115 protein-coding genes, 1 riboswitch and 1 other annotated feature (2 of these 117 only partly in view) are annotated in these 115,343 nt (G+C 36.9%); of the genes, 76 read left to right on the plus strand and 39 right to left on the minus strand.

What is annotated here, in order from left to right; all coding sequences use genetic code 11:
• Window positions 1-439: the 5' portion of an aldo/keto reductase gene (locus MOC86_RS00345; RefSeq protein ID WP_268582265.1), read on the minus strand. 464 nt of this gene lie to the left of the window's left edge; only the first 439 of its 903 coding nucleotides appear in the window; the start codon lies at window positions 437-439; the stop codon falls past the left edge of the window.
• 227 nt (window positions 440-666) lie between these two features.
• Here MOC86_RS00345 and MOC86_RS00350 point away from each other — a divergent pair, with 227 nt between their 5' ends.
• Window positions 667-1,554: a cation diffusion facilitator family transporter gene (locus tag MOC86_RS00350; protein WP_268582266.1), complete on the plus strand. Its 888-nt coding sequence runs from the start codon at window positions 667-669 to the stop codon at window positions 1,552-1,554.
• 28 nt (window positions 1,555-1,582) lie between these two features.
• Here MOC86_RS00350 and MOC86_RS00355 read toward each other — a convergent pair whose 3' ends face one another.
• A complete protein-coding gene (locus MOC86_RS00355; protein ID WP_019393943.1) occupies window positions 1,583-1,903 on the minus strand; it encodes an ArsR/SmtB family transcription factor in 321 nt (106 codons plus the stop codon).
• A 146-nt stretch (window positions 1,904-2,049) separates the two neighbouring features.
• Here MOC86_RS00355 and MOC86_RS00360 point away from each other — a divergent pair, with 146 nt between their 5' ends.
• Window positions 2,050-2,427, plus strand: a complete 378-nt coding sequence (locus MOC86_RS00360) for a fluoride efflux transporter FluC (RefSeq protein WP_268582267.1) — start codon at window positions 2,050-2,052, stop codon at window positions 2,425-2,427.
• Window positions 2,424-2,786 (plus strand): fluoride efflux transporter CrcB, encoded by a 363-nt coding sequence (gene crcB, locus MOC86_RS00365; RefSeq protein WP_268582268.1) that lies wholly within the window; start codon window positions 2,424-2,426, stop codon window positions 2,784-2,786. Before MOC86_RS00360 ends, crcB begins: the two co-directional genes overlap by 4 nt.
• Before the next feature lie 26 nt (window positions 2,787-2,812).
• Here crcB and MOC86_RS00370 read toward each other — a convergent pair whose 3' ends face one another.
• Window positions 2,813-3,310 carry a GNAT family N-acetyltransferase gene (locus MOC86_RS00370; RefSeq protein ID WP_268582269.1) on the minus strand — a complete coding sequence of 166 codons (498 nt, stop codon included), beginning with the start codon at window positions 3,308-3,310 and terminating at the stop codon, window positions 2,813-2,815.
• A gap of 138 nt (window positions 3,311-3,448) precedes the next feature.
• Here MOC86_RS00370 and MOC86_RS00375 point away from each other — a divergent pair, with 138 nt between their 5' ends.
• From MOC86_RS00375 to MOC86_RS00415, 9 genes are all read left to right on the plus strand, one after another.
• Window positions 3,449-4,291 (plus strand): SPFH domain-containing protein, encoded by an 843-nt coding sequence (locus MOC86_RS00375; protein WP_268582270.1) that lies wholly within the window; start codon window positions 3,449-3,451, stop codon window positions 4,289-4,291.
• A gap of 4 nt (window positions 4,292-4,295) precedes the next feature.
• Window positions 4,296-4,466 carry a toxin-antitoxin system HicB family antitoxin gene (locus MOC86_RS00380; RefSeq protein WP_268582271.1) on the plus strand — a complete coding sequence of 57 codons (171 nt, stop codon included), beginning with the start codon at window positions 4,296-4,298 and terminating at the stop codon, window positions 4,464-4,466.
• 49 nt (window positions 4,467-4,515) lie between these two features.
• A riboswitch (TPP riboswitch) is annotated at window positions 4,516-4,623 on the plus strand.
• 78 nt (window positions 4,624-4,701) lie between these two features.
• Window positions 4,702-5,322 (plus strand): thiazole tautomerase TenI, encoded by a 621-nt coding sequence (gene tenI / locus MOC86_RS00385; protein ID WP_268582272.1) that lies wholly within the window; start codon window positions 4,702-4,704, stop codon window positions 5,320-5,322.
• Window positions 5,309-6,436, plus strand: a complete 1,128-nt coding sequence (gene thiO / locus MOC86_RS00390; protein ID WP_268582273.1) for a glycine oxidase ThiO — start codon at window positions 5,309-5,311, stop codon at window positions 6,434-6,436. The genes tenI and thiO overlap by 14 nt, the downstream gene beginning before the upstream one ends.
• Before the next feature lie 3 nt (window positions 6,437-6,439).
• Window positions 6,440-6,643, plus strand: coding sequence for a sulfur carrier protein ThiS (gene thiS, locus MOC86_RS00395; RefSeq protein WP_243514698.1), 204 nt, complete (start codon window positions 6,440-6,442; stop codon window positions 6,641-6,643).
• 2 nt (window positions 6,644-6,645) lie between these two features.
• Window positions 6,646-7,413: a thiazole synthase gene (locus MOC86_RS00400; protein WP_243514697.1), complete on the plus strand. Its 768-nt coding sequence runs from the start codon at window positions 6,646-6,648 to the stop codon at window positions 7,411-7,413.
• Window positions 7,413-8,432: a MoeB/ThiF family adenylyltransferase gene (locus MOC86_RS00405; protein ID WP_268582274.1), complete on the plus strand. Its 1,020-nt coding sequence runs from the start codon at window positions 7,413-7,415 to the stop codon at window positions 8,430-8,432. Before MOC86_RS00400 ends, MOC86_RS00405 begins: the two co-directional genes overlap by 1 nt.
• Window positions 8,433-8,641: 209 nt before the next feature.
• Window positions 8,642-10,393 (plus strand): ABC transporter ATP-binding protein, encoded by a 1,752-nt coding sequence (locus MOC86_RS00410; RefSeq protein ID WP_268582275.1) that lies wholly within the window; start codon window positions 8,642-8,644, stop codon window positions 10,391-10,393.
• On the plus strand, window positions 10,390-12,393 hold the full coding sequence (locus MOC86_RS00415) for an ABC transporter ATP-binding protein (RefSeq protein ID WP_268582276.1): 2,004 nt from the start codon (window positions 10,390-10,392) through the stop codon (window positions 12,391-12,393). The genes MOC86_RS00410 and MOC86_RS00415 overlap by 4 nt, the downstream gene beginning before the upstream one ends.
• Before the next feature lie 30 nt (window positions 12,394-12,423).
• Here MOC86_RS00415 and MOC86_RS00420 read toward each other — a convergent pair whose 3' ends face one another.
• Both MOC86_RS00420 and MOC86_RS00425 read right to left on the minus strand, forming a co-directional pair.
• Window positions 12,424-13,047 carry an NAD(P)-dependent oxidoreductase gene (locus MOC86_RS00420; protein WP_268582277.1) on the minus strand — a complete coding sequence of 208 codons (624 nt, stop codon included), beginning with the start codon at window positions 13,045-13,047 and terminating at the stop codon, window positions 12,424-12,426.
• Between the two features lie 287 nt (window positions 13,048-13,334).
• Window positions 13,335-13,550: an alpha/beta-type small acid-soluble spore protein gene (locus MOC86_RS00425; RefSeq protein ID WP_019393929.1), complete on the minus strand. Its 216-nt coding sequence runs from the start codon at window positions 13,548-13,550 to the stop codon at window positions 13,335-13,337.
• A 266-nt stretch (window positions 13,551-13,816) separates the two neighbouring features.
• Here MOC86_RS00425 and MOC86_RS00430 point away from each other — a divergent pair, with 266 nt between their 5' ends.
• Window positions 13,817-14,035, plus strand: a complete 219-nt coding sequence (locus tag MOC86_RS00430; protein WP_268582278.1) for a hypothetical protein — start codon at window positions 13,817-13,819, stop codon at window positions 14,033-14,035.
• Window positions 14,036-14,402: 367 nt separating this feature from the next.
• On the opposite strand, the gene MOC86_RS00435 is transcribed toward MOC86_RS00430, so the two are convergent.
• From MOC86_RS00435 to MOC86_RS00450, 4 genes are read right to left on the minus strand one after another with little or no spacing between them, the layout of a single operon-like run.
• The gene (locus MOC86_RS00435; protein ID WP_268582279.1) at window positions 14,403-15,566 is read right to left on the minus strand and encodes a YheC/YheD family protein; all 1,164 of its coding nucleotides are present in this window, start codon (window positions 15,564-15,566) and stop codon (window positions 14,403-14,405) included.
• Window positions 15,563-16,894, minus strand: a complete 1,332-nt coding sequence (locus MOC86_RS00440) for a YheC/YheD family protein (protein WP_268582280.1) — start codon at window positions 16,892-16,894, stop codon at window positions 15,563-15,565. Before MOC86_RS00440 ends, MOC86_RS00435 begins: the two co-directional genes overlap by 4 nt.
• A complete protein-coding gene (locus MOC86_RS00445) occupies window positions 16,887-17,960 on the minus strand; it encodes a YheC/YheD family protein (RefSeq protein WP_268582281.1) in 1,074 nt (357 codons plus the stop codon). The genes MOC86_RS00440 and MOC86_RS00445 overlap by 8 nt, the downstream gene beginning before the upstream one ends.
• Window positions 17,961-17,977: 17 nt before the next feature.
• Window positions 17,978-19,306 (minus strand): YheC/YheD family protein, encoded by a 1,329-nt coding sequence (locus tag MOC86_RS00450; protein WP_268582282.1) that lies wholly within the window; start codon window positions 19,304-19,306, stop codon window positions 17,978-17,980.
• Window positions 19,307-19,521: 215 nt separating this feature from the next.
• Here MOC86_RS00450 and MOC86_RS00455 point away from each other — a divergent pair, with 215 nt between their 5' ends.
• The 3 genes from MOC86_RS00455 to MOC86_RS00465 all read left to right on the plus strand — a co-directional run bounded on the left by MOC86_RS00455 (window position 19,522) and on the right by MOC86_RS00465 (window position 22,483).
• On the plus strand, window positions 19,522-19,887 hold the full coding sequence (locus tag MOC86_RS00455) for a YlbF family regulator (RefSeq protein ID WP_019393923.1): 366 nt from the start codon (window positions 19,522-19,524) through the stop codon (window positions 19,885-19,887).
• Between the two features lie 118 nt (window positions 19,888-20,005).
• Window positions 20,006-20,881 (plus strand): Cof-type HAD-IIB family hydrolase, encoded by an 876-nt coding sequence (locus MOC86_RS00460; protein ID WP_243514661.1) that lies wholly within the window; start codon window positions 20,006-20,008, stop codon window positions 20,879-20,881.
• 102 nt (window positions 20,882-20,983) lie between these two features.
• Window positions 20,984-22,483, plus strand: coding sequence for a coproporphyrinogen III oxidase (locus tag MOC86_RS00465; RefSeq protein WP_268582283.1), 1,500 nt, complete (start codon window positions 20,984-20,986; stop codon window positions 22,481-22,483).
• Window positions 22,484-22,514: 31 nt separating this feature from the next.
• Here the strand turns inward: MOC86_RS00465 and MOC86_RS00470 are convergent, their stop codons facing one another.
• A complete protein-coding gene (locus tag MOC86_RS00470; protein WP_268582284.1) occupies window positions 22,515-22,700 on the minus strand; it encodes a YhzD family protein in 186 nt (61 codons plus the stop codon).
• 175 nt (window positions 22,701-22,875) lie between these two features.
• Between MOC86_RS00470 and MOC86_RS00475 the strand changes: the two genes are divergently transcribed.
• A complete protein-coding gene (locus MOC86_RS00475) occupies window positions 22,876-23,931 on the plus strand; it encodes a 3'-5' exoribonuclease YhaM family protein (protein ID WP_268582285.1) in 1,056 nt (351 codons plus the stop codon).
• 99 nt (window positions 23,932-24,030) lie between these two features.
• Window positions 24,031-24,219, plus strand: a complete 189-nt coding sequence (locus MOC86_RS00480; protein ID WP_019393918.1) for a sporulation YhaL family protein — start codon at window positions 24,031-24,033, stop codon at window positions 24,217-24,219.
• Window positions 24,220-24,262: 43 nt separating this feature from the next.
• Here MOC86_RS00480 and MOC86_RS00485 read toward each other — a convergent pair whose 3' ends face one another.
• Window positions 24,263-25,141, minus strand: coding sequence for a peptidylprolyl isomerase (locus MOC86_RS00485; RefSeq protein ID WP_243514652.1), 879 nt, complete (start codon window positions 25,139-25,141; stop codon window positions 24,263-24,265).
• A gap of 238 nt (window positions 25,142-25,379) precedes the next feature.
• Between MOC86_RS00485 and MOC86_RS00490 the strand changes: the two genes are divergently transcribed.
• Window positions 25,380-25,463, plus strand: coding sequence for a YjcZ family sporulation protein (locus tag MOC86_RS00490; protein WP_019393916.1), 84 nt, complete (start codon window positions 25,380-25,382; stop codon window positions 25,461-25,463).
• Window positions 25,464-25,586: 123 nt separating this feature from the next.
• Here the strand turns inward: MOC86_RS00490 and MOC86_RS00495 are convergent, their stop codons facing one another.
• A complete protein-coding gene (locus MOC86_RS00495; protein ID WP_040057191.1) occupies window positions 25,587-25,766 on the minus strand; it encodes a hypothetical protein in 180 nt (59 codons plus the stop codon).
• A gap of 347 nt (window positions 25,767-26,113) precedes the next feature.
• Between MOC86_RS00495 and MOC86_RS00500 the strand changes: the two genes are divergently transcribed.
• Window positions 26,114-26,455 (plus strand): DUF1878 family protein, encoded by a 342-nt coding sequence (locus MOC86_RS00500; RefSeq protein ID WP_111923704.1) that lies wholly within the window; start codon window positions 26,114-26,116, stop codon window positions 26,453-26,455.
• Here the strand turns inward: MOC86_RS00500 and MOC86_RS00505 are convergent.
• Together MOC86_RS00505 and MOC86_RS00510 are read right to left on the minus strand one after the other, a co-directional pair.
• Window positions 26,449-27,045, minus strand: a complete 597-nt coding sequence (locus MOC86_RS00505) for an HTH-type transcriptional regulator Hpr (RefSeq protein ID WP_061803238.1) — start codon at window positions 27,043-27,045, stop codon at window positions 26,449-26,451. The two genes, MOC86_RS00500 and MOC86_RS00505, sit on opposite strands and share 7 nt — an antisense overlap.
• A 288-nt stretch (window positions 27,046-27,333) precedes the next feature.
• The gene (locus tag MOC86_RS00510; RefSeq protein WP_268582286.1) at window positions 27,334-27,717 is read right to left on the minus strand and encodes a YtxH domain-containing protein; all 384 of its coding nucleotides are present in this window, start codon (window positions 27,715-27,717) and stop codon (window positions 27,334-27,336) included.
• A gap of 91 nt (window positions 27,718-27,808) precedes the next feature.
• On the opposite strand from MOC86_RS00510, the gene MOC86_RS00515 reads away from it, so the two are divergent.
• A complete protein-coding gene (locus MOC86_RS00515) occupies window positions 27,809-28,000 on the plus strand; it encodes a hypothetical protein (RefSeq protein ID WP_268582287.1) in 192 nt (63 codons plus the stop codon).
• 67 nt (window positions 28,001-28,067) lie between these two features.
• Here MOC86_RS00515 and MOC86_RS00520 read toward each other — a convergent pair whose 3' ends face one another.
• The 3 genes from MOC86_RS00520 to MOC86_RS00530 all read right to left on the minus strand — a co-directional run bounded on the left by MOC86_RS00520 (window position 28,068) and on the right by MOC86_RS00530 (window position 30,361).
• Complete coding sequence (locus tag MOC86_RS00520) at window positions 28,068-28,592, minus strand: tryptophan transporter (RefSeq protein WP_268582288.1); 525 nt, start codon at window positions 28,590-28,592, stop codon at window positions 28,068-28,070.
• Window positions 28,593-28,688: 96 nt separating this feature from the next.
• Window positions 28,689-29,786: a 3-phosphoserine/phosphohydroxythreonine transaminase gene (gene serC / locus MOC86_RS00525; RefSeq protein ID WP_268582289.1), complete on the minus strand. Its 1,098-nt coding sequence runs from the start codon at window positions 29,784-29,786 to the stop codon at window positions 28,689-28,691.
• Between the two features lie 140 nt (window positions 29,787-29,926).
• Window positions 29,927-30,361, minus strand: a complete 435-nt coding sequence (locus MOC86_RS00530; RefSeq protein WP_243514637.1) for an HIT family protein — start codon at window positions 30,359-30,361, stop codon at window positions 29,927-29,929.
• Window positions 30,362-30,977: 616 nt separating this feature from the next.
• On the opposite strand from MOC86_RS00530, the gene MOC86_RS00535 reads away from it, so the two are divergent.
• The 3 genes from MOC86_RS00535 to MOC86_RS00545 all read left to right on the plus strand — a co-directional run bounded on the left by MOC86_RS00535 (window position 30,978) and on the right by MOC86_RS00545 (window position 33,735).
• Window positions 30,978-31,721: an ABC transporter ATP-binding protein gene (locus tag MOC86_RS00535; RefSeq protein WP_061803244.1), complete on the plus strand. Its 744-nt coding sequence runs from the start codon at window positions 30,978-30,980 to the stop codon at window positions 31,719-31,721.
• Window positions 31,714-32,931, plus strand: a complete 1,218-nt coding sequence (locus tag MOC86_RS00540; RefSeq protein WP_268582290.1) for an ABC transporter permease — start codon at window positions 31,714-31,716, stop codon at window positions 32,929-32,931. The genes MOC86_RS00535 and MOC86_RS00540 overlap by 8 nt, the downstream gene beginning before the upstream one ends.
• Before the next feature lie 84 nt (window positions 32,932-33,015).
• Window positions 33,016-33,735: an EcsC family protein gene (locus tag MOC86_RS00545; protein ID WP_268582291.1), complete on the plus strand. Its 720-nt coding sequence runs from the start codon at window positions 33,016-33,018 to the stop codon at window positions 33,733-33,735.
• Between the two features lie 20 nt (window positions 33,736-33,755).
• Here the strand turns inward: MOC86_RS00545 and MOC86_RS00550 are convergent, their stop codons facing one another.
• Together MOC86_RS00550 and MOC86_RS00555 are read right to left on the minus strand one after the other, a co-directional pair.
• Window positions 33,756-35,141, minus strand: a complete 1,386-nt coding sequence (locus MOC86_RS00550) for a hypothetical protein (RefSeq protein WP_268582292.1) — start codon at window positions 35,139-35,141, stop codon at window positions 33,756-33,758.
• Window positions 35,142-35,244: 103 nt separating this feature from the next.
• Window positions 35,245-35,754 carry an antibiotic biosynthesis monooxygenase family protein gene (locus MOC86_RS00555; RefSeq protein WP_268582293.1) on the minus strand — a complete coding sequence of 170 codons (510 nt, stop codon included), beginning with the start codon at window positions 35,752-35,754 and terminating at the stop codon, window positions 35,245-35,247.
• 225 nt (window positions 35,755-35,979) lie between these two features.
• Here MOC86_RS00555 and MOC86_RS00560 point away from each other — a divergent pair, with 225 nt between their 5' ends.
• The 4 genes from MOC86_RS00560 (at window position 35,980) to hemY (ending at window position 41,923) form a co-directional block, all read left to right on the plus strand.
• Window positions 35,980-38,112, plus strand: coding sequence for a transglycosylase domain-containing protein (locus MOC86_RS00560; protein ID WP_268582294.1), 2,133 nt, complete (start codon window positions 35,980-35,982; stop codon window positions 38,110-38,112).
• Between the two features lie 147 nt (window positions 38,113-38,259).
• Window positions 38,260-39,285, plus strand: coding sequence for a uroporphyrinogen decarboxylase (gene hemE / locus MOC86_RS00565; RefSeq protein WP_268582295.1), 1,026 nt, complete (start codon window positions 38,260-38,262; stop codon window positions 39,283-39,285).
• 114 nt (window positions 39,286-39,399) lie between these two features.
• Window positions 39,400-40,335, plus strand: coding sequence for a ferrochelatase (hemH, locus tag MOC86_RS00570; protein WP_268582296.1), 936 nt, complete (start codon window positions 39,400-39,402; stop codon window positions 40,333-40,335).
• A 151-nt stretch (window positions 40,336-40,486) separates the two neighbouring features.
• A complete protein-coding gene (hemY, locus tag MOC86_RS00575) occupies window positions 40,487-41,923 on the plus strand; it encodes a protoporphyrinogen oxidase (protein WP_268582297.1) in 1,437 nt (478 codons plus the stop codon).
• A gap of 38 nt (window positions 41,924-41,961) precedes the next feature.
• On the opposite strand, the gene yhfH is transcribed toward hemY, so the two are convergent.
• Window positions 41,962-42,090 carry a protein YhfH gene (gene yhfH / locus MOC86_RS00580; RefSeq protein WP_019393898.1) on the minus strand — a complete coding sequence of 43 codons (129 nt, stop codon included), beginning with the start codon at window positions 42,088-42,090 and terminating at the stop codon, window positions 41,962-41,964.
• A gap of 222 nt (window positions 42,091-42,312) precedes the next feature.
• On the opposite strand from yhfH, the gene MOC86_RS00585 reads away from it, so the two are divergent.
• From MOC86_RS00585 to aceA, 5 genes are all read left to right on the plus strand, one after another.
• A complete protein-coding gene (locus tag MOC86_RS00585) occupies window positions 42,313-43,047 on the plus strand; it encodes an MBL fold metallo-hydrolase (protein WP_268582298.1) in 735 nt (244 codons plus the stop codon).
• Between the two features lie 17 nt (window positions 43,048-43,064).
• Window positions 43,065-44,054 (plus strand): lipoate--protein ligase, encoded by a 990-nt coding sequence (locus MOC86_RS00590; RefSeq protein WP_268582299.1) that lies wholly within the window; start codon window positions 43,065-43,067, stop codon window positions 44,052-44,054.
• 145 nt (window positions 44,055-44,199) lie between these two features.
• The gene (locus MOC86_RS00595) at window positions 44,200-45,756 is read left to right on the plus strand and encodes a long-chain-fatty-acid--CoA ligase (protein ID WP_268582300.1); all 1,557 of its coding nucleotides are present in this window, start codon (window positions 44,200-44,202) and stop codon (window positions 45,754-45,756) included.
• A gap of 132 nt (window positions 45,757-45,888) precedes the next feature.
• Window positions 45,889-47,136, plus strand: coding sequence for a M48 family metallopeptidase (locus MOC86_RS00600; protein ID WP_268582301.1), 1,248 nt, complete (start codon window positions 45,889-45,891; stop codon window positions 47,134-47,136).
• A gap of 194 nt (window positions 47,137-47,330) precedes the next feature.
• Window positions 47,331-48,614 (plus strand): isocitrate lyase, encoded by a 1,284-nt coding sequence (aceA, locus tag MOC86_RS00605; RefSeq protein ID WP_268582302.1) that lies wholly within the window; start codon window positions 47,331-47,333, stop codon window positions 48,612-48,614.
• Window positions 48,615-48,702: 88 nt separating this feature from the next.
• Here aceA and MOC86_RS00610 read toward each other — a convergent pair whose 3' ends face one another.
• Window positions 48,703-48,948 (minus strand): IDEAL domain-containing protein, encoded by a 246-nt coding sequence (locus tag MOC86_RS00610; RefSeq protein ID WP_268582303.1) that lies wholly within the window; start codon window positions 48,946-48,948, stop codon window positions 48,703-48,705.
• 234 nt (window positions 48,949-49,182) lie between these two features.
• Here MOC86_RS00610 and MOC86_RS00615 point away from each other — a divergent pair, with 234 nt between their 5' ends.
• The 8 genes from MOC86_RS00615 (at window position 49,183) to MOC86_RS00650 (ending at window position 64,008) form a co-directional block, all read left to right on the plus strand.
• On the plus strand, window positions 49,183-49,821 hold the full coding sequence (locus tag MOC86_RS00615) for a TVP38/TMEM64 family protein (RefSeq protein WP_019393891.1): 639 nt from the start codon (window positions 49,183-49,185) through the stop codon (window positions 49,819-49,821).
• Between the two features lie 237 nt (window positions 49,822-50,058).
• Window positions 50,059-50,961, plus strand: coding sequence for an alpha/beta fold hydrolase (locus MOC86_RS00620; protein WP_268582304.1), 903 nt, complete (start codon window positions 50,059-50,061; stop codon window positions 50,959-50,961).
• A gap of 6 nt (window positions 50,962-50,967) precedes the next feature.
• Complete coding sequence (gene fabG, locus MOC86_RS00625; RefSeq protein WP_268582305.1) at window positions 50,968-51,708, plus strand: 3-oxoacyl-ACP reductase FabG; 741 nt, start codon at window positions 50,968-50,970, stop codon at window positions 51,706-51,708.
• Between the two features lie 208 nt (window positions 51,709-51,916).
• Window positions 51,917-55,384 carry a helicase-exonuclease AddAB subunit AddB gene (gene addB, locus MOC86_RS00630; protein WP_268582306.1) on the plus strand — a complete coding sequence of 1,156 codons (3,468 nt, stop codon included), beginning with the start codon at window positions 51,917-51,919 and terminating at the stop codon, window positions 55,382-55,384.
• Window positions 55,381-59,091: a helicase-exonuclease AddAB subunit AddA gene (gene addA, locus MOC86_RS00635; RefSeq protein WP_268582307.1), complete on the plus strand. Its 3,711-nt coding sequence runs from the start codon at window positions 55,381-55,383 to the stop codon at window positions 59,089-59,091. Before addB ends, addA begins: the two co-directional genes overlap by 4 nt.
• A 45-nt stretch (window positions 59,092-59,136) precedes the next feature.
• Window positions 59,137-60,297 carry an exonuclease SbcCD subunit D gene (locus tag MOC86_RS00640; RefSeq protein ID WP_268582308.1) on the plus strand — a complete coding sequence of 387 codons (1,161 nt, stop codon included), beginning with the start codon at window positions 59,137-59,139 and terminating at the stop codon, window positions 60,295-60,297.
• Window positions 60,294-63,677 (plus strand): AAA family ATPase, encoded by a 3,384-nt coding sequence (locus MOC86_RS00645; protein WP_268582309.1) that lies wholly within the window; start codon window positions 60,294-60,296, stop codon window positions 63,675-63,677. The genes MOC86_RS00640 and MOC86_RS00645 overlap by 4 nt, the downstream gene beginning before the upstream one ends.
• Before the next feature lie 22 nt (window positions 63,678-63,699).
• Window positions 63,700-64,008, plus strand: a complete 309-nt coding sequence (locus tag MOC86_RS00650; RefSeq protein ID WP_268582310.1) for an HNH endonuclease — start codon at window positions 63,700-63,702, stop codon at window positions 64,006-64,008.
• Between the two features lie 24 nt (window positions 64,009-64,032).
• On the opposite strand, the gene MOC86_RS00655 is transcribed toward MOC86_RS00650, so the two are convergent.
• From MOC86_RS00655 to MOC86_RS00680, 6 genes are all read right to left on the minus strand, one after another.
• Complete coding sequence (locus tag MOC86_RS00655) at window positions 64,033-64,254, minus strand: spore germination protein (protein WP_268582311.1); 222 nt, start codon at window positions 64,252-64,254, stop codon at window positions 64,033-64,035.
• Window position 64,255: 1 nt separating this feature from the next.
• Window positions 64,256-64,651, minus strand: coding sequence for a spore germination protein GerPE (locus tag MOC86_RS00660; protein WP_268582312.1), 396 nt, complete (start codon window positions 64,649-64,651; stop codon window positions 64,256-64,258).
• Between the two features lie 12 nt (window positions 64,652-64,663).
• Window positions 64,664-64,840: a spore gernimation protein GerPD gene (locus tag MOC86_RS00665; RefSeq protein WP_026009683.1), complete on the minus strand. Its 177-nt coding sequence runs from the start codon at window positions 64,838-64,840 to the stop codon at window positions 64,664-64,666.
• A complete protein-coding gene (gene gerPC / locus MOC86_RS00670; RefSeq protein ID WP_268582313.1) occupies window positions 64,840-65,451 on the minus strand; it encodes a spore germination protein GerPC in 612 nt (203 codons plus the stop codon). The genes MOC86_RS00665 and gerPC overlap by 1 nt, the downstream gene beginning before the upstream one ends.
• An 84-nt stretch (window positions 65,452-65,535) precedes the next feature.
• Window positions 65,536-65,775 (minus strand): spore germination protein GerPB, encoded by a 240-nt coding sequence (locus MOC86_RS00675; RefSeq protein WP_268582314.1) that lies wholly within the window; start codon window positions 65,773-65,775, stop codon window positions 65,536-65,538.
• A gap of 12 nt (window positions 65,776-65,787) precedes the next feature.
• Entirely contained in the window at window positions 65,788-66,009 is a 222-nt protein-coding gene (locus MOC86_RS00680) for a spore germination protein (RefSeq protein ID WP_268582315.1), read from the minus strand.
• Between the two features lie 478 nt (window positions 66,010-66,487).
• Between MOC86_RS00680 and MOC86_RS00685 the strand changes: the two genes are divergently transcribed.
• Entirely contained in the window at window positions 66,488-67,348 is an 861-nt protein-coding gene (locus MOC86_RS00685) for a DUF418 domain-containing protein (protein ID WP_268582840.1), read from the plus strand.
• A gap of 55 nt (window positions 67,349-67,403) precedes the next feature.
• Window positions 67,404-68,288 (plus strand): fumarylacetoacetate hydrolase family protein, encoded by an 885-nt coding sequence (locus MOC86_RS00690; protein WP_268582316.1) that lies wholly within the window; start codon window positions 67,404-67,406, stop codon window positions 68,286-68,288.
• Window positions 68,289-68,326: 38 nt separating this feature from the next.
• On the opposite strand, the gene MOC86_RS00695 is transcribed toward MOC86_RS00690, so the two are convergent.
• Window positions 68,327-68,890, minus strand: a complete 564-nt coding sequence (locus tag MOC86_RS00695) for a DUF2777 family protein (protein ID WP_268582317.1) — start codon at window positions 68,888-68,890, stop codon at window positions 68,327-68,329.
• Between the two features lie 193 nt (window positions 68,891-69,083).
• Here MOC86_RS00695 and asnB point away from each other — a divergent pair, with 193 nt between their 5' ends.
• The 5 genes from asnB (at window position 69,084) to MOC86_RS00720 (ending at window position 74,676) form a co-directional block, all read left to right on the plus strand.
• Window positions 69,084-70,928, plus strand: a complete 1,845-nt coding sequence (gene asnB / locus MOC86_RS00700; protein WP_268582318.1) for an asparagine synthase (glutamine-hydrolyzing) — start codon at window positions 69,084-69,086, stop codon at window positions 70,926-70,928.
• 352 nt (window positions 70,929-71,280) lie between these two features.
• Window positions 71,281-72,444 carry an ABC transporter ATP-binding protein gene (locus tag MOC86_RS00705; protein WP_268582319.1) on the plus strand — a complete coding sequence of 388 codons (1,164 nt, stop codon included), beginning with the start codon at window positions 71,281-71,283 and terminating at the stop codon, window positions 72,442-72,444.
• The gene (locus MOC86_RS00710) at window positions 72,445-73,086 is read left to right on the plus strand and encodes an ABC transporter permease (RefSeq protein WP_268582320.1); all 642 of its coding nucleotides are present in this window, start codon (window positions 72,445-72,447) and stop codon (window positions 73,084-73,086) included. It begins immediately after the preceding gene.
• Window positions 73,087-73,127: 41 nt separating this feature from the next.
• Entirely contained in the window at window positions 73,128-74,027 is a 900-nt protein-coding gene (locus tag MOC86_RS00715) for a glycine betaine ABC transporter substrate-binding protein (RefSeq protein ID WP_268582321.1), read from the plus strand.
• Window positions 74,028-74,031: 4 nt separating this feature from the next.
• Entirely contained in the window at window positions 74,032-74,676 is a 645-nt protein-coding gene (locus MOC86_RS00720) for an ABC transporter permease (protein WP_268582322.1), read from the plus strand.
• Between the two features lie 33 nt (window positions 74,677-74,709).
• Here the strand turns inward: MOC86_RS00720 and MOC86_RS00725 are convergent, their stop codons facing one another.
• The 4 genes from MOC86_RS00725 to MOC86_RS00740 form a co-directional block, all read right to left on the minus strand.
• On the minus strand, window positions 74,710-75,570 hold the full coding sequence (locus MOC86_RS00725; RefSeq protein ID WP_268582323.1) for an SDR family oxidoreductase: 861 nt from the start codon (window positions 75,568-75,570) through the stop codon (window positions 74,710-74,712).
• 80 nt (window positions 75,571-75,650) lie between these two features.
• Window positions 75,651-76,142, minus strand: a complete 492-nt coding sequence (locus MOC86_RS00730) for a YajQ family cyclic di-GMP-binding protein (protein WP_124050044.1) — start codon at window positions 76,140-76,142, stop codon at window positions 75,651-75,653.
• A gap of 211 nt (window positions 76,143-76,353) precedes the next feature.
• Window positions 76,354-76,485: a DUF3941 domain-containing protein gene (locus tag MOC86_RS00735; protein WP_019393866.1), complete on the minus strand. Its 132-nt coding sequence runs from the start codon at window positions 76,483-76,485 to the stop codon at window positions 76,354-76,356.
• Window positions 76,486-76,537: 52 nt separating this feature from the next.
• Window positions 76,538-77,428 carry a DegV family protein gene (locus MOC86_RS00740; protein ID WP_268582324.1) on the minus strand — a complete coding sequence of 297 codons (891 nt, stop codon included), beginning with the start codon at window positions 77,426-77,428 and terminating at the stop codon, window positions 76,538-76,540.
• Between the two features lie 223 nt (window positions 77,429-77,651).
• Between MOC86_RS00740 and MOC86_RS00745 the strand changes: the two genes are divergently transcribed.
• Entirely contained in the window at window positions 77,652-78,497 is an 846-nt protein-coding gene (locus MOC86_RS00745) for a YitT family protein (protein WP_268582325.1), read from the plus strand.
• A 42-nt stretch (window positions 78,498-78,539) separates the two neighbouring features.
• On the opposite strand, the gene MOC86_RS00750 is transcribed toward MOC86_RS00745, so the two are convergent.
• From MOC86_RS00750 to MOC86_RS00760, 3 genes are all read right to left on the minus strand, one after another.
• Window positions 78,540-79,022, minus strand: a complete 483-nt coding sequence (locus MOC86_RS00750) for a hypothetical protein (RefSeq protein WP_268582326.1) — start codon at window positions 79,020-79,022, stop codon at window positions 78,540-78,542.
• Window positions 79,022-79,168 (minus strand): hypothetical protein, encoded by a 147-nt coding sequence (locus MOC86_RS00755; RefSeq protein WP_019393862.1) that lies wholly within the window; start codon window positions 79,166-79,168, stop codon window positions 79,022-79,024. Before MOC86_RS00755 ends, MOC86_RS00750 begins: the two co-directional genes overlap by 1 nt.
• A gap of 105 nt (window positions 79,169-79,273) precedes the next feature.
• On the minus strand, window positions 79,274-80,083 hold the full coding sequence (locus MOC86_RS00760) for a Cof-type HAD-IIB family hydrolase (RefSeq protein WP_268582327.1): 810 nt from the start codon (window positions 80,081-80,083) through the stop codon (window positions 79,274-79,276).
• 212 nt (window positions 80,084-80,295) lie between these two features.
• Here MOC86_RS00760 and MOC86_RS00765 point away from each other — a divergent pair, with 212 nt between their 5' ends.
• The 13 genes from MOC86_RS00765 (at window position 80,296) to clpB (ending at window position 96,723) form a co-directional block, all read left to right on the plus strand.
• Window positions 80,296-80,601, plus strand: a complete 306-nt coding sequence (locus MOC86_RS00765) for a metal-sulfur cluster assembly factor (RefSeq protein WP_019393860.1) — start codon at window positions 80,296-80,298, stop codon at window positions 80,599-80,601.
• Between the two features lie 70 nt (window positions 80,602-80,671).
• Complete coding sequence (gene glp / locus MOC86_RS00770) at window positions 80,672-81,919, plus strand: gephyrin-like molybdotransferase Glp (RefSeq protein WP_268582328.1); 1,248 nt, start codon at window positions 80,672-80,674, stop codon at window positions 81,917-81,919.
• A 427-nt stretch (window positions 81,920-82,346) separates the two neighbouring features.
• Window positions 82,347-83,414, plus strand: a complete 1,068-nt coding sequence (argC, locus tag MOC86_RS00775; RefSeq protein WP_268582329.1) for an N-acetyl-gamma-glutamyl-phosphate reductase — start codon at window positions 82,347-82,349, stop codon at window positions 83,412-83,414.
• A gap of 31 nt (window positions 83,415-83,445) precedes the next feature.
• Window positions 83,446-84,678: a bifunctional ornithine acetyltransferase/N-acetylglutamate synthase gene (gene argJ / locus MOC86_RS00780; protein WP_268582330.1), complete on the plus strand. Its 1,233-nt coding sequence runs from the start codon at window positions 83,446-83,448 to the stop codon at window positions 84,676-84,678.
• The gene (argB, locus tag MOC86_RS00785; protein WP_268582331.1) at window positions 84,641-85,483 is read left to right on the plus strand and encodes an acetylglutamate kinase; all 843 of its coding nucleotides are present in this window, start codon (window positions 84,641-84,643) and stop codon (window positions 85,481-85,483) included. The genes argJ and argB overlap by 38 nt, the downstream gene beginning before the upstream one ends.
• Complete coding sequence (locus tag MOC86_RS00790; RefSeq protein WP_326847695.1) at window positions 85,458-86,618, plus strand: acetylornithine transaminase; 1,161 nt, start codon at window positions 85,458-85,460, stop codon at window positions 86,616-86,618. The genes argB and MOC86_RS00790 overlap by 26 nt, the downstream gene beginning before the upstream one ends.
• Before the next feature lie 105 nt (window positions 86,619-86,723).
• Window positions 86,724-87,794 carry a carbamoyl phosphate synthase small subunit gene (locus tag MOC86_RS00795; protein ID WP_268582332.1) on the plus strand — a complete coding sequence of 357 codons (1,071 nt, stop codon included), beginning with the start codon at window positions 86,724-86,726 and terminating at the stop codon, window positions 87,792-87,794.
• Window positions 87,787-90,903 carry a carbamoyl phosphate synthase large subunit gene (locus MOC86_RS00800; RefSeq protein ID WP_268582333.1) on the plus strand — a complete coding sequence of 1,039 codons (3,117 nt, stop codon included), beginning with the start codon at window positions 87,787-87,789 and terminating at the stop codon, window positions 90,901-90,903. The genes MOC86_RS00795 and MOC86_RS00800 overlap by 8 nt, the downstream gene beginning before the upstream one ends.
• A complete protein-coding gene (argF, locus tag MOC86_RS00805) occupies window positions 90,903-91,856 on the plus strand; it encodes an ornithine carbamoyltransferase (RefSeq protein ID WP_268582334.1) in 954 nt (317 codons plus the stop codon). The genes MOC86_RS00800 and argF overlap by 1 nt, the downstream gene beginning before the upstream one ends.
• A gap of 125 nt (window positions 91,857-91,981) precedes the next feature.
• On the plus strand, window positions 91,982-92,632 hold the full coding sequence (locus MOC86_RS00810; RefSeq protein ID WP_268582335.1) for an SDR family oxidoreductase: 651 nt from the start codon (window positions 91,982-91,984) through the stop codon (window positions 92,630-92,632).
• A 107-nt stretch (window positions 92,633-92,739) separates the two neighbouring features.
• Entirely contained in the window at window positions 92,740-92,919 is a 180-nt protein-coding gene (locus tag MOC86_RS00815) for a YjzC family protein (RefSeq protein ID WP_019393850.1), read from the plus strand.
• A gap of 80 nt (window positions 92,920-92,999) precedes the next feature.
• Window positions 93,000-94,040: a nicotinate-nucleotide--dimethylbenzimidazole phosphoribosyltransferase gene (gene cobT, locus MOC86_RS00820; protein WP_268582336.1), complete on the plus strand. Its 1,041-nt coding sequence runs from the start codon at window positions 93,000-93,002 to the stop codon at window positions 94,038-94,040.
• Between the two features lie 88 nt (window positions 94,041-94,128).
• The gene (gene clpB, locus MOC86_RS00825; RefSeq protein ID WP_268582337.1) at window positions 94,129-96,723 is read left to right on the plus strand and encodes an ATP-dependent chaperone ClpB; all 2,595 of its coding nucleotides are present in this window, start codon (window positions 94,129-94,131) and stop codon (window positions 96,721-96,723) included.
• Window positions 96,724-96,747: 24 nt separating this feature from the next.
• Here clpB and MOC86_RS00830 read toward each other — a convergent pair whose 3' ends face one another.
• Window positions 96,748-96,951, minus strand: coding sequence for a YjzD family protein (locus MOC86_RS00830; RefSeq protein WP_019393847.1), 204 nt, complete (start codon window positions 96,949-96,951; stop codon window positions 96,748-96,750).
• 244 nt (window positions 96,952-97,195) lie between these two features.
• Between MOC86_RS00830 and MOC86_RS00835 the strand changes: the two genes are divergently transcribed.
• From MOC86_RS00835 to MOC86_RS00850, 4 genes are all read left to right on the plus strand, one after another.
• The gene (locus MOC86_RS00835; protein ID WP_268582338.1) at window positions 97,196-97,930 is read left to right on the plus strand and encodes an alpha/beta fold hydrolase; all 735 of its coding nucleotides are present in this window, start codon (window positions 97,196-97,198) and stop codon (window positions 97,928-97,930) included.
• A 111-nt stretch (window positions 97,931-98,041) separates the two neighbouring features.
• Entirely contained in the window at window positions 98,042-98,893 is an 852-nt protein-coding gene (locus MOC86_RS00840) for an NAD-dependent epimerase/dehydratase family protein (RefSeq protein WP_268582339.1), read from the plus strand.
• A 113-nt stretch (window positions 98,894-99,006) separates the two neighbouring features.
• The gene (locus MOC86_RS00845) at window positions 99,007-99,963 is read left to right on the plus strand and encodes a BMP family ABC transporter substrate-binding protein (RefSeq protein ID WP_268582340.1); all 957 of its coding nucleotides are present in this window, start codon (window positions 99,007-99,009) and stop codon (window positions 99,961-99,963) included.
• Between the two features lie 63 nt (window positions 99,964-100,026).
• Window positions 100,027-100,218: a ComZ family protein gene (locus MOC86_RS00850; protein ID WP_019393843.1), complete on the plus strand. Its 192-nt coding sequence runs from the start codon at window positions 100,027-100,029 to the stop codon at window positions 100,216-100,218.
• 47 nt (window positions 100,219-100,265) lie between these two features.
• On the opposite strand, the gene MOC86_RS00855 is transcribed toward MOC86_RS00850, so the two are convergent.
• Window positions 100,266-100,529, minus strand: a complete 264-nt coding sequence (locus MOC86_RS00855; protein ID WP_268582341.1) for a hypothetical protein — start codon at window positions 100,527-100,529, stop codon at window positions 100,266-100,268.
• A 338-nt stretch (window positions 100,530-100,867) separates the two neighbouring features.
• Between MOC86_RS00855 and MOC86_RS00860 the strand changes: the two genes are divergently transcribed.
• From MOC86_RS00860 to MOC86_RS00875, 4 genes are all read left to right on the plus strand, one after another.
• Window positions 100,868-101,806, plus strand: coding sequence for a beta-ketoacyl-ACP synthase III (locus tag MOC86_RS00860; protein ID WP_268582342.1), 939 nt, complete (start codon window positions 100,868-100,870; stop codon window positions 101,804-101,806).
• 59 nt (window positions 101,807-101,865) lie between these two features.
• Entirely contained in the window at window positions 101,866-103,101 is a 1,236-nt protein-coding gene (fabF, locus tag MOC86_RS00865) for a beta-ketoacyl-ACP synthase II (RefSeq protein ID WP_268582343.1), read from the plus strand.
• Window positions 103,102-103,209: 108 nt separating this feature from the next.
• Window positions 103,210-103,992: a DUF2268 domain-containing protein gene (locus tag MOC86_RS00870; RefSeq protein ID WP_268582344.1), complete on the plus strand. Its 783-nt coding sequence runs from the start codon at window positions 103,210-103,212 to the stop codon at window positions 103,990-103,992.
• Window positions 103,993-104,244: 252 nt separating this feature from the next.
• Window positions 104,245-104,994 (plus strand): YjbA family protein, encoded by a 750-nt coding sequence (locus MOC86_RS00875; RefSeq protein WP_268582345.1) that lies wholly within the window; start codon window positions 104,245-104,247, stop codon window positions 104,992-104,994.
• A gap of 26 nt (window positions 104,995-105,020) precedes the next feature.
• Here MOC86_RS00875 and trpS read toward each other — a convergent pair whose 3' ends face one another.
• The gene (gene trpS / locus MOC86_RS00880) at window positions 105,021-106,007 is read right to left on the minus strand and encodes a tryptophan--tRNA ligase (protein ID WP_268582346.1); all 987 of its coding nucleotides are present in this window, start codon (window positions 106,005-106,007) and stop codon (window positions 105,021-105,023) included.
• Between the two features lie 56 nt (window positions 106,008-106,063).
• Window positions 106,064-106,266, minus strand: a binding site (T-box leader).
• A gap of 541 nt (window positions 106,267-106,807) precedes the next feature.
• Between trpS and MOC86_RS00885 the strand changes: the two genes are divergently transcribed.
• The 6 genes from MOC86_RS00885 (at window position 106,808) to MOC86_RS00910 (ending at window position 113,140) form a co-directional block, all read left to right on the plus strand.
• The gene (locus MOC86_RS00885) at window positions 106,808-108,433 is read left to right on the plus strand and encodes a peptide ABC transporter substrate-binding protein (RefSeq protein WP_268582843.1); all 1,626 of its coding nucleotides are present in this window, start codon (window positions 106,808-106,810) and stop codon (window positions 108,431-108,433) included.
• 106 nt (window positions 108,434-108,539) lie between these two features.
• Window positions 108,540-109,475: an ABC transporter permease gene (locus tag MOC86_RS00890; RefSeq protein ID WP_019393835.1), complete on the plus strand. Its 936-nt coding sequence runs from the start codon at window positions 108,540-108,542 to the stop codon at window positions 109,473-109,475.
• Between the two features lie 3 nt (window positions 109,476-109,478).
• A complete protein-coding gene (locus tag MOC86_RS00895) occupies window positions 109,479-110,396 on the plus strand; it encodes an ABC transporter permease (protein ID WP_268582347.1) in 918 nt (305 codons plus the stop codon).
• A gap of 13 nt (window positions 110,397-110,409) precedes the next feature.
• Window positions 110,410-111,486, plus strand: a complete 1,077-nt coding sequence (locus tag MOC86_RS00900; protein WP_243514434.1) for an ABC transporter ATP-binding protein — start codon at window positions 110,410-110,412, stop codon at window positions 111,484-111,486.
• Window positions 111,470-112,411: an ABC transporter ATP-binding protein gene (locus tag MOC86_RS00905; protein ID WP_326847696.1), complete on the plus strand. Its 942-nt coding sequence runs from the start codon at window positions 111,470-111,472 to the stop codon at window positions 112,409-112,411. The genes MOC86_RS00900 and MOC86_RS00905 overlap by 17 nt, the downstream gene beginning before the upstream one ends.
• 156 nt (window positions 112,412-112,567) lie before the next feature.
• Window positions 112,568-113,140, plus strand: coding sequence for a GNAT family N-acetyltransferase (locus MOC86_RS00910; RefSeq protein WP_124050071.1), 573 nt, complete (start codon window positions 112,568-112,570; stop codon window positions 113,138-113,140).
• 18 nt (window positions 113,141-113,158) lie between these two features.
• Here MOC86_RS00910 and MOC86_RS00915 read toward each other — a convergent pair whose 3' ends face one another.
• Window positions 113,159-115,343 carry the 3' portion of an efflux RND transporter permease subunit gene (locus MOC86_RS00915; RefSeq protein ID WP_268582349.1) on the minus strand. 866 nt of this gene lie beyond the right edge of the window, so the window shows 2,185 of its 3,051 coding nt (coding positions 867-3,051); its start codon lies beyond the right edge, outside the window; its stop codon occupies window positions 113,159-113,161.

Genomic DNA, 115,343 nt, shown 5'->3' on the forward strand with positions numbered 1-115,343 from the left:
GAAGAGTTGAAAAAGCTTCAGCAACTTCTTCCGGATTCATAAATGGATCTGGTCTATGAATGAGTAACAAGTCAATATAGTCTGTTTTAAGGGCTTTCAATGAGTTGTGAGCAGATAATAAAATGTGCTCATAACTTGTATTATAGTAATGTGAAGTGTGTTGAGGACGTTGCTTTGATGGTAAAACAATACCGCACTTTGTGACAATCTCTATCTTGTCTCGAAGAGAAGGATTAAGAGAAAGGGCTTCCCCAAATTTTTCTTCACAAAGGTAACTTCCATAAATGTCTGCATGATCAAACGTTGTAATACCTTCATTTAAGCAATATTCAATGAGTTCGAGTGTTTCTTTTGATGAGTATTTCCAATCTTCTAACCGCCATAATCCATGAATAATACGAGAAAATGATAAATTTTCAGCAATTTGTATCCTCTCCATAGCTATTCCTCCTTAGCAAGACTCTTTTTTTATTATCTCTGAATCCTTGTTTTCTGACAAATGAAAACTTGTTGACAATATGTTTAACGAAAAAGTGAAAAAGTGAAAAGAATAAATGTGTATGTATCCTTTTCAAGAGAGAGAGAATAGAAATTTGAAGAAGGTAGAAAAAAATGTAATAATATAATATATGAGCATGTAATCATATAAGGAGAGGAGAGAGAAATATGGGGCATGATCATAGTCATCATCATACAAATAACAAGAAAGCGTTAACGCTATCCTTTTTCCTCATTTCTTTTTATCTAGTAGTAGAAGTGATTGGTGGAATCATGACAAATAGTCTTGCTTTACTTTCTGATGCTGGGCATATGCTAAGTGATGCTGTCTCCTTAGGTCTTAGCTTATTTGCTATTAAGATGGGGGAGAAAAAAGCAACAAATACAAAGACATACGGATATAAACGGTTTGAGATATTAGTTGCTTTTTTAAATGGCCTTGCTCTTATTTTCATTTCACTTTATATTCTTTGGGAAGCTTTTCATCGTCTTTTAACTTCTCCTGAAGTGATGAGTACAGGAATGATCATCATTTCATCAGTGGGGCTTGTTGTAAACATTGTAGCGGCCTTTCTGTTAATGAAAGGAGATCATCATGATAATTTGAATATAAGAAGCGCGTTTTTGCACGTTTTAGGAGACTTGCTTGGCTCAATTGGAGCGATTGTGGCAGCTGTCCTTATTTTACTATTTGGATGGAACTGGGCAGATCCTGTTGCAAGTATTATCGTTGCTGTCCTTGTTATTGTCAGTGGGATAAGAGTGACGAGAGATTCGTTTCATGTCTTAATGGAAGGAACGCCGTCCAACTTAAATACTGAAAAAATTAAAGAGAAATTGCTAACAATAGATGGAATTAAAGGGGTGCAAGATCTTCATATATGGTCAATTTCTTCAGATTTTCCTGCTTTGAGCTGTCATATTGTAGTAGAAGATTTTAATCGGTATGAGCAAATTATGACAGAAGTTAACCATATATTGAGTCATGCTTTTCATATTGAACATACGACAATTCAAGTTGATAAACACCAAGATATGTGTGGTCACTGCAATTAAAAAAGAGAGGAAGAATGTCCTCTCTTTTTTAATGGTGCTGTGCATGTTCAATTGCTTGTTGTAGCAAATCAATAACATGTTTGTCATCATGTGAATAGTAAAGGGTTGTTCCTTCACGACGAAACTTAACTAAGCGTAAGTTTTTTAAAAATCGAAGCTGATGGGAAACGGTAGATTGAAGCAGCGATAGTTTTGCAGCGATATCTGACACAGAGTGTTCGCCTTGAAAAAGTAGATGTAGTATCCGTAGGCGGGTTGGATCTGATAAAGCCTTGAATGTTTGGGATACGATAAAAAGCGTTTCTTCATCAATATCCAAATGAGTTTGTTCTTGCTCATGTTCGCTCATCGTTTTCGCTCCTTTATTAATCTCTTCTTTATTATAAGAAAAGAATGGCAAAGGAACAAACGAAAAAGAAGAAATGTGAGTGGTTTACAAAGAAAACAAAAAAGAGGACAATAAAAAATGAAATAACAGAAAGAACGTGATACATATTGAAAAATTCTATAGCTGTAGCTGTTGGAGGGGCTTTAGGAGCATATTTGCGATATGTTACAACTCTTTGGATTCCACACGGCAGCTTTCCATATCACACCCTTTTTCAAAATATAGTTGGAAGTTTTATATTAGGAGCGCTGACAGCTTATTTTAGTTTGCGAACACGAAGAGAGTGGATTAAGGTAGGGCTTGGCACAGGGGTTTGTGGTGGATTTACAACATTCTCTACCTTGGCTTTTGATGCCGTCTTTTTAAAAAATACAGAGGCGTTTCTTCTTTACATTAGTATTTCTCTTGGATTTGGTCTTCTTGCTGTCTTTTTAGGTGCTAGGTTTGTAAGAAAATTTGTGAAGGAACGAGGTGTAAGGAAGTGAGTGCACTGTTTGTTATAGTTGGAGGAAGTATTGGTGCACTTTGTCGCTACTGGCTTGGTCTTATTTTTTTAGCATGGACTAAAAAATCAAAGATGCCATTATCAATGCTTATCGTGAATGCACTTGGAGGACTAGGACTTGGCGTATTTTATCATTTCACTTTTCCTTTATCTTCAACAAGTTCTCTCTATCTTTTGGTAAGCACAGGGTTTTTTGGAGCATTTACGACCTTTTCAACATTTAGTGTTGAGGCAATGGATCTTTTTCAAAAGAAAGCATACTCTTTGTTTTTTATTTATATTTTGCTTTCTTTTGCAGGAACAATTGGGCTTTTTTATTTAGGATATTACGGCATGTAAAAAGAGCGGGGAAATTCCGCTCTTTTTTAGTGTGAAAGAAATTTATCATATCCATAAAATTCATCTTCTTTTCCCTCAAAATACATTTCTCCAACTTTTTGAAAGCCTGTGCGCTCAAAGAGCTTTTGTGCTGGCTTATTTAAAGAAGATGTATCTGTTTTTAAATAGGAAATGCCTTGTTCTTCTGCAAGATGTTCGAAGAAGTCCATAAAAGCAGAAGCAACGCCTTTTCCTCTTACTTTCGGATTTACAAGAAGACGGTGCAAGACAAGTGCCTTTTCATCTGAGCGCCACTTTATTTGTTCGTACGGTTTTCCCTCAACCATATCAATCGTCGCTGAACCAGCAATTTTCCCTTGTTCTTCTTGAACGTATAGAGTGCCGCTACGAATATCTTCTCTAAAAGATTCTTCCGTTGGATAGGTTTCATCCCACTGGTTGTTTCCTTCGGCATGCATCATTTTAATGGATTGCTTTGCTAATGATGCAATCTCAGGGATATCTGTTAGCTGTCCTTTCCGCACTTATCATCACCTCCGATATTAGGATAACCAAATAAGGGAGGAAACAAAAAGGATTTGCTTAATGATTTAATTTACAATTATATACAAAAGTGATATCATAATGATATAAATTAAATATTAATAAAAAGGAGTGTTGAAATGAAGGAAAAGAAAGCATTTTATATGAATGGATATCTAGGGGTAGTTGTCATTCTTCTTCTTTTAGCTTTTGCTGTTGTTTCATTTGCTGAAGAAAATGTAATTCTTGCTGTTCTTCTTGTTATTGTAGGGGCGGTACTAGCTACAGGCATTACGATTGTGCAGCCAAATCAGTCAAAAGTGATTATCTTTTTTGGAGAGTATTTGGGGTCGATTCGTGATAGTGGATTATTCATGACGATCCCTTTTAGTACGAGAAGAACCGTTTCTCTGCGCGTACGCAACTTTAATAGCAAGCGTTTAAAAGTAAATGATGTAGAAGGAAATCCAATTGAAATTGCTGCTGTTATTGTATTTAAAGTTGTTGATGCAGCTAAAGCAGTATTCGATGTTGATCAATATGAAGAATTTGTTGAAATTCAAAGTGAAACCGCAATACGTCATGTTGCCACAAAATATCCTTATGATACATTTACAACAGAAGAAATTACGCTTCGTGGAAATGCTGATGAAGTGTCAAAAGAAATGGCGCGAGAGCTTCAGGAGCGTTTAGCTGTTGCAGGTGTTGAAGTAATTGAAACAAGATTAACTCATCTTGCTTATTCAACAGAAATTGCTAGTGCAATGCTGCAGCGTCAGCAAGCTTCAGCTATTTTATCAGCTCGTAAGAAAATTGTTGAAGGTGCTGTTTCAATGGCTCAAATGGCTGTTGAACAGCTTGATCGTGATCCCGTTTTAGAGCTTGACGAAGAGCGGAAAGTTAACATGGTCAATAATCTAATGGTGGCGATTATCTCGGATAGAGGAACGCAGCCAGTCATTAATACAGGTAGTCTTTACTAGTTTTATGGCTAAGAAAAAAAACTTTCCGCTGCGAATTGACCCAGAACTTCATAAAATCCTTGAGCGCTGGGCACAGGATGAGTTTCGAAGCGTGAATGGCCACATTGAATTTTTGTTACGTGAAGCAATAAAACGCGCTGGAAGATTAAAAAATCATGAACATAAAGAAGAATAGGCTTGTCATTTCTTACTAGTTTGTTATAATGAAGGAAAATTATATAAAACATCATCACTAGGGGTGCTATTGTGAATAGCTGAGACGGAAATATATTTCTGAACTCTTTGAACCGGATCTGGTTTGTACCAGCGTAGGGAAGTGTGAGAAACGTTTTTTAATCATCTAAAAATGTTTATTCAAACCACCCTTACGCTTGTATGGGTGGTTTTTAGTTTTCTAAAGAGGTGAAATTGTGGCATTTTTATATGCGGTAACATCTGGAGAACAACCTTTTGAGAAGATAATTCGAAATATTAAATTTATTGATCCGTACGTAGAACTTATTCAAATTAGAGAAAAGAAAAAGACAGCTCATGAGCTTAATGATCTTATTGATTCCATACTAAATCAAGGAATATCTCCAGCTAAATTAATTGTGAATGATCGCGTTGATATAGCTTTAGTAAGAGGATTAAGGGGAGTTCATCTTGCTTATCATAGCTTAAGTGTTAAAGATGTGAAGAAAGCTTTTCCGCATCTTTATGTTGGAAAGTCTGTTCATTCGCTAGAAGAAGCAAAGCAAAGTGAGCAGGATGGAGCTGATTACGTTGTTTTCGGTCATTTATATGAAACCTCTTCAAAAAAAGGAAAAAAGCCTCGCGGTGTACAGGAACTAGCTCAGATTGTTGAAGAACTATCTATCCCTGTTATTGGAATTGGAGGCATTAATATAAGCAACATAGGAGAAGTGAAAGAAACAAATGCTGCAGGCATTGCACTTATGTCCGGTTTGTTTCAAACAGAAGCTCCAGGTGAAACAGCTAGAGCTTACTGGAATTTATTAAATGGGAGCGAACACTGTGAAAGAGTATGATGTAATAGTCATTGGAGGCGGTGTGATAGGCTGTTCCATTGCATATGAACTTGCCAAACAACATAAAAAGGTCGCTGTTGTGGAGCAAGGAGAAATAAGCAGTGGTGCCTCACGAGCTGCTGCGGGTATTTTAGGAGCACAAGCTGAAATTGATGAAGAAGGTCCTCTCTTGCAATTTGCGCTAAGTAGCCGAGAACTTTTTAAACATCGTGTAAACGAACTGAGAGAACTAACGGGAATTGACGCAGAGCTTATCGAAAAAGGAGTATTAAAGGTAGCAACGACAGAGGACGGGTTCGAAGAATTGAAGAGGAAATTTAGCACCTATAAAAAATGGGATCCGTCTGTTGAATGGTTAACAACAAGTGAACTGAAAAAAAGAGAAACAATGCTTTCTTCAACAATTAAAGGTGGGATTTTCTTACCGAATGACGGGCAGCTTAATGCTTTTAAATATACAAAAGCTCTTGCATATGGCACAGCTGTTTATGGAGGAGATCTCTATGAACATTGTCACGTTTCTCAGATTATTGAAGAAAATGGGTATGTTAAAGGAGTTGTTACGTCACAAGGTACTTTTGCAGCTTCATCTGTTGTTGTCACAACAGGAGCATGGACAAGCAAGCTACTTCCATATGTAACAGAGAAAAAGGTTTATCCTGTTAAAGGAGAGTGTATGCTTCTTAAATCAAACAAACCGATTTTAGAGCATACCATTTATACACCAGAAGCTTTCTACATTGTCCCAAAAGCAGGAGGAAAACTTCTAGTCGGCGCAACAAGAACACCGCATACATTCGATAGAGCTGTTACGTTCGGAGGGATGAGCAAGCTTTTTGAAAAAGCGAAAGAGCTAATTCCTGAACTTTCTCACTCTGTTTTCTTAAAATCGTGGACAGGTCTGCGGCCTCAAACAGATGATGGATGGCCTTACTTAGGGGAAAGTCCTTATATGAAAGGTTGTTTTTTAGCATATGGACATTACCGAAACGGGATTTTACTCAGTGCTAAAACAGGAGAATTGATGAGAGATCTTATTAACGGTACTCAGCCAAAAGAGCATTTTTTTAACGCTTTCTCACCGGAAAGAGCTTACTCTTTGAAAGGAGGATAACAGATGAACTGCAAGATAAACGGTGAAAATATTAAGGTAGAGCCACATATTAGTAATGTTTATGAACTTTTAGCAGCATATGGAATGGAAAACAAAATATTAGTTGTAGAGAAAAATGGAACAATCTTAGAAAAAGAAGATCACATAAACGAAAATATTCAAGATGGAGACACATTTGAAATTGTGTCATTTGTTGGAGGAGGATAATAATGTTAAAGATTGGTTCTTATTCATTTCAATCACGTTTACTATTAGGTACAGGAAAATTTCCAAACTATGAGATTCAGAAAAAAGCAGTTGAGGCTTCAGAGACAGAGATTTTGACGTTTGCAGTTAGAAGAATGAATATCTTTGATCAGGCACAACCGGATTTGCTAGAAGAGCTTAACGTTAAGAATTATACACTATTACCGAACACAGCGGGAGCGAAAACAGCTGAGGAAGCTGTTCGAATTGCTAAACTAGCCAAAGCTTCTGGACTTTGTGATATGGTAAAGGTTGAAGTAATCGGTTGTGACAAAACGCTTCTTCCAGATCCTGTAGAAACATTAAAAGCAAGCGAAGAGCTTTTAAAAGAAGGATTTACTGTGCTACCATACACTTCAGATGATGTTGTATTAGCAAGAAAGTTAGAGGAATTAGGAGTACATGCCATTATGCCAGCAGCAGCTCCAATTGGTTCAGGACAAGGAATTCTTAATGAGCTGAACTTAAGTTTTATTATTGAACAAGCAAATGTACCTGTTATTGTAGATGCAGGGATTGGTACAGCTTCTCATGCAGCACGCGCAATGGAACTAGGTGCAGATGGGGTTCTTTTAAATACGGCTGTATCAGGAGCTAATGATCCAGTTTTGATGGCAGAAGCAATGAGAGATAGTATTATAGCTGGGCACAAAGCATTCAGAGCAGGTCGTATTCCAGCGAAGCGATATGCTACAGCGAGTAGCCCAAAGGAAGGGATGACAGTTAGTTAATGACTCGTTACTCAAGACAAGAGCTTTTTGCTCCAATTGGAAAGAAAGGACAAGGGAATATTGCGAAAAAACATGTGCTTATGATTGGAGCAGGAGCACTTGGTACTGGCAATGCAGAAGCGCTAGTACGAGCAGGCATTCGTAAACTCACCATTGTTGACCGAGATTACGTAGAATGGAGTAATCTTCAGCGTCAACAGCTTTATACAGAGCAGGATGCGAAAGAACAAACGCCAAAAGCTATTGCTGCTAAAAAGCGATTAGAACAAATTAATAGTGAAGTAGAAATAGAAGCACACACGCTTGATGTTACTTCCCTTGAATTAGAAAGTCTCTTAAAACAAGATTCTGTTGATTTAATTATGGATGCTACAGATAACTTTGATATTCGCTTTATTATTAATGATATGGCACAGCGTGAAAATATTCCGTGGATTTATGGAGCATGTGTTGGAAGTTATGGTCTTTCATATACTATTTTACCTGGAAACACTCCTTGTCTACATTGTTTAATGAAGACTGTACCGCTTGGCGGTGCAACATGTGATACAGTTGGAATTATAGCTCCCGCTGTTATGATGGTTACGGCTTATCAAATGGCAGAGGCAATGAAGATTCTTGTAGAAGATTTTGAAGCCGTTAATCGTAAACTTGTTTCATTTGATTTATGGAAAAACCAGCAAACAGCTATTTCCGTTGACAAGCTAAAAAGGGATGACTGCCCGTCTTGTGGCATATCTCCACTCTATTCACATCTAAAATATGAAAATCAGCTTAAAACAGCCGTACTTTGTGGGAGAGACACAGTTCAGATTCGTGTGCCGAAAAGAGAAGAAGTAGACTTAATGAGAATTGAGAAAGACTTGAGTTCAACACATACCGTAAAGCGAAATCCATTTTTACTTTCTTTTGAAGAGGGAGACATCCGCATTGTCCTTTTTAAAGATGGACGCGTATTTTTACACGGTTTAAAAGATATTAAAGAAGCAAAGAAAGTTTATCACCGTTATTTTGGATAGAGTAATTGACTAAAAATTGAAAAAAATCTAGAATAAAGCTATCTTATATTTAGAAAACGATTTTAGTATAGAAGAGATAAAAGCCATTATCTTCTCATACAATAATAAAGTTGTTTTCTTTTGAAAGATAGGTAAGGACATCGCTTTAAAAGACGATGTCTTTTTTTATGGCAGATATTATCCATAAAATAACAGGGAGGAGAGAAGGCATGTTTTCAGTTTTAGGTAAACTATCATGGTTTTTTAAAAAGTATTGGAAAAGGTATACAAGCGTCCTGCTCTTGCTACTTTTAGCAAGTATTTTAGATGTCCTGCCGCCTAAAATACTTGGAGTCGTAATCGATAGCATTGGGGCAGGCACGTTAACCTCTCCCTTTTTAGAAAATAGGATTTTCTTTCTAACAGTGATTGCCATTATCGTTTATATTATTACATACATTTGGATGCGTCAGCTTTTTGGAGGCGCTAATATTCTTGAGCGTGTTTCACGAACTAAGCTGATGAATCATTTTTTAAAGATGTCTCCTCCTTTTTATGAGCGTAACCGAACAGGAGATTTAATGGCGAGAGCAACAAACGATGTAAAAGCAGTTGCTGCAACAGCTGGATATGGGATTTTAACACTTATTGATTCAACCGTTTTTATGCTTACAGTTCTTGTCATGATGAGTGTAACAATTAGTTGGAAGCTTACAATTGCTGCTGTCTTTCCTTTACCGATTATGGCTTTTTGTATTAGCAAACTTGGTACAAAAATTCATCATCGCTTTATTAGAGCACAAGATGCTTTTGGAAAAATGAATGACAAAGTTCTTGAATCTGTAGAAGGAGTACGGGTCGTTCGAGCTTATGTTCAAGAAGAACATGAAATAATGAAATTTCATGAAATGACAGAGGAAGTTTACAACCGAAATCGCGAAGTAGCTCAAATTGATGCCCTTTTGGCACCGCTTGTGAAAATTTTAGTTGGCGTAAGCTATTTAATTGGGCTTGGATATGGAACATATCTTGTTTTTCATAGAGAATTAACACTAGGGGAGCTTGTTTCGTTCAACGTTTATCTTGGAATGATGATTTGGCCAATGTTTGCCATTGGAGAACTCATTAACATAATGGAGCGCGGAAATGCGTCCGTTGATCGTGTAAATCAAATTCTCCAGCAGAAAGAAGATATAAAAAATAACGCTATTCTTCAGCATGTAGAAGTGCCAGCTCCAATTGAATACAAGCATTTATCTTTTTCTTACCCTACATCACCAAAACCTGTTTTAAACAATATCTCATTTACGGTCTATAAAGGAGAAACGATTGGGATTGTTGGACGAACTGGAAGTGGAAAAACAGCGCTTATTCAACAGCTTCTTCGTCAATACCCGCTTGGCTCAGGAGATCTTTTAATAGGAGATGTACCAATTCAGCATATTGCTTTAGAACGTTTGCAAAGCTGGATTGGATATGTACCACAGGAGCATGTCCTGTTTTCAAAAACAGTAAAAGAGAACCTCTTGCTTAGTAAAGAGACGGCAAGCGATGAAGAGGTAGAAGAAGCAATAAAATTGGCTGCTTTTGATAAAGATATCCCGTTTTTAAGCAAAGGACTTCATACGCTTGTTGGTGAAAAAGGCGTGGCGCTGTCAGGAGGGCAAAAACAGCGTTTATCAATTGCAAGAGCTCTTTTACGTAATCCTCAAATTCTCATTTTAGATGATTCTTTATCTGCTGTTGATGCAAAGACAGAAGAACAAATTATTCGTAATCTAACGAGAAAACGAAAAGGAAAAACAACATTTATCATTACGCATCGTTTATCAGCAGTTGAGCATGCTGATCATATTTTAGTGCTTGAAGATGGGCGTATTATCCAGGAAGGAACACATAAGGAACTGAAACAACGAGAAGGATGGTACAGAGAGCAGCACATAAGGCAGTATTTAAAAGAAGAAAGTGAGGTGAAAGGATGAAAACAGCAAGTCGTTTATGGAACTATGCGTTAACACAAAAGAAACTTATTATACTTTCTCTCCTCATGCTAATTGTAGCGGTTTCCTGTGAGCTTTGCGGTCCATTTCTGGCTAAACGAATGATTGATTATCATATCTTAGGAATTGAAAATGGATGGGTCGAAGTAGATGAAAAAGATGGAGCAGTTCACTATAATGATGCATGGTATGAAAGGCGAGACAGAGTTCAACAGTACAAAAATAGGGACGTTGCAGAAGTCCTATTAGTTGGGCGCTCTTATTACTTTGTTCCTGAAGAAGTTCAAAAAGGTGGCGTTCGCTCTGTTGAAGATGGAATCTTAACAGTAAAGAGTGATAAGAAAGAGAGTCAATATAAAGCTGAAAAGTTAACAGGAAGTGAAGTGCTTTCTTTTTATAAGGAAGAAACAAAACCAATTGTTTGGTTAATGAGCGTGTACTTTTTCCTTCTTGTTGTAGCATCTGTACTCCACTTTGGTCAGCGTTACTATTTGCAGGTTAGTTCCCATCGCATCATTCAGAAGATGAGAGAAGACGTCTTCTTTCATACGCAGAAGCTTCCTGTATCGTATTTTGACCGTTTTCCAGCAGGACAAATCGTTTCACGCATCACAAACGATACAGAAGCAATTAGGGAACTTTATGTGACCGTTCTCGCCACGTTTGTAACAAGTATCGTCTATATTATAGGAGTTTTTGTTGCGCTATTTATTTTAGATCCGAAACTAGCTTTTGCCTGTTTTGTTATTTTTCCTATTCTTTTCATTTGGGTTGTTCTTTATCGTAAGTTTGCCTCTTTTTACAATTACCGAATTCGAACAAGAATTAGTGAACTGAATGGATCTATTAATGAATCAATTAACGGAATGACTATCATTAGAGCTTTTGGAAAACAAAAGATGTTTCAAAAAGAATTTGAGGATATTAATAGAGATCATTTTACTTATCAAAACAAACTCAACTCTTTAAATGCCTTAACATCGTATAATCTTGTGGGCTTTTTACGAAATATTACGTTCGTTCTTATTATCTGGTATTTTGGAGGAGGATCTATTAATGGAGGAAGCATCATAACAATTGGAATTTTATATGCTTTTGTTGATTACATTAATCGACTCTTTGAACCTCTTACAGATATTGTGAATCAGCTTTCTAATTTAGAGCAAGCCCGTGTTTCTGCCTCGCGTGTGTTCGAATTTTTAACAGAAAAAGAGGAGAAGTATGAAGTTGGAAAAAGAAAGAAGTATGTAGGAGAAGTAGCTTTTCATAACGTTTCATTTGGCTATAAAGAAGGAGAGGAAGTGCTACATAACATTACTTTTAAAGCACAGCCAGGAGAAACAGTGGCGCTTGTTGGACACACTGGATCAGGTAAAAGCTCTATGATGAATATCCTTTTCCGCTTTTATGATGTTCAAAAAGGGAAAATTACCATCGATGGAGAGGATATATCAACGATCTCGAAACAAGAACTTCGAAAAAATATGGCTATTGTTTTACAAGACCCCTTTTTATTCAGCGGAACAGTTAAGGAAAACATCACGCTTAATGAACAAAATATTGATGATAAAAAAGCCTTTCTGGCTATTAAAGCTGTAGGGGGAGAAGGCATTATACGAAAGTTAAAAGGCGGGATGAACGCACGCGTCACAGAGAGGGGCACAATGTTTTCAACAGGAGAAAGACAGCTTCTATCATTTGCTCGTGCTCTTGCTTTTAATCCGTCTATCTTAGTTCTCGATGAAGCAACAGCAAATATTGATACTGAAACAGAAAGCGTTATTCAGCATGGACTTGATGTTTTAAAGAAAGGAAGAACAACGTTTATTATTGCTCATAGACTTTCAACAATTAAAGAAGCAGATCAGATTCTTGTTTTAGATAAAGGAAAGATTGTAGAGCATGGAAATCATGAAGAACTGATGAAAAAAAGAGGCATCTATTATGGGATGTATAAAACACAAAAAGGAGAAGCAAGTTAAAAAAGGAAAGCCCATTGGGCTTTCCTTTTTTTAATAGCAAATACCAACACGGCAGTAAGGATAATTGCTTTCTAATAGCTCGTTATAAACAAATTTCGCTGTATCTCCTGCTGTAATGAGCTTTCCGTCTTTTGGTAGCATGTTCTTCTCAGCTCGAATCACTTGGTCTGTTTCGCCTCCATCTGGAAGGTATGTTGGACAAACAATAGTCCATTTTAAAGAAGTATCAGCGAGAGCTTTATATACTTTCAGATGTTCTTCAGCTGCTCGAGTTGTTTTCTGTTTTGATTCACTTGATTGGAACCGGTACAAAGCAGGTTGCAGGCGAGATTGTAATATCCCTGCTGTCCCAACTGTAACAATCTTAGAAATATCATATTCATACATTGCTTCAATAATGTGAGGTATTGCAACACTTAATGTTGTAGCACCATCTGTATTAAGCGCACTTAATATAGCATGAGTATCTCTTATTGTATTTTTTACATCTTGACTATTTTTAGCATCGCCTTTCACTATTGTAAGAGACTTATGAGCTTGTTTTATGCGACTTTCATCTCGAACAAGTGCAGTAACTTCATGTCCTTCTTCAAGAAGTTTATTAAGAAGGGAAGAACCAACTCGACCAGTTGCTCCGAATAAGGCAACTTTCATTTTATTCACCTCTTTGACTTAAATTTAATGTTTTTCAGCTTATCATACAGCCAAGAAGAATGATGTAAAAGAAAAGGCTCTTTTCTAGAAGTCAAATGTTTATTATGTATACTGATGTCGAATCTACACTAAGATTGTACTACTTTGCTACTTTTTTGTACATTTTTAGGGGGACTGAAAATTGACGATTAACGGTAAATCCAATATAAGTAAAAACAAAAGAAGCCCTAAGCAACCTTAGGGCTCCATATCCAATATCATTCATTTGTAGAGGGAAATCTTTAAATTTATTTGTAGCTTCCACCAAGTTGTTGCTCAGCCATTTGTACTAAGCGTTTTGTGATTTCGCCACCAACAGATCCGTTAGCACGAGAAGTTGTGTCTGCACCTAATTGTACGCCAAATTCGCTAGCGATTTCATACTTCATTTGTTCAAGAGCTAATTCTGCACCAGGTACAACCAGTTGATTAGTATTGTTGTTACGAGTTTGGTTTTGTGGCATTATTACTCATCTCCTTAAATTTGTTTAAAATGGGTGGGTTCACTGGAATTGAACCAGTCTAATAGAGGAACCAACTTCCTGTAACCCAGTGTGTAAATGTTTGTTTCTGTAAGTTTGTACTCCTATTATGAGAGACTATAAACAATACTATGCATATCTTTTATTTGGTAAATATTACAATAATGAAAAGGGTGGATTTTACTAAGAGTAATGCGAAACATTTTCGAACATATTAGAGGTAAATAAGGAATAGTGAGGGGAAAATGATGTGTCCACTTTGTAATGGATTTAAAGAATGTGATTATATTTGTTCAACATGTGGTCATCTTTTAAAAGATATGGGAAGAACAACAGATTATTTAGATGAATACAGCGCATACGTAGACTTTGATGATACTAAAAATGTCGACGGAAAAGTAAGTCATGCGTGCTGTCATCTTCTTTATTGTGAAAATTGTAATCATGAACAAAAGGTATTTTTTTAGATTAAAGTACACTTTACATTAAACAAATCATACTTCCGTATAGGAGATAACTTCTTAGTATTGTTTACATTTGAGGGATGACGCTAAGCTTGTCCTTAATAAGATAAGAAATATTTCTTCACTCAGAACCTGTCTTGCAAAATAAAAAGAAATGTTTTTATCAGTTACAGTATTATTCCATGTTTGGTTATTGCTATATATATATAGGCACAAGAAAGAGGAGTATCCTGCTTTCTACAACTTTTATACGTTGGGCATATTGTTTGTAAATATGCTTTGGTTTTAAAGTTGTTATCTATGTATAGGCTAAAAGAGAAAAAAGTCTCTTTTAGCTTTTGTTATCTAGCATAAAGTTGAAGAGAAAAAACTACAAAAATGAAAGTTCGATAAATAAATTGTGCAAGTTTTCAGCACCTTTTATTCGTATGTGTTCTTCATCAAAAATCATCGGTTTTGCATTTAGTTCAAGTACATAATACCGATTGTCAGGTGTTTTTAACATATCGATTGAAAATTCTCCAACAAAAGAGTGAAGCTTTATAAGCTGTTCTCCACAGTAGTGAGCAATCTCCTCTACTTGCTTTATGTTAATCTCTTGGTGAATATCTTCAAATGGAATAATTTTTCCCCCTTTTGGAACGTGGGTTGTCAAAGATTGAGTTCCAGCTTGCCTAACACCAATTCCACTTATAAGAAACTTATTAGCCGATCGGTGCATAAGAAGGCGGAGGTCATATCGTTTGTCTTGAAAAGAAGCTGAAGGAAGTGCTTTTTGCAGAATGACTTTGTTATGTTTATGAGCAAGCTCTTTTTCGTAAAAATCGGTAAAAGTTTGATATGTTCGTGTTTCGATAAAGTCTTCAACAATATAGACATTTTCTTTTATCTCTACTACGAAAATTCCTTTTCCCTTTCGGCCGTGGCTTGGTTTTACGTAAATTTTCTTATGTGTTTTTAAAAAATGTTGTGCTTCGTGCTTTGACGTAAAGAACAAAGTAGGAGGAATATGACGTTTTAAAAAAGGATGAGAACTTAAAATGTCATGCATATCTTCCTTTGAAAAAAACGCTTTATTGAAGAATGGAATGTTATATTTCTTTAAAGTTTTAAATAGGCGCTGCACCTTTTTTTTCTGCTCATATTTTCTAGAAGAAATACGGTTATATACAACGTCAGGGAGTGGCACTTTTACTTTTTTCCATTTTTCTTGATAGAGAATATAGCCAGAAATAGAGTCGTCTTTAAAAGACTCGGCAGTGAAGAAGAATGGAAATGCACGACTGTTAGTGAGAAAGGTATGAAGATGAAGAAAATATTCATATGGTACTTCTTTATTCGTTTTAAGTTGGCGAGGCGAGATTAGAATACCGATAAGAGGACCGAGGCGATTTTGATACAATTTAACAGAAAAAGAGTAGGAAAAAGGGTCACTATCATATGCTTTTTGTAAAATCTTTTTACCAAATAAAAGAGAAGAAGCTTCTTTGTGGAAAAAGCATTCTTTCTCTTTATTATAATAGAGGAAAGTCATAGGATTACAGCCTCTGTTCTTTCCAAAGATTCCTTCGTTAAGAAAATGGCAAAAGCGTACAGCATTTGACGTGTTTTTACGTCTTGCTCATGAAGGATAGGATACTTAAAAATAGAGCGCCCTGGTCGCGAATTTGCTTCGAAAAGATATAATTCTTCATTTGCATCCATTCCAAAATCAAACCCAATTTCCCCAATCGTTCCATCTAACGTTTCTTGAAGATGTTTGCTAAGCGTTAAAGCAGCTTCCGTAAGTTTCTTCTCGACCGCTTCAGTGCGATCTTTAAAAACGTCTTCTAGTCTTTTTACATAGCCACCATTTCTAAGATGTGTTGTGATCGCATCTTCTCCACTTACTTTAATTGCTATTGCCGTAACTTCCCACTTTCCATCCTCATTTCGGTTTGTATGAACTCGAAAATCAAAAGGACTATTATTGTAAGATAATAATGACATTTTCTTCTGAATAATATAAGGTTGTGCTTGTTTATGCTTTTTCAAGAAGTTAATGAGCTTTTGGAAAGAAGAAAAAACTTTGTTTTGACCTAAATCCTTACTTTCACAATGATATCCTTCACTTGTTGCTTCAATAACAAACATTCCTTTTCCTAAGCTGCCATGAATAGGTTTTACATATACATGGCCATAAGAACTAAGCATTACTTTTAGATCAGAAGAGGTTGAAAAGAGCCTTGTTGGCAAGAGCCATCGACTCTCTAATTTTCCTAGCGATTGATACGTATCCCATTTGTTAAAAAAGGTCGGATTAAACCAAGGAATATCATATTCTTTTTGAAGTTTTTCTTTTACTTTAAGAAGTGTATTGTCTTTTTCAAGTTTACGATTTGGAAGGCGATCATATATAACATTTGGAAATGGAACTTTATGTCTAATCCACCCGTTTCTACCGTAGAAGTATCCTGTTACAGTTCCTTCGGTGAAGTCTAAATCAGAATGGCGAAAAATGAAAGCAGAACACCCTTTTTCTTTTGCACTTGTTAAGAGTTTGGCAAAAAATAATGAACGTTGAGCAACTGGACGAAGCATAGAAGAGGTGAATCCAGCTGTGAAAATACCGACGAGAGGACCGATATATAGAACATGATCTTTCACAAAAAGATGAAGCGTTACTTTTGATTTCGGGAAGGACAAAGCTGTTGCGAGATCTTGTGAAATTAATAAAGTAGGTTTTTCATGAAAACGAATTTGACATGATACCATTTTTGTTCCGTATGCAATTCTTTTAATATTGTTCTTTTTAAAACGTATAGGAGCATACACGATTTGTGAGGAAGCTGTTGTAAGATGAATGTCTACTTTTTCAGGCACGCTGCTCAACTCCTTTTCTCTGTTCTAGAAAGCAAATATAAGCAAATGGTCTATCATAAATTTGCTTAATTTCTTTTTCTGTTAAAATTGAAGAAATTTTTCTGCCTGGTTTTGAATTTATATCAATTACAAAAAGGTGACCATCTTTTGTAAATGCAATATCAATTCCAAGTTCAAAAAGAGGACCAAAAGCATAATCAAGCGCCTTAGGCAAAGTTTCCACAATATCTTCTAACGCTTTTTGCACAGATAGTCTAGTTTTATGGTCATAAAGGTAGAGGCTGTCAATGAAAGACGAAATCTTTCCACCTTGGCTTAAGTTTGTTAACAGCGTTCCTTTTTTTCCTTTTCGAATAGCTCTCACACTCTCAATCCAGGTCTCGTTCTTTTTCTGTACGAGAAGGCGTATATCAGATGGTGAACCGCTCCATTGCATATTGAGGTATGGTTGAATAAGATAACTTTCTGTAAGAAGTTTTTCGTATAGCCAACTTATAAACTCCTCATGTGCTGAAAAAGAATTTACGTTCACTTTGCCACTATGTTGTGTATAAACGTGAATTTTCTCTTGGAGTGTGATAAACAAAATCCCTCTTCCGCCGCTGCCACAAAGCGGTTTTAACACAATCTCTCGGTCCGTTTTCAATCTCTCATATACATCAGCCGGTGTGTTGGGGAAGGTTGTATATGGAATATAAAAAGAGAGGCTTTGATGCTGCTGTAAAGCGCCGAAAACCTCCTTTTTATTTGGGAGACCATAGCCAAGAAATAATATGTCATGTTGATTTTTTAGCACTCTCATGTTTCGTTTAGCTCTCATTGAACTTCTGTCATTTTTATAAAAGCATCTGTCATAAAGATAAGAGGGGATAGGAAATACGTCTTCAACAAAATCCTGTTCTAAATGGTCATATCGAAGTCCATGAACATTCTTGTCTTCTATCGAATAGCTGTCAGGCGTAAAGCGATAAAAGGTGATGTTGTGAAGGTGAGCACGTTTAGCAAGCTTATAGGCGTAGTCTTTTTCTTGTTGAAGAGATAATGTGATAAAACCTAATGAAGTCATCGTCTTCACTCCTTTTACTAAAAACCGCTTAACCTGCAACAGTAGCGCACAAGTGCTTTTGTAGATGGTCTTGTTTGCCCATTTTCGGTTAGAAAAAAGCGCTTCGAAGGCTTTGTGTTTACTTCAATAAGCCAAAGCGATCCATCTTCGTCAAGTGCTAAATCAAGACCGAATTCTCCATACAACCCTTCATTTTGAGCGCAGAGGCAGTGACAAATTTCAAGTGAAAGTTCGCGTAAAAGCTCAAGCAGATGTTTCATTTCACGGTGAGAATAAAAGGTTTGTAAAAGGTCTTTAATCGGCATAAGATCTCCACCCTGTGAAAGGTTGGAAACGAAGCCGCTTTTTTTAGAAACACGAGCTACCATTGAAGTGATACCCCATTTATCTTCTTGTTTTCTATGACACAAAATTCGAAAGTCAAATGGTCGGTTAGCAAGCTTTTTTAATGAAAGTGTTTCTTGAAGTAAATAGTTTCTCTTCTTGAATTTTGGATATAAATTTTTATATAACGTAGTGAAATTATCATATATTTCTCTTTCACCTGTTTCAGCACAATCAACAAGGTATGTGCCGCTTCTTTCTTGTACTTTAAAAATCTTCTTCCCTTGACTTCCATTAATAGGTTTTAAAAATAGAGATCGATGAGCACTAAGAGCGTTCATCAAATCCTCTTTATTTTGAAGATAATAAGTCATAGGAAGGAAAGGCGTTAAATGCTCATATTGTGATAAATGCTCGTGTACAAACCATTTGTCAAGAAAGCGCTGATTGAAAAAAGGAATGCCTAGGGATAAGATGTCTTCTTCAAATTTTTCAAAAGCTGCGCCATTTTCTTTTTTTCGACTATGAACTCTATTGTGTATAACGTTTGGAAGGGGAACATGGTCATATTCAAAATCTTCATCTTTCATTACATAGCCAAAGCATTCTTGACTGTCCCAATGTTTAAACGTAGTTACAAAAAACAACCCACCTATTTCACAGCAATAATCGTGCATTTCTTTACAAAAGTCAGATAGAGAAGGCGGAATAGCTCCTTCCTTTGATAGGTTGATCACAACTGTAATAACAGGACCGAAGAAAATCTCTTCATTGATAATTTTTATTTGAAGAGAGAGAGAATTAATTGGCAAACGAAGCATTGTAAAAAGGGAAGAAGAGAAATAGACCGTATCTTCTTTGCTTTCAAAAACAGCCACCTGTGCTTTTGCTTTCTGCTTTCCTACGTAAACGTTTGTATCGTTAGATAGCTGCTGTTGTTGTGCGATATGGCTTGGTATCCAAACCGTATCTTGAAGCTCTTTTGTTGATGATAATTGAATCGCTACAGTTATTGGTTTCATTGTCAATCCTCATTTAAAAAGAAATTAGGCGAATGTTGATATATCGTATGAATAAAACAAACTGTCGGTGAGAAGAAGAAAGGAAAAAGGATCAATTTCCTTTCTTGCTTTCACTATTTAGGGGGAAAAAAACCTCAAAGGCTGAAATGTATACAATAGTTTGTTATAGTAGAGAAGGTAAACGAAAGCCTAAACTAAGGTAGGAGGATTTTTTTATGACTAATGTATACGATGTAGCGTACGAATTAGAAAAAGCAGTACGTGAGAGTGACGATTACAAAAACCTAAAAAAATTATATGATGAAGTGAACGCAGACGAATCAGCAAAACGTCTTTTCGATAACTTCCGCAACATGCAACTTGAATTGCAACAAAAGCAAATGACTGGCCAAGAAATTTCTGAAGAAGAAGTTCAAAAAGCTCAGCAAACTGTTGCAATCATTCAACAGCATGAAGCAATTTCAAAATTAATGGAAGCAGAACAACGCATGAGCGTTCTTGTTCAAGAGCTAAACAAAGTTATTATGAAGCCACTTGAAGAGCTTTATGGTAATCCAGAAGATTCAAATTCTGTTCAATAATATAAAAGAGGAGTCGCAGAAGCGGCTCCTCTTTTCTTATGAAGCATAAACACGCCATATACATCATATTCATTACTAATCAGTCAGCAAGCAGACACCGAGGAAAGAAGGAGATGTAGTGATGTATCGCTTATTAGCATTGAATATTGATGGAACGATTTTGAACAATCAAGGACGTTTGACAAAGGAAACTAAAGAAGCTATTGATTATGTTAAGGATAAAGGAGTCTACGTAACAGTTGTGACAAATCGTCATTTTTCATCCGCTAAAAAAATCGCTAAAACATTGCGTCTTCATAAAAATCAACTCATAACTCACAGTGGAGCATTCATTGCTTCAAATGTCGATAAACCAACATATGAGCGTAGAATATCCGAAAATAAAACGTTTAACCTTGTTCAAGTGCTTGAAAACTTTGATTGCCATACGAGAATTTTACATGAGAAATTTTCACTCGGAAACAGAGTGAAAATTCACAATCAAGTGATGGCAAAGGCTGTATTAAAAAGTAATGAACCACTTTTTTATCCTATTCAATTTGTGGAATCACTAGGAGAAACACTTCGAGACAATCCAGTTTCTGCACCTAAAATCGAGCTTTATTTTCAAAGTCAGTATGAAAAAGAACAGGCAGAGCGTACGATTGCGTCGGCTTTTGATATTGAATGGATTTCATATCCAAATGAGCCTCGAGCATATATAGTTGAGAAAGGGACTTCAAAAGAACATGGGGTCTATTATGTTGCAACACAGCTAGGCATCTCGCTTGAAGAAGTTGTAGCAATTGGAAACTGCTATGATGATCTTGGTCTTGTAGAGTCTGTTGGCCTTGGAGTAGCAATGGGGAATGCACCAGATAAAGTAAAAAAAGCTGCAGGATGGATAACGCGTTCAAATAATGAGAATGGAGTTGCTTACATGGTAAAAGAATTGTTCCGTAAGCAACCCCGTATTGGCTATCTAGAGAAGATTGCTTCTCTTGATAAGCATTGACCTTTCATAGCTCTTTCGCTAAACTGAAAGAAGCTTAATAAAGAGAGTAGAAGTGGTGCATATTGTACCACTTTTTTCTATCTATAATGAAAGGTGATTACTTTGAACATTTTAATTAAAGGCCTTGATGATGAGCGTTTTGTGCGTCCTTTGCAACTTATTAGCGACTTGTTTTTCGAAGAAAGTTTTGTAACATTTGAAGAAGAAAAAGAAGTTGAGTATAAGATTCTTTTTGCCATTAAAACAGATGACAAAGTGAGCGTAGAAGGAATAATTTCTGAAAATGGAAATGAAAAAGCTTTTTCTGCTTCTTTTGAAAATAAATTTGAAGAAGAAAACGAAAAAGAGCGTTTTAAAATTGTGAAACGAACTGTTTCTTACGTATATTTAATGCTTTTGCAGAATGTTACAGAAATTGAACAGCCGTGGGGAATTCTAACAGGGATTCGTCCAACAAAACTTTTACATAACAAGCTTCGAGAAGGGATGACAAAAGAACAGGCACATGAAGAGTTGAGACGAGACTACCTCATCACAGATGAAAAAATTCAGCTTATGCAACGTATTGTTGATCGCCAGCTTTCTATTGTGCCTGATTTATATGAATTAAAAAAGGAAGTAAGTATTTATATCGGTATTCCGTTTTGCCCAACGAAGTGTGCCTACTGTACGTTTCCGGCGTATGCGATTAACGGCCGTCAAGGATCTGTTGATTCTTTTTTAGGTGGTCTTCATTATGAGATGAGAAAAGTGGGCGCATGGCTTACAGAACAGAATATTCCCATTACAACCATTTATTATGGTGGAGGAACACCAACGAGTATTACTGCTCGTGAAATGGACATGCTTTATGAAGAAATGTACGAAGCATTCCCCAACTTAAAATCCGTTCGTGAAGTAACTGTTGAAGCAGGAAGACCTGATACTATTTCAGAAGATAAGCTCGATGTGTTAAATAAATGGAATATTGACCGAATTAGTATTAATCCACAGTCATATACACAAGAGACGTTGAAAGCAATTGGACGTCATCATACAGTAGAAGAGACAATTGATAAGTTTCACCTTGCTCGCTCATTAGGAATGAAAAATATCAACATGGATTTAATTATTGGGCTTCCTGGAGAAGGTACAGCAGAGTTTCAACATACACTTGAGGAAACTAAAAAGCTTTTACCTGAATCGCTTACAGTTCACACACTATCGTTTAAAAGAGCTTCTGAAATGACCAAGAACAAGCAGCGCTATAGAGTAGCGGATCGAGATGAAATTACTGAGATGATGAAAATGGCAGAAAACTGGACAAACGAAAATGGATATGAGCCATATTACCTTTATCGTCAAAAAAATATTTTAGGAAATTTAGAAAACGTAGGCTATGCATTTAAAGGACAGGAAAGCATTTATAATATTATGATCATGGAAGAACAGCAGTCCATTATCGGCCTTGGCTGTGGGGCATCAAGTAAACTTGTTGATCCTACTACAGGGAAAATTACAAGGTTTGCAAACCCAAAAGATCCAAAATCATATAATGACAGCTATGAGCATTATACAGATGAAAAAATTCGTTTGCTTCACGAACTCTTTGATAGAAAATAAGAAAAGTCCCTTCTTTATATAAGGGACTTTTTTAGCGATTAAATAGCACAAGTTTACCAAGAGATGAAACACATCGGTATGTTTTATGCTCATAGTTCAAGTCTTGAAGACGTAGGGCCCCTATTTTCTTCGCCTCTGTTTCATTTTCTGCCTCAAAGGTTTCATCAAGAAGTTTCTCACCAGAAGACTCATAAACGGTTAGTGTATAGGTTTTCATAACATTCCTCCTTTTTTCTTATGTATGTATTTTTACTTCCCGGTATGACGGTGTTAGTAAACTACCTGAAATAAGAGAGAAATGAAAAAGTTGCTTATTTTTATTTTTAAAAAAGCTTTATTATTATTGTAGAAAATTTTTATTCAACATGAAAGTTTAGAGGAACAATGCTAAAATGAAAGAAGATTTCTATTCGTTACCAGTTTCGATTATAGTAGAAGTGAAGGGAAAAGAACAAAGAAAGAAGGGGAATATTATGCAAACATCTCGCTTATTGGATATTGATAAATCAACAAAAGGATTTGAGGGCTATGCACTTGTAAAAAATGCTTGGGACGCCACAAGTTCAAATGGTTCGCCTTATTTTAATATTACGCTTACGCAAAAAACAAAAATGATGGACTGCAAGCTCTGGGAAAATAAGTTTGCAGGGAAAAGTATTGAAGAACTTAAAGCATTATTTGTACCAGGGAAAATGGTCTATGTAAAAGGAAGCGTCTCTGAATTTAGAGGGAATTTACAGATGGCAATTACGAATTTCAGAAAAGCAGAAGAGACGGAAATAAACATAGGAGAATTTATTGAAACAGCTCCTGAATCATTGGAAGACTTACAAAATGAATATGAAGCATTTTTAGCAGAAATCCATCACCCTGTGATCCGAACGCTTTGTACAGATCTTTATGAAGAAAATAAACAGCGCTTTCTTAACTTTCCAGCTGCAACGTCTCTTCATCATAGTTTTGTCGGAGGCCTTCTTTATCACACTGTTTCAATGCTTCGTCTTGGAAAAAGCATTGCCTCACAATATCCACAAGTAGATAAAGATATTTTATATGCCGGCATTGCGCTTCATGATTTAGGAAAAGTTATTGAACTTTCAGATGCTGTTGCTCCGCAGTATACTTTAACAGGTAACTTCCTTGGTCACATTACAATTGTAGCCATCTTGATTGATCGTAAGCTACAGGAGTTAAAGGCTCAAGGAGAAATCACAAAAGAAGATGCTCAAAAAGTAATTGAACTTCAGCACGTAGTGCTGGCTCACCATGGCAAGCTTGAATATGGTTCACCTGTTCTAGCACATACGTTAGAAGCAGAAATTATTCACCAAATTGATATGATGGATAGCCGGATTAATATGATTATTCATGGTTTGCATGATAAGCAAGAAGGAGAGATACATAAAATACATCCGATTGGTAATTATTATAAACCTTTTTCATCTTAAAACTAATCCTCCTTTGTCATATTTATGGACAATAGTACATATATGACTAGTAGCAGAGAATTTAGAAAAAGAACTGCTAAACAGGGCAGGAGGGATAAGATGATCTCATTACCATTTTGGATTTATATTGTTGTAGCTGGTATTTTCTTTAGTGGCTTCATGGCAATAAGAGCAGCTCGAAAAGATCACGAACAAGAGCAAGGATTTATTGCTCAAGAAGGTGAAGCATATATGGAAAGATTGAAGGAAGAAAAAGAAAGAAGAAAAACAATTTCATCATCAAGCTAAAAAGGATGAGCAATTATGCTCATCCTTTTTTGTAGATAAAATATTATTTTTCACTTTCTTTAGAAGAGCTGTCTTCTAGATTAATGGCATCTTTTAAATCTTTGTCTTTCACTTCGACATTTTCTTCTTTTAGAATTTTATTAACAGCATTTTCCATATCACTTTCATCGATTTTAGAAAGTTTAACCTCTTGTTCAAGTTCATCTTTCATTTTATCGAAAGAAGGCACTTCTTTTTTATCGGTCAATTTAATAATGTGGTAGCCATATTGAGTTTTTACAGGATCACTAATTTCGCCCACTTTTAATTTTTGGGCTGCTTCTTCAAATTCAGCTACCATCTGTCCTGACTTAAAGTAGCCTAAATCACCGCCACTTTGAGCAGAACCATCTTGAGAATATTCTTTTGCAAGCTTAGCAAAATCTTCTCCATCTTTTAGTTTCTTCTCTACTTCTTGTGCTGTTTTTTCATCTTTGACAAGGATATGACTTGCCTTAAGTTCAGGCTTTTTCGCTTTATAAGCTTCTTTTAGTTCCTTATCTGATACTTTAATGTCTGCTGTTGCAGCTTTCTTACGTAGTAAGTTAATTTTGACCGCATTTCTAAATGTTTTCTCACCATTTTCAGACATAGCTGTTTCAACTGATTGAGCACCATACGAATCTTTTAACGTCTCAATTTCATTGTCAATTTCTTTTTTCGAAACTTTGAATTTTGAACTTAATACTTTTTCATCGACAAGTTCGCGGATTGCTTGATCTCCAACTTGATCTTTCATCATTTCATAAAGATCGTTTTGTGTTATATTGCCAGCATCTGTTTCAACAATTGTTTTGGAATCTGCGGAGTTTCCGTCATTGCTACATGCTGCTAATCCTAAAATTGTGGCTGCTGCTGTGAGCGCAACAAAACTTTTCTTCATAAAATTATACACTCCTACTTTTTGATTTTATTTACAGTATGTCCAAAATATATATCTATTTTCTCATTGTATCGAAAGAAAATAAAAAAGAAAAGAAAAAGTGAAATCTTTTGTAAAGATATCCATTTTTTGGAGATTAAGTTCCTTGGATAAAATATGTGAAAATAGCTAAAATGCCCATCCCGCTTTTTTTCTTCATGCATAGAATACAGTATTAGCAAGCAAAGGAGGTGCTGTTATGGGTAACGCATATGGAAGTGGTTTTGCGTTAATTGTAGTATTGTTCATCCTTTTAATCATCGTTGGTGCTGCTTGGTTCTAAAATATTATGATGTAATACAATCATTTGTCCTCTCTTATTCGAGAGGACGTTTCTTAAAAGAAGAAAAAACGCATAAAAGGAGCTGCATTTCTGCACCTTCTTTTATACGTTTTTTCTTGTAAACTATGTGTACAACAGTTCAACATATGACGAGACAAGTAGAATAGTGATCATCACATTAATGAAGCGAAACACTTTAGGCTGACGCTCTGCTGGAATTTCTTTTTGAATACAGAGCGAGTTCGTGAGCGCATTAATGTAGAATAAGATAATCACTGCGAAAACGATAAAAATCGTACCCATTTTCAAACATTCCCCCAAACCAAAGTTAAAAGCCTATATTAAAACTAATAGCATTGTTCGTAAAGCTTTTTTTATATATGCTAGCCGTATAATCATCCTTTTCTATCTTAACACTGTTAAGGAGTTTACAAAAGTTATCAGATTACAAAACTAGGATATCTTTGTAATATACCCTCTTTAGAATTGTCTTGAACAGTTAAATCCTTTACTATAAAAGGGAGCACATAAATCGTAAGTTAGCTGGTCCATAAAGCGCTTGAAGATTAAAAGGAATGCTGTAAAATAAAGGTATAAAATAAACGGAGTTAGCTTTACATATCGTCTCAATTTGTCAAAGGAGCAGGGGTATGGAATCTTTGGAAAATCGTATTGAACGTTTGGAGTTATATTTAGAGCTATTGTTAAAAGTAACGGATCTTGAATCACAGCCGTTTTATAAGCTTGTGATAAGCAAAAATCTCAATAAGAAAGAACTTGCGGAAGTTTATTCAATTTGTGAAGAACTTGCTAAGAAATATGAGGAGCAAAAGAAACAAGGACTTATTGACTTCGTTCCTTTGCTCACACAGTTCGTCGGACAACTACCTTATAAATTAAATCCACATGAGACAATTTATGCTTTACAACAACAAAAGCTGTATCCTGGTCTTATGGACAAACTAGCAAGCTTAGTTAGAAGGGTCTATTGAACAACCGCTTTTTCGATTTCAACAATATTTTCTTTTTTTCTTAACTTTCCATCTTCTTCGTCCATTTCTTCATCAATGTTATGGAAAGAGTGTTCAAAAATTTCCATGAAGTCATCTCCATACACTTTACGTACGATTGTCATAAGTTCAATAAATTCAGGGAATTTTCCGTAACATTCTTGAAGGGGAAGAGCACCTTGGAAAAGCGTACTTTCAGTTGGGTTGTAGTTTTCCATTAAATTTGTCAAAATGCCGTTTCCTTCATCTGTTAACTCAATATACGTATTTCTTTTATCATTTTCTCTTTTAGAAAATTGAAGTAATCCTCTTTCTTCTAACTTCTTTGAAAAGTTAAATGCAGTTGATACATGCATAACGCCAAACTTAGCAATCTCTGAGATTGAAGCACCTTTAAGATTGTATGCAATCCACAGGATATGATGCTCGTTAATGTTCAAATCATACGGTTTAATCCATTGCTGCCAATCTTTTTCGACCGCTTTCCATAGAGCTTTGCTAAGCTGTGCCATGCGTTGGCTGAACACTAAAGCTTCCTTCATTGTGAATTCTTTCTCATTTTGTAATTTCATCTCTCCACCCACTTTTCAATCAACTTTTTATTTATATTCTATTATGCCAATAAAATAATAAATTATAAAGATATAAATTTGCAAAAAAACAAAATTTTTTAAAAAAAGGAGTTGAAATTGCTTTAGAGAGGTATGACCTCTATAGGAAGAAGGTATGTAAGCGTAAATAAGGAATGAATATTCATGACATTAAATGAATATTCATTCTTTATTACAATATGTTGAGAAAACTTTTCCAAGCAATGAATAAAAAAATGACAAGCTTGTTAGCTTGTCATAAAAAGATAGTTAACTGCTTTGTGTTTCCTTTTTTTGTTGATTTCCGAGTTTATCTTCTAAGCCTTTTATATTTTGTTCAATTTCAGCTAGGTGGTTTTGAATTGACCGCTGATGTGGGGCAATATCTTCCTGAAAATTTGTAATCGATGCTTTTGCTTCAGGCGCAAGCTGTGAAAACGTTTCTTTGCTTTCTTTTACAACATTTTGAATCGCATTTTTTACATTTAAAGCATTCTCCTTAATGTCTTTCAGCTGAACTTTAAGCGTGTCACGAGAATCTGCTACACGCAGCTTCATATCTTTACTTGAACATGGAGTTGTTAATAACGCAATTGTTCCTGCTGTGACACTTCCAAATAAAATTCCTAACGAAAATGATGCTGCTTTTTTCATTTTTACACGCTCCTTATCCTTGTTCAACATAAGAGAAACATGCCTTGCATACCTTTAGAATAAACGAGTTGTAGTGAAAGGAAGTAGGAGCATGGCATGGATAATCTTTTGTTTATTCTTAACAAGTTTTCTTTTGTTCGCCATTACAGGAAAGAGGTTTATGGATCTGAAGAAATCAGCTTCATATCCTCCCAAACGAGTTCTTAGAAAACGAATTGTTGTTGAGGGAGGAACAGCATTTACAGTTTTCCTGCTGGCACTCTTACTATATTATGTAACCTAAATAAGTCTGTTTAAACATTTATTGGTTTAAAAAGAGCCTAGGTTTTATAAAACCTAGGCTCTTTTCATTAAGACATCTGAGAAGTAATCTTAGAGCGTTTAACAATGGTTTGTACAATTGGATAAATTACAATCATAGCAAACGTATTAACAGCTGTTGCGGGTAGTACAACGGCTGCTACAAGCCCAAAGAACTGTGCTGTTGAGAAAGATCCTAGTGCAAGAGCAGCTGTTAGGAAAATCATTCCTGAAACGATTGTTCCAATAGCTGTTAAAACGGCTGTTGATACGACAGACTGTTTGTAGCGACGAACAGCTAAAAATAATCCTAAAAATAAGAACGCTGTTAAAGGTTTGTCAATCATGTTTGCAACCTGCCCATTTGGAAACGAAGTTGTTAAAGCTGCGATTGCTCCCGTAGCAATTGCAAGAACAAGAACATTTCTTGCTTGTGGAAAAAGCATAATGCCTAAAAACATCATTGTTAACATCATGTCAGGTTTCATACCTAAAAAAATAGGTGGAATAATGGCATGCAGTACAGCACCCATCCCGACTAATAAAGCTAGTGATACTAATACTTTTGTATTCATTTCTCATCTCTCCTCTACTCATCTCTAAAGCTTCTAAACTAAGTACCTAACTATCTTTTATTATAACAAAAACGTGCGAAGTTACAATAAAAGGAACTATTTTACTGATTGAAGGTGTGCTTCACGATAAGACTTCATAAATTGGGCTAATGCTTGGCATGTTTCAATTGGTACTGCATTATAAATAGAAGCGCGACATCCGCCAATAGAGCGATGTCCATTTAGTCCAATGAATCCTTCTGCTTTTGCTTTTTGAAGGAAGTCTTTTGTTAATTCTTCATTAGGCATTGTGAACGTTACATTCATAAGGGAGCGGCTGTCTTTTCGTGCATGAGGTGTATAAAACTCAGGAAACTCATCCATTAAATCGTAAAGAAGAGCAGCTTTTTCTTCGTTCCTTTTTTGGATGCCTTCAACACCGCCGTTTTGCTCAACCCATTCTAGTACAAGAGAAAGCATATAAATACCGAACGTTGGTGGTGTATTGAATAAAGAATTGGCTTTAATGTGTGTTGTATAATCAAGCATTGTTGGAAGTCCGCTATTTTGCTGATTGAGAAGATCTTTGCGTAAGATTACAATTGTTACACCAGAAGGACCAAGGTTTTTCTGAGCTCCTCCATAAATAACAGCGAATTTAGATACGTCAACTTTCTTTGACAAGATGTCGCTTGACATATCAGCAAAAACAGGAACATCTCCAAAATCAGGGAAACCCTGCCATTGTGTACCATAAATTGTATTGTTCGTTGTAATATGAAGATACCCTGTATTTTCAGGCAACGTGTTTACACTTACTTCTGGAATATGTGTGAAAGAATCATCTTCTGTTGAAGCAACTACGACTGTTTCTCCGAAGTTCTTAGCTTCTTTAAGAGCCTTTTTAGACCATGATCCTGTCACAACATAAGCTCCAACTTTTCCTTCTTGAAGGAAGTTCATAGGAAGCATAGAAAATTGTAAGCTTGCTCCGCCTTGTAGGAAGAGGATTTCATGTGTATCTGGTATTTCCATTAATTTCCTCAGACGATCTTTTGCATCTGCTAGAACGTCTTCAAACTCTTTGCTTCGATGGGAAAGTTCCATAACAGACATGCCTGTTCCTTTAAAATCAATTAATTCTTCTTGAGCTTTCTTTAATACATCAAGCGGTAAAGCAGATGGACCAGCATTAAAATTGTGTGCGCGTACCATAAGTAAACTCTCCTTTATGAAAAATAATAATTTCATCTTATCACAATTTGATGAAGATGGAGGACAATTCTAATAATTATTTAAAATAAAAAATACCCGAACTATATTGACTTTGTTAATCAAATAATTCGGGTATTGAGTCATAAATTGATTTTATCCGCAATGTTTTGAGAGATTTCTTGTAAATCTTCATTAGAGTATTTTTCGCTATGTGTCTTCCATACCGCTCCAAAACCGTCTCCTTTGCCATAGCGAGGAATAAGGTGGAGATGATAATGGAAAACGGTTTGTCCTGCAATTTCTTCATTGTTATTTAAAACATTGAGACCTTCTGCTGAAAAAGCCTCTTTAATACCTGTAGCAATACTAGGAACTGCTTCAAATAGGTTTGATGCCACCTCAGGTGTTAAGTCAAAGATATTTCTTGTATGTACTTTTGGAATAACAAGCGTATGTCCCTTTGTTACTTGACTAAGATCTAAAAAAGCATAAACATGTTCATTTTCGAATACTTTGGCACTTGGAATGTCTCCGTTGATAATTTTACAGAAGATACATTGATCATCATGCTTCATTTCTAAACAACACCTTTCTGACTGTTTTATACGATTATTTTATCATAAGAAAGTCAAAAAGAGAAAAAAACAAAGGGCAGGACCAACGGTTGAAGGTCCTGCCACTTTTGAAGAAGGAAAAGGTTTTAATACGTCAAATTCTTAGGGGTACAAGCTACTTGGTAATCCGGTACTTGTCGTTCACAAACACCTCATTTAGCAAGTTCTTTTTAACGTAGGTTAATTTCTTACCTGGCCCTTGATAAACACCTCATTTACAAAATAAATGTGTATATAAGTTAGAATCATGGATTCTGTCACTATATACGGTTATCTTGTTCATGTGTTAATCTTAACGATTATGCTCCATCACGACCATCCCCTTGTTTTATATCCGTATCTTTAAATACCTTATAGAACAAGTAAATTGTCCTTGATAAACACCTCATTCATCAGTGTGATGAAAAAACTGTTTGTTTCCCTTCCTCGTTATATAGAATGTGCAGTTTAAAAAAATATATGCAATCCATTCTTTTTTTTTTCAAAAAGGGAGATGAAATGTGCAAAAGAGTAAAATTTGATACTATAAAGAAGAAAGTATGAGCTATACTGTTTAGGGAAGGGAGCGAGTCTAATTATGACTGCACTGTTAAAACTTTCGAATGTAACAGGAGGATATACGAGGAATCCTGTATTAAAGGATATTTCTTTTGAGGTGAAAAAGGGAGAACTCGTTGGATTAATCGGATTAAACGGAGCTGGGAAAAGTACAACAATCAAACATGTGATTGGTACAATGGAGCCGCGTGAAGGAACGATTTCTATTAATGGAAAAACATTAAAACAGGATATGGAAACATACAGATCACAGTTTACCTTTATCCCTGAGACACCTGTTTTATATGAAGAGTTAACGCTAGAAGAACATCTACGTTTAACAGCTATGGCTTATAACATCGATGAGAATACATATGAAAAGCGCTTGCCAGTTTTATTAAAAGAGTTCCGTATGGACAAGAAACTAAAGTGGTTTCCGGCTCATTTCTCAAAAGGAATGAAGCAAAAGGTTATGATCATGTGCGCTTTCTTAGTGCAGCCTTCACTTTATATTATTGATGAGCCTTTCTTGGGGCTTGATCCACTTGGTATTCAATCACTATTAGATTTAATGGTGGAAATGAAAGACCAAGGGGCAGCTATTTTAATGTCAACCCATATCTTAGCAACTGCTGAAAAATATTGTGATCGATTTATTATTTTACATAATGGAAAAGTACACGCATCAGGAACAATTGAAGAGCTTAGAATGCAATTTAGTATGCCAAAGGCAAGCCTTGATGAAATTTACGTAGCGCTTACGAAGGAAGATGGCTATGAATGACATAAATGCGCTATGGAGACAAAGATTCAAAGAAAATGCTAAAGAAATTCGGCGCTATGGACGCTATATTTTAAACGATCACTTAAAGTATATTTTAATCTTTTTTATTTTGATTGGAGCTTACTACTATCAGCAATTTCTTGAAGGTTTGCCAGAAAATTTTAATGGAGCCCCGTTTATCGCAATTGTTGTTGCTTTCTTTTTAACAAGAGGCACAGTATATACGTTTTTTAAACATGGAGATTTAGTATTCTTGTTACCGATGGAAAAGCGGCTTTCGTCATATATAAGAAATTCTTTTTGGTTAACATATATGATTCAGTTTTACGTTTTATTAATTGTTGTCGGAGTGCTTGCTCCTCTTTACTTGGCAATGGGGAACAATACATTTAAAAACGTGCTGTTTATTTTGCTTATTCTCACGGTCGTGAAAGGCCTTAATTTATTTATGACATGGGCTATTTCACGCTATCCAGAGAAAGGGATTCATGCCTATAGCGTAGTGTTCCGCTATATTTTGAATGCTTTAGTCTCTTACTTTTTGTTTGTTGACGCACATCCGCTTTTTTGGATTGCTACATTCTTCATTTTGCTCGTTTTAACAGTATATTTTTATAGTGATACAAAAAAGCGTCCTTTTTATTGGGAAGGTTTGATCTCTCTTGAAGAGAAGCGAATGATGCTTTTTTATAGATTAGCTAATTCGTTTACAGATATCCCTAATGTTGGAGATGAACCAAAACGTCGTCGCTATTTAGATGTTTTAGTACAGTTTATTCCTTATAAACAAAATGAAACATATCACCATCTTTATGCGCGAACTTTCCTTAGAGCTGGAGGCTATTTAGGGCTTGTCATTCGATTAACGTTTGTTGGAGCCTTCTGTTTATATTTCTTACCATTCACGCTTGGGAATATTGTGACAGTTCTCCTTTTTGTATATATGACAGCTATTCAGCTTATGCCTTTATGGAAGCATCATCACTATAAAATTTGGATAAATCTTTATCCAATTAGTGAGATGGTTAAGGAAGCAACGTTTTTGCGTTTCTTCTTCGTTATTCTTGCTGGGCAAGCTTTTGCACTAAGTGTTTTACTTGGAGTTTTCCATGCTCCATTAGCAGGAATACTTGCTTTTATTTCCTCTTTCATTGTGTTTTATTTGTTCACATATCAGTATGTGAGAGCGAAGATGAGAAAAAAGCGCTAAAACAATTGTTTTAGCGCTTTTTTTAAAAGTAATGTGCTACTTACTGTCTTTTGAGTCGTATAGTAAACAAAGGGGGAGAAAAAGATGACTTATGAACAAGACGTTCTTTATATGGCAGAAATGTGGAAACATGAACTGAATAAAAAACCTTCGATGTTTGAGAGAGCGGCTAAAAGAGCACAAATAGGAATTGCTAATAAAATTCCAGAGCGCTTTCATCTTGTTGTTACAGAAGCAATGAAAAAGATGGTGAGTGCTGTTTTGACAGGTTCTGATTATACAACAAAGTTAAAAGAGCCACTCCCAGCATCTTTCCAAGAGAGAGAGGAGAAAGTAAAAGAAGCAATTAAGCGATATCAAAAAACAGCATCGCTTGAAGGAGCGGGAACAGGAGCAGGGGGAATATTTTTAGGAATGGCAGATTTCCCACTTTTCTTATCCATCAAAATGAAGTGTTTGTTTCAAATTGCGCTTCTTTACGGACTTGATCTTAAAAAATACGAAGAACGAATTTATCTTCTTCACATCTTTCATCTTGCTTTTTGTCGCGATGATCATAAGAACAGTGTTTTACAAAATATTAAAGAGTGGGAAGAGAATCCTGAAAAGGAGATTGATTGGCGTACTTTTCAACAGGAGTATCGAGATTATTTAGATTTAGCCAAACTACTCCAACTTGCTCCAGGAATAGGAGCTGTTGTTGGAGCTGTTGTAAACTACCGCCTTGTTGAACATTTAGGGGAGACAGCAATGAATGTATATCGCTTGCGCTTGCTGCCTTCAAAAAGGGAAGAAAAGATCTAGCATAAATGCTAGATCTTTTTTTACATAAGGATAATTGCGACAATTGTTGTCACAACTAAGCCAATCCCAACAGGAAGAAGGTTGCGACGAGCAAGCTCAAAAGGACTTATATTACAAATTGCCGCTGCAGGAATAAGGGCCCAAGGAATAATAGTGCCTCCGCCAACCCAGATTCCAGCTATTTGGCCAAGTGCAGTCAAGGTAGCAATGCTACCATCAATAGAAGCTGCAAAAATCTTAGCAATAGATCCAACAAGAGAAATACCTGAAAATCCAGAGCCATCGAGTCCTGTAATAGCTCCTACTGCTGTTAAAGTAACCGCTGCAACTTCTTTCGTAAGCGGTACAGAAGCGGAGAGAGCAGCTCCAAGATCATTAACAATTCCATTGGAGTCCTGTGGTAAGTAATTCCCTACAATCGTAGTAAATCCAGCATCTCCAAGATAGAAGAAGGCTGCAATTGGAATAACAGGACCGAATACTTTAAAACCGAACTGAAAACCATCAACAAGATAAGATGTGGTTTTCTCAAGTCCATTTCTTTTATGACCCAAAAGGGCAATGGCTAGAAGGATAAAAAGCGCAGTACCACCGACTAATGCTGTCGCATCACTTCCTTGAAGATTTAGCTGAAACATAAGAAATATATCCATTATAAAGAGGAGCGGAATGATAGCGGCCATTATGATATTGGTTTTCTTTGAGAGAAGCTGTTTGTGCGTTTGCGCATTATTAGCTGAAGGGGGTTCAACGGAAATCCTCCCTAATTTCAAATCACGCTTAAGCAGAAAAAAAGCAGTAAAAGTTGTTACAACACCCATTGTAATTACAAGTGGAACACTTGCTTGTATAACTTCATGAACAGGAATACCTGCAGCATCACCCGTAAGTTTTGGTGCTGCTTGAATCACGAAATCACCTGAAAGGGCAATACCGTGGCCAAAAAGGTTCATTGCAACAGCAACGCCCATCGCAGGTAAACCAACTCGAAGTGCTACAGGAAGCAAAATAGCTCCAATTAAAGCAACAGCAGGAGAGGGCCAGAAAAAGTAAGAAATGCTCATCATGAGAATTCCCGTGATCCAATAGGCGAGCGTGGGAGTTCTGATGAATTTTGCAAAAGGAGAAATCATGGTATCGTGAATTCCTGTTGCAGTAAGCGATTTACTCATCGCAACAATAATGCAAATAATTAAAATAGTTGGTAAAAGCTCTGTAATGGCGTAAATAAAGCTATTAAATACATTACTAATAGCGTTTGGTAAAGAAGGATGAGCAATAAAAGAAACGAGAAATATTCCTACAATACATAAAATGGTTGTATCAAGTCTTTTGACCATAAATCCGATAATAAGAAAAATGAAGAGCACATATGTCCAGTGAATAAGCGTCAATCCCATATCCATCATTATGCCTCCTACGTCCTAACGTAATATAGCATATGTGATAGAGAAATTTTTGTGATAAACACCTATAAAAGAAGCCTTCCGAAAATTCGGAAGGCTTCTTTTATGCTTCTTTTACTCTGAATGATGTTATATAAGATGGTCTCGGAAAGACTTGTTTTTGCTGATCAAGTCCTTCAGACGTTCCTGGTTTCTTATGAGCCGTCTTAAAAGAATTGGATTCTTTCCAATCAAGAAAGCTTTTTTCATCTTCCCAGAGAGTAAAAATCACGTATGTGTCGCTATTTGTTGGACGCAGTACGCGTAAAGCTAAAAATCCAGGTTCTGTCTCAATTTTTCCTGCTCGGTTTTTGAAGCGGTGTTCAAAAAGAGGGCGTCCTTCTTCTGTGACAGGAATGTTGTTAAAAACAGCAAATCCATTTTTGACAATCTCTCCAACAGAATCTAGTACTTCGTAATTTCGTCCTTCTTTAAAAAAAGTGTCTCCTTCCGTTTCGTGAAGAAGAGCAGCATTGTCAGGAGAAACAAGTAAAAGCGTATTTTCCTGAAGATGTTCATTTGCAAGTTTACCTAAATAATTTTCAGTTCCATTTGTAATATAAACTTTCTTCATCAAATCATCTCTCCCTATAGGTTTGCTTAGTTATGGAAAAAAATACAAAACTATGCATATGAAAGCTTTTCCAAACTCATATTAAAAGTATAGAATGTTTTCTCTTGTGGAGCAAAGAAAAAGGTTAACATTATATGGCTGGAGATTTCCAACACTTTCTATTATCATGAAGGAAGTGTTTTAGAACCCCCTAGTTGGTTTTGGCACAAAGAAGAGGTGAAAATAATGTATAAGAAAGGAATTGTTGCAGGTGGAATCGTTGTTGGACTCCTGTTAGTAGGTGTTATCGGCTACTTCATTATTATTCTTTTAGGAGATTACATTATCGACGAGAAAAAGCTTGTTTTAAATTCTGCCACAACACTTGTGGATCAAAACGGCAAGGAAATTACGAAACTATACGTAGAAAACCGAGATCCCGTTCCAATTGAAGACATTCCAGACCATGTAAAGGAAGCATTTATTGCAACAGAAGATGTTCGTTTTTACGAACATAATGGAATAGATTTAAAATCGATTTCAAGAGCGGTATATAAAAATATTTTAGCAGGAGGAAAAGCGGAAGGAGCAAGCACCATTACCCAGCAACTTGCTAAAAATGTGTTTCTATCAAATGAAAAAACATTCTTGCGTAAAGGAAAAGAAGCCATTATTGCCATGAATCTTGAAAATCGCTACAGCAAAGATAAGATTCTAGAAATGTATTTAAATCAAGTGTACTTAGGACAAGGAGCATATGGAGTGCAAGCAGCTTCACATGTTTACTTTAATAAAGACGTTTCAGAATTAACAGCAGATCAAAGTGCAGTTTTAGCTGCTATGCTTAAAGCACCAACAACATACTCTCCAATTCTAAATCCTGATAAAAGTTTAGAAAGACGCAATGTCGTTCTTGGACTTATGGAGAAGTCAGGATATTTATCAGCGAAGGAAACGGTACGGCTTCAAGGGAAAACGCTCGGAACAGATGTTGTGACACGTGCAAAAGAGCCTAGCTATTTTACGTATTTTGATATGGTGATGGAAGAAGCCAAAGATAGGTATTCTTTATCAAATGAAGAACTTCTAAGAGGTGGCTATAAAATTACAGTACCGTTAAATACGAGCGTGCAAAAGAAAGCATATGAACTGTTTCAAGAAGGAAGCTATTTTCCAGGAACAGATGATAGCGTACAAGGCGCTTTTGTCCTTCTTGATAACAAAACAGGTGGAGTCACCGCTGCAATTGGGGGAAGAGATTATGTTCAAAAAGGCCTTAATCGTCTCAATATTAAGCGCCAACCAGGATCTACTTTTAAGCCGTTAGCGGTTTATGGACCTGCTCTTGAAGAGAAAAAATTTAAGCCCTATTCACTTTTAAGAGATGAAGTTGTTTCATATAACGGCTATGAACCACATAATGCCCATGAAGAGTACCGAGGGAAAATCACTATGTATGATGCATTAAAAGATTCAGTTAATACATCTGCTGTGTGGACATTAAACAAACTTGGGGTCCCAAAAAGTAAGGAATATTTAGAGAAACTCCATATGCCTATTGAAGATAATGGTCTCGCTATTGCGCTTGGTGGTTTAAGAGAGGGAGTAACACCTCTACAAATTGCTTCAGCATATCAAACATTTGCTAATGGAGGTGTTCACGTCGAGCCTCATTTTATTACTAAAATTCAAACAGCAGACGGAGAAGCGGTGAAAAAAACTGAAAGAGTAAAAAAAGAAAGAGTATTTTCCAAACAAACATCGTGGTATATGACAAAAATGCTACAAGCAGTTGTGGAAGATGGAACAGCAACAGCCGGAACGTTCTCAGGAGCTCTTGCAGGAAAAACAGGTACAACAACCTTTCCAAATGTCAAGGGAGCCAATAAAGATGTTTGGTTTGCAGGATATACGCCACAGTATACAGGGACAGTGTGGATGGGATATGACAAGACAAACTCTTCTCATTATTTAACAGGAGGAAGCTCAAATCCAACCATTCTTTTTAAAGACATTCTGTCGCAATCTTCTATTGAAACGAAAGAGTCATTTAAAAAACCTAAGAAGACAAAAGATTTAAAAGATCCGATTCGGTTAGAGAAAATCGATGACTTAACAGGTGATAAAGGCGTGTTTTCTTTAACGCTAGAATGGACTCCTTCAGAAGATAAACGCGTTGTTTACTATATTTATGAAGAAAAAGAAGGCGAAACAAAGCTTGTTGGCAAAGTAAAAGGAAAGGGCAAATATGAAGTGGAAGGAGCTAATGTTTTTAGTTCTTCAACATTCTACGTTATACCTTATAACACACAAACGAAAGAACGTGGAGAGAAGTCAAATAAAGTATCTCCGTCTCTTTTTGGATTTCAAGCTTCCTGAATCGCACATCTTTTTGACAACTGAAGCTTCTAAGTATACAACCGTTGTAAAAATCGGTATAGTGGCAAAAGGAGAAGAAAATTAGCCTCTTACGGATAAGAGGCTAATATACATACCGGATTATGGATAGGGAAGGTGAAAGAATTTATGAATGAAACATTTTTAAAAGCATGTCGAGGGGAAAAAACAGATCATGTTCCTGTATGGTATATGAGACAGGCGGGACGTTCACAGCCTGAATATCGAAAACTGAAAGAAAAGTACTCTCTCTTTGAAATTACACATCAACCAGAACTCGGTGCATATGTCACACGACTGCCTGTTGAACAATACGGAGTAGACGCTGCAATCCTTTATAAAGATATTATGTCACCGCTTCCAGCGATTGGTGTTGATGTTGATATTAAAACAGGTATTGGCCCTGTTATTAGTAATCCAATTCGTGCCTTACAGGACGTTGAAAACCTTGGAGAAATTCATCCAGAGGAAGATGTTCCTTATGTGTTAAAAACAATTAAGTTACTCACAACAGAACAGCTCGATGTTCCGCTTATTGGTTTTGCTGGAGCTCCTTTTACATTAGCAAGTTATATGATCGAAGGAGGCCCTTCTAAAAACTATAATAAAACAAAAGCAATGATGTATGCCGAACCAAAGATATGGTTTTCTTTAATGGATAAGCTTGCTAATATGACGATTACATATGTGAAGTCACAGATTAAGGCAGGAGCTAAAGCTATTCAAATTTTTGACTCATGGGTTGGAGCCTTAAACGTCCAAGATTACCGGACATTTATTAAACCAACAATGGAGAAGATTTTTAGTTCGCTACGAAATGAAGGTGTTCCGCTTATTATGTTTGGTGTTGGCGCAAGTCACCTTGTTCACGAGTGGAATGATTTGCCGCTTGATGTTGTTGGTCTAGACTGGCGTTTATCTATTAACGAAGCTCGTGCACTTGGAGTAAATAAAACAGTACAAGGAAACTTAGATCCAGCGATTTTACTTGCTCCATGGCCTGTTATTGAAGAGCGTGTAAAAGCAATCTTAGATCAAGGAATGTTAACGCCAAACTATATTTTCAATTTAGGACACGGTGTATTCCCAGATGTAAACCCTGATACGCTTAAGCGACTAACTTCGTTCATTCATGAGTACTCGAGCCAAAAATAATGAAAAAAGCCACCTTATCTTTTGAAATTATGTCGTATTCATGGGAAAATAGATAATAGTTATTATTAAAAAATAATTATTTTAAAATACAGTGTTTTAATGAGGTGCAGAAAAATGGCAAAAAAAATGGGTTTACTTGTAATGGCTTACGGAACGCCATACAAAGAGGAAGATATTGAACGTTACTATACTCACATTCGCAGAGGGCGAAAACCAACTCCTGAAATGCTACAGGATCTTACTGATCGCTATAAAGCAATCGGTGGAATCTCCCCACTTGCTCGCATTACAGAAGAACAAGCGAATAAGCTTGAAGAGCATTTAAATAGCATTCAAAAAGAAGTTGAGTTTACATCATATCTTGGTTTAAAACATATCGAACCTTTTGTTGAAGATGCAGTAGCTAAAATGCATGAAGATGGAATTGAAGAAGCAATCAGTCTTGTGCTCGCTCCTCACTACTCAAGCTATAGTGTGAAATCTTACAATGGACGGGCAGTGGAAGAAGCAGAAAAACTAGGAGGACCGAAAATTCACCCAGTTGAAAGCTGGTATGATGAGCCAAAATTCATCAATTATTGGGCGAAACGCATTAAAAATATTTTCAGTAATATGAGCGAGGAAGAACGAGAAAAAGCTGTATTAATTGTTTCGGCTCATAGCTTGCCAGAGAAAATTATCGCTGCAGGTGATCCTTATCCTGATCAACTTCGAAGAACAGCTGATCTCATCGTAACAGAAGCGGGAATTAAAAACTATGAGATTGGCTGGCAAAGCGAAGGAAACACACCAGATCCTTGGCTTGGACCAGATGTGCAAGATTTAACTCGGGCGCTTCATGAAGAGAAAGGATATACATCTTTTGTTTATGCTCCTGTTGGATTTATAGCGGATCACCTTGAAGTTCTATATGACAATGATTATGAATGTAAAGTTGTGACAGATGAAATTGGTGCGAAATACTATAGACCAGCTATGCCAAACGCTCAAGATGAGTTTATTGATAGCTTAGCAACAGTTGTTTTAAACAAAGTAAAGCAACCAAAATAATTAAAAACCACAAACGGAGCTACGCATATATTTGCGTAGTTTCTTTTTGGGTGTCACGAAACTGTCATAACTGTCCGGTTACAGAAGTTCGCAAATATGTTAGAAATAATTTAGACTACAAATAATAGAATAACAATAAAAAAGAAAGCAGATGATACAATTGAGCGAAAAACGCCAAAAAGTTGTAATTATCGGTGGCGGAATTACCGGCATTACAGCTGCTTATTATTTGCAGAAAGAGATTAAAGATAAAAAACTACCGATAGATTATCGTTTAATAGAGGCAAGTCATCGCCTAGGCGGAAAAATCCAGACGATGAAGCGAGATGGTTTCACGATTGAAAGAGGTCCTGATTCCTTTTTAGCGAGAAAGCAAAGTGCAGCAAGACTTGTAAAAGAAGTAGGTCTTGGAGAAGAACTTACAAATAACTCTACAGGTCAATCTTACGTTTTAGCAAGGGAGAAGCTGCACCTTATTCCACAAGGAGCTGTAATGGGCATTCCAACTGAAATTTCTCCATTTCTTACAACAGGATTATTCAGTCCAATGGGAAAAGTAAGAGCTGCAGCAGATTTCATTCTGCCTAAAACAAAAGAAAAAGGAGATCAGTCGCTTGGTCACTTTTTTAGACGTCGTTTAGGCAACGAAGTTGTGGAAAATTTAATTGAACCGCTTTTATCTGGTATATATGCAGGAGATATTGATCGACTAAGCCTTATGTCGACTTTTCCTCAGTTTTATCATGCAGAGCAAGAGCACCGAAGCCTTATTTTTGGAATGAAAAAAATCAAAGATCTCCGTCAAAAGCCATCTTCACATGGTGGAAAAGCAAAAGGGCAGTTCTTAACACTAAAAACCGGTTTGCAATCTCTTGTGGATGCAGTCGAAGAACATTTAGAGCCTGCTGCTGTTCAAAAAGGAGTCCGAGTAGATTCTATGTATGAGTCAGATGGTAAATTTCATCTTTCATTAAGTAACGGAGATAAAATTATCGCAGATAGCGTTATTGTGACAACACCTCACTATGCTGCTCAATCACTTCTTCCTCAATGTTCTCTTTTACAGCCATTAAAGGACATGCCTGCCACAAGCGTTGCAACAGTTGCAATGGCTTTTCCAAAAGAAGCTGTCAAACAAGACATTAATGGAACAGGGTTTGTTGTAGCTCGAAATGGTGACTATACTATAACAGCATGCACATGGACACATAAGAAATGGCCGCACACAACTCCAGAAGGTAAAGTATTGCTTCGTTGCTATGTTGGAAAAGCAGGTGATGAAGCTGTTGTAGATTTATCTGATGAAGAAATTGTGCGGATTGTACTGGAAGATTTAAATCGAATTATGGATGTTGAAGGTCTTCCTGAATTTTCTATTGTCTCACGCTGGAAACGAGCAATGCCCCAATATACAGTTGGCCATAAAAACATAATTGAAACAATTTATGATCAGCTTGAGCATACAATGCCAGGATTATTTTTAGCAGGCAGTTCTTATGAAGGACTAGGTTTGCCAGACTGTATTGATCAAGGTGAAGCAGCTGTTCAAAAGGTTCTTAATCTACTACAGAAACAACAAATTTCTTAAATATCAAATAAAAAAGGAAGGCTCTAAGCCTTCCTTTTTTATTTGATATTTAAACAGTTATTACACGTATTTCCATAACATTCATGCTGCTCTTCTATTGCATTTCCACAATCACGGCATTTTTTAGGTGGCAAATTTCTGAAAAATTCAGTAATCTTTTCGATCATTTTAACTCCCCCTAACACGAATTTTGTTAATATCATTGTATTATAACAGAAAATAAAATGTCAACTGTTTTATAACAATATATAAAAATGATAAAATGGCCTAGCCTGTAAATGAAGAAGCTTCTGAATAGGTAGAGCATGATTTTTCGGGTATAATAGAATGGAAAATTTCTATTCCGTGTAACCTTTTAATACAGAAAATGAACAGGGGGCTTTAACGCAATGAAGGTAACAACAGTTGGATATTGGGGTGGTTATCCTGCTAAAGGAGAAGCAACAACCTCTTATTTATTTGAACACAATGGCTTTAATCTTCTTGTAGACTGCGGAAGCGGAGCATTAGCACAGCTTCAAAACTACATAGAACCATTTGAGCTTAATGCTGTTATCATTTCACACTATCATCATGATCATGTTGCAGATGTTGGTGTTTTACAATATGCCTTAAAGATTCAAGGGAGTCTTGGAAACAAACGCAATCCATTGCCGATTTATGGACATACTTATAATATGGATGGTTTTCATTCTTTAACAAGTGAAGGAGATACAGTTGGAAAAGAATATAATCCAGAAGAAGAATTACAAATTGGACCTTTTCACATTGAGTTTTTAAAAACAAAACATCCTGTTCCATGCTTTGCGATGAAAATTCAAGCGGGAGAAAAAACAGTGGTATTTACAGCTGATTCAAGCTATCAAGACGAGTTTATTCCCTTTTCAACAAATGCTGACTTGCTTATTTGTGAATGTAACTTTTATAAGGGGCAAAATGGAGAAGGTCCTGGTCATATGACAAGTGAAGAAGCTGGATTTATCGCAAGAGAAGCGAACGTTAAACATCTACTGCTCTCTCATCTCCCTCATTTTGGAGATATTAACTGTTTGAAAGAAGAAGCTCAAGAAGTATTTGAAGGAAATGTAGAGCTTGCTTATAGCGGATTCACATGGAATACATAAAAGGAGAAGATATTTGTATGCTTTATATTGACAATAACAATATTACAGATCCAAGAATTAACTTAGCTATTGAAGAGTACATTTTAAAACATTTAGATATCGAAGAAACGTACCTTCTATTTTACATTAATGAGCCATCTATCATCATCGGGAAAAACCAGAACACAATTGAGGAGATTAATACTAAATATGTGGAGGAACAAGGCTTACACGTTGTTCGTCGTTTATCTGGTGGCGGTGCTGTGTATCATGATTTAGGAAACTTAAACTTTAGTTTTATTACAAAAGATGATGGAGAGAGCTTTCACAACTTTAAGAAGTTTACAGAGCCTGTTATTCAAGCCTTAGAAAAATTAGGTGTAGATGCAGAGCTTAGCGGTCGTAATGATATCATTGCCCAGGGACGAAAGATTTCTGGGAATGCACAATTCTCAACAAAAGGGCGTATGTTTAGTCATGGTACGCTTCTTTTAGATTCAGAGATTGAAAACGTTGTTTCTGCATTAAAAGTGAAAAAAGATAAAATTGAATCAAAAGGAATCAAATCCATCAGAAGTCGAGTAGCAAATATAAGTGAATTTTTAGAGCAAAAGTTAACAACGGAAGAATTTAAACAGCTTATTCTAAACTATATTTTCGATGGAGAAGAGAACATACAGCGCTATGAACTTACTGAAGAAGATTGGAAAAAAATTAACGAAATATCAAAAGGACGTTACCAAAATTGGGATTGGAACTACGGCAAATCACCAAAGTTCAACCTTCAACATTCAAACCGTTTTCCCGTTGGACAAATTGATGTTCGTCTTGAAGTGAAAAAAGGACAAGTTGAGCAATGTAAAATCTTTGGAGATTTCTTTGGAGTTGGAAATGTAGAGGAAATTGAAGAGAAGCTCACAGGGATTCGTTATGAGCGTCAGGAGGTTGCTAAAGCGCTCGATGATGTTGATATTAAACATTATTTTGGAAATGTAACAAAAGAAGAATTTATTGATCTTGTGTACTAAAAAGTCCTGAAGAAACATTTTGTTTCTTCAGGACTTTTTTTGTTTTGAAAATTAAGAAAATTAATTATAAAATAAAAAAAGTAGGGGATGAGTAACAGGGGGAGAGACCAAGAGGTAAGAATACTTATTTTAAGGGAGGGAGAAAATGAACATATTACGAAATTTAACAATGAAAGCACAAGAAGATGGGGAGAAAACAGCTTACAAATATAAAGATTACATTGTTTCGTATAAGATGTTAGATGAACAAGCAACAAAGTTTGCCTCAGGCCTTCAAACGCTTGGAGTTCAAAAAGGTGACCATGTAGCACTTCTTTTAAATAATTCATATCATTTTATTGTGTCACTATATGGAGTACTTCGGGCAGGAGCTGTTGCTGTGCCTATTAATCCACTTTATACGAAAAGTGAAATTCAATATATCTTACAAGACAGTGATGTAAAAACAGTGATTTCAATCGATAGTTTACTGAACTCCTTAGAGCGAGAACCTTACTTGAAGAATATTATTGTTTGTCCAACAGAAAAACTTGCAGAAGCTGACTCTTTTCATGTATCTAAACGGCTTAAAGGAAAGGTACATACGTTCACAGAAGTTCTGCATCTGCTTGAACGTACATTGCTTCCTATTCCAATCGATGGAGAAGATGTAGCAATGATTTTGTATACATCTGGAACAACCGGGAAACCAAAAGGAGCAATGCTCACCCATACTAATATCTACAGCAATGCGAGAGATACGTCCACATACTTAAATATAGGGAAGTCTGATCGAATTATCGCCGTTTTACCAATGTTCCATGTTTTCTGTTTAACAGTTTGTATTAACGCACCGCTTATAGCAGGTGCTACAATTTTGATTCTTCCAAAATTCAGTCCCTCTCAAGTCTTTTCGCATGTTAGTACAGAAAAAGCAACCATCTTTGCAGGAGTACCAACAATGTATAACTTTCTTTGTCAATATGAAAATGGCACAAGAGAAGCATTAGAAAGTCTACGTCTCTGTGTTTCTGGAGGATCGTCAATGCCTGGTGCTTTGCTACGTGAATTTGAAGAGAAGTTTCAAATATCAATTAGAGAAGGCTATGGACTTTCAGAAGCTTCGCCTGTAACTTGTTTTAACCCTCCTAGGAGCAACATACAAAAGGAAGGATCTGTTGGAGTTAGTATTGTAAATGTGGAAAATAAAATTGTAGATGGACAAGGTGAAGAAGTACCATTTGGGGAAATAGGCGAGCTTGTTGTGAAAGGACCCAATGTCATGAAAGGCTATTATAAGCTTGAAGAAGAAACAAGGCACATTATAAAAGATGGCTGGCTATATACAGGTGACTTAGCCCGTATGGATGAAGACGGATATATTTATATTGTTGATCGTAAAAAAGATTTAATTATTGTTGGTGGATATAATGTTTATCCAAGAGAAGTTGAAGAACGGTTGTACGAACATGAAGCTGTCGTTGAAGCTGCCGCTATAGGGGAAAAAGATGACATGTATGGTGAAGTTGTAAAAGCGTATGTTGTAACAAAAAGGGCCGTTTCAGAAGAAGAGATTCTAGGGTTTTGCAAAACACATCTTGCTCCATATAAAGTTCCACGGAATATTGTATTTTTAGATGAACTGCCTAAGAATACAACAGGAAAGATTTTGCGAAGAGCTTTAAAAAAGAAGCTTTCAGAAGAGGAAGCAACTCATTTATAATTCTACCCTTCAGCCTTCTCCACTTGGTGAAGGCTTTTTTTTATGAAAAAAGACAGAAAAGAGTTGTAGTTCTAAAATAGAAAAAAAGACTTAAACTAAATAGTAGAAAGTTGGACAGGAAGGAGCATATTAGTGAAAAAAAAGTTTATTATTGTTTTTCTTTTTTTTGTTGTTTACGGACTTGCTCTGTGGGGGTATCTGTATGGAGCAAGTGCAGAAATTCCACGTGAGCTACAAGGAACAAGCGTTGATCCTCAAACATTTATGACATCAAAAGAACTGCTGTTAAGCGAGGAATATTCAACAATCCGTAATTTCTTATCACTTTTATCAGCACCATATGAATGGCTCATTCTGCTCTTTTTGCTCATGTGTGGATGGTCAAAGACGTTCAATGTTTGGGCGAAAAAAATAAGTAAACGCAATTTTATGCAAACGGTTATTTATCTCTTCTGGTTGTCACTTGCAACACTTATTCTAAGTGCTCCATTACAATGGGTCCGCTATAAACTGTCATTAAAATACGGAATTTCTGTTCAATCTTTGCATGATTGGATCAAAGAACAAGTTATTGATTTTTGGTTTAATTATATCCTGATGATTATCATTATTCACGTCATCTATATGCTTATTCGTTATACGGAAAAACGATGGTGGTTCTATACGTGGATTTTATCAATTCCATTTACATTATTTTTAACTTTTATTCAACCTGTTGTTATTGCTCCTCTTTATGATGATTTTTCTCCACTTCAAAATAAACAATTAGAAGAAAAGATTCTCCGATTAGCAGATAAAGCAAATATTCCAGCAGACCATGTCTATGAGGTGGATAAATCTGAGGAAACAAATGCTCTTAATGCATATGTCACAGGAATTGGCTCTAACTCAAGAATCGTGTTATGGGACACAACGCTAGAACGTTTAACAGACAATGAAATTTTATTTATTATGGCACATGAAATGGGTCATTACACAATGAAGCATGTTTATTACGGGTTGCTTGGATCGCTCGTTTTATCGTTTGTTGGATTGTATCTTGTATACAAAATAATCGGGCGTTTGTACGTGCGCTATAAGAAGAAAGTAGGGATTTCTTCTCTTGGTTCGCTTGCAACCGTTCCTTTACTGCTTCTCATTATTTCGATGCTTAGTTTCGCTGCAAGTCCGTTAACAAACTATGTATCACGAGTTCACGAGCAGAAAGCAGATGAGTATGCTATCGAACTTGTTGAAGATAAAGAAGCGGCCGTAAGCTCGTTTCAAAAGCTTTCAAAAGCAGGTCTTAGTCAAGTTAATCCACCATCTCTTGTGAAGTTTTTTCAGTACACACATCCTCCAATGTTAGAGAGAATGCAATATATTCAACAACACAAATAAGTATGATAAATTTTGAAAAATAAAAGAAGCTATAGACAGTAAAAAATTTCAAAAAAGTAGTTCCGTTTTTTAATCTGTTGTTATATAATAATTAACGTAAATGTAAACTGTAGTATAACAGAAGATGAACAGCTTTTTGTTTTGGAATGTCGCCAATGCTTTTATGAAAAATTCATCAATAAGGGGATGGAGAAATGAAAGATTTACGCGTACAAAAATTAGAACAAAGCTGGAAAAACGATAAAAGATGGGAAGGTATTACACGCCCATATTCAGCAGAAGATGTTATTAAGCTTAGAGGATCAATTGATATTGAATATACGCTTGCAAAGAACGGAGCCGAAAAGCTTTGGAAAGGTCTCCATGAAGAACAATTTATTAACGCTTTAGGAGCTTTGACGGGGAATCAAGCTGTACAACAAGTAAAAGCAGGATTGAAAGCTATTTACTTAAGCGGCTGGCAAGTTGCCGCTGATGCAAACCTTTCAGGACATATGTACCCAGATCAGAGTTTATATCCAGCAAACAGTGTACCAAGTGTTGTGAAGAGAATTAACCAAGCTCTTCAGCGTGCAGATCAAATCCAGCATCTTGAAGGAGAAGGGGAAATTGATTACTTTGCTCCTATCGTAGCAGATGCAGAAGCAGGATTTGGTGGCCAGTTAAACGTTTTTGAATTGATGAAAGGAATGATTGAGTCTGGAGCATCAGGTGTTCATTTTGAAGATCAACTTTCATCAGAAAAGAAATGCGGCCACCTTGGTGGAAAAGTACTTCTTCCAACTCAAACAGCTGTGAAAAATTTAATATCAGCTCGTTTAGCAGCAGATGTAATGGGAGTACCAACGCTTGTTATTGCACGAACAGATGCAGATGCAGCTGATTTAATTACGAGTGATATTGACCCTGTTGATCAGAAATTTATTGCGAGCGAAGAAAGAACACCAGAAGGTTTCTATCGCACAAAAGCAGGTATTGATCAAGCAATTGCTAGGGGCTTAGCGTATGCTCCATATGCTGATTTAGTATGGTGCGAAACATCTGAACCAAGTTTAGAACAAGCAGAAAAGTTTGCAAAAGCAATACATGAGGAATTCCCAGGTAAGATGCTTGCTTACAATTGTTCGCCATCTTTCAACTGGAAGAAGAAATTAGATCAAGAAACAATTGAAGAGTTTCAGCGTGAAATCGCAAAAATGGGCTACAAGTTCCAATTTGTTACTCTTGCAGGATTCCATTCTTTAAATCACAGCATGTTTGAGCTAGCGCGAAAATATAAAACGCGCGGTATGGGAGCATATTCAGAGCTTCAACAAGCGGAATTTGCAAGTGAAAAACATGGCTATAGTGCAACAAGACATCAGCGCGAAGTTGGCACAGGATATTTTGATCAAGTATCTCAGATTGTTACAGGTGGTACGTCTTCAACAACAGCTTTAAAAGGCTCAACAGAAGAATCACAGTTTACTGAAGCATAAAAAAAGAGGAGAAGCGCTTACGCTTCTCCTCTTTTTTATTTGAAGATAGATATAAAAAAACCCTTCAAGAAATGAAGGGCTTTATACACTATGTTGTGCTTTTCATAAGGGCTGCATATTTCTCGGCTAACTTGTAGAACGTTTGCTGATCACCTGTGTCTAAAGCGTTATTAATCTCTGTTTCCAAAATCTCTTTTTTGCGTTTGAAAAGGGAATCATCAATAACCATTTGGATGTACATCTGTAACAGGTTTTCGTCCTTTCTGTTTCTCCGTGAATGGGCTAGCGACTTCATCATCTCAGTGTAAGAATTTTCTTTTTTAATGAGAATCACCCCTGCGCCTTTTTTTTAGTATATAAACGAAAAAGCGAAAATACAACTAGAATTTATAATTTTTTAAAAATTTATTTGTTCTGTACTGTAACAGAGCAACCAAGCCTTTTATTTTGATAATCTTTACCCCATAAAAAAAGAATTAAAACAGGCTTATATCCTTAAAAGAGGACAAACTGTACAAGAAAATCTATAATGGGATAAAATAAGAACAAGGATGAAAGTTATGAAGAGATGGAGGAAGCTTGGGCATTGAATGAAGTAGAGCATTTTTTTACACTAGAGAACATTTTAGACTTGCTTAATAAGTATCAGTCATTTGGTCTTTTACCTGGTATTTTGCTACCCTTCCTTGAAGCTTTTATTCCAATCTTGCCGCTGTTTGTTTTTGTTGTAGCTAACTCTGCGGCATTTGGACTGTGGCTAGGGTTTCTTATATCATGGCTTGGAGCAGTAGGAGGAGCACTTTGCGTGTTCTTACTTGTCAGGAAATATGGACAGCGACGCATTTTCAATTTTCTACATCGCCATCAGCAAGTGCGCCGCGTCATGGATTGGCTCGAGCGTCACGGCTTTGGTCCTTTGTTTATTATGCTATGCTTTCCTTTTACTCCTTCAGCAGCCATCAATGTCGTTGCAGGGCTATCTCGCGTTAGTATGGCTCAGTTTGCCTTAGCCGTTATGGCGGGGAAAATGGTTATGATTTTTGCGATAAGCTATATTGGAGAAGATATCGGATCATTTTTTAGAGAGCCTCTTAAAACAGTTATTGTACTTGCTGTTATCGTCATACTGTGGATTGTAGGAAAGCGGATTGAAATTCATCTAAATACAAAAACAGGCTATAAGCAACGAAAGCGAGAAAGAGGATAAAATACTTGTAAAATATTAAGCATTGAAGGAACTGTCCTATGACAGTTCTTTTTTGTTTGAAAAATAAATTAAATTAATCTTGCAATCATGAAAAGGAAGAATATTGAATAATGTAAAAGTAGAAGGTCTTCTGCAGAAAAAATGAAGCTTTAGCGATTAAAACTAGTTCAAATGGCGAGGGAAAGGGTAAACAAAAGTATAAACCTATTAACTATATGGGAATATAGGGGGATGCTTATGAAGAAAGTACTACTGAAAAAGACAACGCTTTCGAATGGAGAAACATTAGGATACCGAGAGCGGGAAGGAGGATCGGTTCCTTTATTACTTATCCATGGAAATATGACATCATCGAAGCATTTTGATACCTTTTTAGAAAAAGCGGATGAGAAATATAAGATCTATGCGCTCGATCTAAGAGGGTTTGGTGAATCTACTTATAATACACGAGTTGAAGATATTCGTGACTTTGCGGAAGATGTAAAACTTTTTGTTGATCAAATTCACCTAAAAGATTTTGCACTTCTTGGGTGGTCACTTGGTGGAGGAGTTTGCTTGCAGTATGCGGCACTTTATCCAGATGACTGTCATCATCTTATTTTAATATCATCTGTCTCGACTCGAGGATATCCACTTTACGAGATGGACGAGTTAGGAAGGCCTAATGTAAATCACCGTCTTTCAACTAGAGAAGAAGTTGAGGGGGATAGTCGGATTGCTCCAATGGTAACAGCTTATGAGACGAAAAACTATCCCTTTCTCCGAGCTGTATGGGATTCGCTTGTTTATGTATATGAGAAACCGGAAGAAGAGCGGTATCAATCCTATTTAGAAGATATGACAACACAGCGCAATTTAGCAGACGTTTATTATAGCTTAAATTCCTTCAATTTAAGTAACGATCATAACGGGCTTAAGGAAGGAAGTAATGAAGTTCAAAACATTCAAATACCTGTTTTAATCCTGTATGGAGATAAGGATTATGTCATCACACAAAAAATGACAAAGGAAATTGCTGTTGACCTAGGTGAATTTGGCACATATGTGGAATTAAATAAGTGTGGACATTCTCCACTTGTCGATGCACTTGATCAAGTTCTCCATGAAATGAATCACTTTCTAAATGAAAAAGAGGGGTGAATAAGAATGAGATTAGAAAACAAAGTAGCGATCATTACAGGAGCAGCAAGTGGGTTAGGATTTGAAGCAGCCAAGCGTTTTATGGAAGAAGGAGCAAAGGTAGCACTCGCTGATTTTGATGAAAAAATTGGGCATGAGAGTGTTGAAGCGCTTCGAGGAAAAGGCGGTACTGTCGAGTTTTTTAAAGTAGACGTTGCAAACCGTGATTCCGTAGACTCCATGGTAAAAAACGTAGTCGACAAGTTTGGAACAGTGGACATTTTGATTAATAATGCAGGTATTACAAGAGACGCTATGTTAACAAAGATGTCTGTGGAAAATTTTCAAAAAGTTATTGATGTGAACTTAACAGGTGTTTTCCATTGTACTCAAGCTGTTGTGCCTTACATGATTGAAAAAGGAAAAGGAAAAATCATTAGCACTTCATCTGTATCAGGGGTATATGGAAACATTGGGCAAACAAACTATGCTGCATCAAAAGCAGCTGTTGTTGGAATGACCAAAACATGGGCAAAAGAACTTGCTCGAAAAGGAATTAACGTGAATGCTGTTGTGCCTGGATTTATTGCAACAAATATGGTCAAGAGTATGCCCGAAAAGGTCATTAATAATCTTGTGAAAACAATTCCAGCGCAAGAGCTTGGAAAACCTGAAGACATTGCAAATGCGTATCTTTATCTTGCTTCTGATGAAGCAAGATATGTTCACGGAACAGCCCTGCACGTTGATGGTGGGATTATGATGTAGTAGAATTGAAGAATTTTGGTTGAGGAAGTGCCTTTTTTAAGGCACTTTTTTTTGTTTTAAAATGAAAACAGAAGAAATTGCTAAAGAAAAAAATTCATTCATTAGCAAAAACCGAACGGATGTTTTGTAATGGCTTCGATGTTATAATAAAGAAAAAGAGCCGGTTACAAATTACATAATCAGCTTAGAGGAAGGTAGGAGGAGAACAATGGCACTTCAATTTATAATTGGTCGGTCTGGAAGTGGAAAAACATCGTACTGTTTGGATCAAATTCGTTCAGAGCTCCGTTCAGATCCACTTGGAGATCCTATTATTTACTTAGTTCCGGAACAAATGACGTTCCAATCAGATTACAATCTTATTTCAACTAAAGGATTAGCTGGAATGATTAGAGCGCAAGTATTAAGTTTTACACGTCTCTCGTGGAAAGTATTACAAGAAGTAGGAGGCATGACTCGTTTACACCTTGATGATACAGGAATTCATATGTTGCTTCGTCGGATTATCGAAGAAAAGAGAGATGAGCTGTCTATTTTTAAAAATGCTGCTGAGAAGCAAGGGTTTGTAGATAAGCTTGAAAGTATGATTATTGAACTTAAAAGATATTGCTTAGAACCAGAAGCATTAACAGAATTAGTCCAGGAAACAAAAGAGGAAGAAGGAGCACTAGGCGAGAAACTTCAAGACTTGCTTGTCATTTATAAGAGCTTTGAAGAATACTTGTTCACAAAATACGTAGATTCGGAAGATTATTTACAACTTTTAACAGAAAAGCTTCCTTACTCTTCTTATGTGAAAAATGCAACTGTTTATGTTGATGGCTTTTATACTTTTACTCCTCAAGAGCTTAACATTCTATTTTCTTTAATGAAGGAAGCCAAAGATGTGAAGATTTGTTTAACAGGAGAGAAGGAAAGCTCTTATCTCTTTAGAACAACAGCTGAAACATATCAAACACTAAAAAACGGAGCAGGTGAAGAAAGCATTGAAATTATGGATCCCCTCGTTTTAAAAGGTGGAGCAAGATACAATAATTCTTCACCGCTTCGTCATCTTGAACAATTTTTTGAGCATCGCCCTGTCCCAACTTTCGAGCAAGAAGTAGACGATATTAAGCTTTTTCCAAGCGCAAATAGGCGAGCTGAAATAGAAGGTGTCGGACGAGAGATACGTAAGATTGTTTCACAAGGAACGTACAGGTATCGAGATATTGCTGTTATTGTTCGTAATCCGAATGAATACGAAGACACGATAAGAGCGCTTTTTCAAGACTATGACATTCCGCACTTTATTGACCAAAAACGAGCAATGGCCCATCATCCGCTTATCGAATTGTTGCGTTCAAGCCTTGAGATAGCAGGAGGTTCATGGCGGTACGAACCTATTTTTAGAGCAATTAAAACAGATCTGCTTTTTCCACTCAACATCTCTCTTAATGAGATAAGAGAAGAGATGGACAAGCTTGAGAACTATGTACTCTCTTATGGTATTCAAGGTTCTAAGTGGACAAGTGAGGAAAAATGGACCTATAGACGTTATCGTTCCCTTGAAGATGTAAAAACAGGACAAACAGACGAAGAAAGAGAGATAGAACAAAAGTTAAATGAATTAAGAGACATTGTTGTTCATCCTATCCATTCATTGCAAAAAAGTTTAAAGAAAGCAAAAACAGGTTTCGAATATGGAAAAGTAATCTATGAGTTTCTTCTTTCTTTAAATATCCCTGAAAAGATGGAGAAGCTTAGAGAAGAAGCAAATGAAAATGGAGACTTACAGCGTGCTGATGAACACCATCAAGTATGGAAAGCAGTTATTCACTTACTTGATCAATTTGTAGAAATGATGGGAGAACAAAAGCTATCTTTTACACTTTTTAGCTCTATTTTAGATACGGGATTTGATAGCCTGAAATTTGCGCTTGTTCCTCAAGCAATTGATCAAGTGATGGTAGCGAACTTTGAGCGTTCTCGTTTAACAAATATAAAAGCTGTTTTCGTTATTGGAGCAAATGACGGGGTTATTCCAGCTCTTCCTGTAGAAGACAGCCTTTTATCAGATACTGAGCGTGAAAACTTGCAGCGGATAGGTGCTTCTCTTGCTCCAAGTACAAGGGATCAGCTTTTTGATGAAGATTTCTTAATTTATCTTGCTTTTGTTTTACCAAAAGAGCGCCTCTACATTAGCTATCCTCTTGCGAACGAAGAAGGGAAAACGTTGCTTCCATCAAGGGTTATCAATCATTTGCGTGAAATGTTCCCACTTTTAAAGGAAGAGTGGCTTGCAGCAAACCCAGCAGAGCTTCCTGAAGAGGCTCAGCTTGCTTATATTCAGAGTCCCTATACATCCCTTGCAAATTTAGCATATCAACTGCAAGCATGGAGGAATGGCTACCCGATTAGTCCAATATGGTGGGATGTTTATAATTATTTTATAAAAAATGAAAATTATCGTTTATACAGCCGCCAAGTTTTGAGTAGTTTATTCTATAAAAATGAAGCTAAAGTGCTTTCAAAAGGGATTACTAAAAAACTTTATGGCCAAAAAATTAAAACAAGCGTTTCGCGTATGGAAAAATTCAATGCATGTCCATACTCTCACTTTGCGGCGCATGGGCTAAAATTAAAAGAACGACGTGTTTTTAAACTCAATGCTCCTGATATCGGTGAACTGTTTCATGGTGCGTTGAAGTTGATCTCAGAGAGATTACAGCATGAAGGGAAAGAGTGGAGTGAGCTTACAAGGCAGGAATGTCATGAGCTTGCCGTATTTAGCGTTGACGAGCTTTCCTTAAATTTGCAAAATGAGATTCTATTAAGTTCGCATCGTCATCGGTACTTAAAACGAAAACTTCAGCAAACAGTAGAGCGAGCAACCATTATTTTAAGTGATCATGCAAAAGCAAGCGGATTTGCACCGATAGGGCTTGAGCTTGCCTTTGGTCCGAAAGAAACGTTACCATCGCTTCCGATTACGTTGCCAAATGGCACAAAGATGGAGCTTGTTGGCCGAATTGACAGGGTCGACAAAGCGATGAGTTCAAAAGGCCTTCTTCTTCGGATTATTGACTATAAATCAAGCGACAGAGATATTGACTTAGTTGAAGTTTATTACGGCCTTTCCCTTCAAATGCTTGCTTATTTAGATGTTGTTATCACATATGCTGCGAAATGGCTTGGTAAAGAAGCATTGCCAGCAGGTGTCCTTTATTTCCATGTACACAATCCATTTGTGAACAGTACAAAACTTCTTAAAGAAGATGAAATTGAAGATGAGCTATTCAAAAAGTTCAAGATGAAAGGCCTTCTTCTTGGTGAAGAGGAGTCTATTAAATTAATGGACACAACGCTTGAATCAGGTCATTCAAAAATTGTATCAGCAGGCTTGAAGAAGACGGGCGGTTTTTATTCAAATTCTTCTGTTGCAAGTGAACAAGAATTTGAGACAATTCGGAATTATATTCGTCAACACTTTGAAGCTTCTGGAACAAGTATTACAGAAGGAAAAATCGATATTTCTCCGTACAAATTAAAAGATCGTACACCGTGTGAGTTCTGTTCTTACAAATCTGTTTGTCAGTTTGATCAAGCATTTGAAGAAAATAGCTACCGAGAGCTTAAGAAAGAGCAAGATAAAATTGTGTTAGAACGTATGAAAGAAGAAGGTGAAACAAAATGACGGATCTAAGAGAGAAGCCAGCAAACAGTCAGTGGACGGATGACCAGTGGAAAGCTATCGTTGCTACTGGTCAAGATACGCTTGTGGCAGCAGCTGCTGGTTCTGGAAAAACAGCTGTTCTAGTTGATCGTATCATTGGAAAATTGATAGACGAGAGATCTCCTATTGACGTTGATCAACTTCTAGTTGTAACTTTTACAAATGCATCTGCAGCAGAAATGAAACATCGAATTGGGGAAGCGTTGGAGAAAGAGCTAAAAAAAGCTCCATCTTCACTCCATCTTCGTCGTCAGCTGAATTTATTAAACAAGGCTTCCATTTCAACTCTTCATTCATTCTGTTTGAACGTTATTCGTAATTATTACTATAAGATTGATATTGATCCTGGCTTTCGAATCGCAGATGATACAGAAGCAGAACTTCTACGTGATGAAGCACTTCAGGAACTTTTTGAGGACTATTACAGCCGTGAAGATAATCTTCAATTTTTAGATGTTGTTGATCGTTATACGAGTGATCGAAGTGATGCTGAAATTCAAGAGATTGTCCGAAAAATGTATGAGTTTTCTCAATCAACTCCGTCACCGGCAATGTTTTTAGATGAACTGCTTTTACAGTATAAAGTAAACGAAAATACGAGAATTAGTGATTTATCATTTATGCCTTTTTTAATGAATGAAGTAAGGAAACAGCTTCATAGTGTTGAAGATTTATTGAATCAAGGATTAGCCTTAACAAAGAAACCAGATGGACCGGCACCACGAAGTATAAATTTTGAGGAAGATCTTGAACAGCTTCAAAAAATTCAAAGCGGGGCAGCTTTATCTTTTGAAGAAGCGCATGAAGCAATGAGAAATCTAACCTTTTCACGCTTGAAACCATGCAAAAAAGGTGAATATGATCAAAATCTTGTGGATCAGAGTAGCGATATTCGCAAAACAGCAAAAGAAAAGCTAGAGAAGCTGCAGTCTGAGTTATTTTCTCGACCACTAACAGCTTATATAGACGATATGATAGATATGAAGCCTGTTATTGAAGTATTAACAGAGCTCGTAAAGGAATTTAGCAGACGTTATAGTCTTAAAAAACGTGAGAAAGGACTCGTTGATTTTGGCGACCTTGAACATTATAGTCTTGCTATTTTAACAGAAGAAAGAGATGGAGAAATCGAGCGTTCGGCAATTGCTAAACAGTATGCTTCACAGTTTCATGAAGTTCTTGTTGATGAATATCAAGATACAAACATGGTGCAAGAAACAATCATCAAGCTAGTGACAAGAGACGAAGAGAGTACAGGGAATTTATTTATGGTAGGGGACGTTAAGCAATCTATTTATCGTTTCCGACTTGCTGAGCCATTTCTATTCCTTAATAAATATAAGCGATTTACAAAAGATGGTCGAACAGGTGGATTAAGAATTGATCTTAATAAAAACTTCCGAAGTCGAAGTGAAGTTCTTGATGCTACAAACTATCTCTTTTATCAGATTATGGATGAAGGCGTTGGAGAAATTTCTTATGACAGCGATGCAGAGCTAAAAAGAGGAGCTTCGTATCCGCCAGACGAGAACATGGCAACAGAGCTTCATCTTATTGAAAAGAACGGTGCAGATACTCCTGTGCAGGAGGGAGAGTTTTCAACTGAAGAGCTTGAAACCTCTCAGCTTGAAGCACGTTTGATGGCTGGGAAAATTAAAGAGATGGTTCAAAATCGTTTTCAAGTTTATGATGCTAAAAAAGGTATAACAAGAAATGTAACATACCGTGATTTTGTCATTTTACTTCGCTCTATGACATGGGCACCTCAAATTTTAGAAGAGTTTAAAGAACAAGGTGTCCCGCTTTATGCTAATCTTTCTAAAGGTTATTTTGAAGCAACAGAAGTAACGATTATGCTGTCTCTTTTAAAAGTCATCGATAACCCATATCAAGATATTCCGCTTGCTTCTGTTCTCCGTTCACCACTTGTACGATTAAATGATGAAGAACTTGCTTCAATTCGTCTTTACGATGAGAAGGGAACGTACTATGAAGCATTAAAAGCGTATTTGAAAGAAGCTTCAGCAGAAGACGAGAAATACAAAGATGTTGAACATTTTTATCACTGTCTTTTGAAATGGAGAAAGGAAGCTCGTCAGCGCCCGCTATATACGTTAATTTGGAATCTGTATAGAGAAACAGGCTTCTTTGAATTTGTCGGTGGGTTACCGGGAGGAAAACAAAGACAGGCCAACTTGAATGCCCTTTATGACAGAGCGCGTCAGTATGAATCAACTTCTTTCCGTGGTCTTTTCCGCTTCTTGCGTTTTATTGAACGCATGCAGGAGCGCGGAGATGATTTAGGCACAGCTCGTGCTCTTGGAGAACAGGAAGATGTTGTGCGCCTTATGACCATTCATAGCAGTAAAGGGCTCGAGTTTCCAATCGTTTTTTTAGCGGGAATTGGTCGGTCATTTAACTTAATGGATGTTAATAAATCTTATTTGTTTCATAAAGAGCTTGGATTTGGTTCAAAGCGAATTAACCCTCGCTTGCGTGTAGCATATCCAACCCTTATTCAACAAGCAATAAAACGCAAAATTAGAAGAGAGAGTATTGCAGAAGAAATGCGGGTACTTTATGTTGCTCTTACGCGTGCAAAAGAAAAGCTGATTTTAGTTGGAACAACAAGTGATAAAGAAAAGCTTGTGAACAAATGGGAAAGTGTTTTTTATCATGAGGATATTCTTTTGCAATCAGCTGTTAGAGAAGAAGCAAAATCCTATCTTGAGTGGATTATCCCTTCGCTTATCCGCCACAGAGATTTTGAGAGCTTTGCTCATAACCAACCAGCTTCAAATCAAGAGCTTTATAACCACGCGTCAAAATGGGAATTAAATGTTGTCCCTTCTTTCTCTCTACAGGAAAGTGAAAAAAAGAAAGAAGAAGAAGACAAAGATCTTGTCGAAGCAATCAAAAACAGCCAACAGGTTAAAATCCAAAGCCCGTATAGAGAAGAAATTGAGCGTCGACTAGGATGGAGATACGCTTACCAACAAGCTTCTAAAACAAAATCAAAACAATCTGTCTCAGAGCTTAAACGACAAAGTCAGCTTCTTGATGAAGAAGAACAAACAAAAGGATTTCAAAAGCCTATTACAGAACGTCCACTCTTTTTACAAGCTAAAAAGTTAACAAGTGCTGAGAAAGGAACGGCTATGCATACAGTTATGCAGCATATTCCATTAAAAACAGATGTAACTGCAGCTTCTCTTCTTGAACTTTGTTCTTCTTTAATTACAAGAGAAATTTTAACGGAAAAAGAAGCAGCATCGATTAATATTAATGGATTACTTGGTTTCTTTGAAAGTGAGGTTGGACAGCGTCTGCAACAGGCACCTTCTGTTTACAGAGAAATGCCGTTCAGTTTCTCTGCGAAGGCATCAGAGCTTGAACAAAACTGGGAAGGAAAAGAAGAACCCGTGCTTATTCAAGGAATTATTGACTGTTTGTTCAGAGACGAAAAAGGAGTAGTTTTATTAGATTTTAAGACAGATGATATTGCGAACCGTTTTCAAGGCGACTTTGAAAAAGCAAGAGATACACTTCTGAGCAGATATAAAACACAACTGAATCTTTATACACGAGCAGTTGAAGAAATTGGCTCCATTCATATTAATGAACGATACCTTTATTTCTTTGACGGAGGTCATTTTTTATCATTATAAAAAGAGAAGAGATTTTTCTTCTCTTTTTTCAAAAGGAGTATGAACATGAGAATTTTGCATACAGCAGATTGGCATCTTGGGCGTACATTAGAAGGAAGAAGCCGTCTTGAAGAACAGGAACAGTTCTTAGCTGAATTAGTAGAGGTTGTGAAAGATCAAAAAATTGATGCCATTTTAATGGCAGGAGATGTTTTTGATACAGTAAATCCACCTGCAACAGCTGAAGGAATGTTTTATGATAGTGTGGCAAAATTGTCACAGCAAGGAGCATGTCCAATCATTACAATAGCAGGGAACCATGACAGCCCAAATCGGTTAAGTGCTTCTTCTCCACTTGCGGGAGTTCAAAACATTCATCTATTTGGCTACCCCATGAACAATATTGTCAAGGTTCCAGTTGGAGGAGAAATGCTTGAAGTTGCGGCTTTACCGTATCCCTCTGAGTCTCGTCTTAACGAACTTCTGTCAGAGAATAGTGATGAAAAAGAGATCAGAAACTCTTATGATGCTAGAATTCAAGGGATTTTCAGCAATCTTGCAAGTCAGTTTACAAAAGGTGCCGTACACATGGCAATGAGCCATATTCATGTTGCAGGGGGAAGTGCTAGTGACTCAGAACGACCAATTGAAGTTGGAGGAGCATATACAGTAGCGGCAACAAGTTTGCCAGAAGAAGCTCAGTATGTTGCACTTGGACATCTTCATCGTCCGCAAAATGTTGGCAGAGCGAAAACACTTGCCCGTTATTCTGGATCACCTCTTGCCTACAGTTTTTCAGAAGCAGGGTATACGAAGTCCTTATCTATTATTGATGTTGTGCCCTATGGGAAAGCAGAGCTGACAGAAATTCCTATCAACAGCGGGAAACCGCTTGTAAGATGGAAAGCTAAGCATGGAATACAAGAAGTTTATCAATGGTTTGAAGAGGAGAAAGATGCTAACGCTTGGATTGACCTTGAAATTCATTTAACAGATGCTCTTTCAATGGAAGAGATCCACCGTTTGCGAAAAGAGCATAACGGTATCATTCATATCCGTCCTGTATTTCATTATGAAGAAACACAGTCAGAGGAAGAAAAGGTAAAAGACATTCCGATTGATGAAGCATTCCGTCGATTTTATGAACGACAAACAGGAGGCGGAACTCCTGATAGTCGATTAATGGAGCTGTTTTTAAGCCTTGTTCATGAGGAGGAAGAGGAGTGAAGCCAATAACGTTAAAAATTCAAGGGCTCCACAGCTTTCGCCAGATGCAAATGATTCAGTTTGACGGGCTTTGTGAAGGTGGAGTTTTTGGGATTTTCGGACCAACTGGAAGTGGAAAATCTTCGATATTAGATGCAATGACGCTTGCCTTGTACGGGAAAGTAGAAAGAGCAGCAAACAATACGCATGGTATTTTAAATCATGGAGAAGATGAACTTAAAGTCGCGTTCACTTTTTGCTTAGAAAATGCAGACGGCATGCAAACGTATACTGTTGAACGGAATTTCAAGCGAAGTGACGAGTGGAGAGTAAAGTCAACAACAAGTCGCCTCATTGAAGAAGGAGACGAACGAGTTGTTTTGGCAGACAAAATGAATGATGTCAATCAGTATATTAACTCTTTGTTAGGTCTTACGATTGATGACTTTACACGAGCTGTAGTACTTCCACAAGGAAAGTTTGCTGAATTTCTGTCTTTAAAGGGAGCAGAACGTCGTCAAATGCTTCAAAGATTATTTAATTTAGAGAAATATGGAGACGAGCTTCTTCAAAAAATTAAGCGAAACCTTACAAATGCGAAACATGAACTTGATAAAGTTTTAGCAGCACAAGCAGAACTTGGAGGAGCCACCGTTGAAAAAGTAAAAGAAGCTGAACAAGAAGTGAAAAGCTGTGAACTTTTGCTTCAAAAGAGAGAACAAGAGCTTTTACATATTCAAAAGGAATATGACCATAAGCAAAAACTATGGGAATGGCAGAAAGAGAAAGAAGAGAATGAAGCAAAGTTAAAAGAGCTTAAAGAGGAAGAACCGGAGATAAAGAATCGTGAAGAGCATTTAAGTAAAGCGCTCAAAGCAGAGAGTTTGCGTCCATATTTAGAAGAATGTGAAAATCTATTTTTACAGAAGCAAACAGCGGAAAAACAAAAAAATCAACGGGCAGGAAAATTAGAAGAAGTAAATCAAAAAGCAGCCTTGGCCAAAGAGGAATATGAACGAGCAAATAAAGAGCGAGAACAAAGAGAACCTCTCCTTCTTGCTCAGCGTGAGAAGTATCAATATGCGGAAGAGCTAAATAAAGACGTTACAACTCTATCCGAAACGGTAAAGAACGCTCGCAAGCAACATGAGGAACTTTTGGAATCAGGAAGAGGTATTAAAGAGCAGTTTCAAAAGAGAGAAAGTTTATATAAGCGTGGAAAAGCAAAACAAAAAGAGCTTATGGAAGAACGAGAGAGGCTTAGTGTGTCTCCTTCTTACCGAACTAAAGTGCAATATGCTGTTCAAGAAAGTCGGGATATTGGTATCCTCAAGGTGCAACATGAGGAAAAAAAAGAACAGCATAATCAAGTGAAGAAGAATCTTCAACAGTTAGAACTTGAAATGAAGAGTTCTATAGAAAACGAAGAAAAGGTGAAAAAACAAGCGGTAGAGCAGTACGATCTTCTGCAACATATCTATAATCTTGTTTGTGAGCGAGAGCGTGAAATTGAACGATTTATTGCTAGCGGGGAACACGAAATTGAGGCAATGCAGAGAAAGGTAGAAGAAGCAAATAAACAAAAGCTTGCATTAACACTTTCTGCACACCTTCATGATGGTAAGCCTTGTCCTGTATGTGGATCAACGACACATCCTTTACCAGCAACAGGAGAAGAGATGGAGGCAACTGATGGAAAAGAGATTGATTTATTAAGAAAAAACTTATCAATTTTACAAGAACGTAAATATATTTGTTCCTCCTTGAAATTGAAGCTTGAGCCGCTTGCTGAGAAATTACTTGACTGTTTTGGGGAGTTTGAACAAACCAAGCAAGAAGATATTCCACCGCTTCTTACGAAAGATGAAACGTTAAAAGCTTGTATTGTAAAATTGCAAACAGAACTAAAAGGGCTAGAGCAAGATTATATTGGTCAAAAAGAGAAAATTGATCGCCTCGTAAAAATCGCAGGGGATGTAAGCGAGAAGAAGAATAAGCTATTGTTTGAGTCTGAGCAACAAAACAAAATGTTAATGGAACAAGCAAAGTTTGTTCAGCAAATAGAAGAAGAAATGAATAAGGCGCAAAAAGAATGGCAAGAACGCTACAAAGAATTTGAGATTACTAGCATTTCATCTATTCAACAACAACTTGAGCGTAACGATCAAAAACTGGCTGAGCTTAATGAGCGAATTGAAAAAAGTGTGGAATACCTGGAGGAAACAGAAAAAGCATTGGAGAAATTACGTGAAGGATGGAATGTTCACGAACGAAAGGAAGTTGAGTTTTCCTCATTCTTGCAGAACAAAAAAGCGTCACTTTTAGAACAACAGCAACGCTTAATACAAATTATTGGAGAAAATTCGCTAGAAGAGCTTCTTAATGGCATAAATAAAGAGATCCATTCTTTAAGAGAAAGAGAAGACGAAACATTGAAAAGGTGGCACCTTTTCAATAATGAACATCAAGAAGTAAAAGCTTCATATGAATCAATAGTCTCCTCACTCGCAGAGTTAAATGAACGATATGAAAAGAAAGAAAGTAAATGGAAAGATAAGAGAAATAGCTCAGGCTTTCATTCTGATATAGATGTAAAAGAAATGTTAATAACAGAGGAGCAACAGCAGAAGATTCGTGAAGAAGTAGAAGCATTTTGGGACAAACTAAAGAGCGTCACAATAGCATTAGAAAATGTTACAAAATTGCTTGATAATCAAAGTGTCACAGAACAATCTTTTAAAGAGACATCTTCTATTTTGGCTGATTTAAAGGAAAGTGTGAAAGAAGCAACAACAGAACTAGGGTCAGCAAGAGCTCTTTTAAAAGATTTGCAAGTAAGAAATGAACGATTGGGAAGTTTGGAAAAAGAGAGAGAAAAGATACAAGAAGAGCTCTCTCAGTATCAGAAGCTTCAAAGCGTATTTAAGGGAAATGCTTTTATCGAGTATATGGCTCAAGAGCAGCTTATTGCAATTAGCCGAGATGCATCAGAGCGATTAGGGTTTTTAACAAGACAGAGATATGCTCTTGAAGTAGATTCACAAGGAGGATTTGTTATTCGAGATGATGCCAACGGGGGAGTAAAGCGACCGATTTCAAGCTTGTCTGGTGGAGAGACATTTTTAACTTCTCTATCTTTAGCGCTTTCTCTTTCTGCAGGCATTCAGCTTCGAGGAGAATATCCACTGCAGTTCTTTTTCCTTGATGAAGGGTTCGGTACACTTGATAGCGAGCTTCTTGATACAGTTATTACAGCACTCGAAAAGCTTCAGTCTAATGATCTTTCAATTGGAATCATTAGTCATGTTCAAGAGCTGCGTGCACGTCTGCCTAAGCGCCTTATTGTTGAGAAAGCAGATGATCTTGGCAATGGTACAAAAGTGAAAATCGAAACGCTTTAAAGGAGAAAGGAGCAGATATGGTGTGGCAACATCAAAAGAAGAGCGACGAATTGGTCGATGTGAGCTTTGTGGAAGAGATGATGTTTATACAACTGTTCATCATTTAACTCCAAAGGAAATGGGAGGCACATTTGAACCAACAGCAAACCTTTGTATTCCTTATCACAAGCAAATTCACGCTCTTTATACAAATGACGAGCTAGCAGTTCGATTGAATACAATTCCTGACTTGCGGCAGGATGAAAAGATCAATAAATTTATGAAGTGGATCAGAAAGCAGCCGTCATCACGCCTCCCAAGAACACGCAAGTCCAATAGTAGAAAAGTATAAAAAACAGGCCGTCGAGGCCTGTTTTTATGCATTTCCTGCTACAGTTTGGTCTGCGATATCCCGGTCGAACGTATTTGTAGCAGATCCGCCTGTATTTGTGTTAATAAGATTTCCTGTATTTCCAGATCCAGATCCATAAGCAACTTTTGAAGTGTCTTTAGGTGAAACATAAAAGGTATCCCCAAATGTAACAACACCACCGCTGCCAATGCTTACAATTTGCACAGGTCCAACAAGTGCTGGCATGCTATCCCTCCTCTCTTTCTTCCTGCTCTTTCTCTCGACGATCACTTAGAAGCTGTCTAACATGTTTAACACGTGAATAACATTTTATATCTTTTGTTGAGCCAATTTGAACAACAGAAGAAGTAGAAGCTCCAGTCACCCGAACAGATCCAACATGAATCATATTAGATTCGTTATATTTTACCGTTGGAATCCGTTTTAAAGTTAGTAGAGGGTAGCTTCGTTTAAAAATTATATAATCATCAAAGTTTCCTTCCCTGCCAAAAAAAAGTTCTGCTTCACGTTGTATAGCAATTACTTTCGCCGAAGCTCTAATATGTGTTGAATCTCCGATGTTAAAAATAGAGCTAGATGTTAATGAATTCATTCGAAACCAATCTATTTTTGAAGTACGCATATTTTTTCTCCTTTATTGTAAGGAAAGAGGAACATAAGGACCGATAATAAGAGACTCTGGAGGTGTATCATAGGCAGAGGAAAGAGCTATGCTTTCAGTATCACCAATCAAAAATACAGAGGAGGTAGATACACCAAGCACGTGAACATTTCCAACAAGTAAGTCTCTATTCACAACCGTATAATTCATCATTTTTCTGCTCCTTTAAATGATTGAGGAAGATGTGTTAAAAAGGCATCTATTCCCCGTTTCATATCTTGAGTAATTTGAGTTTTTATACTTTCTTTTTTCTCTTCTCTTGGTTGCTCCTCATCTCGTTGCTGTAGATGGAAAAGAATCCGTTCTTCAAGCTGCTTCTTTATATCTTCTGTAATGAAATCATAATAGGACTCATGTAAATTGATTCCTTTCTCTCTAGCAAGATCACGAATCCAATCATGGCCGTTTCCTTCTAATAAGGTGAGCGTCTCTTCATAAATTTCATCGCCTAGTTCTTTTATATGTGCATTCCGGTTTGGTGGCGTTAAGTCACTCTGACTAATATGGAATTCTTCAATCTGATGATCAGGAGAAAGTGGATTAAGTCCTATATTTAGCGTTCCTTCTAGTGTTTCAATTTTGAGTTGATCAAACTTGTATTCAATTCTGTCAACTTTAGTTGAAGGGGCCTCTTTTAATGAATTCATCTGTTTTTGGAGGGTTCCTATAGCTTGCTCAAGCTGCAGAATCCGCTGATTCTGTTGTTGAATTTGGGCCTGAAGTTGGTAGATATATGTTTGCATCGTTCCTCCGTATTTCATAAAGAATCTCCTCCATTTCATGTGAGTAAGCTGCTTTTATACATTATGCATGTGCCCAAAAGATGTGAAGGAGTTCTTCTCAACTCATACGTTCTTTTTTCTTCCCAAATTAAGAGGAACGCTTGGTGCTTCTGGCTCAACAACGTTTGTGGTCTCACCTGCTTTTACTGTTTCAGGAGCCTTCTCTGTGAAGCCGCCTGTATTGTAAAGCTGCGCAAGAGAACGAATCATTCCAGCGCTTCCAATTTGAAAGACAGAAGAGTTACTAACGCTCGCAACCCGAATCGAATGGATGCAAATGCTTTGATTTACATAGAAATTCATAACCTCACCTCATTAAGCATTGGCAGCTATAGGTTGATCAATAAAATCTTGATCCTGCGTATTTGTTGAACTGATTTTATTGTTAATCACCAATCCATCTCCAGTACTAAAAGATCCTGCTCCAGCAAATGTCTTAGAATTTGCTGAAGGTGCGATCGTATAAACGTCTCCAATATGAAAAATACTTGCTGTTCCAATATTATTTACACTAACTGCTCCAACAATAGCTGGCATAAAAACACCCTTTGATTTTGAGTTATAGTGTATCGTATGTTAGGACGAAATATAAGGTGATAGCCTATTTATCCTTTTGTAATTGGAATAAATTTCTGACCCCTTTAAAGCTGATGATCTACTAAGTTTCAGCTATAATGGATGGCTAAGAGAGAAATGAATAAGGAAGTAAGAAAATGAATGGAATAAAAGATGAAAGAATAGCAACTGTTGACCTCTTGAGAGGGTTCGCTCTTTTAGGAATTCTACTTGTCAACATGCCTGGATTTTATTCGCCTTCTATTTATATGGATTCCTTTGAAGATACACACTCAAAAATATATATGGCTATAGATATTTTAGGACAGGGAAGTTTCTATCCTATTTTCGCTACTTTATTTGGTTTTGGATTTATGAACATCTTTCAAACTTCTTTTAAGAATAATGTTGCTTTTACTCCTTTATTTTCAAGAAGGCTATTTTTACTTTTGTGTATCGGATGTATACATGCTTTTGTTATTTGGTATGGGGATATTTTAATTTTGTATGCTGTGTGCGGTTTTTTTCTACTTTTTTTCAAGAAGCAAGAGGGAGAACCTTTCTTTATTGGGGAGGAGCTTTATTTATTATTCCAAGTATCATTATGCTTCTTCTTCTTATCGTTGCTTCGTTCTCAAAAGCAGAGTCAAATGCTGTTGGCGTTGTGCAGCCGCTTATTGATAGTTCTATAAATGCTTATAGAGATGGAAGCATTGCTGAGATTTTCTCTCAGCGTTTCCTTGATTGGTATTATATCAATAATATAGGGACGTTCCCGCTTCTGTTCTTATCTGTTTTTCCTTTCTTTCTTATCGGAGCCTTTTTAGCAAAAGAAAAAGGGTTTGAAAGTATAAAGGAAAACGTTCTTTTCATTAAATATATATGTATGGTATGCTTTTTTGCTTTTCTATTTTTTAAGATTCTTCCGTATTTGATTGGTTTTAACGTCGCTACGGACTTTATGCAAGACAGCGTTGGTGGACCTTTAGGAGCAATCTTTTATATTACGCTGTTTATGATGTATGGTGAAAAAATACCGCGGTTTATCGCGCAGCCTTTACAGTCAGCAGGAAGAATGGCACTCACAAATTATATTGCTCAATCTGTTGTATGTACGCTCCTGTTTTATAATTATGGATTAGGTTTTTATGGCGACATAACAGTTATGCAAGGCTTTCTGTTAGCCCTTGGTTTCTTTGTTGTTCAATGCATTGGAAGTTCTATTATCCTGAAGAGATACTCTAGAGGTCCTTTGGAGCATTTTCTGCGCTCCTTCACATATCGAGGAATGAAAAATGAAAAAAACGCAGTTGAAAAGTAGGAATATAGAAAGAAAGAGCGAATTGTTTAAAAGGTAGAAAGAGGAGGAATAAAAAATGAAATTTGTGACAGCTAGACTACATGATGATGAATTTATTGGTATGATCCAAGGAGAGAAAGTAATTCATATAAATAAAATTGCCAAAGAGCGTTTTCAGACAGATATTCCAACAAATATGATTTCATTTATTGAGCATTTTCATTATTTTGAGCATATTATCAAGGAAATTATCGAAGAAAAAGGGCATGATGCTTTTTCATATTCCATAGAGGAAACAGAGATTCTTGCTCCAATTCCAAGACCGAGTAAAAATGTATTTTGTGTTGGAAAGAACTATCGTGATCATGCGATTGAAATGGGAAGTGAACAAGATATCCCAACGAACCTTATGCTGTTTTCAAAGGCACCAACAGCTGTAGTAGGCCCTGATGCACCTATTTTACGTCATGAAGATGTAACAGATGAATTAGATTATGAGGGAGAGCTTGCTATTATTATCGGAAAAAAAGGAAAAGCAATTTCTAAAGATGATGCTCTTCATCACGTTTTTGGTTATACCATTTTGAATGATATTACAGCACGAGATTTGCAGTCAAAACATAAACAGTTTCTAATCGGAAAGAGTTTGGATACTTCGTGTCCGATGGGACCTTTTATTGTGCATAAATCAGAAATTGAGAATGCAGCAAATTTACATATTGAAACGAGAGTAAATGGAGAAATAAGACAAGATGGCAATACAGGACAGTTTATTTTTCCGATTGAAGAAATTATTGCAACGTTATCAAAAGGAACAACACTTGAACCGGGCGACATTATTGCTACAGGAACGCCTGCTGGAGTTGGAAAAGGGTTTAATCCACCAAGATTTCTATCTTCAGGAGACATCATCGAAATAACAGTTGAAGGTATTGGGACATTAAGAAATAAAGTGCAGTAACCAAAAAAGATCGTAAGAATTCTTCTTACGATCTTTTTCTATCCCAATTTTCGTAAATCAGATGATAAGAACTGCTCACCTGTATTGAGTGTAATCTCAAAACGGTCGTTTCCTTCACTACAATCAAAGTGGTGATGAACTGAACAGATTCTTTCTTCGTTATCAAAGATAAGGAAATTCACGCCGTTTTTTTCACCATCAGTAGGTAAGAAACATAAAGTGTTAAAGCAATAAATACAATCATAAAGAGAAAAAGAGAGATCATTCAATAGTTGGCTTAAGCGCATGAATGAGTGAGTTGAAAGCTCATCAATAAGAAGTTGATAAGCGTGTTGTAGTTTTTTTCCAATGCGCAGCTCTGCCCCATCTTGTAAAAAGCAAACTGTGTTGTTAATTTCAAATGAATTATCTTGTTTCCAACATGCTTTTTGCCAATGACCTTTCCAATATACCTCACAAGATGAGCTAAGGATATCTTGGAGCATTGATGCTTCATCTTCTTCATCAAAAAAAATCCATTGTGAATCAATACACTCAAGCGTTCCTGAAATAAAGGAGCGTGGTTGCATTTCTAAGCACTGCGTTTTCGATAAATTTTTCATAGGCCACTCCTCCAAATGGTTTGTTGAAAATTCTATTACTATTCTTTGTTGTCTAATTTCCTATTTTCTATAACTATAAAACACAAAATTTTGAAGAAAAAGCGGATGGACAAATCAACCTCTTACTTTTTACGCATAAGATAGCACTATTGAAAAATCTATGGACCACGATAAATGAAAGGGTGGGGAAAACATGTGTGGTATTACTGGTTGGATCGATTATAATCAGAACCTACTGAAAAAGCGTGACACAATTGAAAAGATGACAAAAACACTTGAAAAAAGAGGTCCTGATGATACGAACACTTGGGTAAGAGAGCATGTATCTTTTGGACATAAGCGTCTTGTTGTAGTTGATCCAAGCGGCGGCATACAGCCAATGACAAGAGATAAAAAAGAAAATTCTTACACCATTTGCTATAATGGAGAACTGTATAATACAGAAGATATTCGTAAGGAACTTTTAAAGAGAGGCTATACATTTAGCGGTCATTCTGATACTGAGGTGCTTCTTCTTTCCTATGTGGAGTGGAGAGAGAAATGTGTTGAACATTTTAACGGTATTTTTGCTTTTGCCATTTGGGATGAAGAACAACAATCTCTTTTTATGGCTCGCGACAGACTTGGTGTAAAGCCGCTGTTTTATCGTGTATATAGAGGAGGGCTTCAATTTGCTTCAGAGCTAAAAGCTATTCTTGCTCATGAAGATGTAGAGGTAGAGATTACGTACGACGGATTAGCCGAAGTATTAGGTCTTGGTCCATCACATACGCCTGGCCATGGGGTTTTTAAAGGGATTGACGAACTGCGTGCTGCACATGCTTTGACATTTAGTAGAGAAGGATTGAATATCTGGCGCTACTGGAATGTGAAAAGTGAAAAACATACTGATTCACTTGAAGAGACAGCAGAACATGTGAGAGAACTGTTTCAGGATGCTGTAATAAGACAGCTTGTTTCTGATGTTCCGGTTTGTACCTTTTTATCGGGGGGAATCGATTCAAGTGCCATTACAGCCATTGCTGCCAATGCTTTTCGGGAACAAGGCCAGTCCCTTCATACTTACTCAATTGATTATGAAGATAACGAGAAATTCTTTAAAGCATCAGAGTTCCAACCAAACTCAGATGGGGCATACATTAAAAAGATGTCTGATGAATTTAAGACGATTCACCATAGCTGTGTGATTAACAATGAAGAGCTTGCTCATTATTTAGAAGAATCTGTGCTTGTTCGAGACATACCAGGCATGGCTGATATCGATTCTTCTCTCCTGTGGTTTTGTAAAGAAATTAAGAAAAACTTTGTTGTTGGTCTTTCAGGTGAATGTGCAGATGAAATTTTCGGTGGATATCCTTGGTTCCATAAAACGCATGCTCTTTCTTCTGATAACTTTCCATGGATGCGCTCTGTTGATGCAAGGGTAGATCTTTTAAAAGATGAGTGGCAAAAAAAACTCTCACTGAAGGAATATGTAAAGAACGGCTATGAGCAATCCATTAAGGAAGTTCCCGCTCTTGACGGGGAAAGTGAAGAAGAGGCAAATAGAAGAAACTTATTTTATTTAAATATGATTTGGTTTATGCCAACGCTTCTTGATCGAAAAGATCGTATGAGTATGGGAGCAAGTCTGGAAGTGCGCGTTCCATTTGCTGATCATCGTCTTGTAGAGTACGTATGGAACATTCCATGGGAGATGAAAACGGCAGGAGGATATGAAAAAGGAATTTTAAGAAAAGCGCTTGAAGGGGTACTTCCAAACGAAGTTCTTTATCGCAAAAAAAGTCCATATCCTAAAACACACAATCCTCACTATACAAACATTGTGCAAAAATGGTTAAAAGATATTTTAAAAGACTCTAATTCCCCTCTATATGAGCTTTTTAATGCTGAAAAACTTAAGGCAATTGCGGATTCGAAAGGAAAAGAGTTTTCTGTTCCTTGGTTCGGGCAGCTTATGACAGGTCCACAGCTTCTAGCCCACCTTTGTCAGATTCATGTTTGGTTTGAGAACTACAATATTAAAATTGTGAAATAAAGCTAAAAACATAGTCTCCTTTTTGGAGAGACTATGTTTTTTTTATGCAACATTAAGGGTAAGGAGTAAAAAAGCAGGCTTTATTTGGACAGGTTATCGTTGAAAAATGAGAAAATTTTTGTAACTAAAGATGATAAAAATAGATTTTTAGCAACAATTAGTTAGAAGCCTTTGCCTATGAAGTAGGGATTTTTTTAGAAAATTAGAAAAAAAGTAGCCGAATTTTAAAAAAAGAGGTTTATTCTATGTAAAATAGGGGTAAATGTTTAGTTCACCTGTGTAATTTATCTGATATTTTAAGTCTAAAAGGTGACAATCATGGAACAATAAATCCAAGAGGTGATGACAATCAATGATTCGACTAGAAAAAGTATTTAAAAGGTACAATGATGGATTTCAAGCCCTAAAGGATGTAAACCTAACGCTTGAAAGTGGGAAAATTCACGTGATTATTGGCCCGAGCGGGTGTGGTAAGTCAACTACAATGAAGCATATTAACAGATTAATCACTCCATCAGAAGGGAAAATTTATATTGATGACGAGGATATTTCACAAGTGAACCCAGTTCAATTGCGCCGTAAGATTGGCTATGTTATTCAGAGCATCGGCTTATTTCCTCATATGACAATAGCAGATAATGTAGCTATTGTTCCTCGCTTATTAAAATGGGATGAAGATAAAATCTCAACGAAAGTAGATGAACTTCTTTCACTCGTTAACTTAGATCCACATACATATCGAGACCGTTATCCAAATGAACTAAGCGGAGGCCAGCAGCAACGTGTTGGGGTTGTTAGAGCTCTTGCCGCAGAACCTGATATCATTTTAATGGATGAACCATTCAGTGCTCTTGATCCAATTAGTCGTGAGCAGCTCCAAGATGAGCTTTCAAACCTTCAAGAAAATATAAAAAAGACGATTGTATTTGTTACTCATGATATGGATGAAGCGATTAAAATTGCGGACAATATTGTGCTAATGAAAGATGGAGAAGTTGTTCAAGTTGGCTCCCCAGATGAAATTTTGCGTCACCCTGCGAATGACTTCGTGAAAGAATTCATTGGTGAGAAGCGATTAAAAGGAAATGGAGGAGACTCATCTTTTGACTTTGAAGGAGATGAACTTCCAACAGTTGAAGAAGTAATGATTCCAAAACCAGTAACAGCCTATCCTGAGAGAGGGCTTGCTTCTTCACTAAAGCTAATGGAGCAGAGAAAAGTAGATACGTTAATTGTTGTTGATAATCGCAAAAAATTACTTGGCTATGCTCCTATTTTGAATATTTTAAAACAGTATCGAGATGAAACAAAAACTCTAAAGGATGCGATGGAACCTTTTACTTATGTTGTTCATAAAAACACTCCATTTACTGTTGCACTTGACTATATGAGCGAGCATAATTTGCCTTATGTTCCTGTTGTAACAGAAGATGAAAAATTCGTCGGTGTTATCACAAGAGGAAGTATGGTAAAACTGATGGCATCTGCATATTCTGCTGAAGATGAGGCTATATAGATGGATACGCTAAAAGAATATGGAGTGTTTTTACAATCTAGGTATCCAGAAGTTTTGAGTCGGTTAGGAGAGCATCTTTTAATTGTTGTATTAGCCGTTCTTACGGGCTGTATTCTTTCTATTACTGTTGCTATTTTGTTAACACGTATAAAAGAGGGAGTTATTAATTCATTAACGTTCGGACTTGCAAACATTTTTCAAACGGTTCCAACCATTGCCTTGCTTGCCATGTTAATTCCTCTTTTTGGAGTTGGTATGTATCCGGCTGTCTTTGCGCTTTTTCTTTATTCTATTCTCCCGCTATTACGGAATACATACTCAGGAATTAAGGAAGTTGATCAAAGTTTAATTGAATCCGCCAGGGGGATGGGGTTTAGTTCAATGCAAAGACTCTTTAAAGTGGAACTGCCTTTATCTCTTCCATACATCTTGTCGGGCGTGCGTCTTACAACTGTATATATTATTAGCTGGACAACGCTCGCTGCACTTATTGGAGCAGGTGGTTTAGGGGATTTAATTGTTTCAGGAATGAGTACCAACAACAACTTTTTAATTTTTACAGGTACAATAAGCTCAGTTATCCTCGCCCTTGTTGTAGATTTTCTACTAAATTTCCTTGTGAAGAAAACACAAAGAGCCTAAACAATTTGGATTCGTTCATCTCAACAGTCAAGGAGGATATTATGAGGATATTAAGTAAACTAACAATCATTTGTGTTGTTTCGCTTTTATTTTTATCATCTTGTAGTTCAAAAGATACGATTAAGATTGGAGCAGCAACGTTTACAGAAACAAAGATTGTTGCTCAAATTTATAAACAGCTTATCGAAGATAGAACAGATATTGAAGTAGACGTTATTCCAGATTTGCTTTCAACACCAATGATTTTAAAAGCAATGGATCGTGGAGATATTGATATGTCTTTAATGTATTCAGGCGTTGTTTTCAATAATTTCTTTCCGGTAGAATCAACAAAAGATCGTGATGAAGTATTAAAGATTGCAAAAGAAGGTTTTAATAAATATTACGATTTTAAATGGTTTGATCCATTAGGTTGGGAAAATACATATGCCGTCACTGTTCGCAAAGAGGAGGCAGATGAGAAGAACCTGAAAACCATTTCTGATCTAGAACCATATCAAGATAGCATGAAGCTTGGTATTGATTCAAGTTGGAAGGAAAGAACAGAAGACGGATATCGCCCTTTTTCTAAATATTACGGTTTAAAATTCCCTAATTTATACGCAATGGATATCAATTTATTGTATCAAGCTGTAGGGACAAAAGATGTGGATGTTGTTGTGGCATATTCAACAGATCCACGCATTATTGAATACGATCTAAAAGTTTTAAAAGATGACAAAAGATTTTTCCCACCTTATGATGCTTCAATAGTTGCTCGTAACGCCATTTTAAAAGAGCATCCAGAAGTTGAAGGAATTATCGATGAGCTAACAGGAAAAATTGATGCCGAAACGATTACAAAATTAAGCTATGAAGTGGATATTAAAAATCGAAGTGAGCGTGATGTGGCAAAAGAATTTCTAACCGAGAGAGGTTTACTCGGGGATAAATCGGAGTGAGACAATGAATTTTATTAAAGAACTTTTTGGATATTGGGCAGATAATATTGATTTACTGCTTTTGTATACAGGAGAACATCTTCTAATGGTCATTATTGCCGTTGGCCTTGCTCTTATTGTCGGGACGCTCCTTGGCATTATTTGTTCTAGGTATAAAAGGGTAGCTCCTATTATTTTGACGCTTGCCAACGTTGTTCAAGTTATTCCAAGCTTAGCTTTATTAGCTGTTTTAATGCTCTATTTTGGACTAGGATTTTACACCGTTGTTATCGGACTTTTCTTGTATTCACTTCTTCCTATTATTAGAAATACGTATGTTGGGCTTGAAGAAGTTGATAAAACAACAGTTGAAGCAGGTCATGGAATTGGAATGACGTACTTTCAGATTCTAACAAAAGTACAGCTTCCTCTTTCAATGCCGTTTATTATGGCTGGGTTGCGTATTGCAGCAGTTATTGCTGTCGGTGTTGCTACACTTGCTCCAATTGTTGGTGGAGACGGGCTTGGAAGAGAAATCTTCTCAGGGATTAACTCCCGTAATACTATTCGTATTTATGCAGGAGCAATTCCGGCTTGTATTGTAGCTGTCATAGTTGATATTGTACTAGGAAAACTCGAACGTAAAATGAAAATAAAAGTTACACGTTAAAAGAAGGCATAGCGAGAACGCTATGCCTTTTTATTACCCATTTACAGGGGTTCCGCCATTTATATGGAGCATTTGGCCTGTCATATAAGAAGAGCTGTCACTCGCAAGAAAGACGTAGCTTGGAGCAACCTCAGATGGTTGACCAGCTCGTTCCATTGGAGTGTTAGAGCCAAATGTTTCAACTTGCTTGCTATCAAAGGTGGAGGGAATAAGAGGGGTCCAAATAGGTCCTGGAGCAACGCCATTTACCCGTATTCCTTGTCCAACAAGAGAAGCAGCTAAAGAACGAGTAAACGAAACGATAGCTCCCTTTGTTGAAGAATAGTCAATAAGGGTTTCGTGTCCCTTGTAGGCTGTAACAGAAGCTGTGTTAATAATCGTGCTGCCTTTTTTAAAATGTGGGAGAGCTTCTTTTGTTAGATAGAAAAAAGAAAAAATGTTTGTTGTGAATGTTCTATGAAGCTGTTCTTTTGTAATATCAAGCAAGCTTTTTTGTGGATGCTGTTCAGCAGCATTATTAACAAGAATATCGATTTTTCCATACTTTTTCATTGTCTCATCTATAACAGTTTTACAAAATGATTCGTCTCCAACATCTCCTTGAAGAAGTAAACAATCGCCGTTCATTTCTTCAATTCTTTTCTTCGTTTCCTCTCCATCTTCTGTTTCACTTAAATATACAATAACAACTTTAGCTCCTTCTAAAGCGTAATGATAAGAAACAGCTCGACCGATTCCGCTATCTCCACCGGTAACAACTGCAACTTTTCCGGCTAATTTATCAGAGGGCTTATAGTTTGGATCAATGGAAACAGGAAGTGGGTTCATTTCATTTTCAATACCTGGTTGATACTGCTGGTGCTGAGGGGGAAAAGTCTTTTTTTCATTCGTCATGACAGAGCTCCTTGTAAGTTTTACTTTAGTTTGAGCTTATTTTTTCCTTGCTATACAAAAAAGAGCCCTTAAAAGGACTCTTAACGAAAGTTGATAAATTGAACATCGATAGGTAACTCAGCTTCACGAATAGCGTTCATAATTTGTTGAAGATCATCGCGACTTTTCCCACTAATACGTACTTGATCATCTTGTACTTGACTTTTTATTTTAAGCTTTGAATTTTTTACAATTGTATTAATCTTTTTAGCATTATCTTTATCAATGCCTTGGACAAGTGTTGCGCGCTGACGAACTGTTCCTCCTGAGGCATTTTCAACTTTGCCATAAGAGATATTTCGAGTTGGGACATTTCGTTTAATTAGTTTAGTAATTAGCACGTCTTTTAGCTGATCAAGTTTAAAATCATCGTCTGAAATTAAGATAAGTTCCTCCCCATCAAGAGAGATATCGCTTTTGCTGCCTTTAAAGTCATAGCGATTTTTAATTTCTTTTAGCGCAATGTTGATTGCATTTGTTACTTCACTCAAATCTACTTGTGATACAACATCAAAAGAATTTTCTTTAGCCATAATAACCTCCACCATCTTTTTTGCTTTTTGAGCAAGTCTAATTGGGTTTATTATAGAAAAAATAAAGGATAGAGACAATCCTAAACCTAAAAAACTTTGCTTTTAGAAGCAAAGTTTTTTAGTCGTTATGATTCATCTTGTTGACAGACTACCCTTAAATTCGTTATAAAAAGCTATGATAATTCCACTTTATGGAAAATAAAAACGAATCTTAAAGGTGGTCAGGTTTCTTTGATTCTGCATGTTTTCCAAGCTTGCGATTACGCTCACGGAGAAGGTTTTTTTCGTGAAGCTCAGCATTATGGTCTCTTGCTTTTTTATCGTTATCACTTGTTTTAGACAATGAAAACAGCTCCTTTCATCCTTAAAGCATTTCTATAGTAGTACTACAGGTATTAGGATAACTCAGGATGTTTTCTTTTATCCGTTGCTTTCGCTTCATTTACAAAGAAAAGAGCAAGAGCACCTGGGCCAGCATGAGAACCAATTACAGCCCCGATAATTTCAATCATAAAAGATTGAGGGCCAAATTCTTGTACAATCATTTCTTTTAGTTCAATTGCAGCGTGCTCATCGTCACCATGACTAATCGCAATTGTTTGATTTGATAAGGTAGGGGCACGATGTTTCATATGTTCAACCATGCGTCGAAAAACCTTTTTTCGACCGCGAATTTTTTCAAGAGGAATAAGTTTTCCGTCTTCAACATGAAGAAGAGGCTTAATATTTAGCAATCCGCCTACAAAAGCGGCTGTTTTACTAACGCGCCCTCCTTTAGCTAGTAAGGCAAGATCATCAACTGTAAAGATATGTTCAATATTTTTGCAATAAAATTTTGCTTGTTCAATAACTTCTTCAAAGGATTTGGATTGTAAAATTTGTTGAGCGGTATAATAAACAGCAAGACCTTGACCAAGGGATGCACATTTGGAGTCAATAATTTCAAATTCAATGTTTGGATATGTAGTTAAAAGTTCCTCACGCACGCTGAGTGCGGTTTGGTATGTACCTGAAAGTGCTGATGAAAAAGCAATATAAAGCATAGGGTCGCCTTTTTTAGCAAGAGGTTCTAATATTTCATAAAGCCTTGTTGGCGATGGTTGTGATGTTTTCGCTTCATCACCAAGTCGAATATGTTCATAAAGCTCTTCTGGATAGAGCGATTGAGAATCTTCATAGTCCACTCCGTTAATATGAACGCGGAGTGGGATTGAGGTTATATTATATTGAGATAAAGTCTGTTGAGATAAGTCAGCCCCGCTATCTGTAATAAGCTGGATAGCCATTATTTCACCTTCCTAAAGTTAAGATAAAAAGTTTCTATTTTACGATAAAAATAAGTGTTGTTTGAATTTCTATTATAAAGATTAAATGGAAAAGTATCCATAGGTCTTTACGCAATAAATGATACAAAGGGAATGCTTCTAAAGCCTTGTTTATTGTGAAAAAATCTTTCTAACTAGATATTAAGACATAAAAATCACTTTGCTACTGAAAGAGAGGAATCTTATGATGCTGATTGAAATCCAGCGCCTTATCATTGTACTGATTGGAGCGTTGTTAAATGCATGTTCGTTAAATTTATTTCTGATTCCTGCTAATGTGTATGCAAGTGGCTTTACAGGGGCAGCTCAGCTTATTTCAAGTATTTTAACAGAATTTACAGCATTTAATATTTCTACAGGAACTCTTTTATTACTGTTAAACATACCTGTAGCTATCTTAGGGTGGTTAAAAGTAGGTAAGTCATTTACTTTATACAGTTTTATAAGCGTTATAGGATCAACATTCTTTCTTGCTATTGTACCTGTCTTAAATGTTTCAGAAGATCTTTTACTAAATGCTGTGTTTGGTGGAGTCATTGCAGCAGTTGGGATGGGAATTACGTTAAAGTGGGGAGCATCTACAGGAGGCCTTGATATTGTGGCAATGATTTTATCTCGCATGAAAGACAGACCAATTGGCACGTACTTTTTTATTTTGAATGCTATTATCATTTTAACTGCTGGACTTTTATTTGGTTGGGAAAAGGCTCTTTATACGTTAGTAACGCTATATGTTTCAACAAGGGTTATTGATGCCATTCATACAAGACACGAAAAATTAACAGCTATGATTATTACGACCAAAACAGAGGATCTGAAAAAAGCTATCTATGCCAAAATGGTGCGGGGTATTACAACTGTTCCTGCTAAAGGAGCTTTTACAAACAAAGAAAAAGAGATGATGATTATGGTTATTACACGGTATGAACTTTATGACTTAGAGAAAATCATTGAAGAGATCGATCCTGAGGCATTTACAAATATTATTGAAACAGCAGGGGTTTTTGGTTTTTTTAGAAGAGACAATTAAAAAAGCTGAGGTCATTGTCTTATGACCTCAGCTTTTTTATCTTTATTTCTTGTTGTTTGAATCTTTTAGCTGACGAGAGAAATTTTCTAACTCCTGTTTTTCTTGACCATTCGCCTTTTGCATTGCTCCTGAAACAGTCTCATTCGCAATTTCTTCACTGTAGTTTTGATTACTCTTCATACTGCTTCCATGTAGTGACTGCTGTGAGAAAGTGTCTAAATGCTTTTGTTCTACACTTGAAGCGCCTTCTTTAGCTTTATTGACTGTTTCACTTGTTATATCATACTGTCCGTTATGGCCTCGTGAGCTTTGAGAATGAGACCCTGAGAAGTTTTTCTGCAAGTTACTTAAATGGCTCTTCTCCACATTATCAATACCTTTGTGCGGATGACCGAGAATTTCTTCAGCCATCTCAATACTTTCTTGTGAAGGACGGCGTGTTGGCTGTTGAGCTTTTTTGCCATCTGCAGAATGTGAACGTTGCATAAATCTTTCCATAAGACTTCTTAAAAATGACTTTTCCATTACAGTTGTCCTCCTGTTGAAGAGGAATGAGCACGTGCTTGTTCAGCTTGTTCTAGCGTTAAGTGATAAGGAATACGTTCAGCATGTTTACTTACTGCGTCTGCACCTTGTTTTACAAAACGTTTTGATTTGTTGCTTCTGCCCATTCTTCATTCCCCCTTAAAAGTATACCCGTAAGTGACCCAACATTGGTTGGGGTCAGTTCTATTGTTTGCTCGGGAGAGAAAAATATAACGGAAAAAATTTGCCTACTATAGTTTTAAATGGTCAATCAAGAAATGAGCAATGCCTTCTTCCTCATTTGTTAAAGTGGAAGTGTTAGCTATTTCTTTTAATGAAGGAATAGCATTACCCATTGCAACGCCAACTCCTGCAAATTTTATCATTTCGAAGTCATTATCTTCGTCACCAAAGGCAATAATATGCTGTGTAGGAATGTTATAATGTTCGGAAACCCTTTTTAAGCCAACAGCTTTATTGATTCCTTTCTTAACAATTTCTATGATGTGGAAAGGAGCTCCCCATCGTCTATGCTCAATAACTTCTGCATGAACATCTGAAAGGTGTGAACGAATATCATCTACTTGTGATTGATTTGCATGGATAAGAATAGAGGTTGGATCTTCTCGGAGAAACTTTCGTAAGTCGCCTCTTGTCACTTTAGGGTGGCCAAGTGCAAGTACATCTGTTAATTGTCTATCATCATAATGAACGTACATGTCGTCCATAACTTCAGCTAAAATATTAGTGACTTCGTACTGTTCCATTGCTTCTACAATTTCGTGAATTGTTTTGTGGTTCATTGGGCTATGATATGTTCCAAAAGTCCCGTCTTGTGGATGATGAACAAGTGCTCCATTAAAGTTCACGATAGGAGTGGTTAAGTCTAATTCCTTGTAATACATCGTGCTTGAACGATAAGGGCGTCCTGTAGCAATCATTACAATATGGCCTTGCTCCCTAGCGCTTGCAATGACTCTTTTTGTATAGGGGGTAATTTCTTTTTTATCTGTTAGTAATGTTCCATCAAGATCTAAAGCAATCAAATGTTTTTCTGGCATAAGAGCTCCTTTCTTATAAAGCTTGTCTTTTTTACTGTACCACAAGTATATGTAGAACAGTGGGCGAAATGAACGTTTTAACAAGGATTTAACGCTTTTTCAATTGTTGTGAGCGTAATTGGTTTCAATAGACTTCATTTGTCGTTATAATGGGGACATAAAAAGCCTAAAAAGTAAGACCGTAAAAGGCGAACTTTAAGGAGGTAGAAAAAATGGAAGCAAAACGTGAAGAAGTCATCATGGAAGCTCTTGAGAACGTAATTGATCCTGAGTTAGGCGTTGATATTGTGAACTTAGGTTTAGTTTATGGAGTTGAAGAAGATAAAGGTACAGTATTTGTTACAATGACATTAACCTCTATTGGCTGCCCACTTGCAGGTATGCTTTCAGACCAAGTGAAAACAGCTCTTGGGGCTGTCGAAGGAGTAGAAGACGTTGAAGTAAATATTGTCTTCGATCCACCGTGGTCAAAAGATCGTATGACTCGCTATGCAAAAATCGCGCTTGGCGTACAATAAAAGAAATCCCATTAGGTGTTTGACACACTAGTGGGATTTTTTTCTATACATAATTGGGGGGAGTTTATTAATGGTTGAGAGAAGAACACCAGTAAAAGTTGAAGAAGCTGTACATAAAGTGATGGAGTATATAAAACATGGACAAGTTGAGGAAGTATTGTTGGAAGAAGCATGTGGAAGATATTTGGGAGAGAGCATCATTGCTACGCATCCTGTTCCGCCATTTGATCGCTCACCGTACGACGGCTTTGCAATCCGTGCAGAAGATAGTAAATATGCGACAAGAGAAAATCCTGTTTCATTTAAAGTAGTAGAAACAATTGGAGCTGGAAAGGTCGCTTCAGCTCCCCTTCAGCCATTTCATGCTGTGCGCATTATGACAGGAGCTCAAATGCCGGAGGGAGCAGATGCTGTTGTTATGCTTGAATTGACTCATTCGTATGTGGAAGAACAGCAAACGTTTATGTCTATCAAACGATCATTTGAAGCTGGAGATAATATTTCATTTAAAGGAGAAGATGTACAAAGGGGAGAAGTGCTTGTTGAAAAAGGAACGAAAATTAATCCAGGCACTGTAGCTCTTTTAGCGACGTTTGGTTATTCCCGAGTGCAAGTTGTTCAAAAACCAAGGGTTGGAGTGTTTGCAACAGGTACAGAACTTTTGAGCGTAGATCAAGATTTAGAACCAGGAAAAATACGAAACAGCAATGCGCCAATGGTGTGTGCTCAAATTGAACAAAGCGGTGGGATCGCAATAGATTTAGGAATATTGGAAGATGATTTCGAAAAATGCTATAGAGAAGTAGAAGAAGCAATAAGCTCCGTTGATTTTCTTATTACAACAGGAGGCGTATCTGTAGGTGATTTTGACTATCTGCCAGCTATTTATGAAAAACTAGGTGCAACTGTACTCTTTAACAAAGTAGGCATGAGACCAGGAAGTGTCACAACGGTTGCAGAGCTTGATGGTAAGCTTCTTTTTGGCTTATCTGGAAATCCTTCTGCTTGCTACGTTGGGTTTGAGCTTTTTACATATCCAATCATCAAATCGTTTCTTCATAGTAAAAAACCTCACCACAGTGTTGTTAAGGCAACGCTTGGAAGTGATTTTTTAAAGGCGAATCCTTTTACTCGCTTTGTGAGAACAAGCATTGAATACACAAAAGAAGGATTTGTTGTAAATCCCGCTCGTCTTGATAAATCGAATGTTGTATCTTCACTTGCCTTTACAAATGGTTTAACAATTCTTCCAGGAGGAACAAAAGGATTTCAAAAGGGTCAGAAAGTAGATGTTTTATTAACTAAAGATACGAATTAATCAAAACGTGCCAGACTTGCTTGGCACGCTTTTTTTATGACGTTTAAATCATTCAGAATAACAAGGTGCTGAAAAAAGAGGGTTTAACATATATTAAAAATTGGTATATAGAACGTTGAAGGAATAAAAGGATAACGAAAATTCCGAAAATATAGATTTTTTGTTTTTGTGATTTTAATTTTTGCTATCTTTTTTGAATGGTGATGGTATATAAATACATGGAGGTGAAAGGGTTTTTAATAAAAATGAGTTAAGACTCTAGTATTAAGACGAATTATGAAAAGAAAAAGTATTCCGAAATGAATTAAATATACAATTGACTTTATTTTTATGCAAAGTTATAATAACAATTAATTCAACTAAGTGTTCTATTCTTTAACATAAATTTAGAGGAAACAGAGCATGCGAACAAAGGAGCATATATAGAATGGATAGCGAAATTCAAGAAAACCAGAAAAAAGTGAAAGTTGGCATTGTTGGTGCTACAGGATATGGAGGCGTTGAGTTAATTCGTTTACTTGAAGGACACCCTGTGTTTCAAGTAGAAGCTGTTTACTCTTCTTCAAAAGAACAAAAAGAAGTTCGAGAGGAATACCCTCACCTTGCCCACTATAATTGGTTGCTTGAAAAAATTGATCCCGAAGAGATGGCAAAAAGCGTTGATCTTGTATTTACAGCTACTCCATCAGGAATCTCAACAACGCTCGTACCACAGCTTATCGAAGCTGGAAACAGAGTTGTAGATTTATCAGGAGATTTTCGATTGAAAGAAGAAGGCATGTATGAAAAGTGGTATGGGAAAACACCAGGTCCTAAGAAATACATAGATGAAGCGACATATGGACTTGTAGAGTGGTTTTCGGAAGAAGTGAAAGAGAGTACTTTTATTTCTAACCCTGGGTGTTATCCAACTGCAACGCTTTTAGGTCTCATTCCGGTTGTAAAAGAGCGAATAATTCAGCCTCATTCCATTATTATTGATGCAAAGTCGGGTCTTTCAGGAGCAGGTCGTTCGCTATCACGAACAGCTCACTACGCAGAAATTAATGAAAATATGAAAATATATAAAGTGAATAAACATCAGCATATTCCAGAGATTGAACAAACATTGCACAGATTTGATGACAATATTGGACACGTCACATTCAATCCGCACCTTGTCCCGATGACAAGAGGAATTATGTCGACAATATATGCAACGGTAAAAGACGCTATGACTCGTGAAGAGCTTTATGAGATGTATAAAAAAGCATATGAAGGTTCAACGTTTGTAAGAGTTCGTCCTCTAGGTGAGTTCCCAGCAACGAAAGAAGTAAGTGGATCAAACTATTGTGACATTGGAATTGATTACGATGAAAGAACAAATAGGGTAACGATTGTTTCAGTCATTGACAACCTTGTAAAAGGAGCTGCAGGGCAAGCAATTGAAAATGCAAATATTTTAATGGGGCTAAAAGCAGAGACAGGTTTAGGCTTTCTACCTATGTACCCGTAATAGAATAGAAGGATTCAAGGAGGAGAAAACATTGCTACAAGTTCAGGTAGAACAGAAGATTTATAAATTAGAAGAGGGCTCGCTTTTATCTCCAAAAGGCTTTTCAGCCGGAGGTGTTCATGCAGGACTTCGTCACGCAAAGAAAGATGTTGGAGTTGTTGTAAGTGAGAAACCAGCAAGCTGCGCAGCTGTATATACACAAAATGTATTTCAAGCAGCTCCGTTAAAAGTAACGAGAGAAAGTATTGCAGAGGAACAGCTTTTACAAGCGATTATTGTTAATAGTGCTAATGCAAATGCTTGTACTGGTGAACAAGGATTGAAAGACGCGTATGAAATGAGACAGCTTACAGCACATAAGCTTTCTGTTCCAGAGCACTATGTAGCTGTTGCTTCGACAGGAGTAATCGGAGAAATGCTGCCGATGGAGAATGTGCGAAACGGCATTCTTGATGTTACAACAAATCACGGAGTAAACGGAGCGGAAGATTTTCAAACGGCTATTCTAACAACAGATACAATAATGAAAAAGTCTTGTTATCAGTTTGAAATTGATGGGCAAACAGTGACAATCGGCGGAGCTGCAAAAGGATCAGGTATGATTCATCCAAATATGGCTACAATGCTTGGCTTTGTAACAACAGATGCAAACATTGATAGTGAATCTCTACAAGGTGCTCTTCGTTCGATTACAGACAACAGTTTTAATCAAATTACAGTTGATGGAGATACGTCAACAAACGATATGGTCCTTGTAATGGCAAATGGTATGGCGGGGAATGAAGCATTAACAACAGAACATAAAGAATGGTCAACATTCTATAACGCACTTCAGCTTGTTTGTGAAGATCTTGCTCGTCAGATTGCTAAAGATGGAGAAGGAGCAACAAAACTGATTGAAGTAAATGTTACAGGAGCAGCTACAAAAGAAGATGCAAACAAAGTGGCGAAATCTGTTATTGGTTCAAATCTTGTAAAGTCAGCTGTATTTGGATCTGATGCAAACTGGGGCCGAGTTCTTTGTGCAATAGGCTATTCTGGTGCAGACCTTAACCCTGAAACTGTTCATATTGCACTTGGACCAATTACAATGCTCGAAAACAGTACACCACAACCTTTTGATGAGGAAGAAGCAACAAAATACCTTGAGAATTCTACTGTTGTCATTCATGTGAATCTCCATAATGGAGAAGAAACTGGAAAAGCATGGGGGTGTGACTTAACGTATGACTATGTCAAAATCAATGCTAGCTACAGAACGTGAAGAAAAATCAGTTGTTGTTATAAAATGCGGAGGAAGCATCATTAATAAACTAACAGACGATTTTTTTCAAAGTCTTAGCGTTCTAAAACAAAATCATCATGTTGTAATTGTCCATGGTGGGGGACCCGATATTGCCGAGACTTTGAACGGGTTAAATATTCAAACTGAATTTGTAGAAGGGCTTAGAAAAACGTCTGACGAGGTACTTAACGTTGTTCAAATGGTGCTCGGAGGAAAAGTGAATAAAACGTTTGTTACAAAACTGTTTAAAAATAAAATCAAAGCAGTCGGTCTTTCTGGATGCGATGGAGCTATTCTACAGGCAAGGCAAATTCAAGATGGAAAACTAGGATTTGTAGGAGAAGTTAGTCATGTTGAGAGCAACCTCCTTTATAGTCTTCTAGAGCAGGGATATGTTCCTGTTATCTCATCAATCGGAATGGATGAGAATGGTCAGCTTTTAAATGTAAATGCAGATGTTGCAGCAGGAGCTGTTGCAAAAGGATTGAAAGCAGAGCGATTGCTTTTTATTACAGATGTAAAAGGTGTTTTAAAAGATGGAGAATTGCTAGAAACGTTAACAGTAAAAGAGGTTGAAAGACTTATCGATGAACAAGTGATTACAGGAGGAATGATTCCGAAAGTAAAAACAGCTGTAAGTGCTTTGTCATCATCATTAGATAATGTTTATATTGCAAGCGGCACATCTTCATTTTGTAATGAACAAGGATTAATTGGAACATCTATAAAATATGACACAAAAAGTAAGGAGTGTAATAATGAGCACGTTGTTTCCAACATATAATCGATTAGAGCTTGAAATTGCACATGGAAAAGGAACAAAAGTAACTGATACAAATGGAAAAACATATCTTGACTTTATATCTGGAATTGCTGTTTGTAACTTAGGCCATCGCCCACCTTCTGTGCAAAAAGCGATCGAAGAGCAACTCGAAAAAGTTTGGCACGTTTCCAACCTTTTTCCGGTTTCTCTTCAAGAAGAGGTAGGAGAGCAGCTTGTTGCTCATAGCTGCTGCGATGCTGCTTTTTTCTGTAACAGTGGAGCAGAAGCAAATGAAGCTGCAATTAAGCTAGCACGAAAGTATACTGGACGAACAAAAGTGATTACGTTCAAGCAATCATTTCACGGTCGAACATTTGCCACAATGAGTGCAACAGGGCAAGGAAAAATTCAAGAAGGATTTGGCCCTCTTTTACAAGAATTTGTTTACCTTCCTTATAACGATAGCGAAGCTTTAGCAAGTGAGATCAATGAGAATGTTGCAGCTGTTATGCTAGAAGTTGTGCAAGGAGAGGGAGGCGTACATGCTGCAAATGCTGAGTTTTTAAAGAATGTACAAAAGCTTTGCAAAGAGAACGGATCACTTTTTATTGTTGATGAAGTGCAAACAGGTATCGGAAGAACTGGAAAACCATTTGCTTATCAGCATTATGACATCGAACCAGATGTAATTACAATTGCAAAAGGACTTGGAAATGGGTTTCCAGTAGGGGCGATGCTTGGAAAAGGATTCCTCCGTGATACTTTTTCCGCTGGTTCACATGGTACAACATTTGGGGGGAATCCACTGGCAATGGCAGCTGCAAAAGCTGTCTTGGCTGAGATTTTTGATGAGAGTTTCTTAATAGAAGTTAATAAAAAAGTAGATTATTTTACAGGAAAATTAGCTGAGAAGCTTCAACATATTGAAGAAATTTGCGAAGTGAGAGGAAAAGGGTTTCTAATTGGAATTGAAACTTCTGTGAATCAAGGAGAGCTTTTAACAAAGCTTCGTGAAAGTGGATTATTAGCTCTACCTGCAGGACCACAGGTTTTAAGACTTCTTCCACCACTAACTGTCACAAAAGAAGAACTGGACGAAGCCATTGAAAAGCTAGAAAAAGTATTTACTGAGATGACTACGACAGTAATACAGTAATGAAAAGAGTAAAAGGTTTGATTGTTCTTTACATCAGACCTTCTTTTTAGAATAAGTTTGTATAAAAATACTTAAAAAGAAATAATTATTCGTGAGAGGTGCATTATGAAGGGCTATCTTCATTTAGAAAACGGAGAAACATTTACTGGAGAGCTAGCTAAAACATCATCAAAGCAAAATGTAGGAGGCGAAATTGTCTTCTTCACCGGAATGACGGGCTATCAGGAAGTATTAACAGATCCTTCTTACAAAGATCAAATTATTGTGTTCACATATCCGCTTATTGGCAATTATGGAATCAACAAAGAAGATTTTGAAAGTAAGAAGCCTCACGTGTCTGCTGTTGTTGTATATGAAAGCAAAACGAGTAAACACCATTATGAAGCTAATTACTCATTAGAGGAATATTTGAAAAAATGGGATATTCCACTCATTAAACATGTTGATACAAGAGCGGTTGTGAAGAGAATTCGTAAACAAGGAACAATGGGAGCAACGATTGCAACAGAAGCAGCTGTTGTGAACCCGTTAAAAGAAGGAAAGCAAATTCAAGCTGTATCTGTTGAACAGTTCGAAACAATCGGGGAAGGAAAGCGACACGTTGTGTTGATGGACTTTGGCTTTAAAAAATCTATTTTGGATTCTCTTCTTGAGAAAGATTGCAAAGTAACGATTGCTCCGTACAATACAACAAAAGAGCAAATTGAAGCCCTCAAGCCAGATGGAGTTGTGCTTTCTAATGGACCAGGAGATCCTGTTCAAATGAAGCCACAGCTTTCACACTTAAAAGAAATCGTATCATCATATCCAACCCTTGGCATTTGTATGGGTCATCAGCTTATCGGATTGACTTTTGGTGCACTAACTAAAAAACTTGCATTTGGTCATCGGGGAGCAAATCAGCCTGTAATTGATTTGAAAACAAAGCGCGTTGTTATGACATCTCAAAATCATAGCTATGTTGTTGATGAACAAAGTCTAGAAAATACAGAACTACAAGTTCGCTTTAAAAATGTGAATGACAAATCTGTTGAAGGATTAGCACATAAAGAGTTACCTGTCATTTCTGTACAATATCATCCAGAAGCACATCCAGGACCAAGTGAAAGTAATTACATTTTTGATGAATTTTTAACACTTATGAAAGAAGCAGGGAGAGAGAAAGCATATGCCTAAAGACACAACATTATCAACAATACTAGTCATCGGTTCTGGTCCGATTGTAATTGGGCAAGCAGCGGAATTTGATTATTCAGGGGCTCAAGCTTGCTTATCTCTAAAAGAAGAAGGATACAGAGTTATTCTTTTAAATAACAATCCAGCTACAATTATGACCGATAATCATATTGCAGATAAAGTATATTTTGAGCCTTTAACAGTAAGCTCTGTTGAGAAAATTATTGAAAAAGAACAGCCAGAAGGTCTTCTTGCTACACTCGGAGGACAAACAGGACTAAACTTAGCACTGAACCTTGATGAACAAGGAATTCCAGAGAAGTACGGAGTACGCCTCCTTGGAACGCCTATTGAATCTATTCAAAAAGGAGAGAGTCGTGAGAAATTCCGTACTCTGATGAAAGAGTTAAATGAACCTGTTCCTGAAAGTGAAATCGTAACAACGGTTGAAGAAGCAGTGGCGTTTTCTAAGAAAATTGACTTTCCTCTCATTGTAAGACCAGCTTATACGCTTGGAGGAACAGGAGGCGGAATTGCTCATACCCTTCAAGATCTCAAAACACTAACAGAAAGTGGACTTCGCGAAAGTGCTATTTCGCAGTGTTTAATAGAGAAAAGTATTGCAGGGTTTAAAGAAGTGGAATATGAGGTTATGCGTGATTACAAAAATACGTGTATTACGGTTTGTAATATGGAAAATATCGATCCTGTTGGAGTTCATACAGGTGATTCTGTTGTTGTTGCTCCGTCTCAAACGCTCACAGATGTTGAATATCAAATGCTTCGTTCTGCATCAATTAAAATCATCTCGGCACTTGGGATTGTAGGGGGCTGTAATATTCAGTTTGCGCTTGATCCAAACAGCAAGCAGTACTACCTCATTGAGGTAAACCCACGGGTGAGCCGATCTTCAGCACTTGCTTCAAAGGCAACAGGATATCCAATTGCCAAGATTGCAGCAAAACTTTCTGTTGGTTACAGCTTAGATGAAATCTTAAATCCTGTAACAGGAACAACATATGCGAGCTTTGAACCTGCTCTTGATTATGTAGTAACAAAAGTACCTCGCTTTCCATTTGATAAATTTATGGAGGCAGACCGTTCACTTGGAACGCAAATGAAAGCAACAGGAGAAGTAATGGCAATTGACCGCAATTTTGAGCGAAGCTTCCAAAAAGCCCTTTACTCACTCGAAATGGATAACGATGGAATGGTTCTCCCATCTCTCACAAATAAAAGTGAAGACGAGCTTGTTAAGCTTATCTTAGCTCAAACAGATGAGCGCCTATTCGGGATTATTGAGCTATTGCGTCGCGGTTTTGAGGGCAAGAGAATTCATGAATTAACAAAGATTGATTTGTTTTTCATTGATCACTTCCACCATCTTGTTCAGCTGGAGAAACAGCTTACAGAAACAACGCTGGAAAAAGTTGAAGAAGACTTGTTTAAACTTGCAAAAGAAAAAGGTTTTTCAGACGCAATGCTTGCCCACGTGTGGAATACAACAGAATCTATCGTGCGAGCAGAACGCAAGGAAAAAGGAATCATACCAAGCTACAAAATGGTCGATACGTGTGCAGCAGAGTTTGCTTCTGAGACAGCCTACTATTATTCAAGCTATTTTGGCGAAACAGAAACAATCCCTTCTCCAAAGAAAAAAATTGCTATCATTGGTTCAGGTCCTATCCGCATTGGTCAAGGAGTTGAATTTGACTATAGCTCTGTTCACGGGGTATTGGCACTTGAAAAAGCAGGATATGAAACAATTTTAATTAACAATAACCCAGAGACAGTAAGTACAGACTTTGAACTTGCTGATCGCTTATACTTTGAACCATTGACTGTTGAAGATGTATTAAATGTGCTAGAAGCCGAAGGTACAATGGATGTTATCGTTCAATATGGTGGCCAGACAGCTATTTCCCTTGTTGATGGGTTAACAGAAGCTGGCGTTTCTATTCTTGGCGTTGGTAAAGAAGTGATTGATGCACTCGAAGATCGTGACCAGTTTTATAAGCTTCTTCAAAAACTAGATATTCCACATATTCAAGGGGAAATGGCAGCAAATGAAGAAGAGCTTGTTCATAAGGCAAAGCAAATTGGATTCCCTGTTCTGATTCGCCCATCTTTTGTAATTGGTGGAAGAGGAATGATGACAATCTATAATGAAGAAGAGCTTGAAAAGTGTCTGGCTAAAGTTCATCCAACACATTATCCAATTTTAATCGATCGTTATTTGAAAACAACAGAAGTTGAAATTGATGCGGTATGTGATGGAGAAAACGTTGTGATTCCAACAATTGTAGAGCACGTTGAAAAAGCAGGTGTCCACTCTGGTGATAGCTATGCATGGTTGCCAGCTCAAAGTTTATCAGAAAAAGAAAAAGCATACATTGTAGATTATGCAGAGAAAATTTCAAAAGAAGTCGGTTACAAGGGGATTATGAACATTCAATATATTGTGCAAGATGGAACTGTTTATGTACTGGAAGTAAATCCACGAGCAAGTCGAACAGTACCACTTGTAAGTAAAGTTACAGGCGTTTCCCTTATTTCACTTTCAACAGATGTATTGCTCGGGAAATTATTGACGAATCTTTGTGAAGAAACAGGATTATTGTCCGATATTCCATATAAAGTGCTAAAATTCCCTGTCTTTTCGACAACGAAAATCTCTGGCGTTGATCCGCATGTTGGACCTGAAATGAAGTCAACAGGTGAAGGAGTTGCCATCGCAGCTACCGTAGAAGAAGCAGCATATAAAGTGTTTAAAGGTTATCTTGAGACTCATGATAAGGGCACGGAAATTTATGTGGACAGCAGTAATATTCCAGAGCTTCTTACTCAAAAAGCGAAAGAAGCAGGTGTAAAGCTTGTAACAGAAGGCGCTATAGAAGATTGGGCTAAAGGAGATTCTGCTCTACTATTTTTAAGCTTAAAGGATGTTTCAGAAGGAAAAGAGAATCGTCTAAAAGCTTTAAAACATGGCTTGTTTGTTATGAATGAGTTAGAGACGTGCTTTGTCTTTTTACAAGGATATAGTCATCAAAACTATACAGTGCAGTCGCTTCAAGAATGGCAAAATGAGAGAGAAGAGGTTGGTGCATAATGAATTCTTTACAAGCAAACGAAGTAAATGTAAAAGGAAAAAGCTTATTAACATTACTCGACTGGTCAAAGGAAGAAATTGAAGCCGTCTTACAAAAAGGGATCGAGCTCAAAAAAGAGCGTAAAGAAGGAAAGTTGAATACATCTCTTAATGGTCAAACCCTTGGTCTTATTTTTGAAAAGTCTTCAACACGTACAAGAGTATCGTTTGAAGCTGGGATGATGCAACTTGGTGGCAATGCACTCTATCTAAATGGGCAAGATTTACAAATTGGCAGAGGAGAAAGCATTCACGATACAGCTAAAGTGCTCTCTGAATTCATTGATGCTATTATGATTAGAACGTTTGAACATAGCAAGGTAGAAGAACTTGTAAAGTATGGTTCAATTCCTGTGATTAACGGTCTTACAGACGAGTTTCATCCATGCCAAGCTCTTGCTGATTTGATGACGATTTACGAAGAAAAAGGTACATTGAAGGGGTTAAAAGTAGCTTATATTGGGGACGGCAATAACGTAGCTCACTCTTTAATGATTGCATGTGCCAAAGTAGGGGCTCATTTTTCAATTGCTTGTCCAAAAGGCTATGAGCCTAAAGAGTGGATTGTGAACGAAGCACGAAAAATTGCTGAACAACAAGACGCAAATATCGCTATTGTAGAGAACCCTGTTGAAGCTGTCCAAGATTCAGATGCAGTTTACACAGATGTGTGGACAAGTATGGGGCAAGAAGCTGAAAATGATATTCGCTTAAAAGCTTTTTCAAACTATCAAGTAAACGATGAGCTTGTGAAGCATGCTAAAAATGACTACTTGTTTCTTCATTGCCTTCCTGCACATCGTGAAGAAGAAGTAACAGCTTCAGTAATTGATGGAGAAAACTCTTATGTTTTTCAGCAAGCTGGAAATAGAATGCACGTTCAGAAAGCTCTGTTACAGCTTATTCTTGGCTAAAAAGGAGTTTAAGCAGCACACTTTAAAGTGTGCTGCTTTTTTGTTTAAGGATAGAAATAGTCGGGAACTTCAACACTAGAAAGAAGGACAAATTAATTTAGTCGATAGAGAGGGTGGGAAGATCAATGAATGTACTTATTGTTGGAGCAAACGGTACTACAGGAAATATTCTTGTCGAAAAACTAGGAAAAAGCAGTGAACACAAAGCAGTTGCCATGGTTCGAAAAGAGGAACAAAAATCCAAAATGGAGCAACTAGGAGCGGATGAGATTGTGATTGCTGATCTTGAAAAAGATATAGAACATGCTGTAAAAGGAATGGATGCCATTATTTTTGCGGCAGGATCAGGTTCAAAAACAGGTCAGGATAAGACGTATACTGTTGATCAAGAGGGAGCGAAACAACTTGTAAATCAAGCGGAAAAGCATGGGGTAAAACGTTTTGTTATGCTTAGTTCAATGGGGGCGGGAAATCCAAATACTACATCAGATCAGAATATGAAAGTTTATCTTGAAGCAAAAGGCTCTGCTGATGAGCATCTACAGAAATCTAGTCTTTCCTATGTGATTGTGCGTCCTGGACCACTTTCTAATGATGAGGAAAATGGCCAAATCGAAGCAAGAGAAAAAATTGACGATATGAAAGGCCGCTCCATTCCGAGAGCAGATGTGGCGAACGTGTTGATTGAATCCCTCGCAAATAAACATGTAACAAATAAAACATTTGAGATCTTATCTGGTGAACGTCATATAGAGGAAGCGCTGGAAAGTATATAGAAAACGGCCGATATGGCCGTTTTTTCTATGGAAGTTTTTAATAGGTAGTAATGAAGCTTAAAAAGGGCATATTAAGAGGGCGGAAAAGCTTATAAGGAGGTTTTACAATGGGTCAAAATCGACACTTTACACCAGGACAAAAAGCTCCTAACAACGGCCGATATATTGAAATCGGTGAGACAGGAAGCAATGTAAACAATCCGAAGCAATTGAAGCTTAAAGCAGGTGATCGTTTCCCTGAAACGTCAAACGATGACCGTCACTGGACATATATGAGAAAACCATAACAGTTGGAGCTCGCTTTTATTTTTTAAGGCGGGCTCTGCCTTTTTCGTTTAAAATGGAAGTGAAAGGGGCACGTATAAATATGTTAAACAATACAATAAAGAATATTACAGAGGTTGATGTACATAAAAGGGAAGAAGCGACCAAACGTGTAGACACGCTTATTAAGCCATTAAAAAGTTTAGGAAGACTCGAAGAGCTCTACATACAGCTTGCAAGCATTACGGGAACTTTGCATCCAAAAGTAGATAAAAAAGTTGTTCTTGTAATGGCTGGAGATCATGGCGTGTTTTCAGAAGGAGTAACAGCTTTTCCTCAGTCTATTACGGCTTTACAGACAGAGCTTTTTACTAAGGGAGTTACAGGAGTTTGTGCTTTAGCAAGACAAGCTAGAGCAGAAGTTGTTGTAGCAGATGTAGGTGTCGCAGCAGATATCAATCATCCACTTATTCAAAACTATAAAATTGCTTATGGAACAGGAAATATTAGAAGGGAAGCTGCGATGACAAGGCAGCAAGCAGTAGCGGCACTTGAGATCGGTATTCTTCTTGCTAATGAACAAATTGATCAAGGGAAGAACTTGCTTGGCACAGGAGAAATGGGGATTGCTAATACAACTCCAAGTTCCGCCATTGTATCTCTTTTTACAGGGAAAGATCCAGAGGAAGTAACAGGGGTAGGAGCAAACCTTCCAACAGAAAAGTTGTCACATAAAGCACTTGTCATTAAAGAAGCAATTCAACGACATGAGCCTAATAAAAATGATGGGGTGGACGTTTTAGCGAAGATTGGCGGATTTGAAATTGGGGCAATGGCAGGAGTTATGTTAGCTGGTGCAGCGCGGAAAGTTCCTGTTGTTGTGGATGGATTTATTTCAACATCAGCAGCCCTTATTGCTCATGCTATTGAGCCTAAAGTTCTTCCTTATTTAATTCCTGCTCATTTATCAATGGAGCAAGGAGCAAAAGCAGCGGCCGAGTTTTTAGGATTTAAACCTTTGCTGGAACTAGGACTTTGTCTTGGAGAAGGAAGCGGTGCAGCTCTTTCTTTTAATATTATTGAAGCAGCAACATTTATGAATGAAGATATGATGACATTTGAAGAAGCAGGCATGAAAATCTAAGCATTCTAGTTGTTCTAAAAGGAAAAAATTTATATACTATTACTAAAGGTCAAAGAAAGTCAAATTAGTGAAATGGTGTGTGATTTAAATGGATATGAATTCAATGACAGGGAAAGTGCAGGAAGCCATTCAGCGTGCACAAAATCTTGTAATTGAAAAACATCATCAGCAAATTGATCTTATTCATATGCTATCGGCTCTTTTAGAAGACAGAGAGGGAATAGCACAGCGCATATTGGAAAAATTGAATATTTCAGTAACGGACTTTAGAACTGACGTTGAAAAAGCTGTTGAGCGGAAACCTGTTATAACAGGATCAGGAGCTCAAGGGGGATCCATTTATATTACGAGCTCTTTTTCGGCTCTTTTACAACGAGCAGAAAAGAAAGCGGAAGCTTTTAAAGATGCCTACATTTCAGTAGAACATATTGTGCTTTCATTAGCAGAAGACGAACAGAAAGAAATTAAAGACTTATTTTTAAAATATAACCTAACCGAAAAAGAAATTTTACAAGTTGTGAAAGCAATAAGAGGTGATTCACACGTGAATAGTCAAAATCCTGAAAGCACATATGAAGTGCTTGAGAAATACGGACGTGATCTTGTTCAAGAAGTACGTGAAGGGAAAGTTGACCCTGTCATTGGAAGAGATGCAGAAATTCGTCGTGTTATCCGGATTTTATCTCGAAAAACGAAAAACAATCCTGTACTTATTGGAGAACCTGGAGTAGGGAAAACAGCGATTGTGGAAGGATTAGCTCAGAGAATTGTACGCAAGGATGTACCTGAGGGGCTTAAAGATAAAACGATCTTTTCCCTTGATCTTGGAGCGCTTGTTGCAGGGGCAAAGTTTAGAGGAGAGTTTGAGGAAAGACTAAAAGCTGTTCTTCAAGAAATTAAGAAAAGCGACGGTCGTATTTTACTTTTCATTGATGAGCTTCATACAATTGTTGGAGCTGGTAAAACAGAAGGTGCAATGGATGCTGGTAACCTCCTTAAGCCAATGCTTGCTCGTGGTGAACTTCACTGTATTGGGGCGACAACGCTTGATGAGTACCGTCAATATATCGAAAAAGATGCTGCACTTGAACGAAGATTTCAACAAGTTCAAGTAGCAGAGCCAACTGTTGAAGATACGATTTCAATTTTACGTGGATTAAAAGAACGTTTTGAAATTCATCATGGAGTTAATATTCACGATAGAGCGCTTGTTGAAGCAGCAACGCTTTCAGATCGTTATATTTCAGACCGTTTTTTACCTGATAAAGCCATTGATTTAATTGATGAAGCATGTGCAACAATTCGAACAGAAATTGATTCAATGCCTGCTGAGCTTGATGAAGTAACCCGACGTATTATGCAGCTTGAAATTGAAAAGGCTGCTTTAAGTAAAGAAAAAGATAGCATAAGCCAAGAACGTCTCAGCATTCTTGAAAAAGAGCTAGCAGACTTAGAAGAATCATCTAAATCCATGCGTCTTCAATGGGAAAAGGAAAAGGGAGATATTGAGTCACTTCAAGAAGTGAGAGAGCGTCTTGAAAAAGCTCGCCGTGATCTAGAGGAAGCTGAAGGAGCTTACAATTTAGAAAAAGCAGCAGAGCTAAGACATGGCCAAATCCCTCAGCTTGAAAAAGAGCTAGCGTCTCTTGAAAAACAAATGAGTGAAAGAGAAGAACACAGCTTGCTCCGAGAGGAAGTAACGGAAGAAGAAATTGCCGAGATAGTAGGAAGATGGACCGGAATTCCAGTTGTCAAGCTTGTTGAAGGAGAAAGAGAGAAACTGCTTCGCTTAGAATATATCCTAGAAGAGCGTGTAGTGGGACAAAGTGAAGCTATCGAACTTGTCACAGACGCAGTGCTACGTGCAAGAGCTGGTGTGAAAGACCCTAGTAAACCAATTGGTTCTTTTATCTTTTTAGGGCCAACAGGAGTAGGGAAAACAGAGCTTGCAAAAGCGCTTGCTCAAAGCTTGTTTGACAGTGAAGACCAAATGGTTCGCATTGATATGTCAGAGTATATGGAAAAGCACGCTGTTTCTCGTTTAATCGGAGCTCCTCCTGGATATGTGGGATATGAAGAAGGTGGACAATTAACAGAAACAGTGCGTCGTAAGCCTTATTCTGTTATTTTGCTTGATGAAATTGAAAAAGCTCATCCAGAAGTATTTAATGTTCTATTACAAATGCTTGATGATGGGCGTATAACAGATTCTCGCGGAAAAACCGTTGATTTTAAAAATACAGTAATTATTATGACATCAAATATTGGATCACATTATCTTCTAGAAGGATTAGAAGACGGTAAGCTGACAGAAAGCGCGCGTGGAAGCGTCATGAATGAGCTTCAAGCCCATTTTAGACCAGAGTTTTTAAATCGTATTGATGAAACAATTTTATTTAAGCCACTTACTGTACACGAAATTACAGGGATTGTAGATAAAATGTTAAAGGAGCTTAGCGAACGACTGCAAAATCGTCAAATTTCTGTTGAATTAACAGATGAAGCTAAGAAGTATGTAGCGAAAGAAGGATTTGATCCTGTATACGGAGCAAGACCTCTCAAACGTTTTATTCAAAAGAATATTGAAACCAAAATTGCACGTGAAATTATTAAAGGAACCATTCAAGATAATGATCATATCGTTCTCGATATGCAAGACGGCGAATTTTTCATTACAAAATAAAAAGCAGAGGATTAATCCTCTGCTTTATTCTTTACCAAGTTCTACTTTTCTTTTTTCTTCTTCACCAGTGCCAAGGGCTTCTCCTAGGATAATAACTAGTACTGTTACAGCAACAGATAAAATAGAAGCAACGGTAAAATTATATGTACCACCTTGCATCGAATTTACAACATATGCTGTCATGTTTACTAATAAAAAGCTCCAAAATAAAGATACGATAACTCTCAATTCCTCACCTCATTCTCCCTGCTTTTGCTCCTATTGTACCACAGCCTTTAGAGGATTATCATTGCAAAGAAAAAAACTTTTTGAACATTTTAAAACAGATGAAAAAGAAAACAGATACTAAAAAAATGCAGAGACTAGGCGCTCTTCCCTATCATTTCTCTTGTTTTCTCATAGACTGTTCATAGCGAGAGAACATTTTGCTTTCTTGTTAAAGTTAGAGAGTAACTATTCGGGGGACAACATTATGAATTGCCGTTACTTTATGCTTGAAAATCAATGGAACGTTATTCATCTTCCTGAAAAGCCAAATGGATTTGGTATTTTAATTTTAGGAGACAGCAACCATTTTGTAGAAGGTTCAACTAGTTTATGGACTCAGCATAAGGGGAGAGAACGGCTGGTAGACTGCTTACTTGAAAAAGGATACACAGTGTTTTATTCAAACTTGTTTGGAGCGAATTGGGGAAGTATAAAAGCTTTTCGTTTAGCAAGACAGCTTTATCATCTTGTTATGCGTCAGGAGATTTTAAATCGAAAAATCCATTTATTATCAGAAGGGATGGGAGGGCTTCTTGCTCTTCAATTGATGGAAGAAATGTCTGAGGAGATTCGATCTACTGCTTTTCTCAATCCTTGTTTAGATTTTGAGCTTTACTATAAGCAGGCTCAAAAACATCCTTTTTTCTTAAAGCGTCTTGAAAAAGAGTATCGTGAAGCACATAATCTAACACGTTCCACGACGCGTGAGGCAATGGAAAATCATGTGCGGCTTGAATATTATCAAAACGAAGTGCCAGCCAAAATTTGGGCCGATGTACGAAATTCTTCTCCGTATTCTGTTGAGCATAGTAAGCAATATGAAAAATTGAAAGGTGAGCAAGGAGGAAATGTAGAAATTTCTTTTTACTTGCCTGAGAAACAGTATTTATTTTCAAAAGCGCTTTGTTCATTCTATAAGAGCTGGGAACAAGAACTATAAAAAGTAAGAAGACCTTTTTAAAAAAGGTCTTCTTTTAGTGGAAATAAATAAGTATTGCAAAGCTTATTTCATGCATACGATACAGTATCATACTAGAGAAGGAGCTTTCATATGAAAAAGGTAGCTATTATTGGTGCAAATCGATTTTTAGGTTTTTATTTAACAAAAATCTTCTTAGAGCAAGGTGTGGAAGTTTATGGATATATCCATGATGGTCATCCTGCAGAAGGAATTGTGCGAAAAGAAATGTCTTTTATGTATGGCCGTAATGCAAACTTTACAGAAGTAACAGACCTTTCTAGAATTTTTGAAGATCAAAATATTGAAGCAGTGTATTTTACGTACATAGATGGAGGAGATATTTATAGACGTTCATTTTTAAGAGGTAAAATTGTTGAAGCTTATGATGCATTAAAACAGACTATTTCTTTTTGTAAACGCCAGCATATTCGACTTATTTTTCCATCATCTCTAGAGGTTTTCGGAGATCATCAGCAAACTGTTGAAAAAAGCACGCTTCCAGAACCGACAACAGCAGCTGGTAAGCTTTATTATGAGTTTGAAAAAAAGCTTCAACATCACTGTAACCAAAAAAGTTGTTATATCGTGCGATGTGCCACACTTTATGGGCCATTACAGCCTATGTCAATGGTTTTTCAGCAATCTTTCCTTGGAAATCAAATCTCTAAAATTTCGGAAGACAAACGAGATCTATTATATGTAGAAGACGTTGCATTAGAACTTAGTGATGAGAGTAAGCTAAATAAATTGGATCCTCTTTCCCATTTTGTCTCAGGTCAAAAGAGACAATGGCAAAAAGCAGCGTCCTTAGTTGGAGTAAAAGGAGACAAAAATAGTCCTCATATCTCTTGTCAACAGGGCCATCATATTGCCTATACAAAAGTTGAGGAAGGAATTGAGAAACAGAGAAAGAGTACAGAGTTACTGTTTCTGGAAAAGTAATAAAACCTTTTATCTAATGGAGGAAATAGGTTTTTACAAAGGGTTATCAAAGTTGTAGAATATAGGAGAACTAAACATTTGACTCGGGGCAGTGAAAGGTGTAAATGAGAGAAATGAATAACAAGAAGAAAGGTTTAGGGCTTCTATGCCTTCTTTTTTTGCTTTTAACAGGGTGTGACAATAAGCCACATAAAATCGAAAAAGTGGGTTTGCTTATCCCAAGTACTGTGAATGATCAGGTATGGGGGACGAAAGGTTATACAGGACTTGTCGGTATTCAATCTGAGTTTGGTGTTGATATTTTTTATAAAGAAAAAATAGATTCAGAGAGTCTCATAGAAGAAGCGGTAGAAGAATTTCATAAAAGAGGCGTCAATTTAGTCTTTGGACATGGTGATATTTATACGCCTGTCTTTAATAAGCTTGGAAAAAAGTATCCTGATATGCATTTTGTAGGGTTTAATGGAGATGCAAAAGAGGATAATGTAACAAGTTTGAATTTTAGCGCTTATGCTATGGGGTTTTTTGGTGGCATGGTAGCGGGAAAGATGACGGAGACAAATCAAGTAGGAATCATTGCAGCATACGCATGGCAGCCAGAAGTAAAAGGGTTTGCTGATGGAGCTGCTTTTCAGAATAAGAAAGTAAATGTTGATATTCGCTATGTTCATAGCTGGGACGATGTGCAAGCAGCATCGCATATTCTTAACAATATGCTTCAAAAAAATGTTGATGTTGTATATCCAGCAGGGGACGGTTATAATGTTCCACTTATTGAAGAATTGAAAGAAAGAAACCTTTATTCAATTGGATTTATCTCTGATCAGAGCCATTTTGGTGGAAATACGGTATTAACAAGTACTGTTCAGGATGTTGCTCATCTTTATGTTGTCGCAGCTGAGAAGTTTGATAAAGGCGAGTTGCAGTCAGGGAATGCTTACTTTGATTTCCAAGATGGAGTTGTTTCAATGGGGGAATTTAGTCAGAATATAGATGAGTCGTTTCGAGAAAAAATACAGCGAGATATTGAAACTTATCAAAAGACAGGGAAGTTACCAAATGAAAAGTAGCGTTTCTTCTTTTTTTTCGTTAAGATAGAAACAGTAATGTTAAATAGAAAAGAGGAACATAAGATGGATGAAAAAGGTATGCAGTTCATGCAAATTGCAATGAAGTATCTTCCAGAAGCAAAGCAGCTCTTAGATGAAACAGGAGCAGAGCTTACCGCCGAACATCTTCAGCCGTTTATGTCATTGCTTACAAAAGTGATGAATGAAGCATATGAGCTTGGTAAACAAGATGCACTAAATTCTGAAGAAGCATAAAAAAAGCAGCTAAGAGTATACTCTTAGCTGTTTTTTTCTTAGAACGTTTATTTGTTTAACCACTTTAGAAAAAGAGGAGAAATTTCTTTTAAAAGAGGCTTCACACGTTCTAAAGAAGCCATAATTTCAAACATTTGTTCAAAAAGTTCCATATTCTCATAGTCTTCAAAATAATTTGTTTCCTCAGCTTCTACTTTTTGTATTTCTTCGAATTCAAAATCTTGTTCTTCAGTCTCTTTTTCTTCTTCCTTTGTTGTTGCTCTATAACCGAACATAAGCTTAGAGAAATAGTCCATTTCACGATCTGCCAAACCTTTCCCCTCCCTTTGACTAAATTACCCAATCCTCAATTATTACTATATGATAGGAACTTAGAAAGGTTTAGGGCAAATAACTATAAATACTAAACTTTTTGAGAGAGTTGTATAGATTGAAGTGGACAAATACACTAAAATAATTTAAAATTAGTACCAAGTCATAATAATTGATATTAAATTACAGTGCTATTTTGCTCAGTTCAGTCTCAGGGGGACGAGAACAAAGCGATTTTTTTATGTCTTAAAAGTTTTATTGTATAATAGAGAGCGTGTAAAAAATAAATGATAGTAAATGATAAATAAAAGAGTTTTCTTTTAAAGGAGTTGCTCATATGAATGCAGGAATAATTGGAATGGGGCGCTATTTACCAGAAAAAATCCTCACAAACCAGGATCTTGAAAAAATGGTGGATACATCTGATGAATGGATTCGCACAAGAACAGGAATTGAACAGCGTAGAATTGTAGCAGAAAATGAAAAAACATCGGATATGGCTTATCATGCTTCAGTAAGAGCTCTAGAGGACGCAGGTATCACAGCGGAAGAGCTTGATATGATTATTGTATCAACTGTAACACCAGATCAGCCGTTTCCAACAGTTTCTTGTATGATTCAAGAGCGACTTGGTGCAACTCGTGCAGCAGCGTTAGATATTAGTGCTGCTTGTGCAGGGTTTATGTATGGTGTGATCACTGCAAAACAATTTATTGAAACAAATGCGTACAAAAATATTCTTGTTATCGGAGCTGAGACGCTTTCCTCTATTACTGATTGGAATGATCGTAATACGGCTGTTTTGTTTGGAGATGGAGCAGGGGCAGCTGTGATTGGACCAGTATCAGAAGGAAGAGGAATTTTATCTTTTGAGCTTGGAGCAGATGGAACAGGTGGAAAACACCTTTATCAAAAACAAAAAGATTTTATTTTTATGAATGGTAGAGAAGTATTCAAATTCGCCGTTCGCCAAATGGGAGAATCTGCAGTAAATGTAATTGAAAAAGCAGGTTTGTCAAAAGAAGATGTGGACTTTTTAGTTCCACACCAAGCAAATATTCGCATTATGGAATCTGCTCGTCAGCGTCTTGATCTTCCTGAGGAGAAGATGTCTAAGACTGTGAACCTTTACGGAAATACATCAGCAGCTTCTATTCCTATTTCTCTTGTTGAAGAGCTAGAACAAGGGAAGATTAAAGATGATGATGTGTTAGTTATGGTTGGTTTTGGCGGCGGGTTAACATGGGGCGCGATCGCTATGCGTTGGGGAAGATAAGCTTTTTATAGAAAATTCTTTATTTTAAGGTTTGAAATGAAAGAAAAGGAGATGTCTACATGAAACGTCGTGTTGTTGTTACGGGTGTTGGGGCTTTAACACCACTAGGGAATGATGCTAAAACATCATGGGAAAATGCTATTAAAGGTGTATCAGGAATTGGAGAACTAACAAGAGTCGATAAAGAAGAGTTCTCTGCAAAAGTAGCGGCGGAAGTAAAAGACTTTGAAGTTGAAAAATATATGGATCGTCGTGAAGCTCGAAAGATGGATCGCTTTACTCAATATGCTGTTGCTGCTTCACTTATGGCTGTTGAAGATGCAAAGCTTGAAATTACAGAAGAGATTGCTCCAAACGTTGGAGTATGGATTGGTTCTGGTATCGGTGGAATGGAGACATTTGAAAACCAGTTCACAACATTAACAGAAAAAGGCGCGCGCCGTGTGAGTCCTTTCTTTGTACCAATGATGATTCCAGATATGGCAGCAGGCCAAGTATCAATTGCTCTTGGAGCAAAAGGATTTAACTCTTGTACTGTTACAGCTTGTGCTACAGGAACAAACTCTATTGGAGATGCATTCAAAGTTATTCAACGTGGTGATGCTGATGCAATGGTTACAGGAGGAACAGAAGCACCAATTACAAGAATGTCACTAGCTGGTTTTTGTGCAAACAAAGCTTTATCAACAAATCCAGACCCAAAAACAGCTTGCCGTCCGTTTGATAGTGACCGCGATGGTTTTATCATGGGAGAAGGCGCTGGAATTCTTGTGCTAGAAGAGCTTGAGCATGCACTTGCTCGCGGTGCTCACATTTATGCTGAAATTGTTGGTTATGGTGCAACAGGAGATGCGCATCATATCACTGCTCCAGCTCCAGGCGGAGAAGGCGGAGCTCGCGCAATGCGTATGGCTCTTGAAAATGCAGGATTGAAACCTGAAGATATTGATTATATTAATGCACACGGTACAAGTACAGAGTATAACGATAAATATGAAACAATGGCAATTAAAGAAGTGTTTGGTGAACATGCTAAAAAACTTGCCATTAGCTCAACAAAATCAATGACAGGTCACTTACTTGGAGCTGCTGGTGGAATTGAAGCAATCTTTAGTGTGAAAACGATTGAAGATAGCATTATCCCACCAACAATTAACTACCAAACTCCTGATGAAGACTGTGATTTAGACTACGTACCAAATGAAGCTCGTTCTCAAGAAGTGAACGTAGTATTAAGTAACTCACTTGGTTTTGGTGGTCACAATGCAACTCTTATCTTTAAAAAATATCAATAAAGGCTAGACTTCAAAGTGCTCTTTCAACATTAAATGAAAGAGCGCTTTTTTGTGCATTTTCCTTTTCCCCGCATATGATGTCATAAAAGCATAAAGGAGACTTAACATATGCAGGTTATGAAGATGTATGAATGGGAAAAGGAGCAAGTAGTTTCAAAGCTCATCCCTTTTTTTAAAGGATATGACAACCAGCACATCTTAACTCTTTTACAGAGGAATGGAATGCTTCCCATCCCTCAGTGGGAAAAGGAAAAGATACGTCCTATTTTTTCAAAAGAAGTGCTTTTATGTATTAAGAAAACGTATAAGGAATTGCAAAAAGAATGGGAAGGTCCAAACGTTCCCCTGTTTCTTGCACCACTAGACATAATGAAGAAAAAGATGGTTCGCACCCAGCGTGGAAAATCAGGATTAGCCTTTAATGATAAAGTGTTTCTTTTCTTGAGCGAAAGTTTACCTTTAAAAGAGATTCAGGCAGTTCTTGTACACGAATATCACCACGTATGTCGATTACACAAAATAAATAAAAAAGAAGAAAACTATACACTCATTGATTCTATTATAATGGAAGGACTTGCGGAGTCTGCTGTTCAAGAATACGTTGGAGAAGACTATGTTTCTTCTTGGGCTTCATACTATACAGAAAAACAGGCTCATCATCTGTTTAAAAAGGTAATTAAACCTTCTCTACATGTAAAAAGAAGAGAGCGAGCTCATGATCAATTGCTTGTTGGAGGGGGATTTATGCCAAGGATGATTGGGTACCATGTTGGTTTTCAAATTGTTCAAACTCTACTTTCAAACCAATCTTACAAAATGAAGGATTTATTTTTTTTAGATGGGCAGAGCATACTAGAAAAGTCAAAGTGGGCTGAGGAAAACTTTTCATAAAACTTTAAAAACAGTGTTTTATAGGAGAGTAGAGGGGGATTTTATTACAAAGGTAGTAAGTAAGTTGGAGTCTTTTTAAGGTTACCTTTCTCTTTGGAAGCATCTTCTTAAACCTTTAAAATACATTTCTTCTCTTTCACATATCGAAAAATGTAGAGGAATGTTGGATAAAATATGTGTTGAAATAGAATAAAAAGAGTTTTCTATGCCTATACTGATTTTTAATAAACCGTGATAAAGCGAGGGATAAAAATGCTATATCTTCATGACGTATGGGTCAATTGGTTTGAGGGTGAAGAAAATGGTTACAATGTATGTTCATTTCATGAATGGAGAAAAGAAGATACTGTAGAGTTGTTAGATCAGGCTCCGCTTCTTAAAATTAATTCTCTGCTTTTTGATTATATTGAAAACGACTTAGCCGAGCTTCCAGAGCAGCTTCTATCTGATATCTATCAAAAAGCATATATCAGAAAAAATCATGAACGCATTCAAATGGACTATTGTTTTATTGTAACAGATGGGAAAAATATTTTAGCTATTGATACAATGGGGTATCAAATCCCAATTCGCAAAAGTCGCCTTATTCCAAGGCAAGAGCAAATTGTCTATGAGATGGTGAAAGACGAAAAAGAACTTATCTTCCAATTCAATAAAGAACAGCTCTTGAAAAAGGAACACCATATTTTATCGCCGTCTCCCATATTAATGAATGGCTTAACGCGAAAAGAAAGACAGCTTAAGCAACTTCTTTTTATGGCTTTAGATCAACTACATACATCAAAGAATACAGCTCAGCTTCGCTACTGGTATACAGAGTGGAATCCAAGTGAATATGAAGTAATTCAAACAATGGCTTTTAACGAAGTGTGGGAGCGACTTTACGAAGAAACAAAAGAAGGATGGTCAGGACGACACCTTTTACTATGTGAACGACTTGTAAAAGGACAACCATTCTTTGAAAAACTGTGGGAAATGGAACAAGAATCAAAGGTAAATTAAAAAAAGGCTGCATTTGCAGCCTTTTTTTAGCGTTTGCGTCCAATTCCCATTGCATTACGCATTTTTCTAAGCATTTTATTTGCTGTTTTGTTCGCTTTTTCAGCACCTTGATCTAAAATGTCATCAAGTTCTTTTGAATCAATAAGTTCGTAATAGCGTTTCTGGATAGGAGCAAGAGCGTCGATTACGACTTGTGCTAAATCACCTTTGAACTCACCGTAGTTTTTCCCTTCGTATTGAGCTTCGAGTTCTGCAATTGTTTTATTCCCAAGGATAGAATAGATGCCAAGTAAATTTGAAATGCCTGGTTTTTCTTCGCGATTATATTTTACGATTCCTTCTGAGTCTGTTACAGCACTTTTAATTTTTTTCTCAATTTGCTTTGGCTCATCAAGCAACGTAATAAAAGCTTTTTGGTTTGGATCTGATTTGCTCATTTTTCTAGTTGGATCTGCTAGTGACATAACACGTGCACCTACTTTAGGAATACGCGGTTCTGGAATTGTGAAGATATCATTGTGTTTTCTATTAAACCGCTCTGCTAAATCACGTGTTAATTCAATATGCTGCTTTTGGTCTTCACCAACAGGTACAACATCTGTTCCATAAAGTAAGATATCTGCAGCCATCAATGGTGGATATGTGAGCAGTCCTGCAGAAACGGCCTCTTTTCCAGCTGATTTATCTTTGAACTGTGTCATTCTTTCAAGTTCTCCAATATAAGCAACGCATTGTAGCAACCATCCTGCTTCAGTATGCGCTGGAACTTCTGATTGAATAAACAGCGTTGATTTGGTTGGATCAATCCCAACTGATACGTAAAGAGCTGCTAAACTGCGGATATTTTTGCGAAGTGCTAGACGATCCTGAGGAACTGTAATTGCATGCTGATCAACAATACAAAAATAACAGTTATACTCCTCTTGTAAGTCTACAAAATGTTTCATTGCTCCAATGTAGTTCCCTAATGTAACGGAACCGCTCGGCTGAATGCCTGAAAAAATAGTTTCCATTTGTTTTTCATCCTTTCTTTATTGAACGCTAAAAAACCGATTCATCTCTAGTAAATACTAGGGACGAATCGGTTCGCGGTACCACCCTACTTGCTTTTAACAAGCCAGCTCGTATTCAGTAACGTTGAATAATACGTCTAAGCTTTGCACTTAGAAGCTCAAAAGTCCATTCCATATGAGTAACTGTTTGTTCACACCAACCACAAACTCTCTGAAAAAGTCACATTTCATATGTACTATTCTTTCTCATTGCCTGATATTAAATCTCTGCTTCTATTATACATAAATGATTCGAATTCTCCAAACTCCAAAATGATAAAAATTTTGTGTAATATTATCTCCCATACTATATGCGAAAAGCTTTTTAGATAAAGTCATTTCGGATTCCTAAACATTGTGAACTAGCTATATGTTGGTTGTTTCACAAGAGTAGTATAGGGTTTAGCTGGCAATTTCTATCTGACAACTTCTTTTTTTTTATGAAAATTATAGAAAATTAGTATTGCAATAAATTTTTAAACTATTTATAATAAACGTAATCCACAGTTATTTTACAAGTTCATTACAACATTTTAATTTTCAGAAAAGAACAAATAAATGGTCAATTCATCCTTATAAACGCAATGTTATAAAACGTTACATAATAAAATGAATAATGAGCCATTCATCTTTTATCTACTAAAAGATCTACTAATTAATGCCTTACCTATTCTGAAAATTTAGATTAGTAGGAACTTATGCGTGTGATTGCTGACAAATAGAAAAAGGGGGAAACGATCGTGCAAAAGAAACGATGGGCAATGCTTACAAGTTTACTACTTGTTTTTACACTTGTCTTGAGCGCATGTGGATTCGGTAGTAAAGAATCTTCAAGCGGTGGAGATGGAGGTGATGGTGGTTCTAAGGACACGTTGAAGATTAATATCGGAACTGAGCCATTTTCACTACATCCTGGTTTAGCAAATGATAGCGTATCAAGTAACGTTTTATTACAAACGTTTGAAGGGCTAACGCGAATTGGAAAAGATGGAAAACCTGAAAACGCGATGGCTGAAAAAATTGAAACTAGTGAAGACAAAAAAACATATACTTTCACAATTCGCGATGATGCGAAATGGTCAAACGGAGATCCTGTAACAGCAGGAGATTTCGAATATGCTTGGAAATGGGCATTAGACCCGAACAACCAATCACAATATGCTTATCAGCTTTATTATATTAAAGGAGCAGAAGAAGCAAATACAAAAGGTGGAAGCCTTGATGATGTTGGCGTAAAAGCAGTTGACGACAAAACATTACAAGTTGAGCTTGTAAACCCAACACCGTTCTTTGAATCGCTAACAGCGTTCTACACGTATTACCCAGTCAACAAAAAAGTAGCTGAAGCAAACCCTGAGTGGTACACAAATGCTGGTAAGAACTACGTATCAAACGGACCATTCAAAATGACAAAATGGAAGCATGGCGGTTCTATTACAGTAGAGAAGAACGATCAATATTGGGACAAGGATTCTGTAAAGCTTAAAAAGATTACAATGGCAATGGTTAAAGATGCTCAAACAAACTTAAACATGTTCAAAAAAGGTGAAATTGATTGGGCTGGTCTTCCGTTTGAATCTCTTCCAACAGAAGCGATTCCTAGTTTAGAGAAAGATGGTTCATTGAACGTTGAACCGATTGCCTCTGTATATGTGTATAAGTTTAATACAGAACAAAAACCATTCGACAATGTTAATATTCGTAAAGCATTAACTTACGCAATTAACCGTCAAGCAATTGTAGAAGAAATAACACAGGCAGGACAACTTCCAGCAATGGCGCTTGTACCGCCAACAATGGAAGGTTTTAAAGATAATGAAAAAGGCTATTTCAAAGATCATGATGTGAAAAAAGCAAAAGAATATCTTGAAAAAGGTTTAAAAGAAATGGGTCTTAAAGACGCATCAGAACTTCCGAAAATTAACCTTTCTTACAACACAGATGACGCACATGCTAAAATTGCGCAAGCAGTCCAAGAAATGTGGAAAAAAGAACTTGGTGTTAACGTTGAGCTAGATAACTCAGAGTGGAACGTATACATTGATAAACTTCATAGCGGAAACTATCAAATTGGACGTTTAGGCTGGCTTGCGGACTTCAACGATTCAATTAACTTCCTTGAGCTTTATCGTGATAAAGAAGGCGGAAACAATGATACGAATTGGGAAAATCCAGAATACAAAAAACTTCTAATTGACTCTGCGCAAGAAACAGATCCGAAAAAGCGTGAACAAATGCTAAAAGACGCTGAAAAAATTATTATGGATGAGTTACCAATTGCACCAATCTATTTCTATACAAACCCATGGCTGCAAGATGAAAACTTAAAAGGAGCTGTCTTATCAGGACTTGGTGATGTACAGTTCAAATGGGCTTACTTTGAATAAAAAGTAATTTCATAGTTTGAAGACGGAAAGTATATGAGAGTCGTGTTCTCATATACTTTTCTGTCTGAAAAACGCAAAATTTGTCAAACCGTGGAGGTGTAGTGCTTTGTTAAGATACATTGGAAAAAGACTAGTTTATATTCTTATTACACTATGGATTATTGTGACAGCTACATTTTTCCTTATGCAAGCAGCACCAGGGGGACCGTTTTCCGGAGAGAAAAAGCTTCCACCTGAGATTGAAGCCAACTTAAATGCACATTATGGTCTAGATCAGCCGCTTTATAAGCAATACTTTGATTACTTAGTGTCAGTAGCACAGTGGGATTTTGGTCCATCATTTAAATATAAAGGTCAGACAGTAAACGACCTCATTAATTCAGGATTTCCAATTTCTTTCACATTAGGAATGGAAGCGATTCTACTTGCTTTAGCGCTAGGAGTGCTATTAGGAGTTATTGGAGCATTAAATCATAATAAATGGCCGGATTATACGGTAGCTGTTATTGCTGTACTTGGAATATCTATCCCAAGTTTTATTATGGCAGCTGCTCTTCAGTATATCTTTGCCATGAAGCTAGGTTTATTCCCTGTTGCACAGTGGGAGTCATGGGCACATACATTTTTACCAACGCTAGCCCTTGCTGCAACTCCGATGGCATTTATTGCTCGACTTACTCGTTCTAGCATGATTGAAGTACTAGGAAGCGATTATATCCGCACAGCAAAAGCAAAAGGATTAAGTAGAGCAAGAGTAACTATTACGCACGGCATTCGTAATGCAATGCTTCCGGTTATTACGTATATGGGACCTATGACTGCTGGAGTATTAACAGGAAGTTTTGTTATTGAAGATATCTTTGGAATTCCGGGTCTTGGGGCTCACTTCGTTAACAGTATTACAAACCGTGATTATACAGTGATCATGGGCGTTACCGTCTTCTTCGGTGTCATCTTACTATTGTGTGTATTACTTGTTGATATTCTATACGGATTTATTGATCCGCGTATTAAAATCTCCAAAGCGAAGAAAGGAGCTTAACTCATGCAACAAATTCCAAAAGAGATGTTTGAACCTGTATCTACTAATCATAATGAGGCTGAGAAAATTTCGAAGCCGAGTCTATCATTTTGGAAAGACGCTTTTCTTCGCTATCGAGAGAACAAGCTTGCGATGTTTGGCACGGTGCTGATTATTCTTCTCTTAGTAATGGCTATCTTTGCTCCGATATTTTCAAAATATGACTATGAAACAACAAATTTATTAAATACAAATCGACCTCCTTCAAGTGAGCACTGGTTTGGAACGGATGACCTTGGACGAGATATTTTCGTCAGAACATGGGAAGGTGCACGTATTTCTCTTTTCATCGGCCTTGCCGCTGCTTTTATTGACTTAATTATTGGAGTGATTTGGGGAAGTATTGCAGGTTTTCGCGGTGGGAAAACCGATGAAGCAATGATGCGAATTGCAGATATTTTATGGGCAATTCCTTATCTGTTAATGGTTGTTCTTTTAATGGTTATTTTGGATAAAGGGCTGCTTCCAATGATTATTGCAATGTCGATTACAGGATGGATTAATATGGCTCGTATTGTACGTGGGCAAGTCCTCCAATTAAAAAACCAAGAGTTTGTGCTTGCTTCTCAAACATTAGGGGCAAAAACAAGTCGCTTATTGTTTAAACACCTTATTCCAAACTCAATGGGTCCTATTCTTGTAACAATGACGTTAACGATTCCAAGCGCTATTTTCACAGAAGCATTTCTAAGCTATCTTGGCCTTGGGGTTCCAGCTCCATTAGCAAGTTGGGGAACAATGGCAACAGAAGGAGTACCAGCCCTTGAATACTATCCATGGCGTTTGCTTTTCCCAGCCACGTTTATTTGCTTAACGATTTTTGCATTTAACGTAATTGGAGACGGACTGCGTGATGCGTTAGATCCAAAACAAAGAAAATAAGGGAGGGTGAAAGATGTCACATTTACTAGAAGTGAAAAACTTATCAGTATCATTTAAAACATACGGTGGGGAAGTTCAAGCGATTCGAGGCGTGAATTTTCATTTGGATAAAGGTGAAACACTTGCGATTGTAGGGGAATCCGGATCAGGAAAAAGTGTAACATCACAAACAATTATGAAACTCATCCCAATGCCTCCTGGTTTTATTAAAAATGGGGAGATATTGCTTGATGGAGATGATATCGTTCCAAAAACAGAAAAACAAATGCAGGCTATCCGTGGAAAAGATATCGGGATGATTTTTCAAGACCCAATGACAGCTCTTAACCCAACAATGAAAGTTGGAAAACAAATTACAGAAGTTCTTTTTAAACATGAAAAAATCTCAAAAGAGAATGCAAAAAAGCGTGCAATTGAGTTATTAGAGCTTGTTGGAATTCCAATGCCTGAAAAACGAGTCAATCAATATCCTCATGAATTCAGCGGTGGAATGAGACAGCGCGTTGTTATCGCCATTGCGCTTGCTGCAAAACCGAAGTTGTTGATTGCGGATGAGCCAACAACAGCACTTGATGTAACAATTCAAGCTCAAATTTTAGAGCTTATGAAAGATTTACAAAAGAAAATTGACACAGCCATTATTTTCATCACGCATGATCTTGGAGTTGTTGCTAACGTAGCAGACAGAGTAGCGGTTATGTATGCAGGGCAAATTGTGGAAACAGGAACAGTCGATGAGATTTTCTATAATCCAAAGCATCCATACACATGGGGACTGCTTGCTTCAATGCCAAGTCTTGATAACGATGCACAAACAGAGCTTTTAGCTATTCCTGGCACACCTCCAGACTTGATTAATCCGCCAAAAGGAGATGCTTTTGCGCTAAGAAGTTCATATGCGATGAAAATTGATTTTGAACAAGAACCACCAATGTTCAAAGTGTCAGACACACACTATGCAAAGACATGGCTTTTACATCCAGATGCACCAAAAGTTGAACCACCACTTGCTGTTCAAAAACGCATTAAAGCCCTTAATACAAGTTACGATAACCCAGTATTAATTGAGGAAGGTGAGCAAAATGGCTGAGAAACTGCTTGAAATTCAAAATTTAAAACAGCATTTCCCATCTTCCAAAGGAACGGTAAAGGCTGTTGACGGGATTACATTTGATATTTATAAAGGAGAAACACTTGGGCTTGTAGGAGAGTCTGGGTGCGGAAAGTCAACAACAGGTAGAAGTATCATTAGACTTTATAATGCAACAGATGGAAAAGTTCTTTACGAAGGAAATGATGTTCACGGCAAAAAATCACGCTCAGAGTTATTGCAGTTCAACCGAAAAATGCAAATGATTTTCCAAGATCCTTATGCGTCTCTTAATCCACGTATGACCGTTGGCGATATTATTGCAGAAGGCATCGATATCCATGGATTAGCGAAAAATCGAAAAGATCGTATGGAAAGAGTGTATAGTCTTCTAAATACAGTTGGATTAAATAGAGAACATGCAAACCGCTACCCGCATGAATTTAGCGGTGGACAACGTCAAAGAATCGGTATTGCACGAGCGCTTGCTGTTGAACCTGAGTTTATTATTGCAGATGAACCAATCTCAGCTCTTGATGTATCAATTCAAGCTCAAGTTGTAAACTTATTGAAAAAACTGCAGCGTGAGCGTGGACTAACATATTTGTTTATCGCTCATGATTTATCAATGGTCAAATATATTAGTGATCGAATTGCGGTAATGTACTTTGGAAAAATCGTTGAGCTTGCAACAAGTGAAGAGCTTTATCGTAATCCAATACATCCATATACAAAAGCCCTTTTATCAGCTATTCCACTTCCAGATCCTGATTTTGAACGAAAGCGTGTAAGACAATCATATGACGTAACAGTGCATGACTATACAAATGAAATACCTTCACTTCAAGAAGTTACTGATGGTCATTTTGTTTATTGTTCAGAGTCAGAGCTTATTCAATATCAAAAAGATTATTATAAAAGTTAGCGAGCATACTCTTTTAGAGTTTGCTCTTTTTTAGATTTCAAAGAAGTTTAGGTTTTCTTCTTCGCGGGTATGGGAAGAATGGTTATAGAGCGACTCACTTTTTAATTTAAATAAAAGGTAGAACGCTAAAAAATAAGGGAGGACTACTATAAGACAATGAATTGGTATGAGAAACTGAGCGAGTATTTTCCGGTGGAGGAAATGAAATCAAAGGACCATATTGAGGCACTTCTAAGTGAACAAGGAGATATTTATCACAAAGATGAAAGTTCAAACCACGTTTTAATGTATGTGGAATTTGATGAGTTTTTATTTATTGATTATTTATTCGTATCAGGTAAAGCAAGAGGACAAGGTCTTGGTAATAAACTCCTTGATAAACTCAAAGATAAAAGAAAACCAATCATTCTAGAAGTGGAACCCGTTGATGAAGATGATCATGATACAGAAAAACGACTTCGTTTCTACAAGAGAGCAGGTTTTAAACATGCTCGTTCAATTGGCTATCGTCGCCGTTCTCTTGCTACAAATGAAGTGAATGCAATGGAGATTCTATATTGGTCACCTAATGAAGAAACAGAAGAAGATATTTTAGAGCATATGAAAAGAACGTATGAGACGATTCATACGTATAAAGATAAACAATGGTATGGTAGATCTTATCTGAATGCTGATGAAGTATTAAAGCTTCGTGAAGAAGAACATGATAACATTTTAGATGATTTATAAAAAAGACAGGATGAATATTCATCCTGTCTTTTCTTTTTTCTTTATTCTTCTTTGTTCGAACATATAGTATAAAGTTGGAATGAAAATGAGCGTAATAAAAGTAGAAACTGTAAGCCCAAATATAATGACAATTGCCATTGGACGCTGGATTTCTGTGCCTTCTCCAATCCCGAACATAAGGGGAAGAAGGCCAAGAACAGACGTTAGAGCTGTCATCATAATAGGGCGGAGTCTTGTAGGGCCAGCGAGTAAAATGGCTGCTTTGGCATCGTATCCTTCTTCTCTGAGCTGCTTTAAATAGTCTATAAGCACAATGGCGTTATTAACAACAATGCCTGTCAAAATAAGAATTCCAACAAGAGAACCAACGCCAAGCGGTTCATTTGTGATTAAGAGCCCAAGAATAATTCCAATGAATGTTAATGGAACGGAAAACATAATTAAAAAAGGATGAAAAAACGATTCAAACTGAGCAGCCATTACCATATAAACAAGTACAACGGCAAGAGCAAGGGCAAGAGATAATTTATAAAAAGCATCATTCGTTTGTTCATTTTGTCCGCCAAAGGTTACTTTGTATTGATCATTTGGTAACGGCAAGTTTTCTTTTAATGTTTTTTCAATGTCTTTCGTAATTGTACCGAGATCACGATTTAGAATATCAGCATTTACGGTAATCTCTCTTACTCTGTCACTTCTTGTAATTTGTGAAGGACCCGTATCTCTTGAAATGGATGAGACAGCTTTTAAAGGAATAGATGTTCCCCCTTGTGTTTGAACGGTAAGGTTTTCAAGCTCCTCTGTTGAGGAAATGTACTTTTCGTCTACGAGAAGGCGAACATCAAGCTCTTCACCAGCGTTTCCTGAAAGTTTTGTTGCAACAAGACCTTTAGTGGCGTCTGAGACTGTTTGAGCAACAGAAGCACTGCTAATTCCATATTGAGCAGCTTTATCACGATTAATAGAAATACTAACTTCAGGATTTCCTTCTTCATAATTTGCTTTTGGTTCTCTTACTCCATCTACTTTTGAAATAAGGTTAATTGTTTGCTCTGAAAGGCTTCGCAATGTTTCAAGATTAGGACCTGATATTTTCAAAGAAATAGGATTAGCAGAAAAACCAGAAGTCCCAGAGGAAACCGTAATATCTGCGTTTGGGATGTTTTTTAACTTCTGACGAATGTCCTCTGCAATTTCTAAATCGGTTCTTGAACGATTTCCGATATCTGTTAATAAAACGCTATAATTTGCTTCATTATTGCTATTTCTGCTACCCATTGAAAAGCTGCTACTGCCACCAATCGTAACGTACGTGTTCGCAATTTCTTCAACAGGTCTTATTTTCTCATTAATTTCCTTTACTTTTCGGTACGTTTTCTCAACTGTACTTCCAGGAGGAAGTTCAGCCTCAATAGACAGATAGCTTTGATCTTGTGAGGGTAAAAACTCTGTGCCAATAAAAGGTACTCCTGCAAAGGAAAGAAGAAAAAGAACGATAACAACACCGACCGTTTTTTTCGGATGTTTTAACGAAGCGGAAAGCAGTATTTTATAGCGATTGTTGAATTTATCGAAGACACTTTTTTTCTCATTCTCCTTTAACTTTAGAATTAGAGAAGAAAGAAGAGGAACGATAATAAGGGCCGTAAATAGAGCAGCAAACTGAGAGTAGGAAACAACAAGAGCAAGCGGTTTAAAGAGTTGAGCAGCAAGGCCATCGACAAAGATAATCGGTAAAAATACAACAACGCTTGTAAGAGTAGAAGCAATAATTGCCTGTCCAACTTGATTGGTACCTTTTATAGCAGCGTCTTTTTTTCCTTCTCCTTCTTGTCTTAAACGATAAATGTTCTCCAAAATAACAATGGCATTATCAACCATCATTCCGACACCTAAGGCAAGCCCACCAAGCGTCAATAAATTGAGTGTTTGGTTACTGAAATACATAAAGATAAACGTTGTTATAATGGACAGTGGAATCGCTAAGGAAATAATCATTGTACTTCTAAAGTTTCGCAAAAATAGAAAAAGAACGAAAGCAGCAAGTAAACTTCCTACGATCATATTTCTTGATACAGCAGAAATGGATTGGTTAATAAACATACTTTGATCGAAGATGGTCTGAATCTTAATGTTGCTTGGAAGCTCTTCTTTCAACTTTTCTATCTCATTATGAATATTCTTAGCAACTTGTACTGTATTT

Origin of the sequence: Priestia endophytica (assembly GCF_026790145.1) — a bacterium.
In the GTDB taxonomy this organism is placed as follows: domain Bacteria; phylum Bacillota; class Bacilli; order Bacillales; family Bacillaceae_H; genus Bacillus_I; species Bacillus_I endophytica_A.

Coding starts and splice junctions, on each gene's coding strand:
- MOC86_RS00350 (WP_268582266.1), top strand. CDS start 667: ATGGGGCATGATCATAGTCATCATCATACAAATAACAAGAAAGCGTTA.
- MOC86_RS00355 (WP_019393943.1), bottom strand. CDS start 1,903: ATGAGCGAACATGAGCAAGAACAAACTCATTTGGATATTGATGAAGAA.
- MOC86_RS00375 (WP_268582270.1), top strand. CDS start 3,449: ATGAAGGAAAAGAAAGCATTTTATATGAATGGATATCTAGGGGTAGTT.
- MOC86_RS00380 (WP_268582271.1), top strand. CDS start 4,296: ATGGCTAAGAAAAAAAACTTTCCGCTGCGAATTGACCCAGAACTTCAT.
- thiS (WP_243514698.1), top strand. CDS start 6,440: ATGAACTGCAAGATAAACGGTGAAAATATTAAGGTAGAGCCACATATT.
- MOC86_RS00400 (WP_243514697.1), top strand. CDS start 6,646: ATGTTAAAGATTGGTTCTTATTCATTTCAATCACGTTTACTATTAGGT.
- MOC86_RS00405 (WP_268582274.1), top strand. CDS start 7,413: ATGACTCGTTACTCAAGACAAGAGCTTTTTGCTCCAATTGGAAAGAAA.
- MOC86_RS00410 (WP_268582275.1), top strand. CDS start 8,642: ATGTTTTCAGTTTTAGGTAAACTATCATGGTTTTTTAAAAAGTATTGG.
- MOC86_RS00415 (WP_268582276.1), top strand. CDS start 10,390: ATGAAAACAGCAAGTCGTTTATGGAACTATGCGTTAACACAAAAGAAA.
- MOC86_RS00420 (WP_268582277.1), bottom strand. CDS start 13,047: ATGAAAGTTGCCTTATTCGGAGCAACTGGTCGAGTTGGTTCTTCCCTT.
- MOC86_RS00425 (WP_019393929.1), bottom strand. CDS start 13,550: ATGCCACAAAACCAAACTCGTAACAACAATACTAATCAACTGGTTGTA.
- MOC86_RS00430 (WP_268582278.1), top strand. CDS start 13,817: ATGTGTCCACTTTGTAATGGATTTAAAGAATGTGATTATATTTGTTCA.
- MOC86_RS00435 (WP_268582279.1), bottom strand. CDS start 15,566: ATGACTTTCCTCTATTATAATAAAGAGAAAGAATGCTTTTTCCACAAA.
- MOC86_RS00445 (WP_268582281.1), bottom strand. CDS start 17,960: ATGACTTCATTAGGTTTTATCACATTATCTCTTCAACAAGAAAAAGAC.
- MOC86_RS00450 (WP_268582282.1), bottom strand. CDS start 19,306: ATGAAACCAATAACTGTAGCGATTCAATTATCATCAACAAAAGAGCTT.
- MOC86_RS00455 (WP_019393923.1), top strand. CDS start 19,522: ATGACTAATGTATACGATGTAGCGTACGAATTAGAAAAAGCAGTACGT.
- MOC86_RS00470 (WP_268582284.1), bottom strand. CDS start 22,700: ATGAAAACCTATACACTAACCGTTTATGAGTCTTCTGGTGAGAAACTT.
- MOC86_RS00475 (WP_268582285.1), top strand. CDS start 22,876: ATGAAAGAAGATTTCTATTCGTTACCAGTTTCGATTATAGTAGAAGTG.
- MOC86_RS00480 (WP_019393918.1), top strand. CDS start 24,031: ATGATCTCATTACCATTTTGGATTTATATTGTTGTAGCTGGTATTTTC.
- MOC86_RS00485 (WP_243514652.1), bottom strand. CDS start 25,141: ATGAAGAAAAGTTTTGTTGCGCTCACAGCAGCAGCCACAATTTTAGGA.
- MOC86_RS00490 (WP_019393916.1), top strand. CDS start 25,380: ATGGGTAACGCATATGGAAGTGGTTTTGCGTTAATTGTAGTATTGTTC.
- MOC86_RS00495 (WP_040057191.1), bottom strand. CDS start 25,766: ATGGGTACGATTTTTATCGTTTTCGCAGTGATTATCTTATTCTACATT.
- MOC86_RS00500 (WP_111923704.1), top strand. CDS start 26,114: ATGGAATCTTTGGAAAATCGTATTGAACGTTTGGAGTTATATTTAGAG.
- MOC86_RS00505 (WP_061803238.1), bottom strand. CDS start 27,045: ATGAAATTACAAAATGAGAAAGAATTCACAATGAAGGAAGCTTTAGTG.
- MOC86_RS00510 (WP_268582286.1), bottom strand. CDS start 27,717: ATGAAAAAAGCAGCATCATTTTCGTTAGGAATTTTATTTGGAAGTGTC.
- MOC86_RS00515 (WP_268582287.1), top strand. CDS start 27,809: ATGGCATGGATAATCTTTTGTTTATTCTTAACAAGTTTTCTTTTGTTC.
- MOC86_RS00520 (WP_268582288.1), bottom strand. CDS start 28,592: ATGAATACAAAAGTATTAGTATCACTAGCTTTATTAGTCGGGATGGGT.
- serC (WP_268582289.1), bottom strand. CDS start 29,786: ATGGTACGCGCACACAATTTTAATGCTGGTCCATCTGCTTTACCGCTT.
- MOC86_RS00530 (WP_243514637.1), bottom strand. CDS start 30,361: ATGAAGCATGATGATCAATGTATCTTCTGTAAAATTATCAACGGAGAC.
- MOC86_RS00535 (WP_061803244.1), top strand. CDS start 30,978: ATGACTGCACTGTTAAAACTTTCGAATGTAACAGGAGGATATACGAGG.
- MOC86_RS00540 (WP_268582290.1), top strand. CDS start 31,714: ATGAATGACATAAATGCGCTATGGAGACAAAGATTCAAAGAAAATGCT.
- MOC86_RS00545 (WP_268582291.1), top strand. CDS start 33,016: ATGACTTATGAACAAGACGTTCTTTATATGGCAGAAATGTGGAAACAT.
- MOC86_RS00550 (WP_268582292.1), bottom strand. CDS start 35,141: ATGGATATGGGATTGACGCTTATTCACTGGACATATGTGCTCTTCATT.
- MOC86_RS00555 (WP_268582293.1), bottom strand. CDS start 35,754: ATGAAGAAAGTTTATATTACAAATGGAACTGAAAATTATTTAGGTAAA.
- MOC86_RS00560 (WP_268582294.1), top strand. CDS start 35,980: ATGTATAAGAAAGGAATTGTTGCAGGTGGAATCGTTGTTGGACTCCTG.
- hemE (WP_268582295.1), top strand. CDS start 38,260: ATGAATGAAACATTTTTAAAAGCATGTCGAGGGGAAAAAACAGATCAT.
- hemH (WP_268582296.1), top strand. CDS start 39,400: ATGGCAAAAAAAATGGGTTTACTTGTAATGGCTTACGGAACGCCATAC.
- hemY (WP_268582297.1), top strand. CDS start 40,487: ATGATACAATTGAGCGAAAAACGCCAAAAAGTTGTAATTATCGGTGGC.
- yhfH (WP_019393898.1), bottom strand. CDS start 42,090: ATGATCGAAAAGATTACTGAATTTTTCAGAAATTTGCCACCTAAAAAA.
- MOC86_RS00585 (WP_268582298.1), top strand. CDS start 42,313: ATGAAGGTAACAACAGTTGGATATTGGGGTGGTTATCCTGCTAAAGGA.
- MOC86_RS00590 (WP_268582299.1), top strand. CDS start 43,065: ATGCTTTATATTGACAATAACAATATTACAGATCCAAGAATTAACTTA.
- MOC86_RS00595 (WP_268582300.1), top strand. CDS start 44,200: ATGAACATATTACGAAATTTAACAATGAAAGCACAAGAAGATGGGGAG.
- aceA (WP_268582302.1), top strand. CDS start 47,331: ATGAAAGATTTACGCGTACAAAAATTAGAACAAAGCTGGAAAAACGAT.
- MOC86_RS00615 (WP_019393891.1), top strand. CDS start 49,183: ATGGAGGAAGCTTGGGCATTGAATGAAGTAGAGCATTTTTTTACACTA.
- MOC86_RS00620 (WP_268582304.1), top strand. CDS start 50,059: ATGAAGAAAGTACTACTGAAAAAGACAACGCTTTCGAATGGAGAAACA.
- fabG (WP_268582305.1), top strand. CDS start 50,968: ATGAGATTAGAAAACAAAGTAGCGATCATTACAGGAGCAGCAAGTGGG.
- addB (WP_268582306.1), top strand. CDS start 51,917: ATGGCACTTCAATTTATAATTGGTCGGTCTGGAAGTGGAAAAACATCG.
- addA (WP_268582307.1), top strand. CDS start 55,381: ATGACGGATCTAAGAGAGAAGCCAGCAAACAGTCAGTGGACGGATGAC.
- MOC86_RS00640 (WP_268582308.1), top strand. CDS start 59,137: ATGAGAATTTTGCATACAGCAGATTGGCATCTTGGGCGTACATTAGAA.
- MOC86_RS00655 (WP_268582311.1), bottom strand. CDS start 64,254: ATGCCAGCACTTGTTGGACCTGTGCAAATTGTAAGCATTGGCAGCGGT.
- MOC86_RS00660 (WP_268582312.1), bottom strand. CDS start 64,651: ATGCGTACTTCAAAAATAGATTGGTTTCGAATGAATTCATTAACATCT.
- MOC86_RS00665 (WP_026009683.1), bottom strand. CDS start 64,840: ATGAATTATACGGTTGTGAATAGAGACTTACTTGTTGGAAATGTTCAC.
- gerPC (WP_268582313.1), bottom strand. CDS start 65,451: ATGAAATACGGAGGAACGATGCAAACATATATCTACCAACTTCAGGCC.
- MOC86_RS00675 (WP_268582314.1), bottom strand. CDS start 65,775: ATGAATTTCTATGTAAATCAAAGCATTTGCATCCATTCGATTCGGGTT.
- MOC86_RS00680 (WP_268582315.1), bottom strand. CDS start 66,009: ATGCCAGCTATTGTTGGAGCAGTTAGTGTAAATAATATTGGAACAGCA.
- MOC86_RS00685 (WP_268582840.1), top strand. CDS start 66,488: ATGTATACATGCTTTTGTTATTTGGTATGGGGATATTTTAATTTTGTA.
- MOC86_RS00690 (WP_268582316.1), top strand. CDS start 67,404: ATGAAATTTGTGACAGCTAGACTACATGATGATGAATTTATTGGTATG.
- MOC86_RS00695 (WP_268582317.1), bottom strand. CDS start 68,890: ATGAAAAATTTATCGAAAACGCAGTGCTTAGAAATGCAACCACGCTCC.
- asnB (WP_268582318.1), top strand. CDS start 69,084: ATGTGTGGTATTACTGGTTGGATCGATTATAATCAGAACCTACTGAAA.
- MOC86_RS00705 (WP_268582319.1), top strand. CDS start 71,281: ATGATTCGACTAGAAAAAGTATTTAAAAGGTACAATGATGGATTTCAA.
- MOC86_RS00710 (WP_268582320.1), top strand. CDS start 72,445: ATGGATACGCTAAAAGAATATGGAGTGTTTTTACAATCTAGGTATCCA.
- MOC86_RS00715 (WP_268582321.1), top strand. CDS start 73,128: ATGAGGATATTAAGTAAACTAACAATCATTTGTGTTGTTTCGCTTTTA.
- MOC86_RS00720 (WP_268582322.1), top strand. CDS start 74,032: ATGAATTTTATTAAAGAACTTTTTGGATATTGGGCAGATAATATTGAT.
- MOC86_RS00725 (WP_268582323.1), bottom strand. CDS start 75,570: ATGACGAATGAAAAAAAGACTTTTCCCCCTCAGCACCAGCAGTATCAA.
- MOC86_RS00730 (WP_124050044.1), bottom strand. CDS start 76,142: ATGGCTAAAGAAAATTCTTTTGATGTTGTATCACAAGTAGATTTGAGT.
- MOC86_RS00740 (WP_268582324.1), bottom strand. CDS start 77,428: ATGGCTATCCAGCTTATTACAGATAGCGGGGCTGACTTATCTCAACAG.
- MOC86_RS00745 (WP_268582325.1), top strand. CDS start 77,652: ATGATGCTGATTGAAATCCAGCGCCTTATCATTGTACTGATTGGAGCG.
- MOC86_RS00750 (WP_268582326.1), bottom strand. CDS start 79,022: ATGGAAAAGTCATTTTTAAGAAGTCTTATGGAAAGATTTATGCAACGT.
- MOC86_RS00755 (WP_019393862.1), bottom strand. CDS start 79,168: ATGGGCAGAAGCAACAAATCAAAACGTTTTGTAAAACAAGGTGCAGAC.
- MOC86_RS00760 (WP_268582327.1), bottom strand. CDS start 80,083: ATGCCAGAAAAACATTTGATTGCTTTAGATCTTGATGGAACATTACTA.
- MOC86_RS00765 (WP_019393860.1), top strand. CDS start 80,296: ATGGAAGCAAAACGTGAAGAAGTCATCATGGAAGCTCTTGAGAACGTA.
- glp (WP_268582328.1), top strand. CDS start 80,672: ATGGTTGAGAGAAGAACACCAGTAAAAGTTGAAGAAGCTGTACATAAA.
- argC (WP_268582329.1), top strand. CDS start 82,347: ATGGATAGCGAAATTCAAGAAAACCAGAAAAAAGTGAAAGTTGGCATT.
- argB (WP_268582331.1), top strand. CDS start 84,641: ATGACTATGTCAAAATCAATGCTAGCTACAGAACGTGAAGAAAAATCA.
- MOC86_RS00790 (WP_326847695.1), top strand. CDS start 85,458: ATGAGCACGTTGTTTCCAACATATAATCGATTAGAGCTTGAAATTGCA.
- MOC86_RS00795 (WP_268582332.1), top strand. CDS start 86,724: ATGAAGGGCTATCTTCATTTAGAAAACGGAGAAACATTTACTGGAGAG.
- MOC86_RS00800 (WP_268582333.1), top strand. CDS start 87,787: ATGCCTAAAGACACAACATTATCAACAATACTAGTCATCGGTTCTGGT.
- argF (WP_268582334.1), top strand. CDS start 90,903: ATGAATTCTTTACAAGCAAACGAAGTAAATGTAAAAGGAAAAAGCTTA.
- MOC86_RS00810 (WP_268582335.1), top strand. CDS start 91,982: ATGAATGTACTTATTGTTGGAGCAAACGGTACTACAGGAAATATTCTT.
- MOC86_RS00815 (WP_019393850.1), top strand. CDS start 92,740: ATGGGTCAAAATCGACACTTTACACCAGGACAAAAAGCTCCTAACAAC.
- cobT (WP_268582336.1), top strand. CDS start 93,000: ATGTTAAACAATACAATAAAGAATATTACAGAGGTTGATGTACATAAA.
- clpB (WP_268582337.1), top strand. CDS start 94,129: ATGGATATGAATTCAATGACAGGGAAAGTGCAGGAAGCCATTCAGCGT.
- MOC86_RS00835 (WP_268582338.1), top strand. CDS start 97,196: ATGAATTGCCGTTACTTTATGCTTGAAAATCAATGGAACGTTATTCAT.
- MOC86_RS00840 (WP_268582339.1), top strand. CDS start 98,042: ATGAAAAAGGTAGCTATTATTGGTGCAAATCGATTTTTAGGTTTTTAT.
- MOC86_RS00845 (WP_268582340.1), top strand. CDS start 99,007: ATGAATAACAAGAAGAAAGGTTTAGGGCTTCTATGCCTTCTTTTTTTG.
- MOC86_RS00850 (WP_019393843.1), top strand. CDS start 100,027: ATGGATGAAAAAGGTATGCAGTTCATGCAAATTGCAATGAAGTATCTT.
- MOC86_RS00860 (WP_268582342.1), top strand. CDS start 100,868: ATGAATGCAGGAATAATTGGAATGGGGCGCTATTTACCAGAAAAAATC.
- fabF (WP_268582343.1), top strand. CDS start 101,866: ATGAAACGTCGTGTTGTTGTTACGGGTGTTGGGGCTTTAACACCACTA.
- MOC86_RS00870 (WP_268582344.1), top strand. CDS start 103,210: ATGCAGGTTATGAAGATGTATGAATGGGAAAAGGAGCAAGTAGTTTCA.
- MOC86_RS00875 (WP_268582345.1), top strand. CDS start 104,245: ATGCTATATCTTCATGACGTATGGGTCAATTGGTTTGAGGGTGAAGAA.
- trpS (WP_268582346.1), bottom strand. CDS start 106,007: ATGGAAACTATTTTTTCAGGCATTCAGCCGAGCGGTTCCGTTACATTA.
- MOC86_RS00885 (WP_268582843.1), top strand. CDS start 106,808: ATGCTTACAAGTTTACTACTTGTTTTTACACTTGTCTTGAGCGCATGT.
- MOC86_RS00895 (WP_268582347.1), top strand. CDS start 109,479: ATGCAACAAATTCCAAAAGAGATGTTTGAACCTGTATCTACTAATCAT.
- MOC86_RS00900 (WP_243514434.1), top strand. CDS start 110,410: ATGTCACATTTACTAGAAGTGAAAAACTTATCAGTATCATTTAAAACA.
- MOC86_RS00910 (WP_124050071.1), top strand. CDS start 112,568: ATGAATTGGTATGAGAAACTGAGCGAGTATTTTCCGGTGGAGGAAATG.